Origin of the sequence: Streptomyces sp. NPDC019443, assembly GCF_044389785.1 — a bacterium.
Lineage (GTDB): Bacteria > Actinomycetota > Actinomycetes > Streptomycetales > Streptomycetaceae > Streptomyces.
Genome location: NZ_JBIRYJ010000020.1, coordinates 1 through 108,183, shown reverse-complemented (window position 1 = coordinate 108,183; position 108,183 = coordinate 1). Strand labels below are relative to the sequence as shown.

The following is a 108,183-nucleotide window of genomic DNA, read 5'->3' as shown; positions in this document are numbered from 1 at the left end:
AGTTGTGGTTGAGCATCCGGGCTTCTTCCTGAGCCAGGACGACAACCCGCCGCGCGCGGTCGGTGAACCTCTCGAACATCGTTAATCGCTCCTCAGAGCGGTCAGAAAGATTGGGGACGATCCCCTCCCTGTCCTTCCGCAGCTTAGTCCCGCAAGCGGGGACCGCTCATTCCAACTGCCGACACCCGTCCATGGCCTCCTGACCGCTGAACGCCGACACCTGCTCCAACCCGATGGTGCGAGACGATGTTCCCGCAGGCCAGGCAGTTACCCTCACCATCACTACGCCGATGGCGAACGTGAGACGGCCAAGCAGGCGTGTCGCCCCTTCCCACTAGGAATGTCTTACCCGTAACCACTGACAGTCCATGCGGCTCGCACCGGTTCCCTCAGCTACGGGCGAACAAACTTGCGCCCCCGAATGCGCCCACACACCCCCAAGTCGGGCACCGTTCGCAATCGGGGCTCCACTCTGCGTAACCCCCGGGGCTGGTCGGGAGTTCCCGGGGTATGCCCTTCACCGTCCCGCTCCCCCGCACGCCGTCAGACGGCGGCGTAGCGCGGTGGTACGAGAACGACCTCGGCTGGGCCACCGCCGACGGGTCGCCGGTGCGGCTGCTGACCGGGTTGCGCTTCGATGTGCTGGAGCTGCCCGCCGACGCGGGCGCCGCTGTGCTGCGCCGGACGAAGACCGCCGGGCCCGTGGCCCTCATGGGGCACAGAATGCGGCTCCTGGTGGCCGCGGGCAGCGCCGACGAGCTGCCTGGGCTGCTCGAGTGGCTGGAGTGGGGCGGGATCGCTCTCGATCTGACCGCCATCGGCGCGGGCGGCCTGATGACCGCCCCGCCGCCGCCGGGATGCCCTGGCTCCCGGGGGGCCGCCGTATGGCTGCGACCCCCCGTGCCGGGGCGCGAGGTGGAGCCGACGCTGCCGGCCCTGGTCCCTTTCGGGCGCAGTGCCGCAGCCGGTGGGGGAATCAGCCCCGATCTCGTACGACTTGTGGACACGGTGGCGACTGAGTGCCACCGGGCCCGATTGCTGCGTACGAATACGCCGCGTGCGAATACTCAGCCGTTGGCCTTCTCGTAAGCCTCGCGGACCGTTGCCGGGACTCGGCCGCGGTCGTTGACCTCGAAGCCGTTTGCCTTGGCCCAGGCACGGATTTCGGCGGTGTCCTTGTTGCCGCCGGCAGCCGCACGGCCCTTGCCACGGCCGGACGCGGCACGGCCGCCGGTACGCCGGCCGCTCTTGGCGTACGGGTCGAGCAGACCACGGAGCTTGTCCGCATTGGCGGTGGTGAGGTCGATCTCGTAGGTCTTGCCATCCAGAGCGAACGTCACCGTCTCGTCCGCCTCGCCACCGTCGAGGTCATCGACAAGAAGGACCTGAACCTTCTGTGCCACCGGATTTCCTTTCATCGAAAATGCAGTACGCGGAAAGGAAACCGCTTTTCCCTGGAAAACACAAACCCTTGGCAGAGGTTCAGAACCTCGAGAACACGGGAAACGTGCGCGATTCGGACATAGGGATCCGCCTCAAGCGGTGATCACAGGTGCAGAAGCATCCGGCTGTTGCCCAAGGTGTTCGGCTTCACTCGTTCGAGCCCCAGGAACTCCGCGACGCCCTCGTCATAGGAACGCAGCAGCTCGCTGTAGACATCTCCGTCGACCGGTGTCTCACCGATCTCCACGAAGCCGTGCTTGCTGAAGAAGTCCACTTCGAAGGTGAGGCAGAAAACCTTGCGTACTCCCAGCCAGCGGGCCGTCCGCACCAGCTTGTCCAGTACGTGATGTCCGATGCCGGTGCCCTTGAAGGCGGGATCGACGGCGAGAGTACGCACTTCCGCGAGGTCTTCCCACATCACATGCAGTGCGCCGCAGCCGACCACCCTGGCATCCTCGTCGCGTTCCGCGACCCAGAACTCCTGGATGGCTTCGTAAAGAGTGACCGTCGCTTTGTCGAGCAGGATGCCTTCACTCACGTACGGGTCGACGAGTCGGCGGACCGACGGCACATCGCTGGTCCTGGCCCGCCTGACGGTGATGGCATTTGCTGCGGCATAAGGCATGCCCCGACGCTATCGCTCCGGGGACGTCCCGCCGTCGGCGGCCTCGTCGCCAGGAACCTCACCCTGAACCTCACCCTGAACCCCGCCAGGAACCTCGCTCTGAACATCCCCCTGAACGAGTCGGACCGCGGCAAGGAGCGCTTCACGCTGCTCGGGCGACATCATGCCGAAGAAGGCGACAAGTGCGGCCGCCGGGTTGTCACTCTTGGACCAGGCTTCGTTCATCAGTGCGGCCGAGTACGCGGCCCGGGTGGAGACCGCCGTATATCGATAGGCGCGGCCGTCGACTTCTCGGCGGACCCAGCCCTTCTGATGGAGATTGTCCATTACGGTCATGACGGTGGTGTAGGCGATGGACCGTTCCTGCTGAAGGTCTTCGAGGACTTCCCGGACGGTGACCGGCCGGTTCCATTGCCAGACGCGTGTCATGACGGCGTCTTCCAGCTCTCCCAATTGGCGGGGCACATAACCACCATAGTGGGAGACGTCGGAATGGCTGGTTATTGACGTAACAAAAAGGACGTACGGCTAAAAATCGGCCGTACGTCCTCGGTGTGCGACGGGGTCAGTCGTCGCGGCCGACCTGCTTGGCGGACTGCGCGCGAGCCACGGCGGCGTCCACGATCGCATCCTCCTTGGCCTTGTTCGGGCCGCCCTGGCTCTTGACGATCGTCACGACCAGAGCGGTGAAGAAGACGGCCATCACCACGGGGGGCAGGAGCGCGGATACGTAGTCCATGGCTCCCAGAGTAGCTATCCGGCCGCGAGCTGTTCGGGCGGGGGCACGGGCCGACGGCGGGGCGGAAAGACCTCGGACGGCTTCGGCACCGGCTTCTCGCCCGGCGCGGGCGGCTTGGGCTGGGGTTTCTGCTGGGGTTTCTGCTGGGGCTTCTGCTGGGGCTTCTGTTGCGGCTTGGGGTCCTCGGCAGCGCGGCCGCCGACGAGCGCGAGGAGCCGGGTGCGGGGGGCCGGGGCGGTGGCCACGGCCCGCACCGCGCGGCCGGCCAGCCGGGCGCGTACGGACTGCTCGGCGAGCGTCTGGCAACGGTGCAGCACGGCGGCTCCGACGGGGTTGGAGCGCAGCGTGCGCAGCGCGGCCAGGTCTTCGGGGCGTGGGTGGTAGCCGGTGGCCAGGGCGTCCTGGAGGAGCTCCAGATAGCCCGTGGCGGAGCCGGGGAGCGCTTCGCGGTAGCGGACAAGGTCGGCGAGGAGGAACGTACGCAGTCGGCCGGCCTCGCGTACCGCCTCGTCCACGGAATCGGCCAGACGCAGAGCGTCCTGGACGTCGTCGTCGGCGAGAGGGACGGGATGGAGGGCGATGGCGAGGGCGCGTCGGAGCACACGCAGCTCGTCTGCGCTGAAGGCCATGCCGCCGCGGGATCCGTATGGCGTGGGCATGGGCCGACGATACGTGCGACTTGGACAAAATCGGGTTAATTGAGCAAGCCCGGGCGCGGCGGATGCGCGGCCGGGCCGCGGGTTGCGGCTGCGGTGCGGGCTGCGGGGTTGCCCGGTGCCGCGGGGCGCGGGGTCCGCGGTGCGGGCTGCGGGGTTGCCCGGTGCCGCGGGGCGCGGGGTCCGCGGTGCGGGTCGCGATGTTGTCCGGTGCCGCGGGTTCCGGTGCCCCTCCGGGCTCGACTCCTCGGGGTCGGCGGCAGCAAGGGGTCCGTGTTGATCACCGCGTCCGGCCGCCGATCCCCTGCGGGGACGACCCTGCACGGCCCCTCCCCACCAGCAGGCACCCCGGTACGGGCCCGGCGCCCGGGCACCTCGCCCCCTGGAAACCCGGAAACATCGGGGATCGCCCGCGAGACCACCCACCGGGCAGCAACCAGCAACGCCCCCGGCCACGGGGACCACGCGCCTGGAAACGTCACATCCGGGAGACGTTCCGCTCGTAGACCAGGCGCAGGCCGATCAGGGTCAGCCACGGCTCGTGCTCGTCTATCGCCGACGCCTCACCCAGCACCATCGGGGCCAGACCGCCGGTCGCGATCACGGTGACCTCGTCCGGGTCGTCCGCGAGCTCGACCTTCATGCGCCGTACAACGCCGTCGACCTGGCCCGCGAAGCCGTACACAATGCCGGACTGCATCGCCTCGACGGTGTTCTTCCCGATCACGCTGCGCGGGCGGGCCAGCTCGATCTTGCGGAGCTGGGCGCCCTTCACCCCGAGCGCCTCGACGGAGATCTCGATACCCGGGGCGATCACACCGCCCGCGTACTCGCCGCGCGCGCTGACCGCGTCGAAGGTCGTCGCCGTGCCGAAGTCGACGACGATCGCCGGGCCGCCGTACAGGTCGACGGCGGCGACCGCGTTGATGATGCGGTCCGCGCCGACCTCCTTGGGGTTGTCCATCAGGATCGGTACACCGGTCTTGATGCCGGGCTCGACGAGGACCGCCGGCACGTCGCCGTAGTAGCGGCGGGTCACCTCGCGCAGCTCGTGCAGGACGGAGGGGACGGTGGAGCAGATGGCGATGCCTTCGATGCCGTCGCCCAGCTCGTCGCCGAGCAGCGGGTGCATGCCCATCAAACCCTGGAGCAGGACGGCCAGTTCGTCGGCGGTGCGGCGGGCATCGGTGGAGATGCGCCAGTGCTCGACGATCTCCTCACCGTCGAACAGGCCGAGGACGGTGTGGGTGTTGCCGACGTCGATCGTGAGCAGCATCAGACGCCTGCCTCGCGCAGGTCGAGGCCGATGTCGAGGATCGGCGAGGAGTGCGTGAGCGCGCCCACCGCGAGGTAGTCGACGCCCGTCTCGGCGTAGGCGCGGGCGTTCTCGAGAGTGAGGCGGCCGGAGGATTCCAGGGCGGCGCGGCTCGCGACGATCGCGACGGCCTCCTCGGTCTCGGCCGGGGTGAAGTTGTCCAGCAGGATCAGGTCGGCGCCCGCGTCGAGGACTTCGCGTACCTGGTGGAGGGTGTCCACCTCGACCTCTATGGCGAGGTCGGGGAAGGCTTCCCGTACGGCCTTGAACGCCTCGGCGACGCCGCCCGCCGCCACCACGTGGTTGTCCTTGACCAGGGCGGCGTCGGACAGCGACATACGGTGGTTGACGCCGCCGCCGCAGCGCACCGCGTACTTCTCCAGGGCGCGCAGGCCGGGCGTCGTCTTACGGGTGTCGCGGACCCTGGCCTTGGTGCCTTCGAGCACGTCGGCCCAGGCGCGGGTCGCGGTCGCGATGCCGGACAGGCGGCACAGGAGGTTCAGCGCGCTGCGCTCGCCGGTGAGCAGATCGCGGGTGTTGGTGGTGACGGACAGCAGCTTCTGTCCCGCCTCGACGCGGTCGCCGTCCTCGACGTGCCGCTCCACCTCGAACGACTCGGTGCAGACGATCGACAGGACGGCCTCGGCGACCCTCAGGCCCGCGACCGTGCCCGCCTCGCGGGCGGTGAAGTCGCCGGTGGCGACGGCGTCCTCGGGGACGGTCGCCACCGTCGTCACATCCACGCTGCCGTCGAGGTCCTCCCCGAGCGCGAGGTGCGCGATGTCCTCGACCTGGACCGGGTCGAGGCCCGCGTCGGCGAGCAGCCGGGCCAGGGCGGGGTCGAGACCGCACTCGTACGCTTCGTCGTCTCCGCAGCCGCAGGCGTCTCCGCAGCCGCCCGCCTCGCTCGCGGGGGCGCCGATCTGGATCAGCGGTACGTCCACGGGACGCGGACGTTCTTCGGGCGTGCTCACGGTTACGGCTCCCTGGGGGCGTCGAGGACGGTCGGGGCGAAAGCGGTGTTCTCGGTGCGGCGGACGACGAGGCTCCGGTCGGGAGCGAGACGTACGACGAGATGGCGGCGCCAGTCGGCGTCGTCGCGCTCGGGGCGGTCCTCGCGCCAGTGGCAGCCGCGGGTCTCCTCGCGCTGAAGGGCCGCGGTGGTCAGCACGCGGGCCACACACAGGAGGTTCGACGTCTCCCACGACTCGACGCCGGGCTCGGCCGTCTTGCCCGAACCCTCCTGGTCATTCACGGCGTTGCGGTGGACCGCGTCCAGCGCGGCCGCCGCGTCGGCCAGGCTACTGGCCGAGCGGAGCACACCGGCGCCCTGCGACATGATCCGCTGGATGTCGGCGCGTGCCTCGAGGGCGATGAGCGGCAGTACGGACGGGGTGGCGGGCTCGGCGGCCGCACCGGCCCGTAGCGGGGCGCGGGAGGCGATGTCCGCGGCTATGCGCTCCGCGAAGACCAGGCCCTCCAGAAGGGAGTTGGAGGCCAGCCGGTTCGCGCCGTGGACGCCCGTGCAGGCCACCTCGCCACAGGCGTAGAGCCCGGGCACGGTCGTGCGGCCGTGCAGGTCCGTGCGGACACCGCCTGAGGCGTAGTGGGCGGCCGGGGCGACCGGGACGGGCTCGGTGACCGGGTCGATGCCGTGGGCGCGGCAGGCCGCCAGGATTGTGGGGAAGCGCTGCTCCCACATCTCGGCGCCGAAGTGGCGGGCGTCGAGGTACATGTGCGCCGCGCCCTGTTCCTGCATGCGGCGCATGATGCCCTTGGCGACGATGTCGCGGGGGGCGAGCTCTGCCAGCTCGTGCTGTCCGAGCATGAAGCGGGTGCCGGATGCGTCCACGAGATGAGCGCCCTCTCCCCGTACCGCCTCGGAGACCAGCGGCTGCTGGCCCTCCGAGTCCGCGCCGAGGAAAAGCACCGTCGGGTGGAACTGCACGAATTCGAGGTCGGAGACCTCCGCTCCGGCGCGCAGCGCGAGCGCGACGCCGTCGCCGGTGGAGACGGCGGGGTTGGTGGTGGCGGAGAAGACCTGGCCCATGCCGCCGGTGGCGAGCACCACTGTGGGGGCGTGGACGGCGCCGACGCCGTCGTGCTGGCCCTCGCCCATGACATGGAGGGTGATGCCTGCCGTACGGCCTTCGGCGTCCGTCAGCAGGTCCAGGACCAGGGCGTTCTCAATGGTGCGCAGACCGGCCTCGCGGACCGCCTCGACCAGGGCGCGGGAGATCTCGGCGCCCGTCGCGTCGCCGCCTGCGTGCGCGATACGGCGGCGGTGGTGGCCGCCCTCGCGGGTGAGCTCGATCTCCCCGGCCTCGGAGGTGTCGAAGTGCGCGCCGGTGGCGATCAGCCGGCGTACGGCGTCGGGGCCCTCGGTGACCAGGGTGCGTACCGCCTCCTCGTCGCACAGGCCCGCGCCCGCGACGAGGGTGTCGTCCAGGTGCTGCTCGGGGGTGTCGCCGTCGCCGAGCGCCGCGGCGATGCCGCCCTGGGCCCAGCGTGTGGAGCCGTCGTCCAGACGGGCTTTGGTGACCACGACCGTGCTCAGCCCGGTGGCCGCGCAGCGCAGCGCGGCGGTGAGGCCTGCGACGCCGGAGCCGACCACTACGACGTCGGCGTCGATGGCCCAGCCGGGAGCGGGGGCGGTCAGCCGTATTCCGGTCACTTGGCGGCTCCGAAGGTCGGGGGGTCGAGGGTCGGGGGATGGCCGGGCGTCGGGGAGTCGGGCGTCGGCGACTCGGCGGGCGGAGATTCGACGGGCTGAGATTCGAGGGGCGGCGGTTCGAAGACCGGGGGCCCGAAGGTCAGGGGGATGTTGTCGATCAGGCGCGTCGCGCCGACCTTCGCGGCCACTGCGAGGATCGCCTCGCCGGTGTGGTCGTCGGGGACCTCGGCGAAGGTGGCCGGGTCGACCAGGGCCAGATAGTCGAGGACGAGGGGCGGCACGGCCTGCGCCGCCTCGTCGAGGACGGCGCGGGCCGCGGCCCGTACGCCGTCGGCGCCGCCCGGTCCCGCCTGGGCCACCGCGTGCGCGTCGGCCGCGGCCCGCGCCTCGCCGATCGCGGAGAGCGCGGCGGCGCGGGCGTGCGTACCGGGGGTGGCCTCGGCGCGGGCGTGCAGCGCCTGCTGGGCGGCGAGCCGGTCGTGGGCCGCGAACAGCGCGCTGGACAGGGCGAGCGCGGTGCGCCGCTCCGCCGCCGACAGGTAGCGGTTGCGGCTGGACAGCGCGAGGCCGTCGCTCTCGCGGACGGTCGGCACGCCGACGATCTCGACCGGGAAGTTCAGATCGCGGACCATACGGCGGATCAGGGCGAGCTGCTGCGCGTCCTTCTGGCCGAAGAGAGCGACATCGGGGCGGGTGAGGTGGAGGAGCTTGGCGACGACGGTGAGCATGCCGTCGAAGTGGCCGGGGCGCGAAGCCCCTTCAAGGCGCTCGGCCATCGGGCCCGCGGCGATCCTGACCTGCGGCTCGCCGCCGGGGTAGACCTCGTCGGCGGACGGTGCGAACACCACGTCCGCGCCCGCCTGTTCGGCCGTCTTGAGATCGGCTTCGAGGGTACGGGGATAACGGTCGAGGTCCTCGCCCGCGCCGAACTGAAGCGGGTTGACGAAGACCGTGACCGTCACGAAGCCTTCGGGCCCGACCTCCGCGCGGGCGGCGCGGATCAGGGAGGCATGACCCTCGTGGAGCGCGCCCATGGTCATCACGACGGCGGTGCGGCCGGGGGCGGCGGGGTGGTCGAGTGCGTACTGAAGCGCCTCGCGCGTCGGTACGAGTTCGAAACTGCGGCTCATCGGGGGTCACCGTCCGCGAGGACGCCCAGCAGATCCTCCGCCATCTCCGGTTTGAGCATGCCGTGCGCGAGAGCCCGGTCGGCGGTGGTGCGCGCCATCGCCAGATAACCGGCGACCATGCCGGGCGCGTGCTTGCGCAGCTCCGCGACGTGGGCGGCGACGGTGCCGGCATCGCCGCGGGCGACGGGTCCGGTGAGGGCCGTGTCGCCGGAGCGCAGAGCGTTGTCGAGGGCCGCGCCGAGCAGCGGGCCGAGCATCCGGTCAGGGGCGGCGACCCCCGCCGTACGCAGCAGCTCCATCGCCTGCGCGACCAGCGTGACCAGGTAGTTCGCGCCGAGGGCGAGAGCCGCGTGGTAGAGCGGGCGGGCCTCCTCCTCGATCCACTCGGGCTCGCCGCCCATCTCGATGACCAGCGCCTCGGCGGCCAGCCGCAGTTCCTCGGGGGCCGTCACTCCGAACGAGCAGCCCGCCAGCCGCTGGACATCCACGCTCGTCCCCGTGAACGTCATCACCGGGTGCAGCGCGAGCGGCAGCGCGCCGGCCCGCATGGCGGGATCCAGCACCTTCGCGCCGTACCGCCCGGAGGTGTGCACAAGCAGCTGACCGGGGCGTACCGCACCGGTCTCCACGAGTCCGTCGACCAGCGCAGGCAGCGCGTCGTCCGGGACGGTCAGCAGCACCAGTTCGGCGCGGGCGAGTACCTCTGCGGGGGTCACCAGCGGTACGTCGGGGAGCAGCACGGCCGCCCGTCGTACGGACGCGTCCGAGACGCCGGAGACGGCGACCGGCCGGTGTCCCGCCAGCTGAAGCGACGCCGCGAGGGCCGGGCCGACGCGGCCGGCTCCGACGACGCCGACGGTCAGGCGTGCTGGACGGTCCCGCGGGTCGAGCGGTTCCTGTGGTGCTGTGGCATTCACGCGGCGGGGGCCTTCCGTTCCAGTCCGCGGGGGGTACCGGACGATTTCTCGTCATGCTACGCCAGCGCCACTCGCACCCTTGCGGTTGTCCACAGGCTGTGGGCGAGGACGCGGGCAGCGGCGTGGGCGATGATCGGGGCATGGCTGAAGCTGAAGAGGCTGAAGTGGGCGAGCAGGACGAGCGGCGGCGCAGGCTCGCCGCGTGGCGGGCCTCGCACCGGGTGCTGTGGCGGGCCTCAGCGGACCGCCGCGTCGGGGAGCGGCTGACGGCGCTTGCCGCGGACGCGGGGGCGGTCTACGGCCTCGACGAGTGGACCGACGTGTACGGCAATGGGGTCGTCGCCGAGCTGGAGCGGCGGGTGGCGCAGGTGCTCGGCTTCCCGGCCGCGGCGTTCTTCCCAACTGGGACGATGGCACAGCAGGTGGCGCTGCGGTGCTGGGCGGGGCGTACCGGGAACGCGACGGTCGCGCTGCATCCGATGGCGCATCCGGAGCTGCACGAGCGGGGTGCGTTCGGGGTGGTGAGCGGGCTGCGTACGGTCCACCCGACGAACGCGCCGCGGCTGCCGACGGCCGACGAGGTACACGACTTCGACGAGCCCTTCGGGGCGCTGATGCTGGAACTGCCGCTGCGGGACGCGGGTTTCGTCCTGCCGACATGGGACGAGCTGGTGGCGGTCGTGGAGGCGGCGCGCTCACGCGATGCAGTGGTGCACTTCGACGGCGCGCGCCTGTGGGAGTGCGCCCCGCACTTCGGCCGCACGCTGGACGAGATCGCGTCGCTGGCGGACAGCGTGTACGTGTCCTTCTACAAGTCCCTGGACGCGATTTCGGGCGCGGTGCTGGCGGGCCCGCCGGAGCTGGTCGACGAGGCCGTTGCCTGGCGCCACCGCTACGGCGGCCAGATCTTCCAGCAGTACCCCGCGGCCCTGTCGGCGCTGCTGGGCCTGGAACGGGAGCTGCCACGGCTCCCGTCGTACGTCGCCCACGCGAAGGTTGTGGCGGCGGCGCTGCGGGAGGGCTTGGCGGAGGCGGGCGTCCCGTGGTTCCGCATCCACCCGGAAGAGCCGCACACTCACCAGTTCCAGGTCTGGCTGGCGTCGGAGGCGGATGCGCTGAACGCGGCGGCGCTGGGCCAGTCGGAGGAGACGGGAGTGACGCTGTTCCGCAGGTGGTTCACGGAGGGCTGCCCGCCGGGGATCGCGGTCACGGAGGTGACGGTGGGGGCAGAGGGGCTGGAGTGGACGCGGGAGGACGTGAGGAAGGCGGTGGCGGAGTTTGTGCGGCGGGTGGGGTAGCTTCCCCCACCCCGCCCCTTCCCGGAACTGGGGATGCTCCCCATCCCCCTGGGGGGACCCGGCCTCGCGGCTCTCAGCGGCAGCGTGCCGCCTCGCAACCCCCCCGGGCGAAGCCTCGCGCCGCTCCGCAGGGGCGGGGGCACCCCCTGCCCCACAAATCAGGGCGGGCGGGTGGGCAACCCCCGCACGCGACCCGGGGACCCCTCAGCGGCAGGCGGCCCGCCTTCGCGGGCGGCGGTGGAGCCAGCGTGTCAGCGTTTCGCGGACGCGGCCGTGGGGGCCACAGCCCGGCACGACCGCCCGGAAGCGGCGGTAGTCGCGGATCTCCCGTACCACCTGCCAGTCGTGCAGACCCGGCTGCGGCGGAGCCTGGTCGCCGTGCTGGGATGCGCGGTAATTGTCGAGCATGTACTGATGCATGGCGTTCATGCCTTCACGTTGCGCCCGCCCCCCACCCCCCGTCCCGCCGATTGACGAGCCCCGTCAAATGGCGCGAGCCCCGCCCCCCCTTACCCGCACCATGGAGGCGTGAGCGTGACCATCGACATCGCGGGCCTGGCCCCTGAACGCATCGTCTTCGAGATATCCCCCCTCGCCGAACTGGGCGTTGCGCTGCACGCGCTCGCCGAGCCCGGGCACCATCCCGGGCTGCACGGCTGGGCCACCGCCACCGCCGCCGGGCTCAAGCCCGACCTCGCCGACCGGCTGCACGAGGCCGACTTTCTGTGGCGGTCGACGTTCTCGGACGTCTTCATGCCGTTCGCGGGCCTCCCGCTCGGCGGCGGCGGCGCACGCACCGGCGCCACCCTCGCCGAAGAGCTGGACCAGCTCGACCGGCTGGACGAGAAGCGGTTCGTCTCCGCCGCGCTGGAGTTCACCTGCTCCAGTGCGTACGACATGGGAGGACCCGTACGCCGCGAGCGCGCCCTCGAACTCGCCGCCACCCGCGGCCCCAAGCAGCTCGACTTCACCCGTCGGCTGCTGGACGACCCCGCTTCCGTACGCGCCTGGGTACGCCGTCTGTTCGAGGACTGCGACCATGCCTTCTTCGCCGACACCTGGCGCCGCGTCTCCACCCAACTCGCCGCCGACGCCCGGCACAAGAGCGAGCTGCTGCGCCACAAAGGCCTCGCCGAGGCGCTGCACGCCGTCTCGCCCGCGCTCGCGGTCGACGAGGACCGCACCCGTATCAGCGCCGACAAGCTCGCGGACGGACGTACGACCGCCGTCGACCCCGCCGTCGGCGCCGGGCTCTCCCTCGTCCCGTCCAGCTTCGGCTGGCCGCACCTGATGGTCCTGCACGCGCCCGGCTGGCGGCCTGTGATCCACTACCCGGTCGGCTCGCCCGCACTGCCGGGCCCCGCCCCCGTCGAGCTGCTGAAGCTGCGGATGGAGGCGCTGGCCCACCCCATGCGCATGCGCCTGTGCCGCAACCTCGCCCGTGCCCCGTTTACGACGAGCGAGCTGGCCGACGCGTACGGGATCACCGCACCCGAGGTCTCCCGCCATCTCGCCGTGCTGAAGAAGGCCGGGCTGATCTCCACACGGCGGCGCGGCCGGTACGTACTGCACCAACTCGACGTCACCGCCGTCGCCCGGCTGGGGAGTGATTTTCTGGAGACCGTGCTGCGTTAACCCTGGACGCGGAGCAGCAGCTTGCCCGTCGTCATACGGCTCTCGATCAGCCGGTGTGCCTCCGCCGCCTCGACGAGCGGCAGTTCGGCGGTCACGGGAAGCTCCACCTCCCCGTCGGCGACCAGCCGGAACGCTCGCTCCGACAGCGCGCGCAGCGCGTCCGGCGCCGTCTCCGCCAGCGTCAGGATCGAGAAGAAAGCCACCGACCGTGCACCGGGCCCGAGTTCGGCCGCGCCGAACTGCCAAGGCGCCTCGTCGCCTGAAACCCGGGCTGCCGGACCTCGTCCTCCGGGAAGACCGACTGGACTTCGTCCTACGGGAAGACTGATCAGCCGGCCCCGCCCGCCCGCACCAGTCCCGTCTCGTACGCCAGCACAACCACCTGCACCCGGTCCCGCAGCCCCAGCTTGGTGAGGATGCGCCCCACATGCGTCTTGACCGTGGCTTCCGAGAGCACCAGCCGGCCCGCGATCTCGCCGTTCGACAGGCCCTGCGCGACCAGCAGCATCACCTCGCGCTCCCGCTCGGTGAGCTTCTCGACCTCCTTGTGCCGCGGCTCCTTGCCGCTGCTCGGCAGCAACGGTGCGAACCGGTCGAGCAGCCGCCGCGTCGTGGACGGCGCGACGACCGCGTCTCCGCTGTGTACGGAGCGGATCGCGCCGAGCAGTTCGCCGGGCGGCACATCCTTGAGCATGAAGCCGCTGGCGCCCGCCTTCAGCCCGGAGAAGGCGTACTCGTCCAGGTCGAAGGTGGTCAGTATCAGCACCTTCGGCGCGTCCGGCTCCGCGCAGATCCGGCGGGTCGCCTCGACGCCGTCCAGCCTCGGCATACGGACGTCCATCAGCACCACATCCACGGCCGTGGAGCGGAGGTTCTCGATCGCCTCCGCGCCGTCGCCCGCCTCGGCGACGACCTCCATGTCCGGCTGGGCTGCGAGCACCATGCGGAATCCGGTGCGAAGCAGCACCTGATCGTCGACGAGCATCACACGGATGGACATGTCAGCAGGGTCCTCGGTCTCTAGTGGGCGAGCTTCTAGTGGGCAGGCTTCCAGTGGGCGGGGCTCTAGTGGGCGGCGTCTCTAGTGGGCGGGCTTGAGGGGAAGCAGTGCGCTGATCCGGAAGCCGCCGCCGGGCCGCGGCCCGGCGTCCAGCGTTCCGCCGACCATACCGACGCGCTCGCGCATGCCGATGAGCCCGTGGCCCCGGCCGTCGGCGCCGCCGTCCTCGTACATCTCGTGTGCCGCGCCGCGCCCGTCGTCCTCCACCAGCAGGCCGAGCCCGTCGTCGAAGTAGACCAGCCGTACGCTGGCGCCGACTTCCGGACCGCCGTGCTTACGGGAGTTGGTCAGCGCCTCCTGGACGATGCGGTACGCGGTGAGCTCGACGCCGCTCGGCAGCGGCCGCGGTGTGCCCTCGATCTTGAAGTCCACGGTCAGACCCGCGCAGCGCACCTGCTCGACCAGGTCCTCGATCTGCCGCACATCGGGCTGCGGGACGTATTCACCGCTCTCCTTGGCGTCGCCGGTGCGCAGCACGCCGAGCAGCCTGCGCATCTCCGCGAGCGCCTGGCGGCCGGTGGTCGAGATGGTCTCCAGCGCCTGCTTGGCCTGGTCGGGCGCGGCGTCCATGACGTACGCGGCGCCGTCTGCCTGCACCACCATCACCGAGACGTTGTGCGCAACGACGTCGTGCAGCTCGCGGGCGATCCTGGCGCGCTCGGCCGCGACCGCGACCTTCGACTGCGCCTCGCGCTCCTTCTCGAGCCGGGTGGCGCGCTCCTCGAGCTGGGCGAAGTACGCGCGCCGGGTCCGTATCGAGTCGCCGAGCACCCAGGCGAGGGCGAAGGTCGCGCTCATGACGATCGTGAAGAAGATCTTGCCGCCGGCCCCGGCGTCCTGCATCGGCCAGCGCACCTGCGCCAACGGCGCCGCGGACAGCCCGCCGACGAGCGCCAGCCGGGACGCCCAGCGCGAGCCGTCGTGCGCGGCGACGGTGTAGATGATCACCAGCATCGCGAAATCGGCCGGGTTGACCTCGACGTCCAGCGTGAGCTGGGCGACGCCCAGTACGGCGGCGAGGACCAGCATCCTCTCCGGCATACGGCGGCGCAGCGCCACGACCAGACTCAGCAGGAGAACGATCACAGCAGCCGCTGTCCGGGGCTCGACCCCGACGGGGGCAGCTGTGATCACCCACAGCATTGAGAACCCGAAGAGCACGACAGCCCAGAAGGTGTCGACGCCCGTCGGGTGTCTGCGGATGAAGTCATAGAGGAGCTGCACGTAACCCAGCGTAGGGAAAGCAGATAGGTGCAAGGGTCAACCGGAGGAGCGATCCGGACGGCGGAAGCGTACTCCCCAAGGTGGAGACTTGGTCGCGTGATGGATGACGCAACGGGTGAGACGTGTAAGTGGCGCGGCTGGCGGGAAGCGACCCAGGCCGCGCTGTACGGGCCCGACGGCTTCTATCTGAAGCCCGAGGGACCGGCCGGGCACTTCCGTACGTCCGTGCACGCCTCGCCCCTCTTCGCCGCGGCGGTCGCACGTCTCCTCCTCACCGCGGCGGAAGGAGCCGATCTCGACGAGGTGGCGCTTGTCGACGTCGGCGCGGGCCGCGGGGAGCTCCTCACGGGCGTGCTGGCGGTGCTCCCGTCCGGCTTCCCGGTCCGGGCGTACGCCGTCGAACGTGCCGCCCGTCCCGCCGGCCTCGACCCCCGTATCGAGTGGACCGCCGAGCCCCCCGCGGGCGTGAGCGGCCTCCTCTTCGCCAATGAGTGGCTGGACAACGTCCCGGTTGACGTCGCCGAGGTGGATCCGGACGGGGTGGCGCGCTACGTCCTCGTACGCCCGGACGGCACGGAACGCCTCGGCGCCCCCGTCACCGGCGCGGACGCGGACTGGCTGGCCCGCTGGTGGCCGCTGACGGAGCCGGGCACGCGGGCGGAGATCGGCCGCCCGCGCGACGAGGCGTGGTCGGCGGCGGTGGAGACGCTGGAGGCCGGTCTTGCGGTCGCGGCCGACTATGCGCACGTACGGGACGCCCGGCCGCTCTTCGGCACACTGACCGGCTTCCGGGCGGGCCGCGAGGTCCCTCCCGTTCCGGACGGCAGCTGCGACATCACCTCCCATGTGGCGCTGGACGCGTGTGCGCTGCCGGGCGCGGAGCTGCTGCCCCAGCGGGATGCGCTCGCCCGCCTGGGCATCACGGGCAGGCGGCCCCCGCTGTCGCTGGCGACGTCCGACCCCGCGGCGTACGTCCGCGCGCTGGCCTCGGCGGGCGAGGCGGCGGAACTGAGGGCGCGGGGCGGCCTGGGTGATTTCGGCTGGCTGGTGCAGCGAGTGGGCGGCCCCGCGCAACCTTCAAGCCCGTCCGGCGCTTGAGGACCGAGGTCTGGGGCGGAGCCCCGGCCGCGCCCCGGCCGGGGGATACTGGCGCCATGACGGAGACCACGGTCGGCATCGGCGGCGCGGCGGAAAGCACCGACATGGTGCTCAACATCGGCCCCCAGCATCCCTCCACCCACGGCGTCCTCCGCCTCCGCCTCGTCCTCGACGGAGAGCGCATCCAGCACGCCGAGCCGGTCATCGGCTATATGCACCGCGGCGCCGAGAAGCTCTTCGAGGCGCGCGACTACCGCCAGATCGTGATGCTGGCCAACCGCCATGACTGGCTCTCCGCCTTCTCCAACGAGCTCGGCGTCGTGATGGCCGTCGAGCGGATGCTCGGCATGGAGGTCCCGGAACGCGCGGTCTGGACCCGTACGCTCCTCGCCGAGCTCAACCGCGTCCTCAACCACCTGATGTTCCTGGGGTCGTACCCCCTTGAACTGGGCGGAATCACCCCGATCTTCCACGCCTTCCGTGAACGAGAGGACCTCCAGCACGTCATGGAGGAGGTCTCCGGCGGCCGGATGCACTACATGTTCAACCGTGTCGGCGGCCTCAAGGAGGATCTCCCGGCGGGCTGGCTCGGCCGGGCCCGCGAAGCCGTCGCCGCCCTCCGCTCGCGGATGGACGTGTACGACCGGCTGGTCCTCGGCAATGAGATCTTCCGCGGCCGTACGCGCGGCGTGGGCGTCCTTCCGGCGCAGGCGGTGCACGCGTACGGAGTGAGCGGCCCCATCGCCCGCGCGTCCGGCGTCGACTTCGATCTGCGGCGCGACGAGCCGTATCTGGCGTACGGGGAGCTGCAGGACTCCCTCAAGGTCGTCACGCGGGCGGAGGGCGACTGCCTGGCCCGCTTCGAGGTGTTGCTCGGCCAGACCCACAACGCGCTGGAACTGGCGGACGCGTGCCTGGACCGGATCGCGGAGCTCGCGCCGGGGCCGATCAACCAGCGGCTGCCGAAGGTACTGAAGGCGCCCGAGGGCCACACCTACGCCTGGACGGAGAACCCACTCGGGATCAACGGCTACTACCTGGTCTCCAAGGGCGAGAAGACCCCTTACCGGCTGAAGCTCCGCTCGGCGTCGTACAACAACATCCAGGCGCTGACGGTGCTGCTGCCGGGGACGCTGGTCGCGGACATGGTGGCGATCCTGGGCTCGCTGTTCTTCGTCGTCGGCGACATCGACAAGTAGCACTCGGGCGAAGCAGCACTCGTCCGAGTGGCACTCGGACCAAATGGCACTCGGACCGTCAGCCGGGTCCGTCGGCAGGGTCTGTCGTCAGCTCACCGCGTCGCGCAGCTCCGCCACGTCCAGTTGCTCCGTCTCGTCGTGCGCGGTCAGGTCGATGACCTTGCCGACCGCGCGCGAGTCCGCCGTACGCTGCGCGGCCAGCTCCTCGCCCACCACGTCCGCGAGGTCCTCGTTCTGCACGGCCTCTATCGCCTTTTGCGCACCGGGGCCGGGAGCGGCGTCCCCACCCGTGCCGAAGAAGTCGAAGCCGCCCTCGGGGCGCTTGGGCCGACGGCGCTGCGGACCGTACGGAACGATCGCTGCCGCCGCCGGGACGGTACGACGAGCGGGGACGGCGGACGACGGGCGGGTGTGCTGCTCTCCCCCGGCGACCGCCGCGTGCTTCCCCTGCGGCTCGTCCGCCTCACGGCCCCGCTCCGCCAGATCGCGGGCTCGGGCCTCCTCGGCGGTACGTTTCGCCTCCTGCGCGGCGGCGTTGCGCGACAGGTCGTCCAGTGCCTTGTTGGCGCGCAGATACGTCGCCGGGCTGGGCGTGGTCCCCGCCGGGGGCAGCGCCTTGACCGGGGATGCCGCTTCCAGCGCGAGCTGGCGTCGGTCCTCGAGCACACCGGCGCGCTCGGTCTCGGCGGTCGCGTACCGCCGCAGCAGCGCGGCGTGCTCACTGCGCAGCGCGGCCAGTTCGACCCGCTTTGCCCGCAGTTTCGCGTCGAGCTTGGCGCGCAGCTCGCGCGACTCCTCCACGTCCGTCTCGAGTTCGGCTATGCGCTCCTCGGTCTTCCACTGGTCGCTCGCGCGGGCGCGCGTGAGCTCAGCGACCCGGCGCCCGGCGGCCCGGTCCCAACTTCGCATCAGGACCGCGCCGGTCAAGGCAGCGGCCGTCGCGGCAGTGACCAGCGAGCGGAGCACGACTGGCTCCGCCAGAAACCACGCGCCGGCGGCACACAGCACCGACGCTCCGGCGACCGCCGAAGGCGGCAGCAGCCTGTGAAGGGGCGGGGAATGGCGGTGGCGTCCACGTGGCATGGCCTGAAATTTACCGTGCGTAGACGCCGAATGGGGTCTCGGCCCGGCAAATCTCTCATTGAAAGAACGCCGGGCCGCACCGCCACTACTTCTTGAGCAGGCCCTTCGACTCGAGATATGCCTTCGCCGCGTCCTCGGGCTTCGCGCGCTCGGCGTCCACCTTGCGGTTCAACTCCGCGAGATCCTCGGTGGTCAGCACCTTGGTGAGCTTGTCGAGGACGTCGGCGATCTCCTTCGATCCCGCGTCCTTCGCATTGACCACCGGCAGGACGTTGTCGGCGTTCTGAAGCTTCTTGTCGTCCTCCAGGAAGACCAGGCCGTCCAGCACCGCGTCGGTGGTCGTGGTCAGCACCAGTTGGTCGGCGCCGTCCTTGACCGCCTGCTTGGACTGCGGGGTGCCGACTCCCTTGGGGTCGATGCCCGTGACGTCAATGCCGTACGTCTTCTTCAGACCGGGTGCGCAGAACGGCCGCACCTCGCACTCGTCGCCCGCCGCGATCTTCACCTTGAGCTTCGACTTGCCAAGATCGGAAAGGGTCTTGAGGTTGTTCTTCTCGGCGAATTCCTTGCTCACCGCGAAGGCGTTCTGGTCGACGGCCGCGCCGGCCGGCAGCACCTTCAGTCCGCGCGGCTCGGCGAGCTTGGTGAGAGCGGCGACGGTGGCGTCGGCGTCGCCGGACGCCACCGGCTTCTCGTCGGGCGCCTTCGGCCCGTTCACCTTCGCGTTGAGGAATTCGGCGATCGTCGCGGCGTATTCCGGTACGACGTCGATCTCGCCCTTCTCCAGGGAGGGTTCGTACAGCTCGCGGTTCTTCACCGTGGTGACCGACGTCCTGTATCCGGCGTCGGCCAGGATCTGCGCGTACAGCTCGGCGAGCACCTTGGACTCAGTGAAGGACGCGGCGCCGACGACGAGCGCGCCCTTCTTGCCCGTCCCACCGCCCGATGCCGAGCCGCCCTTCTCCTTCTCCAGGCTGTCGCCGCCGCATGCGGCGAGAGAACCCGTCAGGGCCACCACACCGAGTACCGCACCCGCGATGCGCGAGGTCTTGATCATCAGGTTCTCCGTCCAAGTGTTGTCACACGGTCTTACGAAGGGGGCTCAGCAGCCGGTCGGCCGCAACCAGCGCCCCCTCCACGAGCAGTGCGAGCAGCGCCGCGAGCAGCGCGCCCGCCACCACCTGCGGGGTGTTGTACGTGTTGAATCCCGCGGTGATGATCCGGCCCAGGCCGCCCTGGCCGACCATCGAGGCGATCGTGGCCGTGGCCACCACCTGGACGGCGGCCGACCGCAGCCCGGTCATGAGCAGCGGGTAGGCGAGGGGCAGTTCGACCCGCAAGAAGAGCTGGCCGCCCGACATCCCCATCCCCCGCGCGGCCTCCACCACCGCCCTGTCCACCTCGCGCATGCCGACATAGGCGTTGGTCAGCAGCGGCGGGACCGCGAACAGCACCAGGGCGATGATCGTCGGCACATAGCCGGCGCTGCGCAGCGGCGTGAGCATGAAGAGGGCGAGGACCGCGAAGACGGGGATCGCCCGTCCGGCGTTGGAGATATTGACCGCGAGCGCGCCGCCCCTGCCCAGATGCCCCAGCCACAGCGCGACCGGCAGGGCGATCGCGCAGGCCAGCGCGAGGGCGATCCCGCTGACGTACACATGCTCGCCAAGACGGTGCCAGGCGCCGCTCTCCCCCGACCAGTTGGAGCCGGTGGTCAGCCACGTCCACGCGTCGGCCACTACCCCCATCAGCCCGTCACCTTCACCTTCGCCGTGCGGTCCACGGACGGCTTCACGGACGGCTTCACCGTGCGTATTCGGGCCCAGGGCGTCAGCAGCCGCTGGAGTCCGAGCAGCAGCACATCCGCCACCGCCGCCAGCAGCACACAGAGCACGGACGCGGTCAGCACCTGCGCCTTGAAGGTGGTCTGCACCCCGTCGTCGATGAGATTGCCAAGACCGCCCTTGCCGACCAGCGCGCCGACGGTCGTCAGCGCGATCGTCGAGACGGTCGCTATCCGCAGGCCCGCCATCAACGCGGGCAGCGCGAGCGGCAGTTCGACCTCCCAGAGCAGCCGCCCCGCTCCGTACCCCATGCCTCGCGCGGCTTCCCGCGCCTCGTCGGGGACCGCGTCGAGGCCCGCCATGATGTTCCGTACGAGAATGGTGAGCGAATAGAGCACCAGGCCGGTCACCACCAGCGCCGCCGAAAGGCCGAAGACCGGCAGCAGCAGCGAGAACATCGCCAGCGACGGAATTGTGTAGAGCAGGGTCGTGAGCCCCAGCACCGGGCCCGCGAACCGCGGCTCGGCGCGGGCGAGCAGCGCCAGCGGAAAGGCCACGGCAAGGCCGATCAGGACGGACACCACCGTGATCCAGACATGCTGGACAGTCGCTTCGGTCAGCTCCTGGCTGCGGGTGCGGACGTACTCCCCGCAGATCCAGTCATTGGCCGCCAGGCAGCTTTGCGCCACAAACTGCGTACTCACCCATCCCCACCTCCCCAGCAGTGCCGAACGTATGTATGCCTGGCGACCATATCTCTGAGCACTGACAATCGCCGAGGGCCGCCACATTGCAGCAACATGGCTTTCACACAACACCCGTCACAATGGGGAACCATGATCCGTTTCGAGCACGTCACCAAGCGGTACCCGGACGGGACGACAGCGGTCGACGACCTGTCGTTCGAGGTCGCCGAGGGCGAACTGGTCACGCTCGTCGGACCGTCCGGCTGCGGCAAGACCACCACGATGAAAATGGTCAACCGCCTGATCGAGCCGAGCAGCGGCCGGATATTCCTCGACGGGGACGACATATCCGCCATCGACCCCGTCCAGCTGCGCCGCCGTATCGGCTATGTGATCCAACAGGTCGGCCTTTTCCCGCACAAAACGGTCCTGGAGAACACCGCGACCGTCCCCCATCTCCTCGGCTGGCAGCGCAGCAAGGGCCGTGAGCGCGCCGCCGAGCTCCTCGACCTGGTGGGTCTGGACCCCAAGACGTACGGCGACCGCTATCCCGAGCAGCTCTCCGGCGGCCAGCGCCAGCGCGTCGGCGTGGCCCGGGCACTGGCGGCCGACCCGCCCGTGCTGCTGATGGACGAACCGTTCGGCGCGGTCGACCCGGTGGTGCGCGAGCATCTGCAGAACGAGTTCCTCAGGCTCCAGTCCCAGGTCAAGAAGACCGTGCTCTTCGTCACCCATGACATCGAGGAGGCCGTCCGCCTCGGCGACCGTATCGCCGTCTACGGACAAGGGCGGATCGAGCAGTTCGACGCCCCGGCCGCGGTCCTCGGCACCCCCGCGACGCCGTACGTCGCGGACTTCGTCGGCGCGGACCGCGGCCTCAAGCGGCTGTCCGTCACGCCCATCGAGGAGGGCGATCTGGAGCAGCCGCCCGTCGTCCATCTCGACGACCCGCTGCCCCGGGAGCTCGGCTCCCGCTGGGCCGTCGTGCTGGACAACGAGGACAATCTGCACGGCTGGATCTCCGCCGAGCAGGCGCGGCAGCCCGGCTCCGTGCGCGAACACGCCCGCCGGATGGAGGCCTGGCTGCCCGTCGGCGCCTCCCTCAAGCAGGCCTTCGCCACCATGCTCCAGCACGACGCGGGCTGGATCGCGGTGATCGACAAGGAGGAGACCGGGCGCTTCCTCGGGGTCCTGACACCGGCCCGGCTGCACGAGGCGCTGCGCCGCTCGATCGACGCGGACGCACAGGACATCCCCCGTACCGCGGTCGCGCTGGAGACGATCGAAACGGTCAAGTCGGCTACGTAGTTCACGAAGCGCAGTTCACGAAGCACAGTTCACGAAGCGCTGAGCCTGCCACTGATCCACTCCAGAGCCGGTGGGATCTCGCGCCGCCAGGTGTTGAAGTTGTGCCCGCCGCTGTCGAGCGTGATCGACGAGACGCGCGCGGGCGGCTTCACCTTGTCGATGAACTGCAGGGTCGGCTTGAGGTTTGCCTCGCCCTCCTTGGAAGTGGTCACCAGGAAGGACGACTTCCCCTGCGGCAGGTGGTCAAGGCTCCACAGCAGGTTGGCCCGGTTCTTCTCCTTCTTGTTGCCATGGAAAAGATCACCGGTGGTGGGGTCGTCGGCGGCCTTGTAGTACGCGGAGAGGCCCGCGCTCGCCGCGAACTGCTCCGGGTGGTGCAGCGCGATCTTCAGGGCGCAGTAACCGCCGGTCGAATTCCCGATGAAGCCCCAGTTCTGGGGCTTGGTCCCGACCCGGTAGGTCTCCGAGACCGCCTTCGGCAGATCCTTGGCGAAGAAGGTCTCGGTCTTCGGCCCGCCCGGTATGTCCACGCATTCTGTGTCCCGCGGCGGCGCGACGGTCGGTCGCAGCATGACCAGGATCATCGGCTGCATCTTGCCGGCCTTGACCTGCTGATACGCCGTCCTGGGGTACTTCAGCCCCTTGAGCAGATTCTCCGCGGTCCCCGGGTATCCGGTCAGCACGAGAGCAGCCGGAAATGTGCTCTTCGCGTATTTCGCTTGGAAATACTCCGGCGGCAGATAGACATACGCCGGGCTGTCTATCTTCGACTTCTCACCCGCGATGACGACCTTCTGAATCTGACCGCCCGTCGCGGGCCGCGAGCCGCCCGGCACATCCAGCTTCTGCTTCTCGACGACCTTGATCCGCTTTCCACCGGCCGAGTGGTCCACGACCACGCCGAGGTCCTGCTTCTGACCGAAGAGGTCGGACCAAGAGCCGTAGAAGAGGAAGGAGTTGTTCGCCGCGAGGCCGACCGCGGCGAAGAGCGCGAGCTGGGTCACCAGCAGCAACCCGATCCTCCCGGAGACGGCGCGCCAGCCGCGGCGGGCGAGCCGCGGCCAGAGCCAGATCGTGGCTGCGAACAGCAGCACGGCCACGAGGATGGCCAAGGCCAGAACTTTGTTACTGGTCAGACCCATGAGTCGCGTGAGCTTTCTTCCTTGAGAATTTCCTGTGAATGAGTGAACCCGCCCCCCGGATGTCCCGTCCTAGAGAGCGCAAATCGTCCGGAGCTCACTGTTCTGCGGCTCACGGACACAGGATCTCTCGCGGAGCCACGGGAAGCGATGTCTGTAACGGTAGATGAGGACAAATCAGGATTGGTTCCGGGTTGGGTACGTCGCGTGCTGCGCGGCCCCCGCCCGGAAGTGGTCCCTTCGCTGGTCGGCACGGCCTGCACACTCGTCGGCCTGATCGACATCGCCGCCGGGGTCTTTCCCCGCTTCCGGCACAGCCGCATGCACTCCCTCGCCGAGGTGTTGCCGGGGGCGACCGGGCCGTTCGCCGCGGCGCTCTCGCTGAGCGCGGGCGTACTGCTGCTGCTGCTCGCCCACGGGCTCAAGCGCCACAAGCGCCGGGCCTGGCGGGCCGCGGTGATTCTGCTGCCCGCCGGGGCCGTGGGGCAGTTCGTCTACCGGCACTCGGTCATCGGCGTACTGCTCTCGCTGGCGCTTCTGACGCTGCTGGTGCGCCACAGGAGTGAGTTCGCGGCGCTGCCCGATCCACGCAGCCGGTGGAAGGCGCTCGCCAACTTCGTCCTCATGGGCGCCGGTTCGCTGGGCCTGGGCCTGGTCATCGTCAGCGCCCACCCGGGCAAGGTGGTCGGCAGCCCGAGTCTGACGGACCGCCTGGAGCACGTCCTGTACGGGCTCTTCGGCTTCGAAGGCCCCGTCGACTACGCCGGAAGGGTCTCCTGGACCGTCGGCTACTCGCTTGGCGCGCTCGGCCTGCTGACCGCCGTCACCACGATCTACTTCGCCTTCCGGCCGGAGCACCCGGCCGCGCGCCTCACCGAGGACGACGAGCACCGACTGCGCGACCTGCTGGCCAGGCACGGCAGCCGCGACTCGCTGGGTCACTTCGCGCTCCGCCGCGACAAGGGCGTCGTCTTCTCGCCCAGCGGCAAGGCGGCGGTCTGCTACCGCGTCGTCTCCGGCGTGATGCTCGCGAGCGGTGACCCGATAGGCGACGTCGAGGCCTGGCCGGGCGCGATCGAGCGCTTCATGGACGAGGCGAAGGCGCACTCCTGGACCCCGGCGGTGATGGGCTGTTCGGAGACCGGCGGCGAGGTCTGGACCCGGGAGACGGGGCTGGACGCGCTGGAACTCGGTGACGAGGCGGTGGTGGATGTCGCGGATTTCTCCCTCACCGGGCGCGCGATGCGCAACGTACGCCAGATGGTGAAGCGCATCGAGCGCAATGGCTACGAGACCCGGGTGCGGCGCGCTCGTGACATCTCCGACGAGGAGCTGGAGCAGATCCGGCTGGCCGCGGCGGACTGGCGCGGCACCGACACGGAGCGGGGCTTCTCGATGGCGCTGGGCCGGATAGGCGACCCGGCCGACGGCGACGCGGTGATCGCCACGGCCCACAAGGAGGACGCGGAGTCCCCCTACGGCGACCTGAAGGCGATCATCCACTTCGTTCCGTGGGGTACGGACGGCATGTCCCTGGAACTGATGCGGCGCGACCGCTCGGCCGACCCTGGCATGAACGAACTGCTGATCGTCGCCTCGCTGCAGGCGTCGCCGGCGCTCAAGATCGAGCGGGTCTCGCTCAACTTCGCGATGTTCCGCTCGGCACTCGCCCGCGGCGAGAAGATCGGCGCTGGGCCCGTCCTGCGGATGTGGCGCGGCCTGCTGGTGTTCCTGTCCCGGTGGTTCCAGATCGAGTCGCTGTACAAGTTCAACGCGAAGTTCCAGCCCCGCTGGGAGCCGCGCTTCGTGGTCTTCCGCAACACCCGCGACCTCCCGCGCATCGGCTTCGCCGCGATGCAGGCAGAGGGCTTCGTGAACGTCGCGCTCCCCCGCCTCTTCCCCCGCCGCCGCCCGACGCGCCAACCGCGCCCGTGCGCCCACATCACGCCGCCGCAGCCGGAACACGAGATCCGCGCGGCATAGGGAAGGGCTGCCTGGGCCGGCCCCGGTCGGCGGGGGCCGGGGCCGGGCGTACCCCGCCAGCCGGAGAGCAGGCCTTCAACCCCGCGGCGCGAAGCCGCCGCCGCGGGGGCGGGGACGGCCCGGCCGGGCGGCGCGAAGCCGCCGCGCCCCACGGGGCCGGGGGTATCCCGCCGCCGTAGGGCCCGTCCCCATCCCCGCGGCGCGAAGCTGCCGCGCCCGGCGGGGGCGTGGGGGGTGCCCGTACCCCCCACATCTCAAGGGCGGGCGGGTGGGGAGCAAACCCCGCCCGAGCCCACCGGCGTGACTGGTGGCCCCGCTCGCGGGCCTAGGCTGGGCGTATGAGTACGTTGCGCGGACGAGGCACAGCCAGCGGGCTGCCGCAGTGGGGTCGCTGTGCGGTCATGGGGGTCGTCAATGTGACGCCCGATTCCTTCTCCGACGGCGGCCGCTGGTTCGACACCACCGCCGCCGTCAAGCGCGGCCTCGACCTAGTCACCGAAGGCGCCGATCTCGTCGACGTCGGCGGCGAGTCCACCAGGCCCGGCGCCAGCCGCGTCGACGAGGACGAGGAGCTGCGGCGCGTGATCCCCGTCGTACGCGGCCTCGCCGCCGAGGGCGTCACCGTCTCCGTCGACACCATGCGCGCCTCCGTCGCCGAAAAGGCCGTCGCCGCCGGCGCCGTCCTCGTCAACGACGTCAGCGGCGGCCTCGCCGACCCCCGCATGGTCCCCGCCGTCGCCGCCACCGGCGTCCCCTTCGTCGTCATGCACTGGCGGGGCTTCAGCCACGACATGAACAGCCGCGCCGTCTACACCGACGTCGTCGCCGAAGTAGTCGCCGAGCTGCGCGACCGCATGGACGCCGTCATCGCCGGCGGCATCGCCCCCGAGCGCCTCGTCATCGACCCCGGCCTTGGCTTCGCCAAGCAGGCCGAGCACGACCTCGCCCTCGTCGCTCATCTCGCCGAGCTCCGGGCGCTAGGCCGCCCCGTGCTCGTCGCCGCCTCCCGCAAGCGGTTCCTCGGCCACGTACTTGCCAAGGAGGGCGCCCCGCCGCCCGCCAGGGAGCGGGACGCCGCCACCGCCGCGGTCTCCGCCATCGCGGCGCACGAGGGCGCTTGGGCCGTCCGGGTCCACGAAGTACGCGCCACGGCCGACGCCGTCCGCGTCGCCCGGGCCGTCGAGGCCGCCCGGTGAGCCGTACCGAGGTAGAGCTGGTCGAAGCGGCCAACACCACGTTCTACGAAACGATGGAGCGCGGCGACTTCGAAGAGCTCTCCGGCCTCTGGCTGGACGAGGGCATCTCGTGCATCCACCCCGGCTGGCCCGTGCTCACCGGCCGCGGCGAAGTGCTCCGCTCGTACGCCCTGATCATGGCGAACACCGAGTACATCCAGTTCTTCCTCACCGACGTCAAGGTGAGTCTCGCCGGTGACACCGCCCTGGTGACCTGTACGGAGAACATCCTCAGCGGCGGCCCCGCCGAGGAGAGCGGCGAACTCGGCCCCCTCGTCGGACAGCTCGTCGTCGCCACCAATGTGTTCCGTCGCACATCCGACGGATGGAAGATCTGGTCACATCACGGATCACCCGTACTGGCGGAAAGCGACGAGGAAGAGGACGACGAGACCCCCTCGTAAGTGGGTAAGCGGCCTTATGGAGGTTGGAATTCCGGGCCTCCGGGTAGGGGCGGCTACCAGCCTCGCGGGGGCCCGCGTCCACAGCACCCGTGGGCGAGCGCTGTCAGTGCTCGCAGGTAGATTCGATGGTGGACACGGGCCGCCCGCACGTGGCTGCGTGCCCGCAAGACAAACGACAGCAGGAGTGATTCGCGTGGATCGTGTCGCGCTGCGCGGCCTCAAGGCCCGCGGGCACCATGGCGTTTTCCCCCGGGAGCGCGAGGAAGGCCAGACCTTCATCGTGGACCTGGTGCTCGGCCTCGACACCCGCCCCGCGGCGGCAGACGACGACCTGGCGAAGACCGTGCACTACGGCATTGTGGCGGAGGAGGTCGTCGCGGTCGTCGAGGGCGAGCCCGTCGACCTGATCGAGACGCTGGCGGAGCGGATCGCCCAGCAGTGCCTCAAGCACGACGGCGTCGAAGAGGTCGAGGTGGTCGTGCACAAGCCGGACGCACCGATCACGGTGCCTTTCGACGACGTGACCATCACGATCACCCGGAGCCGAGTATGACCGTGTTTTCCAACGGGACGCAGAGCGACCCGACCGTGCAGCCGGTGCCCGCCTCCGTGGTGGAGCAGGTCGACGCGGCGGACGTCACCCTGTCCAATCCGAAACAGGCTGTGATCGCCCTCGGCTCCAACCTCGGCAACCGCCTGGAGACCCTCCAGGGCGCGATCGACGCGCTCGAGGACACGCCCGGGCTGCGGGTCAAGGCCGTGTCTCCGGTGTACGAGACGGAGCCGTGGGGCGTCGAGCCCGGCAGCCAGCCCTCGTACTTCAACGCGGTCGTTGTGATCAAGACCACTCTTCCGCCGTCCTCCCTGCTGGAGCGCGGCCAGGCCATCGAAGAGGCCTTCGACCGGGTCCGCGAGGAGCGCTGGGGTCCGCGCACCATCGACGTCGACATCGTGGCGTACGCCGAAGTGGTCTCCGACGACCCGTCGCTCACGCTGCCCCACCCGCGGGCGCACCAGCGCGCGTTCGTGCTCGCCCCGTGGCACGACATCGAGCCGGACGCGCAGATTCCGGGTTACGGTCCGGTGGCGCAGCTGCTGGCCGGCGTCGGGCGGGCGGCCGTGGTTCCCCGCGCCGACCTGGAACTCCGTCTGCCCGACTAGTCGTTAGGCTCTTGCGTACGGCGGACAGGTGAAGGGCGGCACTCTCGGTGAAGCAACTACGGCTCGGTGTACTGGCCGGTCTCTTCGCCGCGGCCGGGGTGCTGTCCTGGGGCGGCGCCCGCCTGTGGGAGGCGTTCGGCACCCTGCCGAGCGTGCCGCTGGCCGCGCCGATCGTGCTGGCGGTGATCGCCGTCATCCTCACCGCGACCGCGCTGTCGCTCCGCGCCCGCCTGCGGGCCCAGCGCGAACGACGCCCGGGCGCGAAGGGCGTTGAGCCGCTGATGGCGGCGCGCGCGGTGGTCTTCGGCCAGGCGAGCGCGCTGGTGGCGGCGCTGGTGTCGGGCATGTACGGCGGCACGGGCGTGTACCTACTGAGCTCCCTGGACATCCCGGCCCGCCGGGACCAGGCGATCTATGCGGGCCTCTCGGTGCTGGCGGGGATCGGGGTGATCGCGGCGGCGTTCTTCCTCGAGCGGGTCTGCAAACTCCCGGAGGACGACGACGAGGGCGAGAGCGCGGCCCGCGCATAGCGCGGGTTGCGGGGTTGCCGGTGCGGCTGCGGTGCGGGTCGCGGGGGTGCCCGGTGTCGCGGGGTGCGGGGGTCCGCGGTGCGGGTCGCGGTGTTGTCCGGTGTCGTGGGGCGCGGGTTCCGGTGCCCCTCCGGGCTCGACTCCTCGGGGTCGGCGGCGTGAAGGGGTTCGTGTTGATCACTGGGTCCGGCCGCCGATCCCCTGCGGGGACGACCCTGCACGGCCCCTCCCCACCAGCAGGCACCCTGTTCGGGCCCGGCGCCCGAGGGCGCGAAGCCGCCGCCCGGCGGAACGCGGGGGCGCCGGCCCCCGCCTTCGCGTGCTCCGCGGCGAAGCCGCCAGAGCGGCCGGGGACGTGGGTCCGTCAGCCCGCTTTCGCGGGCACCGCGGCGAAGCCGCCGAACCGGCCCGGCGGTGTGGGGGGCGTCAGCCCCACTTTCCTGTGCACCGCGGCGAAGCCGCCGGGGATACGGGCCGTCAGACCCGCCTTCGCGGGCTCCGCGGCGAAGCCGCCCCGAGCGGCCCGGGACTAACCCCGCCTTCCTGGGCTCCGCGGCGAAGCCGCCGGAGTGGCCGGGGGTGTGGGGGCGTCATCCCCCACGTACCTCTTCCCTCCCCCCCGCAGGGCGTCTGGGGGTCTTCCCCCAGTCTCGGGAAGGGGCGGGGTGGGGGACGACCGCCCGCACCCCGCGTACCCCTCCGCCAAGGGCCGCGGCACGCCCCCCACGCGGCGAAGCCGCACATTGACACACCGGGAAGGGGCGGGGCGGAGAGGAAGTCCGCGCCCGCGCTCCGCGTGCCCCTCCGCCAGGGGGCCGTGGCACCGCCCCCACACCGAGCCGCCCATAGAGGCGGCCCCGAAGAGGCGAGGGCTCAGCGCGCCATGATCAGGCTCATCGCCTCGTTGCGCGTCGCCGAATCCCGCAACTGCCCCCGCACCGCCGAAGTAATCGTCTTCGCCCCCGGCTTCCGCACCCCCCGCATCGTCATGCACATGTGCTCGCACTCGACGACCACAATCACGCCGCGCGGCTCCAGGATCTCCATCAGCGAGTCCGCTATCTGCGTGGTCAGCCGCTCCTGCACCTGCGGCCGCCGCGCGAAGACGTCCACGAGGCGGGCCAGCTTCGACAACCCCGTGATCTTCCCGTCCAACGACGGGATGTACCCGACATGCGCGACCCCGTGGAACGGCACGAGATGATGCTCACAGGAGCTCATGACCTCGATGTCCTTCACCAGGACCATCTCGTCGTGACCGAGGTCGAACGTCGTCGTCAGGACGTCCTTCGGCTGCTGCCACAACCCCGCGAATATCTCCCTGTACGCGCGCGCCACGCGCGTCGGCGTCTCCCGCAGGCCCTCGCGGTCCGGGTCCTCCCCGACCGCGATGAGGAGCTCGCGTACAGCGTTCTCGGCCCGCTTCTCGTCGAACTCGCCGATCGTGCCCTCGCCGTCCAGCGTCACCGGGTCGGTCATCTGTGCCTCGTTCCTGTTACCTCTAACGTGCGGGCATACGGGAATGCCGCGTCCCCCAGGCTAAAACACCTGGGGGACGCGGCATCCATTCCGGGCCCTGTGCGGCCACAGCGCCGGACGGGTCAGCTCTCCGGGCGCTCCTCCGGGACCGCCTCGATCGCCGGGGCGGCCTCCGTAGGCAACGCGCCGTTGGACCCGACGGCGCCGTTGGTCAGCGCCAGCTCCTTCGGCGAGAGCACCGGCGGCCGCGTCGACGGCGTACGCCGCGAGGAGCCGGTCCACGCCGGGCGAGCCGGGCGCTTCACGATGGGCGCGAAGATCTCGGCGATCTGCTCCTTGCCGAGGGTCTCCTTCTCCAGCAGCTGGAGGACCAGGTTGTCGAGAACGTCGCGGTTCTCGACGAGGATCTCCCAGGCCTCGTTGTGCGCGGTCTCGATGAGCTTCTTGACCTCTTCGTCGACCAGCGCCGCGACCTCTTCGGAGTAGTCCCGCTGGTGAGCCATCTCACGGCCCAGGAACGGCTCCGAGTTGTCGCCACCGAACTTGATCGCGCCGAGTCGCTCGGTCATGCCGTACTGCGTGACCATCGAGCGGGCCGTGGCCGTGGCCTTCTCGATGTCGTTGGCCGCACCGGTGGTCGGGTCGTGGAAGACGAGCTCCTCCGCCGCGCGGCCGCCCAGCATGTATGCCAGCTGGTCGAGCATCTCATTGCGCGTGGTGGAGTACCTGTCCTCGTCCGGCAGGACCATGGTGTAACCGAGCGCCCGCCCACGGGACAGAATCGTGATCTTGTGGACCGGGTCGGAGTTCGGCGAGGCCGCCGCGACCAGGGCGTGACCGCCCTCGTGGTACGCGGTGATCTTCTTTTCCTTGTCCGACATGATCCGGGTCCGCTTCTGCGGGCCCGCCACGACGCGGTCGATCGCCTCGTCCAGGGAGTGGTTGTCGATCAGCTTCTTGTCGCTGCGCGCCGTCAGGAGCGCCGCTTCGTTCAGCACGTTCGACAGGTCCGCGCCGGTGAAGCCGGGCGTACGCCGGGCGACGGCGCCCAGGTCGACGTCCGGGGCGACCGGCTTGCCCTTCTGGTGGACCTTGAGGATCTCGAGACGGCCCATCATGTCCGGGCGATCGACGGCGATCTGCCGGTCGAACCGGCCCGGGCGCAGCAGCGCCGGGTCCAGGATGTCCGGCCGGTTGGTGGCGGCGATCAGGATGACGCCGCCCTTCACGTCGAAGCCGTCCATCTCGACGAGCAGCTGGTTCAGCGTCTGCTCACGCTCGTCGTGGCCGCCGCCGAGACCCGCACCGCGGTGCCGGCCGACGGCGTCGATCTCGTCGACGAAGACGATCGCCGGGGCGTTCGCCTTGGCCTGCTCGAAGAGGTCGCGCACTCGGGAGGCGCCGACGCCGACGAACATCTCGACGAAGTCGGAACCGGAGATCGAGTAGAACGGGACGCCCGCCTCGCCCGCGACAGCGCGAGCGAGCAGCGTCTTGCCCGTGCCGGGCGGGCCGTACAGCAGCACACCCTTCGGGATCTTGGCGCCGACCGCCTGGAACTTGGCCGGCTCCTGCAGGAACTCCTTGATCTCGTGGAGCTCCTCGACCGCCTCGTCGGCCCCCGCCACATCGGAGAAGGTCGTCTTCGGGGTGTCTTTGGTGATCAGCTTGGCCTTGGACTTCCCGAAGTTCATGACTCGGGAGCCGCCGCCCTGCATCTGATTCATGAGGAAGAGGAAGACCACGACGATCAGAACGAAGGGCAGCAGCGAGAGCAGCACCGAAACGAACGGGCTCTGCTTCGACGGCGAGACGGTGTAACCCTTCTCGATGTCGCCGGCCTCGAACTTCGTCTGCAGCTTCTCGGCCAGATCGGCACCCTGGGTGCCGATGTAGCTCGCCTGGATCTTGTCGCTGCCCTTGACCTTCTGGTCGCCCTTCAGATCAACCTTGATGATCTGTTCGTCGCCTGTGGTCAGCTTGACCTGATCGACCTGGTTCTTGTCGATCGCCTGGACGACCTCGCCGGTGTCCACCGTCTTGTAGCCGCCGGACGAGCCGACGACCTGCATCAACACGACCACGGCGAGGACGGCCAGCACGATCCACATGACCGGCCCACGGAAGTATCGCTTCACGTCCATCCATACGGAGCGAATTCGCCCCGTCCCTCCTGCCCGTAGGTAAATGCTGCTGTGAGAAAAGACTGTTCTTCGGACGGTACCCCAGCATTGTCACCCGCGACCGCCTTCCCTTGCTCCAACGGCGGGAAGGAGGCCAGGGTTCCCGTGCCTCTGCGGGGGCTTCAGCCGCCGTATACGTGCGGTGCGAGCGTGCCGACGAACGGCAGATTGCGGTACTTCTCGGCGTAATCCAGGCCATACCCGATGACGAACTCATTGGGAATGTCGAAGCCGATCCACTTCACATCGATCGCGACCTTCGCGGCATCCGGCTTACGCAGCAGGGTGCAGACCTCGAGAGAGGCCGGCTCGCGCGAGCCGAGGTTCGACAGCAGCCACGAGAGCGTGAGGCCGGAGTCGATGATGTCCTCGACGATCAGGACGTGCTTGCCCTTGATGTCGGTGTCCAGGTCCTTGAGGATCCGGACCACGCCCGACGACTGGGTGCCCGCGCCGTAGGACGACACCGCCATCCAGTCCATGGTGACGGGAGTGGACAGCGCACGCGCCAGATCCGCCATCACCATCACGGCGCCCTTGAGGACACCGACGATGAGCAGGTCCTTGCCCGCGTACTCTGCGTCGATCTTCGCGGCCAGCTCGCCCAGCTTCGCGTCGATCTCTTCCTTGGTGATGAGCACCGACTGGAGGTCGGTGCCCATGTCCTTCTCGTTCACCCGGGCCACTTTCGTCGTGCTGCGTCAGCCTTGCCGAATGACCAGTCTGCCACCCTGCCGTCGCGCCTCGACGCGGCCGGGCAGATTGATGGCTCCCTGGCCGCGCCAGCTCGTGATCAGGCGGTCGACTTCCTCGACGTGCCGGGCGAAGAGTGAACCGGCGGGCGCACCGGCCTCGATGACGGCCCGGCGCAGCACCCGGCGGCGCACGGCGGGCGGCAGCGCGTACAGCTTCGCGCACTGGAGCTGACCTGCGTCGTCCCGTACGGCGGCGTCCGCGTCGGCGGCCCAGGTGTCCAGGGCGTCGGCATCGTCGCGGGAGAGTTGCGCGGTACGGGCCAGGGCCTCGACGACGCCTTTGCCGAGCGCCTTCTCCAGGGCGGGCAGGCCTTCGTGACGCAACCGTGAGCGGGTGTAGGCCGGGTCGGCGTTGTGCGGGTCGTCCCAGACGGGCAGCGACTGGACCATGCAGGCCTTGCGGGCGGTCTGCCGGTCGAGCTGGAGGAAGGGGCGGCGGTAACGGCCGGCGGCCCCCGAGATGGCCGCCATTCCGGACAGCGAGCGGATGCCGGAGCCGCGGGCGAGGCCCAGCAGGACGGTTTCAGCTTGGTCGTCGCGGGTGTGGCCGAGCAGCACGGCGGCAGCGCCGTAGCGCTCCGCGGCATCGTCGAGGGCGGCGTAGCGGGCATCACGGGCCGCGGCCTCCGGTCCGCCGTCGCGGCCGACCCGTACCGAGATGGCTTCGACGGGGTCGAGCTGCATCGCGGTGAGCCGGGCGGCGACCTCGGCGGCGCGGAGGTCGGAGCCGTCCTGGAGGCCGTGGTCGACGGTGATGCCGCCGGCCCGGACGGAGAGTTTGCGGGCTTCGAAGGCGAGGGCGGAGGCGAGTGCCATGGAGTCGGCGCCGCCGGAGCACGCCACAAGGACGAGCGGCTGCTCGCCTGCGGCGGTGTGGCTCGCGGTTTTCGTCGCTGAGGACGCGGAGGACGAGGGGGACGCGGAGTAGGCGGGGTACGCAGAGGTCGCGTGGCTCACGGAGCGCGCGACGCGTTGGGAGTGTTCGGTGAGTACGTCGTGGAGTACGCGGCGGACCGCCAGGCGTATCGCCGCGACCGCAGGATGGGGACCCATGTCCGGTGCCCTTCGTGAAAGTTGGGGGGTGCCTCGGTCGGAGTGGGGACAGGAACTCAGTCACTCAGAGTGCGTCGATGGTGACAGAACCGAGCCGATACCCGAGCATTGCACGCCTACCCATTGCCTACGGTCCCTCGGATGGGTGATTACGGGGGCGTTCTTCTGCCGTGGACCGCCGCCCGCTCACGACTCTGCTTTACGGTGCACCCTCGCGACCCAGTCCGCCGGTTTGGCGATCTCCGCTTTGGTGGGGAGGGTGTTCGGGGACGTCCAGACCCGATTGAATCCATCCATACCGACCTCCTCCACGACGGAGCGCACGAAACGCTCGCCGTCGCGGTACTGACGCAGCTTGGCGTCGAGCCCGAGCAGCTTGCGCAGCGCCTGGTCGAGACGGCTGGCGCCACGCGCCCTGCGCTGCTGGAACTTCTCCCGGATCTCGGCGACGGAGGGCACGACATCGGGCCCGACACCGTCCATCACATAGTCCGCGTGGCCCTCGAGCAACGACATGACGGCGGTCAGCCGACTGAGGATCTCGCGCTGGGCGGGCGTCTGCACCAATTCGACGATGGAGCGGCCGCTCTCGTCCTCCTCGCCCTCGGGGCGCGCGCCGGACAGCGACTGAGCGGCCTCCCTGAAGCGCTCCAGGACTGTCATCGGATCGACGTCGGTTTCGCCGAGAAAGGACTGGATCTCGCCCTCGAGGTGGTCGCGCAGCCACGGCACGCCGGTGAACTGGGTGCGGTGTGTCTCCTCGTGGAGGCAGACCCAGAGCCTGAAGTCGTGCGGGTCGACGTCGAGTTCGCGCTCCACGTGCACGATGTTCGGGGCGACGAGCAGCAGCCGTCCGCCGCCCTTCTCTCCGGCGGGCAGCTCGCGGGTGGGCGGGGCGAAGGTCTCGTACTGCCCGAGGACCCGCGAAGCCAGGAACGACAGCAGCATCCCCAGCTCCACGCCGGTGACCTTGCCGCCGACCGCACCGAGCACCGCGCCGCCGGGGCCGCCCGGGCGGCGCTCCTGCATCTTGTCCAGCAGCGGCTTGAGCAGCTCGCGAAAGCCCGCGACGTTCGCCCTGACCCACCCGGCCCGGTCCACTACCAGGACTGGGGTGTCCAGTGGTTCATGGCCTTCCGGGATCATCCGGGTGAAGCCCCGCACATGTTCCTCGGACGCCCTGGCATGCCGTCGCAGCTCGGCGACGACGGCGCGCGCCTCGTCCCTGCTCACGTCGGGTCCGGGCCGCACGAAGCGGGTCGCGGTCGCCACAGCGAGGTTCCAGTCGACCATCTCGGCACCACCGATGCTCGTCATGCGTCAACCGTACGTTGTCGGCTCGTCCGTCGGTGAGTCGTTGGAACCGGCCGGTTCGCCGGGAACGTCACGATGCCAGCGCGGCGGCCAGCCGGTCCAGGGCGGGCTGCGCGTCGTCTCTGGACGGGGTGTTCCCGGCCAGGAAAGCGAAGGCGAGGAGACGGCCGTCCGGGGCTACGACCGTGCCGGCCAGGGTGTTCACACCTGTCAGCGTGCCGGTCTTGGCGCGCACCAGTCCGGTGCCCGGTGAGGTCTCGTCGTACCGGGTCTGAAGGGTCCCGCTGAAGCCCGCGACCGGCAGGCCGGTGAGGACCGGGCGCAGCTCGGGGTGGGCCGGGTCGGCGGCGCGGGCCAGCAGCGCTGTCAGCAGGCCGGCGGAGAGTCTGTCCTGGCGGCTGAGTCCGCTGCCGTCGGCGAAACGGGCGCCGGTCAAGGGGAGCTTCAGCCGGGTCAGTTGCTTGGTGACGGCGCGCTCCGCGCCCGCGAAGCTCGCCTCCTCGCCGGTCGCCAGGGCGGTCTGGCGGGCGAGGGCCTCGGCGATGTCGTTGTCACTGTGCGTCAGGGTCCGCTCGACCAGGGCCGAGAGGGGCGCGGAGAGCACCTTGGCGACGGGCTTGGCTCCGGCGGCGGGCCGGCCGGGGGTGGGCGTCGCCGAGATGTCGACGCCCCGCTCTGCCAGCAGCCGCCCGAAGGCGCGGGCGGCGTCGCCCGCCGGGTCGCCGCTGCGGTGCGCGGCGCCGGTGGGCCCCTCTCCCCCAGAGCCCGAGGTCTGGGAGGTGTCCCCGAGCCGCCCTTCGCCGACCATCAGCGCGCTGACCGGGGCGATGTTCATGTTGGGGCCGATGGGGTGCAGCCCGGGGCCCTTGTAGAGCGAGGTGTCGTACGCCAGGCGGACCGTGCTCACCCCGCGCTCGCGCAGGGCACGCGCCGTACGGTCGGCGAGGGTGCGCAGGCCGGCGGTGTCGAGGGTCGCGTCGCCGCCGCCGACCAGCGTGAGTTCCTTCGCGTCCTCGGACGCGACGACCGTGGTGGGGATGCGGTGGTCCGGACCGAGCGCCGACAGGGCCGCAGCCGACGTGGCGATCTTGATGGTGGAGGCCGGGGTCATGGGGTCCGCGGCCCCCTTTCCGTACAGCTGCCTGCCCGTCGCGACATCGATCACAGAGGCCGTGCGGACGGTGCCGAGGCCGGGGTCGCCGAGCAGCGGGGCGAGCACCCCGGCGAGGTCGGCGGGGGTGGTCCGCGAGGCCTGCGCCTTGGTCGTGGGGGCGCCCAGGGCAGCGAGCACGCCGGGCGCACTGGGCGCGGGCGCCGGGCGCTTCGGCCTGGGGGTCTCGTGATGTGTGCCACCTGGGACGCTCCGGGCAGCGGCCCAGTCCCTCTCGGCCTTACGCTGGCCGGAGTCCCATGGACCGGCCGCGGCCACAGCCCCGGCGGCGAGGGCGAGGCCGACCACGGCGGCGCCCCCGGCGAGCTGCCACGTCCTGACCTCTGGCACCTCGCACCAACCCCTTTCGCGATCACACATCTGCGTGGGGGACACTTAATCACCAGACGTATGTGTTGATCATGGAGGAGCCACCCGTGGAGTTCGACGTCACCATCGAGATCCCGAAGGGTTCGCGGAACAAGTACGAGGTGGACCACGAGACCGGTCGGATCCGCCTGGACCGTCGACTCTTCACCTCGACCAGCTACCCGGCCGACTACGGCTTCGTCGAGAACACCCTCGGCGAGGACGGCGACCCGCTGGACGCGCTGGTCATCCTTGACGAGCCGACCTTCCCCGGCTGCCTCATCAAGTGCCGCGCGATCGGCATGTTCCGGATGACGGACGAGGCGGGCGGCGACGACAAGCTGCTCTGCGTGCCTGCCTCCGACCCGCGTGTGGAGCACCTGCGGGACATCCACCATGTGTCGGAGTTCGACCGCCTGGAGATCCAGCACTTCTTCGAGGTCTACAAGGACCTGGAGCCCGGCAAGTCGGTCGAGGGCGCGAACTGGGTCGGCCGCACCGAGGCGGAGGCGGAGATCGAGGCGTCCTACAAGCGCCTGGAGGCGCAGGGCGGCGCGCACTGACCTCGCGCTGAGCCTCTCGTACGGGCGGCGCACCCCACGGGGTGCGCCGCCCGTCGTGCGTCCTGGACCGGTGGCCGACGGCCGGGGTGCGTGTGATCGCGTGGGCGTGCCCATACTGGGCTGACACGGCGACACGATCGGGAGCGAGGGCAGCACGTGGTGGCGGAGCCGGAGGGTCCGGAAGACCGGAAGCCTCAGTCCGACGAGGCGCACAGCGCCTTCACCCCACCGGCTGGGGTGGGACAACCGGAGGCACCCGAGGAGGACCATCCGTCCTCGGAGTTCGCGGTTCCGGCCGGGCTCGCCCCCGAAGTACCCCCCGAGCAGGAGGGTTCCGCGTTCGCACCGCCCAGCACCTACAGCGCCAAGAAGTCGCCGCCCGCCTTCACCCCCGCGCACGGCATGCCGGTGATCCGGCTGACCAAGCACGCCCCCTGGCAGGACCGGATGCGGGCGATGCTGCGCATGCCGGTCGGCGAGCGGCCGGTGCCGGAGCACGCGCAGCGGCAGGACGAGGCCGGTCCCGCCGTGCCGCGTGTGCTGGACCTGACGTTGCGTATCGGCGAGCTGCTGCTCGCGGGCGGCGAGGGCGCGGAGGACGTCGAGGCGGCCATGTTCGCCATCACGGTTTCGTACGGCCTCGACCGCTGCGAGCCGACCGTCACGTTCACCCTGCTGTCGATCACCTACCAGCCGTCGCTGGTCGACGACCCGGTGACGGCGAACCGGACCGTACGGCGCCGAGGTACCGACTACACCCGGCTGGCCGCCGTCTACCGCCTCGTCCACGACATCAGCTCCGAGGACGTCGACGTCTCGCTGGAGGAGGCCTACCGGCGTCTCGCCGAGATCCGCCGCAACCGCCACCCCTACCCCGGCTGGGCGCTCACCGCGGCGGGCGGCCTGCTTGCGGGTGCGGCGTCCGTGCTGGTCGGCGGCGGGGTGCTGGTGTTCGTGGCGGCGGCGATCAGCGCGATGCTCGGCGACCGGCTGGCCTGGCTGTGCGCGGGCCGCGGGCTGCCGGAGTTCTACCAGTTCGTCGCCGCGGCCATGCCTTCGGCGGCGATGGGCGTCGCGCTGACGTTGTCGCCGCTGGATGTACGCGCCTCCGCGGTGATCACCGGTGGGCTGTTCGCGCTGATCCCGGGGCGGGCCCTGGTCGCCGGCGTACAGGACGGTCTGACCGGCTTCTACATCACCGCTGCCGCCCGACTGCTCGAAGTCGGCTATCTCGTCGTCGGCATCGTCATCGGCGTACTGAGCGTGCTCTATCTGGGCCTCGCGCTGGGCGCGAGCCTCAACCCGGAGACGGCCATCCACAGCGTCGAGCGGCCGGTCGTCCAGACGCTGGCGGCGATGGCGCTGTCACTGTGCTTCGCCGTACTGCTGCAGCAGGAGCGCAACACCGTGCTGCTGGTGACGCTCAACGGCGGGGTGGCCTGGGTGGTGTACGGCGCGCTCGCGGACACCGCCGGCATCCCGCCCGTCGCGGCCACGGCTGCGGCGGCCGGTCTGGTGGGCCTGTTCGGGCAGCTGCTCTCGCGCTATCGGTTCGCCTCCGCGCTGCCATACGTCACCGCTGCCATCGGGCCACTGCTGCCCGGTAGCGCGACGTACTTCGGACTGCTGGAGATCGCCAGGAACGACCTGAACGCGGGGCTCGCCTCACTGTCCAAGGCCGCCGCCCTGGCGCTGGCCATCGCGATCGGGGTGAACCTGGGAGGCGAAATCTCCCGGCTGTTCCTGCAGGTGCCGGCCGAGGGGCGGGCCGAACGCCGCGCGGCCAAGCGGACGCGCGGCTTCTAGTTCTCGCAGGTACAGACGGGCAGATTCAGCGCTTGGCGTGGCGGCCGCGCTGGGACGGCGGCACCTCGTCGGCCGGTCCTGCCGCGGCGGCTTCCTTCTTGCCCCGGGAACGGGCCCGCAGGAACTCGATCGCGATCGGCACCACCGAGATCAGCACGATGAGGATCAGGATCGCTTCGATGTTCTTGTGGACGAACTCGACCTTGCCGAGCGCGGCGCCGAGCAGGGTGACGCCCGCACCCCACAGGGTGCCGCCGATGATGTTGAAGGTGATGAACGAGCGGTAGTTCATCCGGCTCACACCGGCGATGATCGGCGTGAACGTACGCACGATGGGGACAAAGCGGGCGAGCACCAGCGACTTGGGGCCGTACTTCTCGAAGAACTCGTGCGCCTTCTCGACGTTCTCCTGCTTGAAGAGCCTGGAGTCGGGGCGCTTGAAGAGCGACGGGCCGACCTTGCGGCCGAAGAGATAGCCGACCTGGTCGCCGATGACGGCGGCGAGGACGATCAGGACGCACACCGCCCACAGCGGGACTCCGTCCAGCGCTCCGGTGGTCACCAGCAGGCCGGTGGTGAACAGCAGCGAGTCACCCGGCAGGAAGAAGCCGATGAGCAGGCCGGATTCGGCGAAGACGATGACCAGGACCCCGATCAGACCGAAGGTCGAGATCAGATAGTCCGGGTCCAGCCAGCTCGGTCCGAGCGCAAGGGTAGTCACGAGGTCCGGGCTCCTGAGTCGATAGTCGGTCGATCGTCGATTCGGCCGTCGATATTCGGCGCGGTCGGCAGACCAAAGCTATCAACGCATCGCAGCCGTTCCACGTTCCATCGGCCCGCCCAGGATGCACTGTGCTCGGACTGGGACAAAGCTGTGCGTCACAAGCCTCAGAGAGCTTTATGGGAGCCGTACGGAAGGTGGACGCAGATGGGCATCGAGGATTACGGCGGCGGACAGGGCCCGCAGTCCGACGTACTGGTCGTCACCACGAACGACGTGGCCGGATTTCAGGTGCAGGAGGTCATCGGAGAGGTCTTCGGACTCACCGTGCGCTCACGGCATCTGGGCAGCCAGATCGGTGCGGGCCTCAAGTCGATGATCGGCGGCGAGCTGAAGGGGCTGACCAAGACCCTGGTCGAGACCCGCAACCAGGCGATGGAGCGCCTGGTCGAGCAGGCGCGCTCGCGTGGGGCCAACGCCGTACTGATGTTCCGCTTCGACGTGTCGGAGGCGGCGGACGTGGGCACGGAGGTCTGCGCGTACGGCACGGCGGTGGTCGTGGCCCGGAGCTGAGCCGGACGCGAGTCCGCGCCGGGGCCGCGCAAGTCCGGCCCGGAGCGGACCCGCCGCCCGCAGGCCCTCACCCCGGACCGGACCCGCCGCCGCCGCAGTCACGCGCCCGCGCCCGGACGTGATCAGCTGCCCCGCACCGCGTTCGCGAGGATCGCGTCGCGCAGATAGCCCGCCAGACCGGGCTTGATCTGCTCGAACGTGGAGCTGAAGCGCTCGTCCGCGACGTACATCTCGGCGAGCCCGGTGTGGATCTCGTACGTGCAGTCGTAGAAGTTCCGGCTGATCTGCTGCCGGTGCTGCTCGGCCAGGTCCATCGCCGAATCCGAGTCCGGGGCCACTCCGGCGTCCATGAGGGCGACGAAGGCGCTGGTGTTCCCGGCGCCCTCGGCCTTGATCCGCAGCCAGTCCTCCTTGGTGTAGGTGGCGACCCGGCGCCGTGACTCCCGGTACGGCTCCGTGTCGCCCCAGCGCCGGCGCGACTCCTCGTCGAACCGGTCCGGGTCGTACTCCCCGAAGACCTCGAACTTCTCCTCGGGCGTGAGCTTGATGCCCATCTTCCGTGCCTCCATGGCGTGTTCGACGGCCTCGGCCATCTTCTGCAGGTTCTCGATCCGGACCGTCAGCAGCTCGTGCTGCCTGCGCAGGTGCTCCTGCGGGTCCGCGTCCGGGTCGTCGAGAAGTGCCGCGACCTCGTCGAGCGGAAAGCCGAGCTCCCGGTAGAACAGGATCTGCTGCAGCCGGTCGAGGTCGGCGTCGTCGTAACGCCGGTGGCCCGCGTGGCTGCGGCCGCTCGGCGAGAGCAGTCCGATCTCGTCGTAGTGGTGCAGCGTGCGCACCGTCACTCCGGCAAATGACGCGACCTGTCCCACCAAGTAGCTCATCGCTTTCCGCTCCTTCGTTTCTCGTTACGTGTCTCAGACTGCTGCCTCACGTTGCGTGAGGTGCAAGCCCGTATGAGCCTGAGACCCGAACGCCTACAGCCGGGAGCAAGGAAGGCGGTGCGGACGATGCCACTCCACCAGGGCGCGGGCAGCGGTGCGGCCGAGGAGGAGCGGGAGGCGCGCATGCTCGCCCTCAACCCTTTCTACGGCGCGGCCGACCCGGTCAGCGGAATGACCTCCGCCCCGCCCACCCATCGACTCCCCGACGGCCCGCTGCCGCCCTCGACGGCGTACCGCCTGGTCCATGACGAGCTGATGCTCGACGGCAACTCCCGGCTCAACCTCGCCACCTTCGTCACCACCTGGATGGAGCCACAGGCTGGGGTGCTGATGTCGGAGTGCCAGGACAAGAACATGATCGACAAGGACGAGTACCCGCGCACCGCCGAGCTGGAGCGGCGCTGCGTGGCCATGCTCGCCGACCTCTGGAACGCCCCGGACCCGGCCGACGCGGTCGGCTGCTCGACCACCGGCTCCAGCGAGGCCTGCATGCTCGCCGGCCTGGCGCTCAAGCGCCGCTGGGCGAAGCGCAACGCCGACCGCTATCCCGCGACCGCCCGCCCGAACATCGTGATGGGCGTCAACGTCCAGGTCTGCTGGGACAAGTTCTGTACGTTCTGGGAGGTCGAGGCGCGGCTTGTGCCCATGGAGGGCGACCGCTTCCATCTCGATCCGCAGGCGGCGGCCGAGCTCTGCGACGAGAACACCATCGGCGTAGTGGCCGTGCTCGGCTCGACCTTCGACGGGTCCTACGAACCGGTCGCCGAGGTCTGCGCAGCCCTGGACGCCCTCCAGGAGCGCACCGGCCTGGACATCCCCGTCCATGTCGACGGGGCGTCCGGCGCGATGGTCGCGCCCTTCATCGACGAGGACCTCGTCTGGGACTTCCGGCTGCCGCGGGTCTCCTCGATCAACACCTCCGGGCACAAATACGGCCTGGTCTATCCCGGCGTCGGCTGGGCGCTGTGGCGCTCGGACGCCGAACTGCCCGATGAACTGGTCTTCCGGGTCAACTATCTGGGCGGCGACATGCCGACCTTCGCCCTGAACTTCTCGCGCCCGGGCGCCCAGGTCGTCGCGCAGTACTACACGTTTCTGCGGCTGGGCCGGGAGGGCTACCAGGCCGTCCAGCAGACCGCCCGGGACGTCGCCCGCGGGCTCGCCGACCGGTTCGAGGCCCTGGGCGACTTCCAACTCCTCACCCGCGGCGACGAGTTGCCCGTGTTCGCCGTCACCACCGCGCCAGGCGTGCAGAACTTCGACGTCTTCGACGTCTCGCGGCGGCTGCGCGAGCACGGCTGGCTGGTGCCCGCGTACACCTTCCCGGCCAACCGAGAGGATCTCTCCGTACTCCGCGTGGTCTGCCGCAACGGCTTCTCCTCCGATCTCGCGGAGCTGCTGATGGACGATCTGAACCGGCTGCTGCCCGAACTGCGCCGCCAGCCCTACCCGTTGAGCAAGGACACGGCGGCGGCGACCGCCTTCCACCACTGACGGCCGCCCCGCCCCGCACTCAGTGACTGAGCCGCCGGAACCGCCGCACCGCCAGCGGGAAGAACACCGCCACCAGCGCCACCGGCCACACCGACGCCATCAGCTGGGCATGCTCTGCCGCCCAGGAGCCTTCAGCCACGCCCGGGATGCCGGACAGGTCCCGTACCGCCGTGGCCGTCGCCGACATCGGGTTCCACTCGACGGCCGCGCCCAGCCAGCCCGGCATCGACTCCGGCGTCGCGAAGGCGTTGGAGAGGAAGCCGATCGGCCACACCAGGATCTGCACGGCCTGCACCATCTCCGGCTTGCCCGCGACCATCGCCAGATGGATCCCGATCCACAGCATCGCGAACCGCAGCAGAAGCAGCAGCCCCACCGCCCCCAGGAACGACCCGAACCCGCCGTGCCAGCGCCAGCCGATCGCGTACCCCACGCCGATCATCACGAGCAGGCTGAGCGCCGACTGGAGCATGTCCGCCACGCTCCGCCCGACCAGCACCGCGGAGCTCGCCATCGGCATGGAGCGGAACCGGTCGATGACCCCCTTGCCCAGGTCCTGGGTGACGGCCAGCATCGTCGAATCCAGGCCGAACGCCATGGTCAGCGCGAGCATGCCGGGGACCAGGAAGCCGACGTACGCCCCTTCGACGCCCCGTCCGCCGCCGACCAGATAGCCGAACATCAGCAGCAGCATCACCGGGAAGACCAGGCCGACGACGACCTGCACCGGCTGCCGCGCCCAGTGGGCGAGTTCGCGCCGGGTCATGGTCCAGGAGTCGGTGAGAGCCCATACGGTCATGCGGACACCTCCTGAGTGAGGTGCAGGAACACCTCGTCGAGCGTGGGGCGTCGGACGGCTATGTCCTCCGCCTCGATGCCGGCCGTCTCCAGGGCGCGCACGGCCTCGGTCAGGGCCGCCATCCGGTCGTTCACCGGCGCGCTGACCAGTCTCCGGTCCTCATCCACGGTTGCCTCGCCCGGCAACAGCGAGGCAGCGCGCGCCAGTTGTCCCGCGTCGTGCAGGACGATGTCGATCCGGTCGCCGCCGAGCTTGGCCTTCAGCTGGTCGGCCGTACCGTCCGCGATCACCCGCCCGGCGTCGATCACCGAGATCCGGTCGGCCAGCTGATCGGCCTCCTCCAGATACTGCGTGGTCAGCAGTACGGTTGTGCCCCCGCCGACCAGTGAGCGCACCGCGCTCCACACCTCGGCCCGCCCGCGCGGGTCGAGCCCGGTCGTCGGCTCGTCCAGGAACAGCACCTCCGGCTCGGTGATCAGCGACGCCGCCAGGTCGAGCCGCCTGCGCATCCCGCCGCTGTACTGCTTGACCGCCTTTCGGCCCACGTCCGCGAGCCCGAACCGCTCCAGGAGCTCGTCCGCCCGTGTGCCCGCCCGCCGAGCGCCCAGGTGATACAGCCGCCCGAACATCTGCAGGTTCTGCCGGCCGCCGAGCCTTTCGTCGACCGCCGCGTGCTGCCCGAGCAGCCCGATCCGTCGCCGCACTTCGACCGCCTCGGTCCGCACATCGTGGCCTGCCACCCGCACCACGCCCTCTTCGTGCCGCAGCAGCGTCGCCATGATGCGTACGGCGGTGGTCTTGCCCGCGCCGTTGGGCCCGAGCACCCCGTGCACCGTGCCGCGGGCCACCGCCAGATCCAGTCCGTCCAGAGCCCGTTTCTCCCCGTACCGCTTTCGCGCGCCCTCGACGACGATCGCGTCCGTCATGCGTCTCCTCCAGCACCTCAAGCACCCTCAAAGCCAGTAATCAAACTTGACTACCGCCGCAAGGTATCCCCAAATCCGCGATTGGTCAAACTTGATTAGCCCTGATCTCCCTCATGCGGCACGCCCGTTGCATACGGGTTCTCCTCGCCCTCGGCGAGCACCCCCACAAAGGGATCGCCCTCCCCCGAGAAGGTGTACGCCCCCTCCTCGATCCGCCGGATCAGGCCCCGCGTCCACTCGGCTCCGGAGTCCGCGGAGCCGACCCACAGATTCATGATCTCGCCGATGTGCCCGAGCGACTGGGGACCTTCCTCGGGGGTGTAGTACTCCGTCACCGCGGCGCGCCACTCCTCCAGGCCGCGCACCCGCTCCTTCAGCAGCGCCACGGCCTCGTCCCGCTTCAGTTCGACGATGAAGCCGATCGCGGCCGAGAGGACGTCCAGCTTCTGGTCGTAGACCGTCAGGGACTCCCGGAGCAGTCTGAAGAACTCCTCGGTGCCCTTCTCGGTGATCTCGTACTCAGTGCGCGGCGGACCGCCGGCCGTCGACGGCGCGATCTCATGGGCGTGCAGCAGACCTTGCTTCGCCATCTGCTTCAGCGCGTGGTAGATCGAGCCGGGCTTGGCGTTGGACCACTCGTGAGCGCCCCAGTACTCCAGATCGTTGCGGACCTGGTAGCCGTGCGCCCGCCCGTGCTGGCGTACGGCTCCAAGGACCAGCAGCCGGATCGCTGACATCCGCGTACCCTTCCTATTCAACTTTGACTAGGGTACGCGGAGAGGCACGGAGGTACACGGACCGGCCCGGCGAGAGGGCGTCTGCCCGGCCCGCTACTCGCCCCAGCTCCGACCGCTCTCCAGCGCCACCAGCTCGAACGAACCCTTGCCGTCCAGCGACTCGCGGATGATGTCCGCGTGGCCCGCGTGCCGGCCGATCTCCTCCACCAGATGCAGCATCAGCCAACGCATCGACACCGCGCCGTCCTTGGGGAACCAGGGCGCGTCGGGCAGCGGGAAGGTGTCGTCCAGGCTGGGCACGGAGTGGATGAACTCGTCGGTCTCCTTGGCGACCGAGTCCCAGAAGGCCAGCATCCCGGGAATCGTCTCCTCGCCGACCAGCCGGAAGCTGTCGCCCCAGGTCTCCTCGTTGCGCGCCTTCTCGTTCGGCTTCTGCTGCGCCATCCGCAGCCAGTTCAGCTCCGTCTCCGCGACATGCTTGAGCAGTCCGGACAGCGAGAGCTCGCTGGCGCTCGGGCGGCTCGCCGCCTGCTCCTCGGTCAGTCCGAGAACCGAGCGGCGGATCGCGCCGCGCTGCGCCTCGACGAAGGAGAGGAGCGCGCCACGCTCGTCGCCGTGAGCTTCTGCGGGAACGTGAGTGACCATGATGTCCGCCCTTCCGAGCTTGGCTGTGCCGTCCTGACAACAGCCAAGCTACGGACCCTTGCGGTCAGCCTCTGTCCGCAAGGGTCCGGAGTCGCGGAGATATCAGATCGCCGAGATCTCAGGCCGCGGAGATCTCAGAAGGGGAACTGCGAGCGGCCGTGCTGCACCGAGATCCACTTCTGCGTGGTGAACGCCTCGATCATCGACTCGCCGTTCAGCCGCCCGCTGCCGGAGTGCTTCTCGCCTCCGAAGGGGACGATCGGCTCGTCGTGGACGGTGCTGTCGTTGATGTGGATCATTCCGGTGTTGATCCGCTGGGCGATCCGTACACCCCGCTCGATGTCACCGGTGTGCACCGCGCCGCTCAGTCCGTACGGAGTGTCATTGGCGATCCTGACCGCCTCGTCCTCCCCGTCGAACGGCACGATCAGCGCCACCGGGCCGAAGATCTCCTGCTGCAGGACCGGCGAGTCGGCCTCGAGACCGGTCAGCACCGACGGGCCCACGAGATTGCCCTCGGACGTCCCGTGCAGCAGCGCGGTCGCGCCGGCCTCGACGGTCTGGTCGACCAGTGTCGTGACCGCGTCGGCCTGCGAGGAGTTGATGAGCGGGCCGATGTGGGTCTGCGGGTCCGCCGGGTCGCCGACCTTCAAGGTCTTGACCTTGGCGACGAACTTCTCGGTGAACTCCTTCTCCACGCTCCGGTCCACCAGGACGCGGTTGGCGGCCATGCAGACCTGGCCCTGGTGCACGTAACGGCTGAAGACCGCCGCATCCACCGCGTAGTCGATGTCCGCGTCCTCCAGCACGATCAGCGCGCTGTTGCCGCCCAGTTCGAGAATGGCGCGCTTGAAGTTGGCCGCGCAGACGGTGGCGACATGCTTGCCCACCTTGTCGGAGCCGGTGAAGGAGATGGCCTTCGGCACCGGGTGCTCCAGCAGCGCGTCGCCTATCTCGGCTATGTCGGTGATGACGACGTTCAGCAGTCCGGCGGGCAGGCCGGCGTCCTCGAAGACCTTGGCCACCAGGGACCCGCCGCAGATCGGGGTGTTCTGGTGCGGCTTGAGGACCACCGCGTTGCCCAGCGCCAGCGCCGGGGCCACCGACTTGATCGACAGCAGGAAGGGGAAGTTGAAGGGGCTGATGACGCCCACGACGCCGACCGGCAGGCGATAGACACGGTTCTCCTTGCCGTCGACCGGCGAGGGGAGGATCCGGCCCTCGGGCCGCAGGGAGAGCTGCACCGCCTCGCGCAGGAACTCCTTGGCGAGGTGCAGTTCGAAGGCCGCCTTGAGATGCGTGCCGCCCAGCTCCGCGATGATCGTCTCGGTGATCTCCTGCTCGCGGTCCTCGATGATCCGCAGGGCGCGCTCGAAGACCAGCCTGCGGGCGTACGGATTGGTCGCAGCCCAGGCTTCCTGCGCGCGCTCCGCGGCACGGTAGGCCTGGTCCACCTCCGCGGCGGTGGCGACCGGGATCGAGGCCAGCTTCTCCCCGTCGTACGGGTTGAAATCGATGATGTCCCAGGAGCCGCTTCCCTGCCTCCACTCGCCATCGATGTACTGGTGGGCCAGCTCGGTGAAGAAGGACATGTGATCCGATTCCTTACTGCAGAAGCAGATGCCTGACTTCACGTCATCGTACTTGTGTTTCAGATGAGTTGGAGTAGACCACGGAGAAGATCCCGGCTCTCGGCCGGATCCGGGCTGTCCTGCCGAAGACGCTCCATCACTCGTTCGTACTGAGCGACCTCCTCGCGCTTGTCCAGGTAGAGGGCGCTGGTGAGCTGCTCCAGATAGACGATGTCGGAGAGGTCCGACTCGGGAAAGCGCAGCATGGTGAAGGAGCCGCTCTCGCCCGCGTGCCCGCCGAAGCTGAAGGGCATCACCTGCAGGGTGATGTTCGACTGCTCGGAGATCTCGATCAGATGCCTCAACTGGCCCTGCATCACCGCCCGGTCGCCGTACGGGCGGCGCAGGGCTGCCTCGTCGAGGATGGCGTGGAAGCGGGGCGCGCGCTCGGAGACGAGGACCTTCTGGCGCTCGAGGCGGAGCGCGACCCGGCGGTCGATCTCGGCGCGCGGGGCATCGGGGATGCCGCGGGTGACGACCGCGTGCGCGTACGACTCGGTCTGCAGCAGGCCGTGCACGAACTGCACTTCGTAGATTCGGATGAGCGAGGCGGCACCCTCCAGGCCGACATATGTCTGGAACCAGCCGGGCAGCACGTCGCCGAAGCTGTGCCACCACCCGGCGACATTGGCCTCCTTGGCGAGGCCGAGGAGAGATCCGCGCTCGGATTCGTCGGCGACTCCATAGAGCGTCAGCAGATCCTCGACGTCCCTCGCCTTGAAGCTCACCCGTCCCAACTCCATGCGGCTGATCTTGGATTCGGATGCGCGGATGGAGTAACCAGCCGCCTCGCGGGTGATGCCGCGCGACTCGCGCAGCCGCCTCAGTTGGGAGCCCAACAGGATGCGCCGCACCACGGAACCGGAAGACTCGCCTGCGGTCACGACTCCAACCCTCCCCATCGCTAGGTCTCGCTACGTCGATGTGTGTGCCGATGTGTGTCGATGCCTGTCTCGCGGAGTGCCTCCGAACCCCAAGACCGGGATTCTGCCACCAAAACGCTTCAGCCCGTACTCATTCGATTACGGAAATGAGACGGCCTTGGGAAGGGGGTGAAAGAGATCTGCGGAAGAAATGAGTAGGAACCGGCACCGGGGCGGACAGGTCGGGCACGTGCACGTGCATCTGCCCTTGCATCTGCTCTACGCATTGGGAACCATGGTCCTCGCGCACCTGCGTGCTCGTTCGTGTTGTAGCGTCACAGCCGCGATTCCTGGGAGTGCCTCGCATGGGACCGAATGGATCGACCATGCTCGAGCCGTTACGGCAGGGGCTGCCCCCAATCGATCCCGCAGCGGTTTCCAGCTCAGCCTCGTGCGCCCTGCCCGCCCGCTATGAAGCGGTGCGCGGAGCACGGCAGTTCACCAAGGCGACGCTCGGGCAGTGGGAGCTCAACGACCGTTTCGACGATGTCTCGCTGGTCGTTTCCGAACTTGTCACCAACGCACTGCGGCACGCGCTGCCCGCCGACACCCCGCGGGAGATCCGGGAGTCCCAGGATCCGCCCGTACGGCTGCATTTGATGCGCTGGACGAGCCGGCTGGTATGCGCGGTCCGCGATCCCAGCCACGACAGTCCAGGGGCGTCCGGCGACGGTGAGGACGCCCCTTTTCCGGACCCGAGCGGGGGTGCCGAGTCGGGCCGCGGTCTGTTTCTGGTGGACTCCTTCAGCGACAGCTGGGGCTGGCACCCGCTGGCCGGGTCGCTGCACGGCAAAGTCGTCTGGGCAATGTTCCGGCTGGGCTAAGCCTGGGGTCGAGCAGCCCGGCGGCTTGCTCGCGAAGCCACCCACCGGACAGCAACCACCAACGCCCCCTTGCCCAGGGCATCCACGAACCCGGACGCCTAGACGAGGTGGTCGAACTCCCCGTCCTTCACGCCCAGCAGCAACGCTTCAATCTCGGCGGGCGTATAGACCAGGGCGGGGCCGTCGGGGTGTCGTGAATTGCGCATCGCCACGTCTCCGCCCGGCAGTTTGGCGAACTCCACGCAGGATCCCTGGGAGTTGCTGTGTCTGCTCTTCTGCCAGACGACCCCGTGAAGCTCCGTGGCCGCCATGCCGTTGTACGCGTGGTGCACGAGAAACGCTCCCGGGGTACAAGGTGCAGGTGTCAACTGTCCCGGATCATAGCTGTGTTTCATATGCCAATGCATGAACGACTGCACGGGCAGATGCACGTGCACGAGGGGTGTTCCCTCGGTTACAGCTTCTCAAGCGTGTGATCGAATCTCTCGCGCCCAAGGAATAGACGTGTGCCACGCCGTTCTGGCTCCATGGCCCAGGTAAAAGTCCAGACCCCCCGGAGCACCCTGAGGTGATCCGGGGGGCCCGGGCGAAGTCTCCTGCACATCACTTTCCGGAGGAGTACGGCAGCAGCGCCATCTCACGGGCGTTCTTGATCGCACGGGCCAGCAGACGCTGCTGCTGGGCGCTCACCCGGGTCACCCGGCGGCTGCGGATCTTGCCGCGGTCGGAAATGAACTTCCGCAGCAGGTCCGTGTCCTTGTAGTCGATGTACGTGATCTTCGCCTGGTCCAGCGGGTTGGGGCGGGACTTGACGGGCTTGCGCGGGTCGGTGCGGCGAGGGGACATCAGACCTCCAGGAGGGAGTCGAAGGCGGGCGGCAGCCGCTTCCAGGCCTCGCGGCCCGCGGCGTACTCGGCATCGGTCAACAGGCAGGATTCGAGGAGCTGTTCCAGGCCGTGGCGGTCCAGTCCCGGTGAGGTGAAGACCAGGTGCTGGCAGCAGTCCCCGTGCTCCGGGTGCCAGTCCAGCGCGGCCGCGGCCCGGCGGACCGGCGGGACCAGGTCCCAGGCGGCGTCCGGCAACGAGGCGAGCCAGGGGCCCGCGTTCTCCACGCAGAGCGCACCGCCCGCCGCGTCCCAGGCCAGCAGGGTGTCCGGGCGGTCCGCGAGCCAGAAGCGGCCACGACTGCGAGCGGCCGCGCAGGTCAGGTCCTCCAACGCCTGGTAGAGCCGCTCCGGGTGGAAGGGGCGGCGGCGGTGCCAGACGTACGTACCGACCCCGCAGTCGTCGGCCTCCTGCGGCAGCAGCGCACAGGCCGGGTGCTGGGCGGCCGCGGCCGCCTCCACGTCGAAGCCGGCCAACGCGGCGGCGGCCAATTCGGCTCCGCCGACCTCGACTTGGCGGGCGGTCGGGTGCAGTTGGGCGAGCAGCGCGCGGTCCTCGTCGTCGGCCTCCTCGCTGTCGACGACGGCGAGCACGGGCGCGTACTCCAACTGGCGCGCCCAGGTGTCGGCGACCGTGCGCCGGTCGCTGGTGGCGGCCGCGAGCCCCACGTCGATCAGGTCGTCGCCGTTGCCGAGGTAGGGCAGCAGCAGGGCCGGGTCGACAGCGGTCATCACCGAGGTGACGGCGAGACATTCGCCGCCGTGTGCCGCGACGACCTCGGCCATCGCCTTCGGTTCGACCGAGTCCCACAGCTCGACGATCGCGAGCCGGGTCGTGCCGCCGTCCGCGAGCCGTTCCAGCTCGGGCACCAGGTCCTCGCGCAGCGCACAGCAGGCGCAGTCGTTGACCAGCGGCGTCTCGCCGGTGTTCTGCACGCCGTGCGCGTCGCGGACGCTCCGCACGACCGTCCCCTGCGCGGCGGTCGACAGGTCGTGGTGGAGCGCGACGCTGCCGGGCACCGTGGCCAGCAGCCGGTCCACGGCGGCCTTGCGGGCTTCGGAGTGCAGCCCGGCGACGAGCGCGACGGGGAGCCTCACGCTCGTCCTCCGTACCGCCGCTCGAAGCGCTCCACTCGCCCGGCCGTGTCGAGCACCCGCGCGGTCCCCGTATAGAAGGGGTGGCTCGCGGAGGAGATCTCGACGTCGATGACGGGGTAGGTGTTGCCGTCCTCCCACTCGACCGTCTTCTCGCTGGTGGCGGTGGACCGGGTGAGGATGGCGAAATCGGCCACCTTGTCGCGGAAGACGACGGGGCCGTACGGGGGGTGGATACCGGGCTTCATCGCGCTGCTCAGCGCTCCTCTCGGAAGTCGACGTGCTTGCCGACCATCGGGTCGTACTTGCGCAGCGTCATGCGGTCGGGGTTGTTTCGGCGGTTCTTGCGGGTCACGTAGGTGTAGCCGGTGCCTGCGGTGGAGCGGAGCTTGATGATGGGGCGGAGTTCGTTGCGGGCCATGGGGCTAGTATATGGAAATGGTTTCCATTACCAAATGGACTCCGTCATGGCCCCCGTCAACGAGAGGTGAATCACCTGTGTCCGCCCACTGCCAGCTGACCGGCGCCCAGCCGGGCTTCGGCAACAACATCTCCCACTCGCACCGGCGCACGTCGCGCCGCTTCGACCCCAACATCCAGCGCAAGCGCTACTGGCTGCCGAGCGAGGGCCGCCATGTCCGGCTCACCCTGAGCGCCCGCGCGATCAAGGCCATCGACACGATCGGGATCGAGGCCGCCGTGGCCCGCATCCGTGCCCGCGGGGTGAAGGTCTGATGGCAAAGAAGAGCAAGATCGCCCGCAATGAGCGGCGCAAGGAAGTCGTCGAGCGATATGCCGAGCGGCGGGCGGAGTTGAAGGAGATCATCCGCCGCCCGGGCACGAGCCGGGACGAACGGGCCGCCGCGCAGGCCGAGTTGCGGCGTCAGCCGCGCGACGCGAGCGCGACGCGGGTGCGGAACCGGGACAGCGTGGACGGCCGGCCGCGCGGACATCTGCGGAAGTTCGGCATTTCGCGGGTGCGGCTGCGTGAGCAGGCACACGCCGGATTCCTCCCGGGAGTTCGTAAGGCCTCCTGGTAGCTTGGCGCGGTCTTGAAACCGACAAGGGGGACCGATAAGTGCACAAGCGCGTACGGATGTCAGTCGCCGCGGCGGGTCTTGTCGCCGCTCTGGCGCTGACCGGCTGCAGCAGCGGCGGCAACGACGACTCCGGCAAGGACAAGACGTCTGCCAAGCCGACGGAGACGGGCGACGGCGGCGACGGCGACGCCGGGGCTGCGAGTGGGAGCATCGAGGGCGCCTGGGCCGGTGTCACCGACGGCAAGACCGTCGCGCTGTCCGTCTCGGGCAAGATCGCGGCGGTCGTTGCAGACGGGCACGTCTGCACGGGCCAGGTGACCGACCATGGCAAGCCGATGCTGTCCCTGAAGTGCGCCGACGGGAACACCGACCGCACGATGGGCTCGATCGAGTCCAACGACGGCACCACGCTGGTTGTCTCGTGGGACGCCGGCGCGAAGGACACGCTCACCAAGACCGACCCGGGCAAACTGCCGACGGGACTGCCGACCGGCATCCCGACTCCCTGACGCTCCTGACGTCTCTGACGTATGAGCCGGTTACGGGCCGCGGACCCTGCACGGGGTTCGCGGCTCGTCGTCGTTGTGCCGATCGCGATCCGGACAGGCGGCCGGGACCACCCTGGCGCGGCGGGCCCGTTGTCAGGACAATCACTTGCGCACCAGGCGGTGATCTCCCGCGGGCATCGGGGGGTTCCTCAAGTCCCGTATCCCTCAGGCGGCTTCACCGACCCCCCCAGCACATGCGAAAGGCAACAGGATGACGAACAACCGCGCCATGCGGTTCGGCAGCCGTTTACTGGTCACAGCCGTGGCCGCATGCGGGATAACGGCGGCGGCCGCCCCGTCCGCGGTCGCCGACGAGCAGCCGACACGGCGGCAGCTGACGGCGGACTGCGCCTCGGGCGAGGGCAAGTGCACCTTCAATTCGCCGCAGCTCGGCCAGGCGTACCTGGGTCAGTTCCGCCAGGTATCCGACTCGCTGTTCAACTGCAGTACCTCGGACGCCACTCAGTCCATGACCTGGAACGACACCGTGGGCTCCACCGACTCGGTCGGCGTCTCGGTCACCGCGGGCGGCAAGATCGCGGGCATTGTGGACCTGAGCGTGACGGCAAGCTACAGCCACAGCTGGTCGAGCACGCACTCGGAGAGCAGTTCCCTGGGCATGACGGTCAAGCCCGGTGAAGTGGGCTGGATCTCCCGCGCCCAGGTGATGCAGACGGTCTCCGGTACCTGGCAGACCCACTACGACAGCCCCAAGTGGGGCCACTACTACTGGTTCTGGCAGGACACCATCACCGGACCGGCCACGAACGGCACGGACGGCAAGAGCAACGCGGTGGTCGTCAAGAGCCGCAAGATGACCGCTACGGAGAAGAAGTCCTGCGCCGCTGACGCCCACGAGGGCAGGGCGTTCGTCCAGGAGCGCTGACGCACGGCCCCCTGCTCCGTCCTGGGGCAGGGGCGCCACTGAACTACGCATCCTCCAGCTCGCACCACACCGTCTTGCTGTCCCCCCAACCGGTCAAGCACGACTCAGGCCAAGCATCCTCACGAAGTACCGCACTTCAGCACAGCCGATACTCGGACTTCGTCAAGGAGTGATGCGGGGGTGCGTCTTCGACACCTGCGCGCTGTCCGCCGCCGCCCTGCCGTGGGTCCAGCCCGCTTCGTCCGTCACGCCGCGGACCCGCGTGGTCGTCGTCTGCGGGAACATCTCCTCCGCGCGGTCCGTGACGGCCACGTCCCGCGATGCCAGCACCGGCAGCAGGTCCGCGGTCACCACTTCGTCCGCCACCGTCGCGAGCCGCTCGCCCAGCCGGTGGGCGTACGCCATCAGGAACGACTGGCGGAAGGTCTTCGTACGCTTGCGGCCGCCCGCGCGCTGGCCGGCCTCCGCCCGGGTCATCGCCGTCGTCCCCTGGACCAGCAGCGAGGTGTACAGCAGCTCTACCGCCTCGAGGTCGCCGTCGAAGCCGACGATCGTCGAGAAGCCGAAGACGCTGTTCCACACCGCCCGGCAGCGGTTCGCGGAGGCGACCGCGTCGAGGAGGATCGCCTTGGCCGTTTCGTACGGGGCGTCCACGCCGATACGGCAGGCCGCGGGTGCGTCGGGGCGGTGGGTCCGGGCGGCGAGCAGGGCCTCGTCGAGGCTGTGGCGGGCCATCAGTTCCTGGGCCTTCGCGGTGAGCGCCTCCGCCTCCTCGGGGTAGCCGGTCGCCTCGGCCTTGGCGAGCAGGGCGCGGATGCGGGTCAGCATGCGCGGCTCGTGCGGTGCGGGCTCGGCGGAGAAGGGTGCGCCGGGGGCCGGGCCGACCGGTTCGATCGCCGGGAGCCGGACCAGCAGCCGGTACAGCTCCAGCACGGCGGTGGCGTACGAGAAGCGGTCCGCTGCGTAAGGGGCCTGCTTCAGCTCGTCGAGCTGGGCCCGCCAGCGTGGGGCGAGATGTGCGTACCGCCCGCTCTCCCCCACGATCAGCTCGGCGACCAGCCGTTCATGCGTCTCGTCCAGGTCGCGCCGGACTATGCGTACGACGTCGGCAGGCTGCCAGCCGCGCTCCCAGGCACTGCGTACGAGCTCCTCGCCGCGCAGCCGCAGTACCGCGTCGGCGGACGGATCGGCGGCAAGCAGGGACGCGCCGGTATCCAGCCCTTCGTCCCCGTCGGCGTACAGCGCGACGGCGAGGGCCTTCTCCACCGTACCGACCGTGCTCACGCCCAGATGATCCCACGGGGTATGGCCTGCCCTACCGCCAGGACGCCCCCCAGTGGTCGTGATCACCGCCCCGGGAAACGGAAGCCTGGAGGCATGGACACCAACCCCGTACGGCTCCGAGCCGTCCGCAAGGCCTACGGCGACGTCACCGCCCTCGACAGCGTCGACCTCGACCTTCGCGCCGGCTCCTTCACCGCGGTCATGGGACCCTCCGGGTCCGGTAAATCGACGCTGCTCCAGTGCGCCGCCGGCCTCGACCGGCCCACGTCCGGGAGCGTCGAGATCGACGGGATCGCGCTGGGCGGGCTCAGCGAGCGGCGGCTCACGCTGCTGCGGCGGGAGCGGATCGGATTCGTCTTCCAGGCGTTCAATCTGGTCCCCTCGCTGAGTGCCGCGCAGAACGTGGCCCTGCCACTGCGGCTGGCGGGCCGGCGGCCGGCGCGTACGGAGATACGGGAGGCGCTCGCCCGGGTGGGGCTCGAAGGGCGGGCGCGGCACCGGCCCGGGGAGCTGTCCGGCGGGCAGCAACAGCGGGTGGCGATCGCGCGGGCGCTGATCACGCGGCCCGCCGTGCTCTTCGGCGACGAGCCGACCGGGGCGCTGGACACCGGGACCAGCCGTGAAGTGCTGGTCATGCTGCGGGAGTTGGTGGACCGGGAGGGGCAGACGATCGTGATGGTCACCCATGATCCGGTGGCGGCGGCGTACGCGGACCGGGTCGTGTTCCTGGTCGACGGGCGGGTCGGCGGCGAGCTGGCCGCGCCGGGTGCCGAGCGGGTAGCGGCCCAGCTGGCTCGGCTGGATGGTCTCGATGGACTGGATGGACTCGATGGTCTGGAGGCCGTGCCGTGCTGACCGTCGCGTTCGCCGCGCTGCGCGCCCGCTGGGCCACCTTCGTCGCGAGCTTCGTCGCGCTCGCGCTCGGCGTCGGGCTGATCGCCGCGATGGGGCTCGGCCTCGCCTCGACTTTCGACGCCCCGAAGCGCGCGCCCGAACGGTTCGCGTCCTCGCCGGTTGTGGTGATGGGGACGGACACCCTCGCCGTCGAGTCCCGGCGCCATCTGCCCCTGCCCCATCCACACCCTGTGGATATCGAACTCGTGCGCCGACTTCGCGCCCTCGGCCCGGTGGTGCAACGGGGCGGTCGGGACGCGGTCGGCGTCGACGCCCCGGCCGCGGCCGTACGCAAGGTCGTCGGCGACCGCGCCCAGGTGCTCACCGGGGACGACCGCCGCCGCGCCGACCCGGACTCCGAGCGCGACGCCGAGGCCCTCGTCGCCGTGAACTCCCTGCTCGGCACGGCCGGTGGCGTGTCCGCCTTCGTCTCCGTCTTCGTCGTCGCGTCGACGTTCGCCTTCGCGGTGGCGCTGCGCAGAAGGGAGTTCGGGCTGCTGCGCACGGCGGGCGCGACCCCCGGCCAGATCCGCAGGCTGCTCCTGACCGAGGCCCTCGTCGTCGGCACGCTCGCCTCGGCGGCGGGCTGCGCGCTCGGTGCGTGGGGTGCGCCGAGGCTCGCCCGGCTGCTGGTCGACGGGGAGGTGGCGCCGGAGTGGTTCACGATCCGCGAGGCCGCCTGGCCGTTCCATGCCGCCTTCTGGACCGGGCTGTTGGTCGCGCTCGCCGGAGTGTGGGCGGCATCGCGCCGGGCGGGCCGCATCCGCCCGGTCGAGGCGTTGCGCGAAGCGGACGTGGACACGGGCGCGATGCCGCCCGGGCGGCGGCTGGCCGGACTCGCGCTGTTCGCAGCCGGTGCCGGGCTGCTGGTCTGGACGCTCGCCACGGACCCCTCCGGCCTGCTGAAACGCAAGACGTACACGACGCAGCCGATGGTCCTGATCACCGCTGCCGCCCTCCTCGCTCCGCTGCTTCTGCGCCGTACGGCCGGGCTGCTGCCCCTGCCGGGGGTCACCGGGATGCTCGTACGGGAGAACACGGCGGCAGCCGTACGCCGGACCGCTGCCGTTGCCGCGCCCGTCCTGGTCACGGTCGCGCTGGGCGGTTCGCTGCTCGGCTCCGCCGCGACGGTGACGGAGGCGAAGGCGGCCGAGGCGCGTACCCAGACCGCCGCCCAATTCGTGGTCACCGGCGATGAGTTGAAGCCGGTGGAGCCGGGCGAGCTCTCCGGGGCGACGCTCTCCGCCTCCGCGTCCACCGGCGTTTTCGTACGGGAGGAAGGCACCGCCCTCATCCGGTCCGACGCCCGCGCCGTCTCCGACCCGGCCGCCTTCGCGAGCCTCGCCCGGCTGCCCGTCGTCGCGGGTGATCTGCGCGACCTCGACGACCGTTCGATCGTCGTCAACGAGGAGTGGGAGAAGCACACGGTGGGCGAGACGGTGGACGTCTGGCTCGGCGACGGCCGCCCGGCCTCGCTGCGTATCGCCGCCGTACTCGCCATCGGAACCGGAAGTAACGGCGCGTTCATCACCACAGCCAACGCGCCCGTGGCGAAGGTCGACCGTATCGACGTACAGCTCGCGGAAGGAGCGGACCTGGATGCCGCCACTGACGCGCTACGGCGCACCACCGGCGGCACGGTCAGGACGACGGACGCGTGGGCGGCGGCCACCCACCCCCGCACCAGCCCGCAGACCCGCCAGGGCCTGCTGGTCGTCCTCGGCATCGCCCTCGTCTACACGGCGATCGCGCTGGCGGGGACCCTGCTCATGGCCACATCGGCACGAGCGGGAGAGCTGACCTCGCTACGGCTGGCAGGCGCGACCCGCGCCCAGATCCTGCGGGTCGTCGCGGGCGAGACGCTGCTCGCGGTCGCGATCGGCACGCTGCTCGGGCTGGCCGTAACCGCCGTCAATCTCATGGGACTCGGTACCGCGCTGGCCGCCCTGTCCGCGCCCGTGACGGTGACCGTCCCCTGGGGGACAGTCGGGTCAGCGGCGGGCGCCTGCGCGGTCGTCGCGGTGGTGGCCGCGCTGCCGCCCGCCCGGCGGGTGACCCGCATCTGATCAGCGCGGCTGCCACCGGCAGCCGCGCGACCAGGGCGACCCGCCGCAGCCCGGACGGGAGCCCCCGCCGTCAGGCGCTGCGGATGCTCTTCTTGGCCAGCTCGTACGCCGGCAGCATCTCCTCGTGCTCCTCGGAGTCCATTCCCCCGAGATGAAGAACGACCACGCCGCGCGGGGTTGTGAAGGCGAGCGCCCGTTCCTTCTTGGGCTCGTCCAGGAACTCATCGGTGTTGAGGTAGGTCACCTCGGCCGAGGCGTACTCCCCCGCCTTGGTCTGCGTGTACGCGACCTTGTCCCGGCTCTTCGCCTCCTCCGCGACGAACGCTTCGAGCGCCCGGCGCGGATCGTCGCCGCTGCGGCCGCCGGTCCAGACACGCAGGAACCCGATGTTCCCGGCGGGCTTGGCGTCGATCTCGCAGACGAGGGTGACGGGGCCCTGCCGGGCCGACCCGAACTCGGGGTCGTTCTTGACGGCCTGCGGCTTCCAGCCCGACGCGAGGTCGAACGAGACGGGCAGGGCGCACGGCGAACCCGCGCCCCCGACCGTGCCGCCCCTGGCCGCGGCCGGCGTCTCCGTCTTCGCCGCACCCTTCGCCCCGTCTTTCGCCGTGCTCTTCGCAGCGCCGGTCGGCCGGTCCGGCTTCGGCTCCGACGAACAGCCGCTCAGCACCCCCATCACGAGCACCGCCGGGACCAGCCCCGCGCCCACGCCGCGTCTCAGACCTCGACCTCGTACCACGATTCCCCACCCCAGGTTCAGCTCGAACAAACTTGCTCGATCCTAGAGAGGCCGACGGACGTGGAAGAACGTGGGACCCGGTGGTCACGGAGTGGGACCGGTGGTCACGAAGAACGCCCGCTACGGAGTGACCACCAGCTTCCCCCTCACATGCCCCGTCTCGCTCAGCGCCTGTGCCTTCGCCGCCTCCTCCAGCGGGAAGACCTCCACGACCGGGATCCGGAGCCTGCCGTTCGCCGCCAGCCGTGCGTGCTCGGCGAGGGCGGTCTCCGGCGCCTCGGTGCCTGCCCCCGAGAACGTCACTCCGTGCGCGGCCGCCTCCGGATCCGCGATCGTGATGATCCGATCGGTCGTTCCGCCGCGCAGCTCGATCGAGTCCGGCAGCGCACCCTTGCCCGCCGCGTCGAAAACGGCGTCCACACCCTGGGGAGCGGCCGCGCGGACCCGCGCGACCAGCCCGTCGCCGTACGCCACCGGAGTCGCCCCCAGCTCGCGCAGGTAGTCGTGGCCGGCCGGGGAGGCCGTGCCGATGACCGTGGCACCGGCCGCCACGGCGAGCTGCGTGGCCGCCGCGCCGACCGCGCCCGCCGCACCGTGCAGCAGCAGTGTCTCGCCGGCCCGCACACCGAGCAGGTCGAGCACCCGCTGGGCAGTCTCGGTCGCGACCGGCAGCGCGGCTGCCTCGGCCCAGTCCAGGCCGGCCGGTTTGGGCACGAACGACTCGGCCAGGGCGTACTGCGCGTACGCGCCTGTGGTGGTCCACCCCAGGACCTCGTCGCCGACCGCGGCCGCCGTCACGCCCTCGTCGACCTCGTCGACGATCCCGGCGAACTCCAGACCCGGGACCGCGGGCAGCGGGGTCGGGAAGACCTCTTGCATCCAGCCGTAACGGATCTTGTAATCGACCGGGTTGACGCCCGCCGCCTTGATCCTGACCCGCACCTGGCCGGGTCCCGCGTGCGGCTCCTCGGCCTCGGCGAGGCGCAGCACCTCGGGTCCGCCGAACTCTTCGAAGACGATCGCTTTCATGTCTGGCTCCTTCCGCCGGGATCAACCTTCGATCGCCGACGGGCCAGGACCGGCCCGTCTTTCGGATGGTTCGACCTGGCCGAAGGACTAGCCGCCCGCGCCGGTCCGGGTCGTACGCTGGCGGTCATGGAACTCACCGGATCCACGCCCGCCGGGCCCGTCCTGGCCGCCGCCTACGAGGTGATCCGGCAGCCGCTGGGCGGAATCCTGCCGCGGCTGTCCGCGACCCTGCACGGGCTTGTCCCGCATCTGGCCGCGGCCGAGCTGTCCACGCACTGCGCGCACTCGCCGTTCAAGACGCACGGCGACAGCGGTTCACCGGCCGGACGGATCACCGCCGCCGAACTGCATCCGCTGGTCGCGCATGTGCCCGCCGGGCAGCCCTGGCAGGGCACGGCCAGCATCGGCGGGGCCGAGCACCCGGTGCTCGCGGTGGCCAGCGACGCGACCGCGCGAGGGGCCCTGCTCGTGCTCGTACGCAGTGAGGACAGCGTCCTCGCCGCGCCCGACACCGCCGTCGTACAGGCCATGTGGGACCTGGTGACCAGCCACTTCGACCGGCTCGCCACCGAAGCGGTGCCGGGCGCGCTGGCCCAGTCGCGGGCCTCGGCCGGCGAACGGGCCAGAGTGATCGCCGAGCTGACCGAGACTCATGCGACCGCGCTGTCCGGGCTGCTCGGAGTGTTGCGCAGCCGGGGTCTCGACGACAGCGCCGCCCGCGCCGCAGCCGTCGACCTCGCCGTCACCGCGCTGGTGGAGTTGCGGACCGAACGGGAACGGGACCAGGCGGTCGCCGAGGAGCCCGCCGGGCAGGCCTTCGCCCGGCTCGCGGACTCGCTGCGGCCGATGCTGCGCTACAGCCCGGTCCGTCTTGAGCTGGGTGCGCCGGACACCGCCCGGCCGCTGGCTGCCGATGTGGCGCACGCGGCGCGCGCGGTGGCACGGGCCCTGCTGCTGACCGTCCTCGAACAGGACCGGCTCGGCCGGATCCATGTCGGCTGGCATCTGACGGAGACCGAGCTGCGCGTGACGGTACGGGACGACGGCCCCGGCGAGCTCACCTCCTGCGCGCTCGGCGCGCACCGGGTCGGGGAGCGGCTCGACGCGCTGGGCGGGCGGCTGGACGTGGACGCGGTGCCGGGCTGGGGCACGACGATCACGGCGACGTTCCCGCTGGGGACACCCCAGCCCATGCCCACCGATCCGCTCGGCTCGCTGGGGGCGCGGGAGCTGGAGGTGCTGACACATCTGGCCCGCGGGCACCGCAACCGGGTGATCGCGCAGGAGCTGCACATCAGCGAGTCGACCGTGAAGTTCCATGTCGCGAACATCCTCACCAAGCTGGGGGTCGCGTCGCGGGGTGAGGCGTCGGCTCTGTTCCACGCCGTGGCGTAGGGGGTGCCCGCCGGACCCGGCGGTTGTCAGTGGCGGCTGCCACACTCGCACCCATGAGCGATCGTTGGGCTCTGGCAGCGGCGGAGGGCGACGGGGCACGGCTCGTCCCCCTCGGCCCAGACGGTTTGCCCACCGGGCCCGTCCAGCTGGAGCCCGATCTGGTCGAGGCCGTCCGGTCCCGGCCGGAGGTCGGCCGGTGGGTCTGGCGCTCCACCGCCGAGATCTATCCCCGTCTGCTGGCGGCCGGGGTGCGCGTCGAGCGGTGTTACGACATCGAGGACGCGGAGCTGCTGCTGCTCGGCCACGAGGGCCGGCTCGGCGAGCCCCGGTCGGCGGCGGCCGCCTTGGCCCGGCTGCGGAACGGTCCCGTACCACCCGATCCGCCGCAGCGCGCGGCCGAACCGGGCTCGCAGTCCTCGCTGTTCGAGCCGCAGCCCGTGCCCGTACCGCTCGAGGCGCTGCTTGAGGTCTACGCCCACCAGCAGCGAAGACACGAGGCGGCCGAACACCCCGGGCGGATGCGGCTGCTGACGGCCGCCGAGTCGGCGGGGATGCTGGTGGCCGCGGAGATGAACCGGGCGGGGCTGCCGTGGCGGGCGGACGTCCACCGGGACGTGCTGCACGAGCTGTTGGGTGAGCGGTACGCGGGCGGAGGCGAGCCGCGCCGTCTGGCGGAACTGGCGGACGAGGTGTCGGCGGCGTTCGGGCGCCGCGTGCGCCCCGATCTGCCCGCGGACGTGGTGAAAGCCTTCACGCAGGCCGGGATCAAGGTGAGGTCGACGCGCCGCTGGGAGCTGGAGGAACTCGACCATCCGGCGGTGAAGCCGCTGATCCAGTACAAGAAGCTGTACCGCATCTGGACGGCGCACGGCTGGAGCTGGCTCCAGGACTGGGTGCGGGACGGGCGGTTCCGCCCCGAGTATCTGCCCGGCGGCACGGTCTCCGGCCGCTGGACGACCAATGGCGGCGGGGCACTTCAGATCCCGAAGGTGATCCGGCGCGCGGTGGTCGCGGACGAGGGCTGGCGGCTCGTGGTTGCGGACGCCGACCAGATGGAGCCCCGGGTGCTCGCCGCGATCTCCCGCGACCGCGGCCTGATGGAGGTCGCGGGCCACGACGGCGACCTGTACTCCGCGCTGTCCGACCGGGCCTTCTCCGGCGACCGCGACCACGCGAAAATCGCGCTGCTGGGCGCGGTCTACGGCCAGACGTCGGGGGACGGCCTGAAGAACCTGGCCATGCTGAGACGCAGATTCCCGCTGGCCGTGGCGTACGTGGACGACGCGGCCCGCGCGGGCGAGGAAGGCCGGCTCGTACGCACCTGGCTGGGCCGCACCAGCCCGAGGGCGGTCGGGTCGGGCGACGACGAGGAGGCGGGGATCCCCCAGGAGAGCGAGGAACTCCCGCCCCAGGACACCGAATTCACCCCCGGCTACGCATCGACGAACGCGCGGGCGCGGGGCCGCTTCACCCGTAACTTCGTGGTCCAGGGCAGCGCGGCGGACTGGGCGCTGCTGATGCTGGCGGCGCTGCGGCAGGCCACCGCGGGGATGCGCGCGGAGCTGGTCTTCTTCCAGCACGACGAGGTGATTGTGCACTGCCCGGCCGAGGAGGCGCAGGACGTGGCGAAGGCGATCCGCGCGGCCGGGGAGCTGGCCGGGCGGATCGCTTTCGGTGAGACGCCGGTGCGGTTTCCGTTCACGACGGCGGTGGTGGAGTGCTACGCCGACGCGAAGTGACGTACACCGGCATGTACGCCGATGCTTACTTGAGCTTGTCCCACTCCGGACTGGTTGCGATGGTCCTCAGCTGCTCCATGGTGAGCGGCGGGGTGGCACGGGTCGCATCGCCGAACGCGTTGTCCGCGTTGTACGTCGTGACGACAACCCGGAAACCGCCGGGCCGAACGGCGGTGACGGACCGGAGCACCGCGCCCTTGCCGGTCCACGCGGTCGGGCCCTGCCGCTCGTCGATCCGTACCTGATCGCCGTCGTTGGTTCCGCGATGGTCGACATTGACTTCGACGTGCGTCTCGCCCTTGCCGTCCCTGACGCCGAGGCTGACGAAGTCTGTGCGGCTGGTGCCGCCCGCGAGGCCGAACGGCTTCAGACTCGACGGGAGCAGCGGCTTGAGGGTGTCCACGAGCTCGTAGCCGGTCGGGCCCTCGTCATGGACGCCGCCCCCACGCCGGGGGAAGGAGTCCAGTGTGGTGCTCCACTCCTTCGCCGTCACAAGATCGGTCAGCTGCTTCTGCGTCAGCGGCGGGTTGGGGCGCGTGGGCTTGGCCCCCTTCTGGGCGGGTGCGTTCCATTCCGTGACGGTGAGCATCGAACCGTCCGGCTTGATGAGGCGGGCCGACCAGCGTTTGGTGTCCTTGTCACGGTACGGAGGCTCATGCGATTGAGTGAGCAGAAGGTCGGATCCGTCATTGAACTTCTTTGTCGTGCAAGTCCCGTTGGGGCCGATGCGGCCGACGCCGTCGGCACCGATCGTGCAGCCGGCCAGGCTGGCCATGGAAGCCCGAGGCGAGTCGTCCCTGCCCAACGTGATCGAGATAGCGGCCGCGCCCTTGCCGTCGTCGAAGACGAGAGACGCACCCGAGTAGAACCCGAAGTTCCTGCCCGGCTTGTCCACGCGTTCCTGGCTGACCTTCCCTTCGGGGAGAAGCCTCTTGAGGATGGAGACCGTCTGCCCGGCATCGGACTTGCGCGCGGCGACGTTCGCACCGTCCCGGCCGTCGTCGAACATGCCTCCGTAGACCACGCCCGCGCTCATGACGCCGAGCAGCGCCACGCTCGCGGTGACGGTGGCCGCACGCCTGCGCCACAGGGTGCGTCGGCCACGGGTCAGTCCGGCTTCCGCCAGCCCTTGGAGGTTTGTGTCGAACGTGTCGCCGGTACGGCGAAGGACTTCGCCGAGTTCGTCTTCGAAAGGCATGGAGAACCACCAGTTCCCGAAAGGTGAGTGAGCAGTGAAGGTGAGGTCAGCGGGCGATGAGCTCGGCGATGCTGCCGCCGAGCTGTTCGCGGAGTTTGGCCAGAGCGCGCGATGACCTGGTGCGTACGGAAGCCGAGCTGGAGCGCATCACCTCGGCGGTCTCCTCGATGCTGCGGTCTTCCCAGTACCGCAGCACCACCACCGCCCGGTCCCTGGCAGCCAGTTGCCCCAGCGCCTGGAGCAGTGCGAGCCGCAGCGCCGGGTCGAGGTCCTGCGCCGCCGCGACTGTGTCGGGGAGTTCGCCGGTGGGGCGCTCAGTGGCGGAGCGCCGCCTCCGATGGGTGAGGAAGGTGCGTACGAGGACGGTCTGGGCATAGCCGGCCGGGTTGCCGATCTTCTCGATCCGCCCCCACCGGACGTACATACGACTCAGCGTCTCCTGTACGAGATCCTCGGCGAGATGGGTGTCGCCGCTCGTGAGCAGGCATGCGGAGCGGAAGAGATGGCCCGTGCGGCCGGCTGCGAATTCCATGAACTCATCCGCGCTGGACTGTTTCATGCCCTCCCCGTTCATCCCGGTTGGTCAGCTGGCTCAGCGGGGCTGCTTGCCCCTTCACCTCATTGACGCGGTGGGACGGAAGGAATGTTTCACAGGGAATTTCTCACCCGGGCACGGGCCGGCCCAGCAGCTCCCGCAGCTCCCCCATGAGCGCCGCATGCTTGCCGTCGAGTGCCTCCAGCGCGCTCAACGCCGACTCCCACAGCTCGCGCGCCTCGTCCTCGTCGCCCTCGGCGTGCACGAGCAGTCCGCGCTGGTGGCGGGCGAGAGCCTGCATCTGGGTGTCGGCGCGGGACCCCGCGCGCTCCAGCAGCAGCGCGCATTCGCGGTGGGCTTCCTCGGCCCGGCCCAGTTCGCGCAGGGCGCGGACCCGGCCGATGCGGGCCTGGGACTGGGTGTGCCAGTCGCCGTCGTCGCCGATCAGGGCGAGGCTTTCGTCGAAGTGCCGGGCTGCTTCGGCCGGTTCGCCGAGGGTGAGATGGGCGTAGCCGATGTTGCAGTGGGCGGTGAGCCGCAGGATCTCGCTGTTCAGCCGTACACCCGCGGCCAGGCTGCGTTCGTGGCACGCGATCGCGGCGCGGGCGTCGGTGTGCTCGAGGAGATTGCCCAGGTGGCTGAGGATGATGGCCTCGCCGTGCGCGTCGCCGAGCCGACGGGCGCACGCGAGGGCGGACTCCAGCGCCTCGGCCGCCTCCTCGTACCGGCCGAGTCCCTCCAGCAGCATCCCGCGGTTGCCGAGGCCGCGCTGGATGCGGCGATCGTCGCCGAGGGTGCGCCAGATCGTGACGGCCGACTCGTTCAGGGTGAGGGCTCGTTCGGCCCTGCCGCTGAGGAAGTTCATGCCCGCGAGGTCGGTGAGGGCGTGTGCCTCGGCCGCGGTGTCGCCCAGCTTGCGTGCTGCGTCCAGTGCCAACTCGCCCATCACGGCCAGCTCCTGGAGCCTTCCGCGCCGCTGGAGATATGTGAAGCCCGCCCGTACGAGCAGCAGTGCCGTCGCCGACTCCGACGCGTACCGCTCGATCAGCGCGAGAAGATTGGGCAGTTCCAGATCGCCCCAGGCCAGGGCCTGTTCGGCGGATTCGAAAGGCACGCCCTCGCCGATCGGACCGGGCAGCCGCAGTCCCGCCTCCTGACCGGGCGGGAGCAGCGTGATGCCGATCTGGCGGGTGGCCTCGGCGTACCAGACGAGGACGCGCTCGGCGGCCTGCTGCCGGCCGTCGTCCCGCTCGGCGAGTTCCCGGGCGAAGTCCCGTACGAGGTCATGCGGCACGAACCGTCCGTACGAGACCTCCTCCAGCAGCGCCACATCGACGAGCCGGTCGAGGGCGGCCGCGGCGCGCCGCTCGTCGGTGTCCATCAGCCGGGCGACGGCGGGCGCTCCGTACTCGGGCAGGTCGACCGCGCCGAGCCGGCGCAGCGCGAGAGCGGCGTCCGGGTCGAGGCCGTCGTGCGCGACAGCGAGCGAGCCGCGCACGCTCAGGTCGTCGTAGTCGAGTTGGTCGAGCCGGCCGGCCTGAGCGTCGAGCAGCCCGGCGAGTACGTCGGCGGTGAGCGCGCGGCGGGCGGCGAGGCGGGCGGCGACGACGCGCAGTGCGAGGGGCAGTCGGCCGCACCGTTCGACGAGCCGCTCCAGGCCCTCTTCGAAGCCGCGCCCCGAGACGGCCCGCAGCAGCAGCCCGCTGTCCGCGGCGGACAGCGGCGCGAGCGGGAAACGGGCCGCGCCGTCGAGCGCGGTCAGCGGGGAGCGGCTGGTGACGACGACCGCGCATCCGGGCCCGGCGGGCAGTAACGGCCGCACCTGCGCGGCGGACGCGGCGTCGTCGAGTACGAGGAGGGTCCGGGTCGGCGCGAGGGTGGACCGCAGCAGGGCCGCGGCCGCGTCAACCTCACCGGGCACCTGCCGCGGGTCGACCCCGAGATCGCGCAGCAGGGCGCAGAGGGCGTGGCCGGGGTCGAGCGGGGTCACGCCGGGGGTGGCGCCGCGCAGATTGACGTACAGCTGCCCGTCGGGGAAGTCGTCCCGCAGCGCGTGGGCGACTCGCACGGCGAGGGCGGACTTGCCGACTCCGGCCATCCCGGAGACGACGACGGGGCGGCTGACACCGTCGCCGCCGTCGAGGGCGAGGGCGGCGCGCAGCTCGGCGACCAGGTCCTCGCGGCCGATGAAGTGGGCGGGTGCGGGCGGCAGTTGGGCGGGCGGGGGCGGCCGCGACTCGGCTGAGGCCGCGACCGGCCCTGAGGCTGATGCTCCGGCCGGCCGTGGGGCTACGGCGGTCGGCGCACGGAGCACCTCCTGGTAGGCCTCCTGCACCGCCGGCCCCGGATCGACGCCCAGCTCCTCGACGAGCGTGCGGCGCAGCGACTGGTAGGCGGCGAGTGCCTCCGCCTGCCTGCCCGTACGGTGCAGGACCAGCATCAGCTGCCGGTGGAATGCCTCCCGCAGCGGGAACTCCGCGACGAGCGCCGCGAGTTCGGGCCCGACCCCGTCATGACGGCCCAGCTGCAGCTCGGCGTCGTACCGCAACTCCAGCATCAGCAGCCGCGATTCCCGCAGCCGTTGTACGAGCGCGGGCGCGCCCTCGTCGGGGTCGTACAGCCCGGCCAGCGGACTGCCGCGCCACATCGCGAGCCCGAGTCGGGCGGCGTCGGCGACGGCGGCCCAGTCGCCCCGCGCCTGCGCGGCACGGGCGGTGCGCACCTGCTCCTCGAACACCTCGGTGTCCAGCTCGCCCGGCTCGACCCGCAGCAGATACCCGGGCGGGGCGGCCCGGAGCCGGTCGTCCTCGGCGAGAAGCCGGCGCAGCCGGGTCACGTGATTGTGCAGGGATGCATGGGCGGATGCGGGCGGCTCGTCGCCCCAGAGGGCGGCCTTGAGTTCGTCCACGGGGACGACGCGATTCGGCCGCAGCAGCAGCGCGGCAAGCAGGGCGCGGGCTTTGGCGCTGTTCAGGGGGCGCGGCTCGCCAGAGGCGTCGTGCACGGCAGGAGGGCCAAGCAGCCCGAACCGCATCCGCATCCTCCCGACCAGTCTCAGCCAATCCCGCGCCATGAGCGTTGGCCATATGTTAGCGATCTGTTGGCGACGACTGTTTGGATCGATGCATCGGATCCGGCCGGCCGGTGCTCGGCGTGGAAGCCACACTCGGGGGAGTGTCGCCGCGCGGCCGGATCCGCAGTTCCCTCCACCGGGCCTGTCCCGGTGCTCCCGGGGACGCAGCAGAGGTGTCTCCGCCCGGACGACGCGGTCGAACCCCGTCCGGGCGGACGGCCGTTGGCGTGATCCGTGTGTCAGGCGACGATCCAGTGCCCACCGCTCATCAGCTCGCGGCCCTCGATCTCGTTGGCCTCGCGCCAGGCCTGGATCCGCTGCGGATGAATCCGGAAGTAGAGGTAGGGGCTGGTCAGTTCACGCGGATCGAACCCTGTCTTGGCCGCAAATGCGTCGCCGACCTCGCCCTTCAGCTCGGCGGCTTCCAGTGCGAGCACGGTTCCCTCGACGAGTACGAGATCGCGAGTCGGGCCAATGCCGAGGCGGACCTTTCCGGTGGCCTGCAGATTGCGGCTGGTAGGGCTGGCGGACAGCGTGGCCACCAGCAGCGTGACACCGTCCCACAGGAAGGACAACGGCACCAGGTAAGGCGTCCCGCTCTCCGGGTCGGCCGTCGCCACCCAGGCGTCGACGTCCTGCTCGAGCCGAATCAGTGCGTCCTGCTTGCGTTGTTCCGGGGTCCGGGCGGGCGGGGTCATCCGAAGCGGCCTCCTTGGCGTCGACGTCGTCGCGGACGGGCGGCGCGGTCACCGTATGCTGCCCCGGTGACCGCGCCGCCCGCGCCGCTGAGGTGACTCGTACCCTCAAGCAGGCTGAATGAGGCCGATGACGTTGCCGTCCGCGTCCTTCACCATGGCGGTCAGCTTGCCGCCGCCGACGTCCTTGATGCCTTCCACCTCATCCGCCCCGGCGTCGAGAAGTGCCTTCACGCTGCCCTTGATGTCGGCCACGTTCCAGTAGGCGACGGGTCCGGTCATGCCCCTGCCGTGGCCGTGGGGATCGAGACCGACGTCCTGGCCCGCGACCCGGAAGCCGACGTAGTACGGCTCGTCCATGCTGGGCTCGACGCCCAGCAGCTTGGTGAACAGGGCTTTCGCGCTCGCAAGGTCCTTCACGGGGTAGATGATCGTCTTGATGCCTTCGGTCATGGCGCACTCCTCAGGTGGTGGTCATGCTGCGCGTCACGTGGACGGTGTTCGGTCCGTCAGAGGTATGACACGCCGCGACGGAGGAGTGTGACCGCGGGCCGGGGGCGTGGTGGTCCAGATCCCCACACCTGCCAGGACCGCGTCGGCCTCATGCGTCCTTGTGCTGCTTGAGCTTGCGCCAGACCGCGTCCAGAGCCCTGAGGTCCGCCTCGTCGAGGACGTCGGTGAAGACCGGCGCCAGGCACGCACGTCGCGTGGCGTCGGCCTCCTCGAAGCGGTGCCGGCCCTCAGCGGTGAGCGCGACCTCGACAGCGCGCGCGTCGCGCGTGGAGGGCGTGCGTGAGACCAGTCCGCGCTCCTGGAGCGCATCAAGCACGCGCGAGACCTGGCTACGGCTGAGCATGGTGCTGTTGCCGAGGGACGAGGCGGAGACCGGCTCGTCCTGGGAGGCCAGCCACAGCATCACCTCGAACCAGGACAGCGGCAGGTCGTGGGCCTTGGTCAGGGCACGGCCCACACGCTCGGTGAGCACGGTTCCGGCCCACACGAGACCGTAAAAGGCATGGTCGGGCAGGGGCATCTCCCCCTGATTGAGCTTGCGAGTCGCCATGGAACGAGCATAGAGGTTGCGTGTGTGCACACACAAAGATAATGTGTGTGCACACGCACTGGACGGCGGCTGCCGTCCGTCCCAACAACCCGCCGCCGTGTCAAAGGGCAAATCCCTTTCAACGAGAGGTCCACCATGTCCCCCAAGGTCGTCCTGATCACCGGCACCTCCTCCGGCATCGGCCTCGCCGCCGCCGTCGCCGCGGCCGAGGCGGGCTGGCGCACGGTCGCCACGCTGCGCGACCCCGCCCGCGCCGATGCCCTACGCAAGGCCGCCGAGACCGCCGGAGTCGCGTTGGACATCCGGCAGCTCGACGTCACCGACCCGTCCTCCGTCACCGCCGCCATCGAGGGTGTCCTCGCCGACTACGGCCACCTCGACGCAGTCGTGAACAACGCGGGCGCCGGCCACGTCGGCACGATCGAGAACGAGACCGTCGAGGATGTACGGCGCGTCATGGAGGTCAACTTCTTCGGCGTCGTCCAGGTCACCAAGGCCGCCCTGCCCCACCTGCGCGCGGCCGGCGGGCGCCTGATCACCGTCACATCCGTCGGCGGAGTCGTCGGCCAGCCCTTCAACGAGGCCTACTGCGCGGCCAAGTTCGCCGTCGAGGGCTTCATGGAGAGCCTCGCACCGGTGGCCGCCAAGGCCGGAATGACCGTCTCCGTCGTCGAACCCGGCGCCGTGGCGACCGAGTTCGTCAGCAACCTCGGGATCGACCCGGCAGCCCTGATCGCCGCCGCCGGCCCTTACGCGGCGCCCCTCCAGGCGTACGCCACCCGAACCCAGGCCATGTTCGCCGACTCCGCGCAGACCCCGGCACAGGCGGCTGAATCCGTCCTCGAAGCCCTCACCGCCGAACAGCCTGCCTTCCGCATCCAGACCTCCGACTGGGCCCGCACCTTCACCGGCACCAAGCTCGCCGATCTCGACGGCTCGAAGGTCCTCGGGCTGACCAGTACGTACCTCGACTGACCGCCGTCGCGTCGGCCGACGAGCAGCACCAGGAGCCCTCGATGTGCCAACCCGTGTCGCCGGGATCGTCTGGGTGGGGGAAGCGAATCGGAAACGTACCGAGACTGGGGCGGGGCACCCAGCGGCCGGCACCCACCAACTGGTCGAACGCCGCATGCAGCACCAGGGTGTTGGCCGCCCGACGGAACAGCTCGTCCGTACAGGTCCGGATCCTCACCACTGGCCTGGCCCACGTCGCCGGGTCAGCGGGGTCCAAGCCGGTGCGCTCCCACAGCAGCGCCCGGCATTCGGCAGCGATCTCGCGGGGAAACGCACCGGGGAGATGAACGAAGCCGTCCGCGACAAACCGGTCGAGCTGTTCATTCGTGAGCATCTCACCCGCCTCCTTCCGCTGAGGGGATGCTGCCCGCTCACTTGGCTTGGGCGCCAGGGGATTCCAGAGACGAAGAACACCGGCTTCGTCCTGTGACCGTGCCGGAACGGTCAGACGCCGGACAGGCCATCACCCGGTCCACCTCGATCTCGATCACCACGCGCCCCGGCGGACTGGGCGGCAGCACCCCGTACCGCCTGGCGTAGTCCCGTACGCCCCGGGCCACGCGCCGGGGGTCGTCGGACACCGTCGCGGATCCTTCGAGGGTGATCCAGCGCGGGCCTGTCATCTGGAACAGGGCGGCGCGCGGATTGTTGAGCAGGTTGTGGACCTTGCGGGTGGATCCGCGCGTCATGACGCGGGCCTGCCCTGCCTCGGGGTCCCAGGTGAAGCGAACCGCGACCACATGAGGTGTGCCATCGGGACGGAGGGTGGCGAGCGTGCCGGGAAGGGAATCGGCCAGGAAGGCCGCGCCCCAGTACGGAAGTGCGAGTGGCATCGTGAACTTCCCTGTGTGCGAACGAGGTTGCCGGTCTGCGCCAACCGAGGCGGCTACTTCTTCTTGACGCCCTCGTTCCACATCAGCTTGACGATGCTGGGCCTGACCTCCGTCGTGATCACTCCCATCGCCTTCCGGACGAAGCGGTTGTCCTCAAGCTGCCGCAGCATGCTCGCGGCGAGATCGGCGCGGGCCGTGAACAAACCGTCGGCGCTGTTCTCGGCGAGTTCGTAGTCCGTCACCGTGGGGTTGTCGAACAGCCCGCACGGCCGGGCGATCGTCCAGTCGAGATCGCTTGCCCTGACCACCGATTCCATCCGGCGCATGTCCTCGTGCAGGGTCCGGCCCGCGACCCTGTTGAAGTACGGGTCCATCACCCGGTTGAAGAAGAACTCCCCAGTGGGGCGCCACGCGGGATCGGCGACGCTGGAGCTGACCACCACCAGCCGCCGCACGGCGTTGTGCTGCATGGCGGCGACGATGTTGGTCGCCCCTTGCGAGTACGTGGTGATCGGCTTGCGGCTGAACGGAACCCCGAGGGCGGACAGGACCGCCTCGCTGCCGGCGACCACTTTGTGGACCGCTTCGGCATCGGTGACGTCGGCGCTGACTACGGTCAACCCCTCTTGCGGCGGGAGCAGTTCCGGGCGGCGGGTCACCGCAGAGACCTCGTGTCCCGCGGCCAGGGCCTGCTCGATCACCTGGCGGCCGGTCGGGCCACCCGCGCCGAAGACGACGATACGCATTGCGTTCTCCTTCACCCCGCCCCGGGAGGTCCGGGCTTGGGGGTGCCTTGACACTGACGATCGGCGCCGCAAGATTTCAACCTTGATGAATAAAACTCGCGGTCGGCCCCGCGGCAATCCCGCCACCAAAGCCCACATCGTCGAGGCCGCCCGCGGCCTGTTCCTGGAACGTGGCTACCGGGGCACGACCGTGCGCGCGGTCGCGGCCGCGGCCGGGGTCGACTCGGCCCTGATCAGCTACCACTTCGGGAACAAGCAGGGCCTGTTCGGCGAGTCGGTGACGCTGCCGTGCGGCGAATCACTCGCCCTGTCCACAGCCTTGGCCGGCGAACGGGCCGGCCTGCCCGAGCGGCTGCTGGTCGCGGTCACCGACGCGTGGGACCACAGCGAACCGCTGCAGATACCCCACCGGATGGCGCTGCAGGACGAGAACGTGATGGACGTGTTCCGCGAGTACCTCGAACGCGAGCTGCTCGGCGGGATTGCTGAATTTCTGGGCGGCCCGGACGCGACCGAGCGCGCCACCGCCGCCGTCGGTGTGATCGCCGGTCTGATCTTCACCAGATACCTGAACCCACTGCCCCCAGCCGCGGGGCTGACCGCCGCCGATGTCCACCGCGTCTTCGGCCCGCCACTGCGCGCAGCGCTCTTCGGCCGCACCCGGCACACCCCGGCGGCCCGCCGCTAGCGACCACGGGCACTCGCAAGATCACTGAGGTGCCCCACCGCGGCCGCGATGTGATGCTCACCACTCGTGGCCACTGGTGGGACCACTTGCGTCCTGGTTCGGCAGGACCTAGCCTCACGAGGCCCGTACCTACCAGTCGGTATGCAAGTCGAGGAGCTGCAGAGATGAGCCGCACCAACCATCAATTGCGCCTGGCCGCACGCCCCGTGGGGCAGCCCCGGTCCACCGACTGGGAGTACGTCGAGGAGCCGGTCGCCGAGCCGGGAGACGGCGAGCTGCTGGTGCAGGTGCTCTACCTGTCGATCGACCCGGCGATGCGTGGCTGGATGAACGCGGGCAAGTCGTACATCCGGCCCGTCGAAATCGGCGAGGTCATGCGCGCCGGAGCGGTAGGCCGGGTCATCGCCTCCCGGCACCCCGACTTCGCGGTGGGGGACCACGTGTCGGGCTCGTTCGGTGTCCAGGAGTACTGCGTGTCCGACGGGCGCGGTGTCACCAAGGTCGACCCGGCGCTGGCGCCGCTGCCCGTGTATCTCGGCACTCTCGGCATGTCCGGCATGACGGCCTACTTCGGTCTGCTCGACATCGGACGCCCGGAGCCGGGGCAGACCGTCGTGGTCTCCGGAGCGGCCGGAGCGGTCGGCAACGTGGTCGGCCAGGTCGCCAAGATCCTGGGCTGCCGCGTCATCGGCATCGCCGGCGGAGAGCGCAAGTGCCGTTCGGTGGTCGAGGAGTTCGGGTTCGACGCCGCGATCGACTATCAGACCGAGGACGTACGGAAGGCGCTGCGCGAGCACGCCCCCGATGGCGTGGACGTCTACTTCGACAACGTCGGCGGCGACATCCTGGACGCGGTGCTGACCAGGCTGGCGCGCGGCGCCCGGATCGTCATCTGCGGCGCGATCTCCCAGTACAACAACACCGAGCCGGTCAAGGGACCGAGCAACTACATGTCGCTGCTGGTCAATCGGGCCTCCATGACGGGAATGGTGGTCTTCGACTACGCCGACCGGTATGCCGAGGCCGTCACCGAACTGGCCGGGTGGCAGGCGGCGGGGCGGCTGCGATCGGTGGAGGACGTGGTGTCCGGCGGAGTCGCGGCGTTCCCCGAGACCCTGCTGCGGCTGTTCCGCGGCGAGAACCTCGGCAAGCTCGTGCTCAAGGTCGCGGACGAGTGACGCAGATGGCAGCCATGGACCTCAAAGACGCTGGTGTGGTCGTCACGGGGGCCGGGTCGGGAATCGGCGCGGCGCTCGCCCGCCGGTTCGCCGCCGAGGGTGCCCGGCTCGTGGTCAACGATCTGGACGGCGCGGCAGCCGCCCGGGTCGCCGCCGAGGTCGGCGGGCTCGCCGTGCCGGGCGACGCCGGCGCGGAGGAGAGCGTGGCCGCCCTGGTGGCGGCGGCGCGCGCCCACCTCGGCGAGATCGACCTGTTCTGCGCCAATGCGGGCATCGAGCCCGGCGGCGGGGAGCACACCCCGGAGGAGGTGTGGGACCAGGTCTGGCAGGTGAACGTCATGAGTCATGTACGGGCGGCCCGTCACCTGATCGGGCCGTGGCTGGAACGGGGACGCGGCCACTTCCTGGCCACGGTCTCAGCAGCAGGCCTGCTCACCCACCTCGAATCGGCGTCGTACTCGGTGTCCAAGCACGGCGCGCTGGCCTTCGCCGAGTGGCTCTCGGCCACCCACGGCGACAAGGGGCTGACGGTCCAGGTCCTGTGCCCGCTGGGCGTTCGCACCGAGATGTACGAGAGAACCGACGCGGCCGCCAAGGCAGTGCTCGCCGGAGCGGTCCTCGAACCCGAGCAAGTGGCCGACGAGGTCATGGAGGGGCTCGCGGACGGGCGGTTCCTCATCCTTCCCCACCCGGAAGTACGGGACCACTACGGCTTCCGGGCGACCGACACCGAACGGTGGCTCCGCGGGATGCGGCGCCTCCGCCGACGCATCGACGAGGCCGCCAAGGGCTGAGCTGCTTGACGGAGGCGCGGGCGGTGTAGAGGGCGGCGGTGTATCCGGCGGGGCCGGAGCCTATGACGATGACCTCGCGCACATCAGAGGCCGGAGGGGCGGTGTCCGTCACGGAGGTCACGCCTCCTGCTTGGCGTCGATCTCGGCGATCAGGGCTTCGATGCGGTTCTTGATCTCGTCGCGGATGGGGCGTACGGACTCGACGCCCTTGCCGGCCGGGTCCTCCAGGGTCCAGTCCAGGTACTTCTTGCCGGGAAAGACCGGGCAGACGTCGCCGCAGCCCATGGTGACGACGTAGTCGGACGCCTGGACGGCCTCGGTGGTGAGCACCTTCGGCTGCTGCGCGGAGATGTCGACGCCGACTTCCTTCATCGCCTCGACCGCGGCCGGGTTGACCTGGTCGGCGGGCAGCGAGCCGGCGGAGCGGACCTCGACGCGGTCGCCCGCGAGGTGGGAGAGGAATCCGGCGGCCATCTGCGAGCGCCCGGCGTTGTGGACGCAGACGAACAGCACGGACGCGGCGGGGGTGGAGGACATGGGTTCTTCCTTCAGGTGATCAGCGGGTGGAACGGGATGTTCAGGCGGGCGGCAGGAGGGCCAGCAGCTTGGTGATGTGGGCGTCGATCTCGTCGCGGATCTGCCGGACGACGGCGATCGGGCCACCCTCGGGGTCGGCGACGGGCCAGTCCAGGTAGCGGTGACCGGGTACGACCGGGCAGGCGTCGCCGCAGCCCATGGTCACGACGATGTCGGCGGCCTGGACCACCTCGTCTGTCAGCGGTTTGGGGTAGGCGTGGCCGATGTCAGCCCCGGCTTCGACGAGGACCTGGACCACGAGGGGTTCGACCTCGGCTGCCGGAGCGGTTCCGGCCGAGGACACCTCGACCCGTCCGGCCGCCCGGCGCGTGAGCAGAGCGGCTGCGATCTGCGAGCGTCCCGCGTTGTGGCTGCACACGAACAGCACGCGCGGCAGGCCGGCGCCGGGCACGCCTTCGGACTGCGCGAGAGCGTCGAGACGCTCGCCTGCCAGGCGTTCTGCGAGCACGATCAGGTGCGTGCGGACGTGGGCGGCGGCCGCCAGCTGTGTGTAGGAGTCGGCCAGCAGCCGCATCACGGTCTCCGGGGAGAACGTGCCTTCGTGACGGTTCGCGAGGCGGGCGGCACCTGCGGCCAGCCGCTGGTCGGGCAGAGCGGGGGTCGTGGGCGAGGACATGAGAACCCTCCACGGGCTCCGAAGGTCGACCCAGGCTGGTATCAGCGCCGGGTGATGTGAGAGTATCAGCCCATGCTGACGTCAGTCGACACTGAACTCATCCGGGTGCTGGCCGACCCGCTCCGGCTCCAGATCGTGACCCTGCTCGCCAAGGAGACGCTCTGCACCACGCACCTCGTCGAGGAGACAGGCGCCAAGCAGACGAACCTTTCCAACCACCTGAGGGTGCTGCGCGAGGCCGGGGTCGTGGAGACCGAGCCATGCGGCCGGTACACGTACTACCGGCTCCGCCCGGACGTCATTGAGCAGCTGGCCGGCCAGTTCGCCGACCTTGCGGAGACGGCGCGCGCCTCGGCCGAGGCGAACGTCAAGCGGTCCTGCCCCTGAACCCCCTGTCGCCCGCGCGACTGCACCGAGGAGTCCTGTTGACCGCCACCCACGAGAGCGCCGCGGAGTCCGCGCCCGCCGAACCGTCCAATGCGCCCCAGCCCGCGCCGGGCGCCATCCCGCCTCGTATACCCCTGGTCGCCCGTGCCGCGGCCGAACTGGTCGGCACGGCCGCCCTGGTCGCCGTCGTGGTCGGATCCGGCATCCAGGCCACCGAACTGACCCAGGACGTCGGCCTGCAACTGCTGGCCAACTCGATCGCCACGGTCTTCGGGCTCGGTGTTCTGATCGCGCTGCTCGGCCCGGTTTCCGGTGCGCACTTCAACCCGGCCGTCACGTTGGCCGAGTGGTTCACCGCCCGCCGCGGCGGTCCGGGAGTCACGGCCCGTGAGACGGCTGTGTACCTCCCGGCTCAGGTAATCGGTGCGATCTTGGGTGCGGTGCTGGCCGACGCGATGTTCGGTGAGCCGCTGGTGAAGTGGTCCACACACGACCGCTCGGCAGGCAACCTCCTGCTCGGTGAGGTCGTCGCCACCGCCGGTCTGATCCTGCTGATCTTCGGACTGGCCCGCACCGACCGACTCCGCTTCGCTCCGGTCGCGGTCGCCTCGTACATCGGCGCGGCCTACTGGTTCACCTCGTCCACGTCGTTCGCCAACCCGGCGGTGACGATCGGCCGCGCGTTCACCGACACCTTCGCGGGCATCGCCCCCGCATCGGTCCCCGGCTTCATCGGCGCCCAGCTCGCCGGAGCCGTCGTGGGTCTGGCGCTGGTGGCGGTCATCTTCCTGCGCGGCCGTCCGGTTGCCGAGCAGCCTGCCGTATGACGCAGACGGCGCCGAGTGGGCCGACGGCTCACACGCCAATGCCGACGCGGTCATCTGGTGCACCGGCTTCCGTCCCGCCCTGTCCCACCTCGCGCCACTTGGCCTGCGAGGCAGGCGTGGACACCTCGCTACCGCGGGCACACGAGCTGTGGAGGAGCCGCGCCCGCACCTGCTCGGCTACGGCGACTGGACCGGCCCGGCCTCCGCCACCCTGATCGGGGTGGGCCGACCCGCTCGCGAGGCAGCGCGCGAAATCGCGGGGCTGCTGCGGGCTTGACCTTCGAGTCGACTTGAAGGTTACCGTCCAAAGGCGTCCGCGCTCCCCTTGCGCTCCCCGCCCCTTGGTGAAGCGATGAACCTGCATCGTCAGTCTCCTGACGACGCCGTGCTGGCACAGCTTATCGAGATCGCACAGACTAACTACACGCTCAACCCTCGCCAGCGCCTCGCATACACCCCATCACCTGATGAGCGCAGTGGCACACACAGCAACAACAGCAGCCCGGAGCAAGGCGACTTCCAGCGTCCGAAGGGCTTGTTGCTGGTGACGATGACAGACGCGCGCTCGTATCTGTTCGAGATGAGCTGGAAGAACAGGTTCGCGGCCTCCGCTTCGAAGGGGATGTAGCCGACCTCGTCCACCACGATCAGCGGATAGCGGCCGAACTTGGTGAGCTCGGCCGACAGGCGGCCAGACTCGTGGGCGGCGGCGAGCTTGTCGACCCACTCTGCGGCGGTGGCGACACGGTGTCCGGCCTGGCAGGCCCGCACTGTCTTGACACCGCAGAACTGCGTGACGGCACGGCAGGTCCCCCTAAAAGCCAGCACTCAGGAAAGTTCCCTAGGTAGGGCAAACTTCTGCTGTTCAACGGCAGCGGTGATTGTCTCGACGTCCTCGTAGCCGCGCTGCGAGAGCCACTCCAGGACCTGGTCGACCAGGGCCTCGGGGACGGAAGCGCCGGAGGTGACGCCCACCGTCGTCACGCCCTCCAGCCAGGCCTCGTCGATCTCGCTCGCGTAGTCCACGAGGTACGCGGCACGGGAGCCGGCGAGCTTAGCGACCTCTACGAGACGCACGGAGTTGGAGGAGTTGCGTGAGCCGACCACGATCACCAGCTCGGCCTCGGCACCCATCTGCTTCACCGCGAGTTGGCGGTTCTGTGTGGCGTAGCAGATGTCGTCGCTGGGCGGGGAGATGAGCTGCGGGAACTTCTCCTTGAGGGCGTCAACAGTCTCCATGGTCTCGTCGACGGAGAGGGTGGTCTGCGACAGCCAGACGACCTTGGACTCGTCGCGGACCTCCACCTTGGCCACGGCGCCCGGCCCGTCGACGAGCGTGATGTGGTCGGGGGCCTCGCCGGAGGTGCCGATGACCTCCTCGTGGCCCTCGTGCCCGATCAGAAGAATGTCGTAGTCCTCCTTGGCGAAGCGGACGGCTTCCTTGTGGACCTTGGTGACGAGCGGGCAGGTAGCGTCAATGGCCGTGAGCCCGCCGCGCGCGGCCTCCTCGTGGACGACCGGGGCGACGCCGTGCGCGGAGAACATGACGATGTTGCCCGGCGGGACCTCCTCCGTCCGTTCGACGAACACAGCACCCTTCTTCTCCAGGGTCTGCACGACGTACTTGTTGTGCACGATCTCGTGCCGGACATACACCGGAGCGCCGTACTTCTTCAGGGCCTTCTCGACGGCATGAATGGCGCGAACCACTCCTGCACAAAAGCCTCGCGGTGCTGCGAGCAGCACCTTCTTCCCTTCTGCTTTCATCGTGCCTCCAGATGAGGATGTCAGTTAGAAAGCAACCTTCGGGACAGAGCCCCGTCAGTCGTGTGGGCGCCCAGCACCGGATGTCCGAATCCAGACCCCCGGGTTTGCATGAGCAGGGATTTTTGCATACGCATGCGCGACTTCGAGAAGGAACCGCTTCTCTTCGTCGAGATCACGGCTGCCCAATGTTCCGAGGCGGAAGGAGTTACGCAGTAATGGCTTCCTGTTCACTTTGGCCTGACATGCGTCTTTGATGAGGTTCGCTAGGGCCGATGCCTGCTGTTCGACCGTGGGCGAGTCACGATCCACCGAGGAGCCGGTCTGGAGTTCAGATGGGTCGCAGTGATCGGCATAGTCTCCAAGGACGAGCATCGCGTCACGAATTTCGATCACCCTGCGGTAGACGAGCAGACTTCGCGGGGCGGCAGGCCGGATCAGTTCCTCCAGTCTCCCTTGAGGCGTGGACAGAGCCACGTTGGGGACCGCTTTCACCAGTTCGTGCCACAGCGGCCAAAGCCGCCAGGCGACGACGCAGTCCTGCCCCGTCCTGAGGAGCGACGCGAATGAAGGTACGAGAAGGGCGGCAGCCCTTAGCAATCCGTGAAGACTCATCAGGAGCGGGGAAAACGCCAACCCCCAACGGTTGTCGAGCACGACCTCGGTCAGGAGCACAAGCCAGTACAGGCCGGCAAAAGCTGTTCCGGCTCCGAAGACCAGGAGGCTGACAGAGAGGGTTCTCCCGGCCTGTCTGGCGTAGCGCCAGCACACAAAGGTGCACACGGAATCCGCGAGCAAGTGAGCAGTGATGAGAGCCAACCAGTAGGGGATGCTGGGGCTCGATTGTCCGTGTGCCAGGAAGATGTGCTTCCCATGGGGTGGGGTCATCCCGTCGAGTGCTACGAGCAGACCCGGGTAAACGACGGCCGCCATCACCGCCATGATCCGTAACCGATGTCGCCCGGTAGTGGAAGCCACAAAATAAAGAACTGCACCGGCCGACACCACGCCAATGCAGTTCCTCGTCAGGGACACCGCGTGCCCGGACGCACCATCTCGGACCACGAAGTTCACCACAGCAGGTAAGTCGAGTGTCATCGCCGCAGCCGCCGACACAACGGCCAGCCAGAGTCCGCGCTGTTGCCTGGAGTTGACCACCGACGGGCTGCGGATCAATGCGGCTAACCAAAGACCTGTCACGGCAGGTATCGCCAGTGCACTTCCGTAACGTGCCAGCTCACTCGACATCCGGGAGCCCTAAGCCGAAAGCCGTTCCAAGCTTTACCAGGGCTTCCGATGACTGTCGGGTACGCAGTCGGCGCGCCTGGACGCCTATGAGGCTGGCCAACATCTCGGCTTCCCGCTCCTGCCACGTCGTGTAATCGGTCCGCCCGAAGAACCGACGGATGCTCCGCGGACGCAAGTCCGGCAGCAGAGCCTCCACGCTCCCCATACCCTCATGATGAGCATCTTCATCGCGCATGCGATGCTCAAGAAGCATATGCCCGATCTCATGCAGGATGATGTGTTCTTGATGCAGGCGGGAAGTCTGCGCCTCGTAGAAGATGTAGTCCTCGCCTGCGGCGGCGATCCAAACGCCACAAATTCCGGCAAACGCCGACCTGGTCGGTCCGGGACGTAGATGGAGTGGCCTGTTCCGCTGTTGTGCCAGTTGACTACAGAAGGCTTCCACAGTGAACGGACGCGGCAAATCAATTCCGCGTAGCGCTTTCATGCAGTCTTCCCGCAGCGAAGCGTCCTCCTGCTCCATGTTTCCTTCTTCGTCTCGCGGTCGAGAGGTAAGGTGCACACCAAGCAGCACCCGCCCTGGAGGCTGAAGCATCTTCCCTTCCTCAACCTGTGCTATCGACTGAATCCGGCCGTTGGACTTCCGGCAGGTTCTGCACCTTTCGCACCTCGTCAACTATGGCCAGGATCGCATCGAGATTAACCGAGGACAGTCCTGCCGATCGGAGCGCCAAGTCACGTACCTTGACGTCGCTCAATGCGGCCGCCATGGAGAGCTGCTCACTCACTCGTTCAGCTACTTCGTCGTCCAGGAAATACCCCGGCGGGACCCCGAAAAAATCGGCTAGGACGTCCAACTGTTCCAACGTCACATTGCGCTTCTTGCCGGTCGAAAGTTCCCACAGGTAGGTCGCCGAGATACTCCCTCCTGTCGCCTCCCTGATTTCCGCCGCAAGACGGGCGAAGCCCGGACGCGTCCGTTCGTCCGGATATAGAGCTTGGATCAGCCTGTTGAGACGCTGATCGAACTTCTTCAGGATGGGGCGACCGTCCTGCTGACCCTGTTCGCCGTCTCCCATAACCCCTCAACCAACTTGTGGCCTGGCGTCTCCGCTCGCAAGAGGTATCTCGCGCCACACCCACACGATCGGATCCCGACGACACATGCGTACAGAACGTCCCCACTGGTTGGCAAGAGCCCCCAGGGGCGATGAAGACCAATCCGGCCAACCTTCGCTACAGCGGTTGCCACAGCACATCATCATCCGCTCTTCTGGTTGTTCGACACACGATGTGCATCGTGAACCTCCGTCACAGTCACGCAGCTTCGGCCTGTCCCGGGTGCAACCAACCCACGACGCTCTGGTCCCCCCACCACGTGCCGTTTGCTGCGCCCCAGGCCGAAGCGTCGGCGGAAACGCAAGACGCGAGAGGAGCAGAGCAGGTGGCCTTACCCCTTCCGGCCAAGCGCAGCGGGAACACTTCCGACAGCCCTCTGGACGTAGCTTGGAACGATCCTCCAAACGCTTCTGAACTCATACGGGAAGCGATGGAGTGGCACTTCGGCCCAGACACAGGGAGTCCGTTCTGGCTCTCACGAGCCAGGACCTTCGACTTCGATCCCCGCAAAGACGTCTCGACCGTCGATGACCTGCGACTTTTCCCGAACATCGTGGACGAGCTGCGCGACGTGCAAGTCACCGATCTTATCCCCCGTGGTTACCCCCCGGAGGCTGGGCAACCCGTCATCGGCGAGAGCGGGGGCACGACCGGGCCTCCCAAGCGTGTGATCTGGATGCCGGAGACGCAGGAACGGGCCACCGACTGGCACGCCGCCGGCCTGGCAGAACACGGGCCGATCCGCGCGGGCGGTTGGCTCTGTATGGGACCCACCGATCCACACATGGCAGGCACGCTGATCAGGGACACCGCATCCCGTTTCGGCACGGTCTGCTTCCTGCTCGACCTCGATCCCCGCTGGGTGAAACGTTGCATCGCTCGCGGCGCCTTGGAAGAGGTCAACCTTTACGTGGAGCACGTCGTGGATCAGGCGGAATGGATCCTGCGCAGCCAGGAGATCGCGGTCCTGTACAGCACCCCGCCATTGTTGGAGGCACTGTGTCGCCGCGACGGTCTGGTCAACCTGATCAATGAGCGGACCCAGATCATCGGGTGGGGCGGTACGAAGATGGATACCGCCACCCGCAATCGCTTCCAGAACGAGATCTTCCCGGGCGCCAAGTTGGTAGGCGGCTACGCCAGCACGATGATCATCGGTGGCATGGTCGAACGCGCGGATGCAGCAGCCGACGCACCCGCCGTCTTCGATCCGCCTGCCCCCTTCACCATCTTCTCCGTCGTCGACTCGGAGACCGGGAAAGCCGTTCCCTACGGAGAGCGTGGCCAGGTGCTCCAACACCACATCAGCAGGGGCATGTTCCTGCCGAACAATCTGGAACGCGACACGGCCGTTCGGGTCCCGCACCGCACCAGCGAGGTGAGCGACGCCATCGCGGACGTCCACCCTGTCGAGGAGTTCTCGGGCAAGCCTGTCATCGAAGGCGTCTACTGACCCCTCTCACCAGCACAACGGAGGACGGATCATGCGTCAGACCATTCGTCTGCTCCGTGACTTGCGGGCAGCGAAGAAGGAGGGATCGTCGGCGCTGGAGCGCCGGCGGTCCCGCAGACTGGCCGCCGCGGTAGCCCATGCCCGAGCGCATTCGCCGTACTATCGCGAGCTCTATCGCGGTCTGCCCTGGCACGTCGACGACATCACGATGCTGCCGGTCACTGACAAGAAACGGCTCATGGCTCGGTTCGACGACTGGGTCACCGACCCCGAGGTAACCCACGATCGAGTGCGCGCGTTCATCGACGACCCTTTCCTCGTGGGTACGGACTTCCTGGGCAAGTACCGCGTGGGAACCACCTCAGGCAGCACCGGCGTGCGCGGCATCTTCGTGTACGACAAAGCCGCCTCCGCGGTCACCCGGGCCCTTGCCCTCCGCGCGTTCGGCGCCTGGCTCCCTCCCGCCGAGGCCGCCGCGGTCGCCCTGCGAGGAGGCCGCGTCGCCTGGGTCCTGGCCACCGGCGGGCACTTCGGCTCGTCGACTGTGCTTCCCCGTTCTGCAGCCCGCAGCGTGGGCGAGGGTGGCCTGCTGCGCGTGTTTTCGGTCTTCACACCGATGCCGGAACTCGTGGAGCAGCTCAACCGGTTCCGTCCCAATGTGCTGATCGGTTACGCCGGCCAGCTCGCGCTCCTGGCCCGGGAGCAGGAAGCCGGACGTCTGCGGATCCGGCCGCGTCTTGTCGTCCTGGCCGCCGAGGGGCTGACGGACAGCGGCTACCAGCGAATCCGACAGGTCTTCCGAGCCCGCATCGGCAACGGCTACGGCGCCTGCGAATTCATGTCCACCGCCATCGGCTGCCCTGAGGACTGGCTACACGTCAATTCCGACTGGGGGTTCCTGGAACCCGTCGACACCGACTACCGCCCCGTGCCGCCCGGCGAGCGCTCACACACGGTCCTGGTCACCAATCTCGCCAACCGCGTCCAGCCCGTGCTGCGCTACGACCTGGGAGACTCGGTCGTCACCCGGCCGGACCCATGCCCGTGCGGCAACCCTTTTCCCGCCATCCGCGCCCAGGGCCGAGCGAGCGAGGCGCTCACCTTCCAAGGTGGCAACGGTGAGGCCGTCGAGGTCGCGCCCATCGCCCTGGCCGGTGTTGTGGATCGCGCGCCAGGTCTGGAACTCGCCCAGGTGGTGCAGACCGGTCCCGCAGCGCTCAGCGTGCGGGTCCGGGCCGCCCAGCAGGCGGATCCCGAGAAGGTGTGGCAGGCCATTCGCGAGGAGATCCACCGGTTCATGCGCTCGTACGACCTCGAGCACGTCGCTGTCGCACGGGCCACCGATCCGCCTGAGCAGTCCGCCGGCGGGAAGTACCGGCTGATCATCCCCTTCGACGGCACACCGGCGGCGAACCACACATGACGGCACGGCAAGAAACGCGAAACGCAGAAACGATGCTGCCGGCAGCTCCCGACATCTACGAGCTGGATCCATCCGAAATCGAGCGCATCGAGCCCCTCTTCGTCGAGCTGCGCCGAACCGCCGATACGCACGGGGACAACGTCCTCGTCCAATCGGCCCATGTACGCAGCGGTCTGCTGCCGGAGGGCCTCCTCGCCACCCTGTCGGACTTCCGCAGGTTCGGTAACCCGGACGGCGTCCTGACGCTACGCAACCTCCCTGTAACGACCCGGCTTCCCGCCACCCCCGCCACCCCCGAGTCGGTGGCCGACACCTGCACGCCCTCCGTGGCGGCGCTGCTCCTTGTCATGTCACGGCTGGGAGACCCCATCGCGTACGCGGAGGAGAAGCGCGGAGCGCTGGTCCAGGACGTCTGCCCGGTGCCTGGCGAGGAGGACCAACAACAGAACACGGGGTCCGTCTACTTCAAGCTGCACACCGAGAACGCCTTCCTGGAGCACCGCCCGGACTTCATCGGTCTTCTATGTCTCCGCGAGGATCACGACCGCTCGGCCGCCTCCATCACGTCATCCATCCGGCAGGCACTCCCGCTGTTGACGGATGAGCAAGTCGCCATGCTGCGGGAACCCCGCTTCCGCACCAGGATCGCTCCCTCCTTCTGCCGCGACGGGCGCGAACAGGTCTATCTTCCACCCGCACCCGTACTCGCCGGACCGGAGCGGTCTCCCACCCTGTGCGTGGATTTCGATGACACGGCTCCGTGCGACGAGGCCGCCGAAACAGCGTTCAACGCCCTGCATGAAGCCCTGCAGAAGGTACGGCGGGAGTTCGTGCTGCGGCCCGGCGACCTCGCCATCGTCGACAATGCGACCGCTGTGCACGGACGAAGCGCCTTCACCCCCCGCTACGACGGACGAGACCGTTGGCTGCAGCGTCTCTTCGTGCTGAACTCGGTGCGGCCGGCACTCGGACGGATCGAACCAGGCAGCGTCTACCGGTGTTCGACCTCCTCCGAGTGACGGACTCGGCCGCCACAGCCGCACGCTGATCGAGCGCCCGGCGCCTTCTACTCGCGCCGGGCGCTTCTCCGTTCCATATCTGCGGCATTTCCGCGGTACCGCCACCCAGTCCCCTCACCGATCAGTGACCGTCATCGTGAAGAGAGTAGGAACCTGGCGCCGTGAAAGTCCTGTTAGTCGATACAGACGCGGCCAGTCGCCGCTGGATGCGCCGCATCCTGGAGGAATCCCTGTCCTACGAACTCGCGGGAGAGACCGGCGACCCCGCTGAAGCACTGGAGATCTCCCGCCGCCTTTCCCCGGACTTCGTCCTCCTGGCCGACGAGGTCGCCTCCGACGCACCCTCGCTCGTCTCGGAGCTGGCAAGCGTCTTGGAAGCCACAGTGATCCTCATCGCGGTCGCGAGCGCGGGCCAGACTGTGTGGCTCGGAATCTCGGCCGGCGCCCGTGGGTACCTGTTGAAGGACCGGATGCACGGCGAGCTGCGCACAGCGATGGACTCCGCACAGGCCGGCGGTACGTACGTCTCGCCCCCGCTCGTCCACAAGCTCGTGCAATTCCTCAACGAACGGTTCAGCAGCTACCAGGAGGGGTTCACCACCGACGAGATCGGCGAGCGGCTCCTGCCACGGGAGTACGAGACCCTGTGCCGGCTGGCCGCGGGGCAGTCCACCGACGAGATCGCGGAGAGCATGTCCGTGGCTACCGCCACCGTGCGCGCCTACGTCTCACGTGTCCTGCGGAAGTTCGGGTTACGCAGTCGCGGAGAAGCCATAGCGCTCGCCTACCGCTCGGGGATCTGCGCCCCAGGGCAGGCGATGTCCGGTCGGCACGTTCCGCCCGGCTCGCCCCGAAGCGGGACGCCGACGACGTACGCGGACCTGGCCCTGACGCCAGTGCCCATACTCAGCGGATCCGACCGTGACGCGTAGCTGAGCAGAGGGATGCGGTGAAGCTCCTCGACGCCGCGGCACCCGCGCGAGACGAGCAGCTTCACCGCCCCGTCTAGGAGACCGGGATCGCTTCGATCAGGAACACCCGCTCCGGGCCGGACACCGGCCGGATGCCGTGCAGGCGGAAACCGGCCGCGGCCAGGAGTGCCTCGTACTCGGACTGCGTGCGCTCCTTGCCACGCAGGCTGACCATCATGTTGAGGTCATTGAGATACGGGAACGGATCCGCCGGAAACACCGTCACCGCTTCAGGGATCACGGGTTCCATGATGAGCAGCCGCCCTTCAGCGGGCAGCACCCGGTGACAGTTCCGCAGGATCGTCGTGGCGCGTTCGTCATCCCAGTCGTGGATGACGCTCTTGAAGACGTACAGGTCGCCGCCCTCGGGGAGAGCTTCGAGGAAGTTGCCGGCCTTCGCCTCACAGCGGTCGCCCACCCCTGCGGCCACCAGTTGGTCCTCGGCCTGCGCCACTCCTGACGGACTGTCGAACACGATCCCGCGCAGCTCCGGGGTCGCCTGGAGCAGAGTGGTGAGGAGCGTCCCGTTGCCTCCGCCGACGTCGACGACGGTCCGGAAGCGAGTGAAGTCGTAGGCGGCCGAGACAGCGGTGCCGACGGCCTGTGAGGCGTTCCCCATCGCCGCGTTGAACAGGCTGGACACGTCGGGGTGCTGTTTCATGTAGGCCCAGTAGTCCATGCCGAACTGGCTCTCGAACACCGGCTCGCCCGTCCGGACGCTCTCGGTCAGCCCTTGCCAGGGACGCCACATCGACTCGTGCACCAGCAGCCGGGCCATGGCATCCATCGACCCGGTCGCCTTGGTCTGCAGGAGCGTTCCGGCCTCCGTCAGAGCGAAGTCGCCGTTCTCGGTCTCGCGGGTGATGCCCAGGGCGGACATGGCGCGCAGTAACCGGTGCAGGGAGGGCCGGTGCGCTCGGGTCTCCTCCGCCACCTCGTCCGCGGACCTGGGGCCGTTCTCCAGCAGGTCGGGCAGGCCCAGCTCGAAGGCTGTGTGGGTGATCGCGGACGTGGTGTATCCCCAGACCAGACGGAAGATGACGGACACAGGGTCACTCTGTTCGGGGCGGCTGGTGGCGGCCCGGGGGGCGGGGGTCTCGGACATGGGTGTCTCCTCGAAGTTGGATCAGCGGTTGTAGGGGCCGGCTGTCTTTCACTCCGGCACGCGGTGGGCGCCCGTCTGCGAGCACGGTGCGGGGCCCGGGGGCCGTTCGGTACCCGCAGCCGGCCGGTGCCGTCCGAAACGCCGCACCAGCGGTGTCTCCACCCACCGGTACAGGAACAGAGAGCACGCCAGCGCAACCACGAGCAGGACAAGGACCAGGAGCGCGCCGGTCACCGGAGGAAACGTACGCGTGGGCCCCATTACCTGGGCGGTCGTCATGACGACGAGCCAGTGGATCATGTAGAACGCGAAGGAAAGTTCGCCCAGGAACACCATCGTCGGTCTGCGGAACACCGAGGGCCTGCTCCGCCGGTCCGCGACCGCAGCGGCGGCGATGAGGGGTGCGGTCCACACGGACGCCAGCCCTGCGGTGCCCGCCAGATACGGCTCGTACAGGGCGATCACGTATCCGGCGACGGCCACCGCGAAGGCGGGCAGCAGCCCGATCCCCGGCCACCGGCCCGAGGCGACGATCCTGGCCAGGAGAATGCCCAGGGCGAATTCCAGTGCGCGGACCGGCGGAAGGAAGTACACGAACCACACCTGGGTGAACGACACCGAGCCGGACAGGAAGAAGACCGTGAGCCGGGGTTGATCGGCCACCAGGAACGTCGCCGTGAGGAACGCACCCGCGATCAGCACGACCACTGCCACGACCGCCGGCCACAGCCACTCCTCACGTATGCGGCGCAGGACCGGGAGCAGGGCCGGAAAGACCAGGTAGAAGAAGAACTCGCAGGAGAGCGACCAGCTCACCCCGTTGACGGCCGTGCTGGTCTGCATGCTGGGGGACCAAGCCTGCTGCAGAGTCAGGGCTGCCACCCAGTCGACCCCGGTGGTGGGCCGGGCTGTGCTGATCACGAGTACGGCGGCCAGACCGAATGTGACGAGATGGGTGGGGCCGATCTTCACCAGGCGGCGGCGCCAGAACGAGCGTGCGGTGTCGTACGGTCGCGCAGTCCACGTCAGGACGAACCCGCTCAGGATGAAGAAGAAGCCGACGCCGTAGGCGCCCGAGAGGGAGAACGCCTTTCTGAGCGCCGTCCCGGCTTCGCCCGATATGAGCTGGGTGTTCCACAGGACGTGCGTGGCGAAGACCATCAGAGCGGCGACGAACCGCAGCCCTGTCAACGACGGCAGGCGAGAGGGTTGCGGGGGCATGGATGCACGCGTACGGCCCAGATCCTGCGGGCCGGCCCCCCGGGTCACCATGTGATTGGCAGAGATCGCAGTTCACGGGCGAGTCCCGCGCTCTCCCACTCCAGTCCCGTCTCGGGCACCGCTAGCCGCATCCCGGGAAAGCGGGCGACGAGCGAGCCGAGCGCGATCTGCAGTTCCGCCCGGGCCAGGGGCGCGCCCGGGCAGTGGTGCGGCCCGTGTCCGAAGGCCAGGTGCGGGTTGTCCTCCCTGCCCAGGTCGAGCCGGTCGGGCTCGTCGAAGACGCGCTCATCGTGGTTGGCGGAGATCCTCGACGGCAGGACCGGTTCGCCGGCTCGCACGTACCCGGCGCCGAGTCGCATGTCCTCGACGGCGTACCGCGGGAAGACGGCCAGCTCGTCGGTCTTCTCGAAGCGCAGGAGTTCCTCCACCGCCGAGTTGATCAATTGCGGGTCCGCGACCAACCGCTCGAGTTCCGCGGGATGTGTCAGCAGGAGGTAGGCGCAGTGGCCGATCTGGTAGTTCACGCTGTCATGCCCGGCGGCCAGCATCAGCCGGGCCAGCGTCACCAACTCGTGCCTGCTGACCCGACCTTCGCCGAAGCCGTCCACCAGCACTCCGATCAGGTCGTCGGAAGGCTCGCGCAGACACCGATCCACCATGGCGTCGACGTAGTCCTGCAACCTGCCTACGTGGTCCTCGACCTGTTCTCTCGGCAGCGTCGTGGATGTCACCGACCTGGCCCACTCTGCGAATCGCGGTCGGTCCTCGCGCGGGACGCCGAAGAGCTCCGTGATGACGGCGCCGGTGAGCTGTGTGCCGTAGTCCCGTATCACGTCCGCCGACGGGCCGTGTGCTTCCATCCGGTCCAGGAGATCGTTCGCGAGCTGCTGGATGAGCGGGCGCATCCGCTCCACACGACGGGCGCTGAAGACCCGGGAGGCCAGCCTGCGTAACCGGCCGTGGTCAGGCGGGTCCATACCCTGCAGGCTGTCCTCCGGCATCACCGGGAAGGCGCGAGGCTGGTCGCGGTGCGCGGCGAGGGCGCGGCTGAACCGAGCGTCGGCGTGGACACATCGGACGTCCTCGTAGCGGATCGCCAGCCACGCGGGTTCTCCATAAGGCATCCGCACTCTGGTCAGGGAATCGCTCTGGCGCAGTGCGGCATAACGGGGGTGGACCCCTGGTTCGGCTTCCGTGGTGAACGGATAACTCAGCAGGTCGTCCGCTTCTTCGTCCACTGGGCTCTCCGGCCTTCTCGGATCGGGCGGATCGGTTTCGGCGAGGGTCAGGGCCCGGGGATGTCCACACCCTGTGCCTCGGCGATCCGCACTGCTTCTTCGACCAGCGCTGTGACGATCTGGGCCTCCGGGACCGTCCGGACCACCTCTCCCTTCACGAAGATCTGCCCCTTGCCGTTGCCCGACGCGACTCCGAGATCGGCCTCACGCGCCTCGCCGGGCCCGTTGACCACACATCCCATGACGGCCACGCGCAACGGCACCGGGAATCCTTCAAGGGCCGCGGTAGCCTGCTCGGCGAGGGTGTAGACGTCGACCTGGGCTCTGCCGCACGAGGGGCACGACACGATCTCAAGGCCCCGCTCGCGCAGCCCGAGCGACTCCAGGATCGCGATACCGACTTTGACCTCTTCCACTGGAGGAGCGGACAGAGAGACCCGGACCGTGTCACCGATTCCCTCCGCCAGCAGGACACCGAAGGCGACGGATGACTTGACTGTGCCCTGGAAGGCGGGCCCCGCCTCCGTCACGCCCAGGTGGAGGGGGTAGTCGCACCGCTCGGCCAGCTGCCGGTAGGCCTCGATCATCACCACCGGGTCGTGGTGCTTCACCGAGATCTTGAGATCGCGGAAGCCGTGTTCCTCGAACAGCGAGCACTCCCACAGCGCGGACTCCACCAGTGCCTCGGGCGTCGGTCGGCCGTACTTGGCCAGCAGCCGACGGTCCAGAGATCCTGCGTTCACACCGATACGGATCGGCACGCCTGCGTCCGCCGCCTCTCGAGCGATCTCGCCGACCCGGTCGTCGAAACGCTTGATGTTGCCCGGATTGACGCGGACTGCTGCGCAGCCCGCCTCGATGGCCGCGAAGACGTACTTGGGCTGGAAGTGGATGTCGGCGATGACGGGGAGCGGGGATTTGGCCGCGATCCGGGGCAGTGCTTCGGCATCGTCCTGGGTGGGCACCGCCACTCGCACGATCTGACAGCCCGCGGCGTTCAGCTCGGCGATCTGCTGCAACGTCGCGTCGACATCCGCAGTCTGGGTGGTGGTCATGGACTGTACGGAAACCGGCGCTCCCGCGCCGACGGCCACGGATCCCACGGTGATCTGCCGAGATCGGCGGCGTGCGTGGCGCTGCCCGCCGTCGCCCGCACTCCGCACCGTCGGAATGCCGAGCGGAACCTGCGTCATGTCATCGTCATCCTTCTGCTCAGAGGGACATAGCTGGTCAGGACGTCCCGCAGCTGTTGCTCAAGGGCCGTGACGCCGAGCCCCATCTCCTCCAGCAGCCGGTCCCTGGCGCAGTGCCGGGGGAAGACCAGGGGCAGACCGTAGGCCAGGCAGGGGTTCGTGAGTCCGGCCTCACGCAGTGCCTGGGACAGTGCGGAGCCCACCCCGCCCACGCGCAGGTTGTCCTCCACCACGGCGACGACCTCATGGTCCGCCGCCAGCATGCAGAGGGCTTCGTCAACGGGTTTCACCCAGCGCGGGTCGACCACGGTGACGGCGAAGCCGAGTGCCGCGAGCCGTTCTGCCACCGTCGTGCAAACCCGTGCCATGGCGCCCACCGAGACCAGCAGCAGATCACAGCGCTCGCGATGGGGCATCGTGCGGGCGAGGACGTCCAACGTGTGGAAGCGGGCCAGAGCCGGGACGTCCGGGCCCACCGCCCCCTTGGGAAAGCGGAGGGCGGTCGGCGCGTCGCGAACGTCGAGCGCCTCCCGTAACTGCACGCGCACCTGCGCCGCATCGCGTGGCGCGGCCAGCCGCAGCCCCGGCACGGCCTGGAGCAGCGAGAGGTCCCACATCCCGTTGTGGCTCGGCCCGTCGTCTCCGGTGATCCCGGCGCGATCGAGGACGAACGTGACCCCGGCCCCGTGCAGGGCCACGTCCATCAGTACCTGGTCCATGGCCCGGTTGAGGAACGTGGCGTAGACGGCGACGACCGGATGCAGGTCACCCGCCGCCAGACCCGCCGCCGAGGCTACCGCGTGCTGTTCGGCGATGCCTACGTCGAACACCCGGTCGGGAAAGGCCTTGGCGAACGGCACCAGCCCTACCGGGTGCAGCATGGCCGCGGTCAGCGCCACCACATCGGGGCGCTCTGTACCCAGCCGGACCAGTTCGTCACCGAAAACCTGCGTCCACGTGGCGGCCGGCTGTGCGGCGCTCTGCCCGGTGACCGGATCGAAGCTGCCGACGGCGTGCAGATGGTCGCGGGTGTCCTGTTCTGCGAGGGGGTACCCGTTCCCCTTGCGGGTGCGGCAGTGCACGACAACGGGCCGGTTCGCCTCGCGCGCAGCACTGAACGCGGCCTCCAGAGCGGCGATGTCGTGGCCGTCGACGGGTCCCAGGTAGCTCAGGCCGAGGTTCTCGAAGAGGTTGCCCGTCGGGCGATCGTCCGTCCCCGTCGCGGCCAGTTCCGCCATGTGATCGGCTATGCCACCGACGGTCGGGGCGTAGGAGTGCCCGTTGTCGTTGAGCACGATGACGACGGGGTTGGTGGACGCCGCAATGTTGTTGAGGGCCTCCCACGCCATCCCCCCGGTCAGTGCGCCGTCCCCGATCACGGCGATGACGCATCGCTCGCTCTCGCCACGCAGCCGGTGGGCCTTGGCGAGACCGTCGGCGTAGGAGAGCGCGGTGGAGGCGTGGGAGTTCTCGATGAGGTCATGCACCGACTCGGCTCGGCTCGGGTAACCCGAGAGACCGCCCTCCTTACGCAGCCCACTGAAATCCTGGCGACCCGTCAACATCTTGTGGACGTAAGACTGGTGGCCCGTGTCCCACAAGACGCGGTCGGAAGGCGAGTCGAAGACTCGGTGGAGGGCCAGCGTCAGTTCGACAACGCCGAGGTTGGGCCCCAGGTGGCCGCCCGTCCGCGATACGGAGTCGATGAGAAAGACCCGTATCTCTTCGGAGAGGCGCACCAGTTCGGGCGGTGTCAGACTGCGGAGGTCTCGGGGGGACGTGATGTCCGCCAGCCTCATGATGCACTCCTGTCTCCGCTGGATGAGAGTGGGCAGGGGATGGAGGTCGGGTCAGGGCTCGACCACTCCGATGGCTTCGACCGGGCACCGAGCGGCGGCCAGCCGAACATCCCGGTGCAGTTCGTGTTCCGGTGCCTCGTCGACCAGTTGCACAACCCCGTCGTCGTCCTGGTCGAACACTTCGGGAGCGGCAAGCACGCACTGTCCGGCGCCGATGCAGACATCTGGCTTCACCGTGACGTGCAGGCCGTCACGTTCCTCCGTCACCGCTCCCTCCTGCGTACCGTCATCCGCAGTCCGTCGGGGACGAGCGTGACGGTGCCGACGGGCCGGACGGGTCGGTCGGAGACCGGCCGCAGGTGCCACAGTCCCGCGATGAGCGCCAGGGTGGTCATGGCCTCGGCATAGGCGAAGCCCTCGCCGACACAGCGGTGCGCGCCCTCGCCGAACGGCATGTATGCCTCCGGCGTGACGTCGTCCTCTCGGCCCGGCAGCCAGCGGTCGGGGTCGAACCGTGCCGGGTGCCGGAAGAGCAACGGGTCGCGGTGCTGGGAGAAGAACGAGTAGAGGATGACGCTGCCCTCGGGAAGGTGATAACCCCCGAGCTCCGTGTCCTGCGCCGCGGCACGGGACAGGAAGTACGTGGGGGGATAGAGGCGCAGGGTCTCCTTGATGATGCGTCGGTTCAGGTCCAACCGTCCGAGATCTTCATGGGTCGGCGCACGGCCGCCGAGTACCGCGTCCACCTCCTCTTGGAGGCGCCGCTGGATCTCGGGAGCGCGCCCCAGCTCGTAGCAGGACCAGCTCAGCGTCAGGGCAGTGGTCTCGGCGGAGGAGAGCAGGATGCTGATGATCTCGTCACGCAGCTGCTGGTCGTCCATGCCCTGGCCGGTCTCCTCGTCCGTTGCGGCCATGAGCATGGACAGCAGGTCCACCTCCTCCCGGTCGCTGCGCCGGTAGGCGGTGACGATCTGCTGGATCATCGTGTTCAGTTCGACCATCGTCTCGTCGAACCTGCGCCGGCCGGGGGTGGGCAGCTTCTCCAGCAAACCGGTGGGGTCCATGGCACGCAGACTGACCTGTCGGGTCAGGATGGGCAGCGCACGCTCCACCACCTGTACCGCCGGTCCTCCCAATTCCGAGGAGAACAGGCATTTGGTGCCAACGGTCGTGGCCAGCCGAACGAACTCCGGCTTCAGCTCTATGGGGCGGTCCTCCGGCCACGACGCGATGCGCTGGGAGGCGATGTCGTGCATGACGTCGCCGTACACTTGCACCCGCTTGCGGTTGAACGCGGGCAGTACCAGCTTGCGCTGGCGGCGGTGGGGGGCTCCGTAGGCCGTGATGATGCCGTTGCCGGCGACGGCCCGCGCCTTGCGGAAGTGGATGCCTCGCGGGAAGCACGCGGCATCCGTGACCAGGACCCGGTGCAGCAGTGAGGGGTCGTTGACCAAGTAGGCGACGGTGGGACCGACCCGCACACGGACCAGGGGGCCGTACGCGCGGGCCTCCTGGAGGAACTGCAGACGGCGTCGCACCAGCGGAATGCCGTGCCCGATCAGCGGCAGGGCGCCGGGAACGGTCGGAGGTGCCGCCGCCCCGGGCGGACGCAAAGTGGTGGACATACGATTCTTCCCTTCCCTGTAGCTAGCAGGTCACGGCGTCACGAACCCGACCGCTCCCTCGCGGTAGCGGTCCGAACGCGCCGGCCAGCGGGCGGCGGCCGACATAAACGCCTTATAGTGGGCGAAGTAGCGCCGCAGGTCGTCGTCCTCGGTCAACCCATACCGAGCGGGTCGGGTGCGGATGTCCTCGTAGGTCTCGACAGCCCTGGCGCACAGTTTCCGTGCATGCGCCCGGGCGGTGGGGATGTCCCATCCGTACTCGTGCTGAAGCACCGGGACGATGTTGGCGCTCAGGCCGTGCGCCCGTTCCTCCTCGAAGGAATACAGGTCGTTGGCGATGCATCCGTAATCGGCAACCGCCATGTCGACCAGCTGCACGCACGGGTGGGTGCGCACCTGCTCAGGCAGTCTCAGGCGACAGACGAAGTGGTCGAGTTCCAGCTGAACGGTCATGGTGCTGAAGACACGGCGCATCCGCAGATACGACGTCAGGTCGGGGACCACTCCCCTGTCGCGCAGGTCTAGTTCCCACAGGGTGGCGGACAGGTAACGTCTGATTTCCTGCCGCAGCCGGGTGTCGTCCCACCGCGGGTCGATGCGATGGATGTCCTTCAAGACGCGGTCCAGCAATCGGGCGAGCGGCTCGTCGGCGCCATGCCCGTCCAGGACCGCGTGGATGACCGCATGCTGTTCCAGCACCGGCTCCAGCCAGCCCTCCTCCAGGCTCAGCAGATCGCTCCATGTGTCGTCGAAGAGAACCAGGAAGGCGATCCACAGAGCCGCGACCTCGAGCCGCTCCGCATCCGCGTCCGGATAGGTCAGCGCGGCCGCCTCGCCCAGCGCGATGCCATGCAGTACGACGGCGCCGGCCCTGCCCCTTACACCCGCCTCCGCGGCGACTTGGCGGACGTATGTGGCGGCGGCGTCGCCGTACGGGCTGGAACGGTCGGGAAACGGGCAGTCGACCACCAGGGCTTCCGCCGAGGTCTCATGGGTCTGCGCGGACGTCATGGCTTCGCCTCACCGGGTCTTCAGGTCGTGCGTGGCGGACAGGCAGGCGGCGCGGGCGATGCGCACGGGTGTATAGACGTCCTTGCCGATCCACAACGGAGTGCTGTCCTCGGTGATCTCGCCCCGCGCCAGGGTCCGCCGAGCAGCCTCCAGCGCCTCATCGACCTGCTGCCCACGATGGGCGTTCCGGGACAGCCGCAGTATCCAGACCGCGTACGCCGTCTCCTCGATCGTGCCAGTGCCGTGCCCCCAACGATCTGCGGGGCGACGGGTGTTCAGCACCCAGGAGACAGCACGTTCCACAGCGGGGCGGGCAGTCTCCCCCGCGTAGGCGGCCAGTGCCTGCGCACAGCTCGCCGTCGCGTAGTACGGCGAGCCGTTCCACTTGTCGGTCCAGCTGCCATCCGCGTTCTGCACGGACAGCAGCCAGTCTGCGGATCCCACCACCGGCGCGCCGAAACGCGGCAGGTCGTCGGGGTAACGCTGAGTCCAGAAGCCCAGCGCCTCCAGCGCGTGGGCGTTCGCGCTCGGTGAAGCCGTCCGTTCGTCCGGGTAGGTACAGAAGTGCCCCTCATTGTAGTAGTGCAGCAGGCTGTCCGGCCGATGCCGACGCCCGTGCCGGGCCAGCGCATACAAGCCCACGGCGGTGTCGTCGGCATCCGGCGGCAGTCCGAACCCGGCTGTCATGCCTTCCTCCAGGCATACGGCCTCCAATTGGTCGAGGAGGGACTCTGATGCCTGATGCGGGACGTCGTGCGTGGCCAGGCTCGCGAGGACCCAGGCACGTTCGAAGTTGGGCATCGGCGCGCCGAGCGGCAACAGCCCGCCGCGGTGCCGCTGCAGGTCGTCCAGGAAGCGCAGGGCGGCCCGGGCCTCCTGAGTCGCGGCGGCGGGCGGTGCCGTCAGACTGTCACCGGTGGGGTCGGGGCCCGTGGGACTGCCCGCCAACCAGGCCGCCGTCGCGGCCGGTGAGCAACTCACCGAGCCGTTCACCGGCTGGACCTCCTGTGCGAACGGCCGGCCCGGGGCGAGGATTTCCCAGGCATGCCAGAGTTTGGGCGGCAGGGTCCGTCCGGCGGCCGTAGCGGTCCGCAGGGCCACCAGGATGGAGTCGTCCGTGCCGCGAGGAAGCGGCAGGGTGAGCGAGACCAGGCGCTCCGGCAACCCGGGCAGGCACGTCGTACGGTGCCGGATCAAGTGATCGTTGATCTGTGCGATCAGGCCGGGTATGACCACCTCGATGGCCACCGTGTCAGGCAGCTGCTTGGCCTCTTCGGAACCCTGCCCGCCGGTGAGCCAGGTGTGGAGGGTCTCGATTCCGCGCACGGCCGCGCGCCGTATACGGTCCGCTCCGGCACCGTCGGCGACCTCTCCACGCCGCCACGCCGTGAGCAGGGCCTCCACAGCGCTGAGCGTCGGCACGAGGCGGAAGCCCGCCACCCCCCAGCCGCCGTCGGCCGCCTGCTCCTCACAGAGATAGCGCAGCCGCCGACCGGCTCCGCCGAGCCACGGAGCCACGGTGACGACCCGAGCGTTCTCGTACACCGAAGGACTGATCTGCGCCCAGGGGTCAGCCTCCGACTCCTCGAGTAGGACCTGCGCCTCGTCGAGTTCCACGGACTCTGCGGTGTGCGATGCCGGCCGTTGCTCGGTGGTCGGGGTACGGCTCATGAAGAAACTCCTCGGGCTCGTCGGCCACATGTTTAGGAGGGGAAGAGCAAGTTCGGCTCTCAGGCCTGACGCTCGGTTGCCTCGAGGGCGAGCGAACGGAGCGCGCTGCGTCCTGGGTCGCGGAAAGGAATGTCCTCCAGCGCCTCCATGCCCTGCCGCCAGCGTTCCCGGATCATCTGCTCGACGGTTTCCACCGCCTGGGTGGCGATCAGGAGTTCACGTACCTGTGCTGCACCCGAGTCGTCCAGTTCAGGGTCGCCGAACAGTCGGGTGAGGGTCTTGTGCTGGAGCGCGTCCGCCTGCCTCAGTGCGAGGGCGATGAGGGTGGTGGCCTTCCCGTCGCGAAGGTCCTCGAGGCTTGACTTGCCGGTAACCGCCGGATTCCCGAACACACCCAGGAGGTCGTCACGCAGCTGGAACGCCTCGCCGACCGGGAGAGCGAAATCGGAGCAGGACCGCAGCACCTCCTCATCCCCGCCGGCCAGGGCCACCCCTATCTGCAGAGGGCGCTCGATGGTGTACCGACCGCTCTTGTGCCGGGCGATGGCGAGCGCCATGTCCACATCGACCTCGAGGTCGCAGGCGGCACGCACATCGAGGTACTGGCCCAGCATGAGTTCCGTGCGCATGGCATCGAGGACCGGCCGGAGAGCGCGAAGCTGGACGGGGGCGAGGCCGCTGGCGTGGATCAGCTCGTCCGACCAGACGAGCGCCAGGTCGCCCACGAGGATGGCGCAGTTGTTGGCGAGGCGGTCCGCGTCGTCGCCACGGAGCGGTCGCCGACCCTCGCCCGTCGTGCGCGTGTCGGTGTCGTCCGCCATGCGCCGGTGCAGGGTTGGCCGACCGCGGCGGGACTCCGAGGCGTCCATGACGTCGTCGTGGATGAGGGCGAACATGTGGAAGAGTTCCAGGCTCGCGGCGACCTTGAGGACGGGCGCGTCGTCACCGGTACCTCCTGCGGCCAGCCACCCGCAGTAGCAGAGCAGGGGGCGAAGTCGCTTCCCCCCGGAGCCGGCCAGCTCCTCCAAGAGCCGAATCGCCGTCCCCAGCTGGGCATCGATCGGATCCGAGAGGGAGCGACGCTTCCGGTCCAGAAACCAGTAGAGTTCAGCATCGACCGCTGCGCGAATTCCGGAAAGATCAACCTTTTCCAGAGGCATAGTCCGCGCATCAGAGGTCAGTAAGTGTTCCGCCATAGACTCTCTCCCGCCTGTTCAGGTCAATCAATAAAGAGTCGACGATTCGAATCCATCGCTCTCGTTCCGCGGACCACCGGCCACCGCTTTCCGGCACCGCAAAACTACGCAAGAGCTCTCGGCAGAGCAACGCCACGGACGTTGACAGCGATGTAACAGATGTGGATCCCTATTGGACATTCGACGGCATGAACGTCAACGGTCCGAGCCTTGGCCGACAGGCCATGCGAATGCGACTATTACCCCTGGCACATGAGGCGCTCACTGACCGAAGGGACAGCTGTCGTGGGCACTAATTCTTTGCTTTCAAGTCTGTTACCAATCGCCATCGTGGTGTTGATGCTTGGCCTCGGTCTCGCCCTCACCCGGGAGGATTTCCGGCGCGCCTTGCGCTCGCCGCGCGCGGTCGCCGTTTGTCTCATATGCCAGTTGGTCCTGCTGCCGGGCGTGTGCTTCGCGCTGGCGCACGCCTTCGGCCTCAGCGGTCCGTCGGCAGTCGGCATGGTGCTCGTGGCAGCCGCGCCGGGGGGAACCACCGCCGGCCTCTTCAGCCACATGGCAGGCGGTGACGTCGCCCTCAACATCACCCTCACCGCGGTCAATTCGGTGCTGGCGGTACTCACACTGCCGGCCCTGGTCGGTCTGGCGGCCGCGCACTTCCTGCGCGGCGGCCTCGGTGACGTCGAGTTGGGGCTCGGGGAGCTGGTATCGCTGTGGGGGCTGATCCTGCTCCCGGTGGCGGCGGGCATGGTCGTCCGAGGCCGGCGTCCCGCGCTGGCGGATCGACTGACAGGGAAGGTGAAGACGCTGTCCGGAGTGTTCTTGGCCGTCATGGCCGTCCTCGCCGTGCTCACGGAACGAGCCGAGCTGCTCGGGTATCTGCGACAGGCGGGACCCGCAACCGCGACGTTCTGCGTCATCAGCCTGGCCGTGGGCTATGTGGTACCTCGGCTGCTGGGCGTTACGGGTCCGCAGTCCGCGGCCATCAGCCTGGACATCGGTGTCCACAACAGCGGGCTGGCCCTGGCGATCGCACTGAGCCCCGCGATGGCGCGCGACTCCACGTTTGCCGTGCCGGCCATCACCTATGCGGTCGTCGCGCTACCGTGTGCTGGCATTGCGGCGTTCCTGATGTCCCGCCGCCGTCCAGGCAGGACGTCGCATCGCGATGTGCCGGATGCCGTCCTCCAGGAAGACCTCACCCTCCGCGACGAAGCCGCGTTTCGCATAGAGCGAGACGGCTGACAACTGAGCATGCAGCCGGACGGCGCGATCGGCTGCCATCGAGTGCAGCGCAGCGTCCAGCAGCAGCCCCGCGAGGCCGGTGCGCCTCAGGTGCCGCACCGTGACAACCCTCCCGATCCGCGGCCCCTCTGCCTCCGCAAGGATCCTCAGGTACGCCACGGGCCGCCCGTCGGCCGGATCCGCGAGCCACATGTGCATGGTGTCCGGCTCCAGGTCGCGGCCGTCTAATTCATCGTAGGCACATTCCTGCTCCACGACGAATACGTCCACACGGAGACGTAGCAATTCGTACAGTGTCCTCGTGTCGAGTTGCGCAAAGGTGGCTGTATGCAGGCGTACCTCGAGTGCGGGGGGCATGTCATTCCTTCGGCCGATTCTATTACTCAACTCTCCACAGGAGTCACAGACATGACTCAGGAAAATGCCATCCGAGTCGCGAAATCCTTCTACGATGCCGTCGAGCAGCGGAATTTCGATACTGCGTCGGAAATCCTTCACTCCGAATCAACGGTGTGGAACGAACACGAGCGGTCCGACCATCCGGCGCGACCCGTGTTCAATGGCTCCCACCCACTGTGGTCCGCTCTCGCCGAGTTCCGTTACACGGAAAGAAAATACATGGCTACGGACCACGAGGTCACCGTCGAATACGTGGCCCGCGGCACAACTGTGCGCGGACGCCAGTTCGCCTTTCCCGTAACCGCCCGCCTGTTCCTTACCTCCGACGGACGCGGGATCCGCCGCATCGAGGAGTTCTTCGGCCTCGCGGACTCGGCGGCCTTCCAGGAGGTGCTCGCAGACTGAGGTACGGAGAAGGAAGCCTTAAGGTTCCTCCGCCGTACGACAGTCAGGCCGACCTCCTAGCTGCCTCGCGTGACGATGAGCCTGAACAGCGCCGTGAGCTCGTCCCGCGCGGTCGTCGGGGGCAGGGAACCGGCGAGACCGTCCAGAGAGCCCCGAAGGTGCCGGGCCGACAGCTCCTCGGCATGCCGTCGGCCACCCGCGGCCTCGATGAGATCGGCCTGCATCCGCAGCTCCTCCTCCGACGCCGACGCCCCGGTCTGCCTCATCAGGACCGCCAGCCGTTCTCCCGCGTCGGTCCCGCTGCGCAGTGCGGCGATGACCGGCAGCGTCTTCTTGCCCAGCCGCAGGTCACTGAAGGCCTGCTTGCCAGTGGCTGCCGGGTCACCCCAGATGTCCTCCACGTCGTTGGCGATCTGCCAGGCCAGGCCAACGCCACCGGCCGCCCGGTGAAGCAAGCCGGCCAGCGCGCCGGACGCGCCACCGAGGAGGGCCCCGATCGCGGCGGCGGCGCCCAGCAGCGCGGTGGTCTTGTAGGTCGCGTCGAAGTAGTGACGGTACGTCACCTCATCCACCGGAATCTTGTCCAGCGCCAAGTCCGCTGCCTGACCACGGATCATCTCGTGAAGGGTGTCCACCATCATGGTGACGGCTGCCCGGCCGGCCTCACCGGCGACCGGCGTCAACTGGCGCAGCGCCAGGGCTGTCAGGGCATCCCCGCCCAGTACGGCCTGGGGAATACCGAAGGCTGCCCAAGCGGTGGCACGTCCCCGGCGGCGTTCGTCTGCGTCCATGATGTCGTCGTGCAGCAACGAGAAGTTGTGCAGCAGCTCCACCGCCACCGCGCCGGGGACCACGGTGGCGGGCTCCGTCCCGGTCGCCGCCGCGGCAAGGAAGGCGACGCGGGCACGCAGGAGCTTGCCCGCGTCCTCCGTCCCGGTCGGCCGCCCCTGCGGGTCGCACCAGCCGAAATGGTGGCCGCACAGCCGGGCGAGATCAGGATGGAGTTCCTCCACTGCCGACCGCAGGGGCGGAAGGACGAGGCTCCTCGTGACCGAAGCGGCGTCCCGGACGGTCTCGGCGGGGGGCGGACCTGTCGCCTCAAGCACGGGACGGATGGCTGCCCGCTCAGGCATCGACGGCCTTTTCCGCCGCTATGACGAGATAGTTCAGGTGATTCTTGCGGTACCCGTCGAGGAAGGGCTGCTCGACTCCGGTCTTCAGCCGGGAGTGCGAGCGCAGTTCCCAGTAGGGGACGGCGCTCTCCGTCAGGTCCAACACCCGGGACGGCACCAGCCCGTTGTCCGCCAACGCCTTGAGATACGTGCCTCGCCCGTGGATGTGGCAGACATAGTGCTCGTCGATGGCCGAGACATCCGGTGACGCGGCCACCTCTGCGTCGTTGCGGCACCAGGTGACCAGGACGTAGCGCCCGCCCGGACGCAGCACCCGGGCGAACTCCCGGAAGGCCTCGTGGAGATCCACGTACATCGTGGTCTCGTTCGTGTAGATCGCATCGAACGTGCCGTCCTCGAAGGGCGTCTCCACCATGTTCGCGTAGTGGAAGTCGACCTTGTCGGCGCAGCCGCGCTGCTGAGCCAGTTTCTGGGCGAATTCGATGTGATGCTGGCAGAAGTTCACCCCGTCCACCTGGCAGCCGAACCGATCGTGGACCATGAAGCTGGTGCCGCCGCGCCCCGATCCGCCATCCATGACCCGGGCGGTCGGCGGGATGTCACCAAGCGCGTCGGTGATAAGCCCGACCTGCTCCGTCTCCAGGCGGTGCATCTCCTTCAGGATGAGCTTCTGGCGCTCCTGTTCGGGCGCCAGCAGGATGCTCCGGTTGAAGTCGCCGACGGCATAGTGGTGGTGGTAGAGACCATCCATCTGCCCCAGGAGGAGGTTGATGTCGTCGGACTGCTTGTCCTCCCAATGCTTGTTCAGGTCCTGCTCGTAGGAGTTACGGATCACTGCGCTCTGAAGGGACACACTGTCCACGGTCATACGATCGCTCCTTCGTGGGTAAGGCGTGCGGACCACGCCTAGACGCGGATGAGAGCCTTGAGGGCGTGGCGTTCCTGCATCGCCGCATAGCCGATCGGTGTGTCGGCGAGGCGAATGGGCAGGTCGAAGACGGGGCTCGGGTCGAGCTTGCCGTCAAGGACGTCGGGAAGTAGTTGGGGGATGTAGGCGCGGACCGGGGCGATACCGCCCCGCAGGCTGACGTTCTTGTCGAAGAGCTGCCGGATGTCGACCTTGCCGCCCACTCCGTGCGGGGCGCCGACGAACCCCACCGCGGCCCCGGGCCGGGCCACGGAGATCGCCGTATGCAGGGATTCCCAGGTGCCGACCGCCTCGATCACCGCGGACGCACCCTTTCCGGAGAGCAGTTCACGCAACCGGGCGATCGCCTCCTCTCCGCGCTCCGGCACGATGTCCGTGGCGCCGAACCTCAGACCGAGGGCAGTGCGTTGCGGATGCCGACCCATCAGAACGACACGTTCGGCGCCCAGGCGACGCGCCGCCAGCACGCCGCACAGGCCCACCGCGCCGTCCCCGACGACAGCTACGGTGTCACCGGGACGCACACCCGCCGCGACGGCGGCGTGATGGCCCGTTCCCATCACGTCGCACAGGGTCAGGAGGGCCCGGTCGAGTGGCTCGTGCGCGCCGGCCGGAATTCGTACCAGAGTGCCGTCCGCAAATGGCACCCGGACCGCTTCGCCCTGACCGCCGTCCGCACCCGGCACGCCCCAGAAGCCTCCCTGCTCGCAGGACGTGTGCAGTCCCACGGCGCAGAACTCGCAGGATCCGTCCGACCACACGAATGGGGCGATCACGCGGTCACCGGGACGTACGGCCGCCACCTCGCGCCCGACTTCCTCCACGACTCCGATGAATTCGTGCCCCATCCGCTGACCAGGCTTGCGGGGTGCCGTGCCTTGATAGGCCCACAGGTCACTGCCGCAGATGGCGGCGTGTGTGACAGCGACAATGGCGTCGGACGGTTCGTGGATCTGCGGGTCGGGTACGTCTTCCACCTTGATGTTGCCGGGCCCCTGGATGACCGCCGCCTTCATGGCGTGACCTCGTCGGCGAGCTCCGTCTGAGCAGCCGTCAGCAGCGCAGGCAGTGACTCGACGAAGGACTGCGCTTCGTCACTGCTGAGGATCAGCGGCGGCGAGACCCGGACGACATCAGGCTGCACGGCGTTGACCAGGAAGCCCGCCTCCCTGGCGTGTGCTTCGACCGACCGAGCTCGCGGCTCGGTAAGCCGGAACGCCTGCCACAGGCCGATCCCTCGGACGCCTGCGAGCAGCTCATGGGAGATCGCTGCCAGACCGGTTGCCAGGAGCGCGCCGATCTTGGTGGCGTTCCCCAGCAGGTCGTCGCCGTCGATGGTGTCCAGCACGGCATGGGCAGCGGCACAGCTGACCGGATTGCCTCCGAACGTGGACCCGTGGTCGCCCTGTTCGAACACCGTGCCGTATCGGCCCAAGCCTATGCACGCGCTGATCGGCAGCCCCCCGCCCAGCCCCTTGGCCAGAGTCAGGACATCGGGCAGCACATCCTCGTGCTGATGGGCAAACCACAGACCAGTGCGGCCGATCCCGCTCTGTACCTCGTCGAAGACGAGGACCGCCCCTGTCGAGTCGCATATCTCGCGAACGGCCCGCAGGTAACCGGCCGGCGGCGGTATGACGCCCGCCTCGCCCTGGACCGGTTCGAGGAAGACCGCCGCGCACCGGGCCGTCACCGCGCTGCGCAGCTCCTCGACCGAGCCATAGGCGACATGCCGGACCGCGGCGCAGAAGGGCTCGAAGGACTTCCGTGCACGCGGCGCCCCGGTGAGGGTCAGCGCTCCCATCGTGCGCCCGTGGAAGCTGCCCTGCGCCGCCACGACGTAGGTACGGTCGGCACCGGCGTGCTTGCGCACCAGCTTGAACGCGGCTTCGTTGGCCTCTGCGCCGGAATTGGCGAAGAAGACTCGCCCTTCGGCGCCGACGAGCGTGAGCAGCCGCTCGGCCAGCCGTACCTCCGGCTCGTGCAGGCTGAGGTTGGAGATGTGCGCGAGCCGTGCCACCTGCTCGGACACGGCCCGCACCAACGCAGGATGCGCATGCCCGAGCGTGGAGACGGCCAGGCCGCCGATCAGGTCGAGATACGTTCTGCCGTCCGCGTCCGTGACCACGCAGCCTTTGCCTTCGACCACCGCCACAGGTGGAACTCCATAATTCCCCATAAGCGCGTTCTGAAATCGATCACGCAGCGCCCTACTGTCGCCCACGAGTCACCATCCAGTCAGCATTATTACATCTCCAGCAACAGAGAAACACCAAACCACCTTGCCCCCAAAAAGACAACACCACGGCATGCAAGCAAGACGAATTGGTCAGGCTTTTCCAGTATCTGTGCAGGTCAGTAGCCACATAGCACAGGCCGACGGGAGGATTGACAAATGCGTGAACAAACCGCTTCCAGTGTGTACACGACATCAACATTCGCTGCATGAATGTCAGCACAAGAGGCGTTGTCACGCCTCAATGAAAGGAGGACAGTAAACGGTACGGGATATCAATCTATTGCAACGGGAGAGGTGTCGATGACAACCGTTCGGGAAATTCCGTCCGTTGCAGGCTCCGCGCTGACTGGCGTCATGACGGCTCTTCGACGCGATCCGCTCGCGACGTATCTGCGCGCCCGGCGTGACCACGGCGACGTGGTCCGGTTCACCGTCGGCCCGCCGGGCCTGCGCCAGGACCTATACGCGGTCTTCTCCGCCGAGGGAGCCCAGCAGGTGCTGGCCCGGTCCGTCGGCTTCCGGAAGGACGACACCTTCTACGACGAGATCCGCAGCATCTTCGGTAACGGCCTTCTGACCAGCCAGGACCACGACTATGTGCGGCAGCGCCGGCTCATCCAGCCGCTTTTCACCCGCAAGAAGGTGGATCGGTACGCCGACGCGATGTGCGAGGAGACGCTGCGGACGGTCGCCGAGTGGAGGGCCCTGGACGACCGTACGCTCGACGTCATCCCCGAGGTGACCCGCCTGACACAGCGTGTCGTGTCGCGCGTCCTGTTCGGCGCTGCGAGCGAGGAGGCTGGCGACGTCGTCGACCGCTGTTTTCCGCTGCTGGGCGCTTACATGCTCAAACGCGGGTTCGCTCCGCTGCCGTTTCCACGGACCTGGCCGACTCCGGCCAACCGGCGGGCGGCTGCCGCACGGCGGGACCTGTACGAGGTGTGCGACCGGATCATCGGGGAGCGCGACTCACGGGAGAGCGGTAACGACCTGCTGGAACTCCTGCTAAACGCCGGTGACGGAACCGGCGACCGGCTCACGCCGGAGGAGATCCGGGATCAGGTGCTGATCTTTTTCCTGGCCGGACACGAGACCACCGCCACGTCGATGACTTTCGCCCTTCACCTGCTCGCCCGTAACCCTGAGGCACAGGAGCGGGCACGGGAGGAAGTCGACCGAGTCCTGGGAACCCGCACACCTACGGCCGACGACTTCGACCGGCTCGAGTACGTCCACATGGCGCTCAAGGAGGCCATGCGGTTGTATCCCCCGTCCCCCGGCATCAGCAGGCGAGCCACGGCCGAGACCGAGATCGACGGCTATCGCATTCCCGCGGGAAAGATCGTCTTCCTGAGCCCCTGGGTCACCCACCGACACCCGTCCTACTGGGAGGACCCCGAGGTCTTCGCGCCCGAGCGGTTCTTGCCCGAGGTGGAGGCCGAGCGGCCGCGTTACGCCTGGTTCCCCTTCGGCGGCGGGCCGCGGGCCTGCATCGGTCAGTACTTCTCGATGCTGGAAGCCGTACTCGCCATCGCTGTGATCCTTCAGGCCTTCGAAGTGGAGGCGGTGGACACCGAGATCCAGCTCACCCAAAAAATGGCCCTCCGATCCGAGGGGCCGATCAGATGTCGGTTCGTCCCGCGATGAGCCGCGTACCCGAGACCCAACGGTCCCTTACATCCGGAGGTGAGCCACATGCGTGCGGCAGTACTGCGCGAGTCAGGACGAGGTGAGCTCGAGCTGCGCGACGACGTCGTGGCACTCGGCCCTGACCATGATGAAGTCAGGATTCGTATTCGGGCGACCGGAGTGTGCCATTCCGACCTGTCCCTCATCTCTGGCGAACTGCCCGGTGGTGGCGGCGCGATGATCGTCGGCCACGAGGGTGCGGGCGAGGTGGTCGAGGTCGGGGACCAGGTCACCGCCGTTTCTCCCGGCGACCACGTAGTGGTGAACTGGATCCCGGCCTGCGGGCGATGCGAAGACTGCCGCAACCGTCAGGTCCATCTGTGCATGGGATTCATGGAGAACCTGTTCTCCAAGCATCGCTTCGAGGTCGGCGGCACACCGGCATTCGGGATGGCCGGCACCGGCACCTGGGCCGAGGAAATGGTCGTCCCCTGGCAGGCGGCTATCAAGATCGACCCCGACTTCCCCCTCGATCAGGCCGCCCTGCTCGGTTGCTGCGTTCCCACCGGCGTCGGGGCGGTCCTGAACACCGGATCGGTGCAACCGGGCGACCGGGTCGCGGTGGTCGGACTCGGCGGGGTAGGCCTGTCGGCCGTCCAGGGTGCGCGGCTCGCCGGAGCCACCAGCATCGTCGCGATCGATCCGGCTCAACACAAGCACCCGCTCGCCGCCCGGTTGGGCGCGACGCACACGGTCACACCCGACGAGGCCGAGGACACCAAAGACCGCCTGACCGGTGGGAGGGGGTTTGACCACGTCTTCGAAGCGGTGGGGCGGTCCACCACTGTCAGGCACGCCTGGCAGCTGACGCGGCGCGGCGGCGAGGTCGTGGTGATCGGAGCCGGAGCACCGAACGACCCACTGGACATCAGCACCTATGAGCTGCTGTTCGCCAGCCGCAGCATCAAGCCTTCCGTCTACGGCGAATCTGACCTACGGCGCGATCTGCCAAAGCTCATCGATCTGACCCAGTCGGGTCACCTGGACATCGGAAGCCTGATCAGCGCTCGCGTGCCCTTCCAAGATCTCAATGATGCTGTGGCTGCACTGGCAAAGGGGGAGGCTGTCCGCCAGGTTGTGATCTTCGATTGAATTTGTCGATCAGGTCAGGATCTCACTGATCCGCTACAGCAAGCGGCGGCTGCGCCCCCACCCGGCCTGACCCGGTGAAGCCAGCGCTCCAGGTGCCCTTACGTCGACCCTCCATCGACGTAAGGGCACCTTGACGTCAGGATAGGTTGACGTCAAGGCAGCTTGATGGCACGGTGGATATGTGGCAACTCCTGATGAGGTTGAGCGTCAGTACACACTGCTGTCCGCTGCGGCGCGTTTCGATTCCCTGCGCACACGCGATGCTCTGGCATCACCTCCGGATGATGAGGACGAGGCGGACGACTTCGCCGCTGACACGGCGTCGCTGACACGCGAGGAGGCTTTGGAGCTGCTCGCACTGGGAGAGGTGATCGCCCGGAAGGCCGCCTACGGACGTCAGCTCTCCGTACGGTCAGCTCGGCGGGCCGGTGCTTCCTGGTCACAGATCGGCGCGGCACTCGGTACCAGTAAGCAGGCGGCTTGGGAGGCTCACAACCGCTGGATCGACGAACAGGCCAAACAGCAACAGGACGCAGGGCACTGGGGCTTGGACGACAACGCCATCGACACTGCCCGCACGCTCGCGGGTGAGCCCGACGACTGAAGGGGTCATGCGCCACGAAGTCCGCGCCGGTCCCGTCTCCTTCCTGCGTCAGGTACCCACACTAGGCAGATCTCTACCCCTCACCTCGTCGCTCCTGTCCCAGCCACGCCGAGCTGCCGTCGCCGGCTCAGCCGACCCGCCTCTCCGCACTCTCCTGCCAGTACCGCAGTGACGAGGGCACCGGAGATAAAGCCATCAACAGCACCCTGGGCCTCCTTCGAGCCCAAGACCACCGCACCCGTATGAGGAGCGATTAACGATGTTCGAGAGGTTCACCGACCGCGCGCGGCGGGTTGTCGTCCTGGCTCAGGAAGAAGCCCGGATGCTCAACCACAACT

General features: G+C 69.3%; 110 protein-coding genes and 2 pseudogenes. 41 read left to right on the top strand and 71 right to left on the bottom strand.

The window, feature by feature from the left end; translation table 11 throughout:
* The first annotated feature begins 510 nt into the window (after nucleotides 1–510).
* Nucleotides 511–1,089 carry an SCO3374 family protein gene (locus tag ACH492_RS35975; RefSeq protein WP_398993001.1) on the top strand — a complete coding sequence of 193 codons (579 nt, stop codon included), beginning with the start codon at nucleotides 511–513 and terminating at the stop codon, nucleotides 1,087–1,089.
* Here the strand turns inward: ACH492_RS35975 and ACH492_RS35970 are convergent.
* The 10 genes from ACH492_RS35970 to ACH492_RS35925 all read right to left on the bottom strand — a co-directional run bounded on the left by ACH492_RS35970 (nucleotide 1,068) and on the right by ACH492_RS35925 (nucleotide 9,499).
* Nucleotides 1,068–1,403 carry an Lsr2 family protein gene (locus ACH492_RS35970; protein WP_398993000.1) on the bottom strand — a complete coding sequence of 112 codons (336 nt, stop codon included), beginning with the start codon at nucleotides 1,401–1,403 and terminating at the stop codon, nucleotides 1,068–1,070. The genes ACH492_RS35975 and ACH492_RS35970 overlap by 22 nt on opposite strands.
* A gap of 143 nt (nucleotides 1,404–1,546) precedes the next feature.
* Nucleotides 1,547–2,068 carry an amino-acid N-acetyltransferase gene (locus ACH492_RS35965; RefSeq protein WP_398992999.1) on the bottom strand — a complete coding sequence of 174 codons (522 nt, stop codon included), beginning with the start codon at nucleotides 2,066–2,068 and terminating at the stop codon, nucleotides 1,547–1,549.
* A 9-nt stretch (nucleotides 2,069–2,077) separates the two neighbouring features.
* On the bottom strand, nucleotides 2,078–2,533 hold the full coding sequence (locus ACH492_RS35960; protein WP_398992997.1) for a BlaI/MecI/CopY family transcriptional regulator: 456 nt from the start codon (nucleotides 2,531–2,533) through the stop codon (nucleotides 2,078–2,080).
* 100 nt (nucleotides 2,534–2,633) lie between these two features.
* On the bottom strand, nucleotides 2,634–2,807 hold the full coding sequence (locus tag ACH492_RS35955; protein ID WP_398992995.1) for a hypothetical protein: 174 nt from the start codon (nucleotides 2,805–2,807) through the stop codon (nucleotides 2,634–2,636).
* Nucleotides 2,808–2,821: 14 nt separating this feature from the next.
* Entirely contained in the window at nucleotides 2,822–3,436 is a 615-nt protein-coding gene (locus ACH492_RS35950; RefSeq protein WP_398993008.1) for a hypothetical protein, read from the bottom strand.
* Between the two features lie 505 nt (nucleotides 3,437–3,941).
* Entirely contained in the window at nucleotides 3,942–4,739 is a 798-nt protein-coding gene (locus tag ACH492_RS35945; protein ID WP_215098503.1) for a type III pantothenate kinase, read from the bottom strand.
* The gene (gene nadC / locus ACH492_RS35940; RefSeq protein WP_398992993.1) at nucleotides 4,739–5,752 is read right to left on the bottom strand and encodes a carboxylating nicotinate-nucleotide diphosphorylase; all 1,014 of its coding nucleotides are present in this window, start codon (nucleotides 5,750–5,752) and stop codon (nucleotides 4,739–4,741) included. The genes ACH492_RS35945 and nadC overlap by 1 nt, the downstream gene beginning before the upstream one ends.
* 2 nt (nucleotides 5,753–5,754) lie before the next feature.
* On the bottom strand, nucleotides 5,755–7,452 hold the full coding sequence (locus tag ACH492_RS35935) for an L-aspartate oxidase (protein ID WP_398992991.1): 1,698 nt from the start codon (nucleotides 7,450–7,452) through the stop codon (nucleotides 5,755–5,757).
* A complete protein-coding gene (panC, locus tag ACH492_RS35930) occupies nucleotides 7,449–8,582 on the bottom strand; it encodes a pantoate--beta-alanine ligase (RefSeq protein WP_398992989.1) in 1,134 nt (377 codons plus the stop codon). Before panC ends, ACH492_RS35935 begins: the two co-directional genes overlap by 4 nt.
* The gene (locus tag ACH492_RS35925; protein ID WP_398992987.1) at nucleotides 8,579–9,499 is read right to left on the bottom strand and encodes a Rossmann-like and DUF2520 domain-containing protein; all 921 of its coding nucleotides are present in this window, start codon (nucleotides 9,497–9,499) and stop codon (nucleotides 8,579–8,581) included. The genes panC and ACH492_RS35925 overlap by 4 nt, the downstream gene beginning before the upstream one ends.
* A gap of 140 nt (nucleotides 9,500–9,639) precedes the next feature.
* On the opposite strand from ACH492_RS35925, the gene ACH492_RS35920 reads away from it, so the two are divergent.
* Nucleotides 9,640–10,797: a threonine aldolase family protein gene (locus ACH492_RS35920; RefSeq protein ID WP_398992986.1), complete on the top strand. Its 1,158-nt coding sequence runs from the start codon at nucleotides 9,640–9,642 to the stop codon at nucleotides 10,795–10,797.
* A 204-nt stretch (nucleotides 10,798–11,001) separates the two neighbouring features.
* Here ACH492_RS35920 and ACH492_RS35915 read toward each other — a convergent pair whose 3' ends face one another.
* On the bottom strand, nucleotides 11,002–11,226 hold the full coding sequence (locus ACH492_RS35915) for a hypothetical protein (protein ID WP_398992984.1): 225 nt from the start codon (nucleotides 11,224–11,226) through the stop codon (nucleotides 11,002–11,004).
* Nucleotides 11,227–11,325: 99 nt separating this feature from the next.
* Between ACH492_RS35915 and ACH492_RS35910 the strand changes: the two genes are divergently transcribed.
* Nucleotides 11,326–12,432 (top strand): DUF5937 family protein, encoded by a 1,107-nt coding sequence (locus ACH492_RS35910; RefSeq protein WP_398992982.1) that lies wholly within the window; start codon nucleotides 11,326–11,328, stop codon nucleotides 12,430–12,432.
* On the opposite strand, the gene ACH492_RS35905 is transcribed toward ACH492_RS35910, so the two are convergent.
* The 3 genes from ACH492_RS35905 to ACH492_RS35895 all read right to left on the bottom strand — a co-directional run bounded on the left by ACH492_RS35905 (nucleotide 12,429) and on the right by ACH492_RS35895 (nucleotide 14,716).
* The gene (locus tag ACH492_RS35905) at nucleotides 12,429–12,761 is read right to left on the bottom strand and encodes a zinc-binding dehydrogenase (RefSeq protein ID WP_398993006.1); all 333 of its coding nucleotides are present in this window, start codon (nucleotides 12,759–12,761) and stop codon (nucleotides 12,429–12,431) included. The two genes, ACH492_RS35910 and ACH492_RS35905, sit on opposite strands and share 4 nt — an antisense overlap.
* A complete protein-coding gene (locus ACH492_RS35900) occupies nucleotides 12,761–13,432 on the bottom strand; it encodes a response regulator (protein ID WP_398992980.1) in 672 nt (223 codons plus the stop codon). The genes ACH492_RS35905 and ACH492_RS35900 overlap by 1 nt, the downstream gene beginning before the upstream one ends.
* An 81-nt stretch (nucleotides 13,433–13,513) precedes the next feature.
* On the bottom strand, nucleotides 13,514–14,716 hold the full coding sequence (locus ACH492_RS35895; protein WP_398992978.1) for a sensor histidine kinase: 1,203 nt from the start codon (nucleotides 14,714–14,716) through the stop codon (nucleotides 13,514–13,516).
* 99 nt (nucleotides 14,717–14,815) lie between these two features.
* Between ACH492_RS35895 and ACH492_RS35890 the strand changes: the two genes are divergently transcribed.
* Together ACH492_RS35890 and ACH492_RS35885 are read left to right on the top strand one after the other, a co-directional pair.
* Nucleotides 14,816–15,814, top strand: a complete 999-nt coding sequence (locus ACH492_RS35890; RefSeq protein ID WP_398993005.1) for an SAM-dependent methyltransferase — start codon at nucleotides 14,816–14,818, stop codon at nucleotides 15,812–15,814.
* 56 nt (nucleotides 15,815–15,870) lie between these two features.
* Nucleotides 15,871–17,013, top strand: coding sequence for an NADH-quinone oxidoreductase subunit D (locus tag ACH492_RS35885; RefSeq protein ID WP_398992976.1), 1,143 nt, complete (start codon nucleotides 15,871–15,873; stop codon nucleotides 17,011–17,013).
* An 87-nt stretch (nucleotides 17,014–17,100) separates the two neighbouring features.
* Here ACH492_RS35885 and ACH492_RS35880 read toward each other — a convergent pair whose 3' ends face one another.
* From ACH492_RS35880 to ACH492_RS35865, 4 genes are all read right to left on the bottom strand, one after another.
* Nucleotides 17,101–18,096, bottom strand: coding sequence for a hypothetical protein (locus tag ACH492_RS35880; RefSeq protein ID WP_398992974.1), 996 nt, complete (start codon nucleotides 18,094–18,096; stop codon nucleotides 17,101–17,103).
* 85 nt (nucleotides 18,097–18,181) lie between these two features.
* Nucleotides 18,182–19,153: an ABC transporter substrate-binding protein gene (locus ACH492_RS35875; RefSeq protein ID WP_398992972.1), complete on the bottom strand. Its 972-nt coding sequence runs from the start codon at nucleotides 19,151–19,153 to the stop codon at nucleotides 18,182–18,184.
* A 22-nt stretch (nucleotides 19,154–19,175) separates the two neighbouring features.
* Entirely contained in the window at nucleotides 19,176–19,844 is a 669-nt protein-coding gene (locus ACH492_RS35870; protein ID WP_307661895.1) for an ABC transporter permease, read from the bottom strand.
* Nucleotides 19,844–20,584 carry an ABC transporter permease gene (locus ACH492_RS35865; protein WP_398992970.1) on the bottom strand — a complete coding sequence of 247 codons (741 nt, stop codon included), beginning with the start codon at nucleotides 20,582–20,584 and terminating at the stop codon, nucleotides 19,844–19,846. The genes ACH492_RS35870 and ACH492_RS35865 overlap by 1 nt, the downstream gene beginning before the upstream one ends.
* 132 nt (nucleotides 20,585–20,716) lie before the next feature.
* On the opposite strand from ACH492_RS35865, the gene ACH492_RS35860 reads away from it, so the two are divergent.
* The gene (locus ACH492_RS35860) at nucleotides 20,717–21,874 is read left to right on the top strand and encodes an ABC transporter ATP-binding protein (RefSeq protein ID WP_398992968.1); all 1,158 of its coding nucleotides are present in this window, start codon (nucleotides 20,717–20,719) and stop codon (nucleotides 21,872–21,874) included.
* A 29-nt stretch (nucleotides 21,875–21,903) separates the two neighbouring features.
* Here the strand turns inward: ACH492_RS35860 and ACH492_RS35855 are convergent, their stop codons facing one another.
* Nucleotides 21,904–23,016 (bottom strand): alpha/beta hydrolase, encoded by a 1,113-nt coding sequence (locus tag ACH492_RS35855; RefSeq protein WP_398992966.1) that lies wholly within the window; start codon nucleotides 23,014–23,016, stop codon nucleotides 21,904–21,906.
* A 147-nt stretch (nucleotides 23,017–23,163) separates the two neighbouring features.
* Between ACH492_RS35855 and ACH492_RS35850 the strand changes: the two genes are divergently transcribed.
* The 6 genes from ACH492_RS35850 to ACH492_RS35825 all read left to right on the top strand — a co-directional run bounded on the left by ACH492_RS35850 (nucleotide 23,164) and on the right by ACH492_RS35825 (nucleotide 28,326).
* Nucleotides 23,164–24,996: a phosphatidylglycerol lysyltransferase domain-containing protein gene (locus ACH492_RS35850; RefSeq protein ID WP_398992964.1), complete on the top strand. Its 1,833-nt coding sequence runs from the start codon at nucleotides 23,164–23,166 to the stop codon at nucleotides 24,994–24,996.
* Between the two features lie 338 nt (nucleotides 24,997–25,334).
* The gene (gene folP, locus ACH492_RS35845; RefSeq protein ID WP_398992962.1) at nucleotides 25,335–26,192 is read left to right on the top strand and encodes a dihydropteroate synthase; all 858 of its coding nucleotides are present in this window, start codon (nucleotides 25,335–25,337) and stop codon (nucleotides 26,190–26,192) included.
* Nucleotides 26,189–26,635 carry a nuclear transport factor 2 family protein gene (locus ACH492_RS35840; protein WP_398992960.1) on the top strand — a complete coding sequence of 149 codons (447 nt, stop codon included), beginning with the start codon at nucleotides 26,189–26,191 and terminating at the stop codon, nucleotides 26,633–26,635. Before folP ends, ACH492_RS35840 begins: the two co-directional genes overlap by 4 nt.
* Nucleotides 26,636–26,828: 193 nt before the next feature.
* A complete protein-coding gene (gene folB, locus ACH492_RS35835; RefSeq protein WP_307661902.1) occupies nucleotides 26,829–27,188 on the top strand; it encodes a dihydroneopterin aldolase in 360 nt (119 codons plus the stop codon).
* Nucleotides 27,185–27,796 (top strand): 2-amino-4-hydroxy-6-hydroxymethyldihydropteridine diphosphokinase, encoded by a 612-nt coding sequence (folK, locus tag ACH492_RS35830; protein WP_398992958.1) that lies wholly within the window; start codon nucleotides 27,185–27,187, stop codon nucleotides 27,794–27,796. Before folB ends, folK begins: the two co-directional genes overlap by 4 nt.
* A 47-nt stretch (nucleotides 27,797–27,843) precedes the next feature.
* A complete protein-coding gene (locus tag ACH492_RS35825; protein WP_398992956.1) occupies nucleotides 27,844–28,326 on the top strand; it encodes a DUF3180 domain-containing protein in 483 nt (160 codons plus the stop codon).
* A gap of 873 nt (nucleotides 28,327–29,199) precedes the next feature.
* Here ACH492_RS35825 and folE read toward each other — a convergent pair.
* The 6 genes from folE to dacB form a co-directional block, all read right to left on the bottom strand.
* Nucleotides 29,200–29,805 (bottom strand): GTP cyclohydrolase I FolE, encoded by a 606-nt coding sequence (folE, locus tag ACH492_RS35820; RefSeq protein ID WP_398992954.1) that lies wholly within the window; start codon nucleotides 29,803–29,805, stop codon nucleotides 29,200–29,202.
* A 122-nt stretch (nucleotides 29,806–29,927) separates the two neighbouring features.
* Nucleotides 29,928–31,949, bottom strand: a complete 2,022-nt coding sequence (ftsH, locus tag ACH492_RS35815; protein WP_398992952.1) for an ATP-dependent zinc metalloprotease FtsH — start codon at nucleotides 31,947–31,949, stop codon at nucleotides 29,928–29,930.
* Nucleotides 31,950–32,110: 161 nt separating this feature from the next.
* Nucleotides 32,111–32,650, bottom strand: coding sequence for a hypoxanthine phosphoribosyltransferase (hpt, locus tag ACH492_RS35810; RefSeq protein WP_307665870.1), 540 nt, complete (start codon nucleotides 32,648–32,650; stop codon nucleotides 32,111–32,113).
* A gap of 39 nt (nucleotides 32,651–32,689) precedes the next feature.
* Entirely contained in the window at nucleotides 32,690–33,796 is a 1,107-nt protein-coding gene (gene tilS, locus ACH492_RS35805; RefSeq protein WP_398992950.1) for a tRNA lysidine(34) synthetase TilS, read from the bottom strand.
* A 186-nt stretch (nucleotides 33,797–33,982) separates the two neighbouring features.
* The gene (locus tag ACH492_RS35800) at nucleotides 33,983–35,113 is read right to left on the bottom strand and encodes a zinc-dependent metalloprotease (protein WP_398992948.1); all 1,131 of its coding nucleotides are present in this window, start codon (nucleotides 35,111–35,113) and stop codon (nucleotides 33,983–33,985) included.
* Nucleotides 35,114–35,180: 67 nt separating this feature from the next.
* A complete protein-coding gene (dacB, locus tag ACH492_RS35795) occupies nucleotides 35,181–36,611 on the bottom strand; it encodes a D-alanyl-D-alanine carboxypeptidase/D-alanyl-D-alanine-endopeptidase (RefSeq protein WP_398992946.1) in 1,431 nt (476 codons plus the stop codon).
* Between the two features lie 86 nt (nucleotides 36,612–36,697).
* On the opposite strand from dacB, the gene ACH492_RS35790 reads away from it, so the two are divergent.
* On the top strand, nucleotides 36,698–37,192 hold the full coding sequence (locus tag ACH492_RS35790) for an inorganic diphosphatase (protein ID WP_108151010.1): 495 nt from the start codon (nucleotides 36,698–36,700) through the stop codon (nucleotides 37,190–37,192).
* A 156-nt stretch (nucleotides 37,193–37,348) separates the two neighbouring features.
* Complete coding sequence (locus tag ACH492_RS35785) at nucleotides 37,349–38,998, top strand: threonine/serine exporter ThrE family protein (RefSeq protein ID WP_398992944.1); 1,650 nt, start codon at nucleotides 37,349–37,351, stop codon at nucleotides 38,996–38,998.
* A 25-nt stretch (nucleotides 38,999–39,023) separates the two neighbouring features.
* On the opposite strand, the gene ACH492_RS35780 is transcribed toward ACH492_RS35785, so the two are convergent.
* Entirely contained in the window at nucleotides 39,024–39,719 is a 696-nt protein-coding gene (locus ACH492_RS35780; RefSeq protein WP_398992942.1) for a DedA family protein, read from the bottom strand.
* A gap of 207 nt (nucleotides 39,720–39,926) precedes the next feature.
* On the opposite strand from ACH492_RS35780, the gene ACH492_RS35775 reads away from it, so the two are divergent.
* On the top strand, nucleotides 39,927–40,292 hold the full coding sequence (locus ACH492_RS35775) for a YbjQ family protein (protein ID WP_307661912.1): 366 nt from the start codon (nucleotides 39,927–39,929) through the stop codon (nucleotides 40,290–40,292).
* A gap of 122 nt (nucleotides 40,293–40,414) precedes the next feature.
* On the opposite strand, the gene ACH492_RS35770 is transcribed toward ACH492_RS35775, so the two are convergent.
* Nucleotides 40,415–41,173 (bottom strand): MerR family transcriptional regulator, encoded by a 759-nt coding sequence (locus tag ACH492_RS35770; protein WP_398992940.1) that lies wholly within the window; start codon nucleotides 41,171–41,173, stop codon nucleotides 40,415–40,417.
* A gap of 126 nt (nucleotides 41,174–41,299) precedes the next feature.
* On the opposite strand from ACH492_RS35770, the gene ACH492_RS35765 reads away from it, so the two are divergent.
* Complete coding sequence (locus ACH492_RS35765) at nucleotides 41,300–42,727, top strand: glutamate decarboxylase (RefSeq protein ID WP_398992938.1); 1,428 nt, start codon at nucleotides 41,300–41,302, stop codon at nucleotides 42,725–42,727.
* A 19-nt stretch (nucleotides 42,728–42,746) separates the two neighbouring features.
* On the opposite strand, the gene ACH492_RS35760 is transcribed toward ACH492_RS35765, so the two are convergent.
* From ACH492_RS35760 to ACH492_RS35735, 6 genes are all read right to left on the bottom strand, one after another.
* Nucleotides 42,747–43,526: an ABC transporter permease gene (locus ACH492_RS35760; protein WP_398992936.1), complete on the bottom strand. Its 780-nt coding sequence runs from the start codon at nucleotides 43,524–43,526 to the stop codon at nucleotides 42,747–42,749.
* Entirely contained in the window at nucleotides 43,523–44,452 is a 930-nt protein-coding gene (locus tag ACH492_RS35755) for an ATP-binding cassette domain-containing protein (protein WP_398992935.1), read from the bottom strand. Before ACH492_RS35755 ends, ACH492_RS35760 begins: the two co-directional genes overlap by 4 nt.
* 95 nt (nucleotides 44,453–44,547) lie before the next feature.
* Nucleotides 44,548–45,189: a PadR family transcriptional regulator gene (locus ACH492_RS35750; protein WP_398992933.1), complete on the bottom strand. Its 642-nt coding sequence runs from the start codon at nucleotides 45,187–45,189 to the stop codon at nucleotides 44,548–44,550.
* 93 nt (nucleotides 45,190–45,282) lie between these two features.
* Nucleotides 45,283–45,834: a DinB family protein gene (locus ACH492_RS35745; protein ID WP_398992931.1), complete on the bottom strand. Its 552-nt coding sequence runs from the start codon at nucleotides 45,832–45,834 to the stop codon at nucleotides 45,283–45,285.
* Nucleotides 45,835–45,968: 134 nt separating this feature from the next.
* Nucleotides 45,969–47,426 carry an aldehyde dehydrogenase family protein gene (locus ACH492_RS35740; protein WP_398992929.1) on the bottom strand — a complete coding sequence of 486 codons (1,458 nt, stop codon included), beginning with the start codon at nucleotides 47,424–47,426 and terminating at the stop codon, nucleotides 45,969–45,971.
* A gap of 59 nt (nucleotides 47,427–47,485) precedes the next feature.
* Nucleotides 47,486–48,349, bottom strand: coding sequence for a helix-turn-helix domain-containing protein (locus ACH492_RS35735; RefSeq protein ID WP_398992927.1), 864 nt, complete (start codon nucleotides 48,347–48,349; stop codon nucleotides 47,486–47,488).
* Between the two features lie 344 nt (nucleotides 48,350–48,693).
* Here ACH492_RS35735 and ACH492_RS35730 point away from each other — a divergent pair, with 344 nt between their 5' ends.
* Nucleotides 48,694–49,212, top strand: coding sequence for an ATP-binding protein (locus tag ACH492_RS35730; RefSeq protein ID WP_398992925.1), 519 nt, complete (start codon nucleotides 48,694–48,696; stop codon nucleotides 49,210–49,212).
* 98 nt (nucleotides 49,213–49,310) lie between these two features.
* Here ACH492_RS35730 and ACH492_RS35725 read toward each other — a convergent pair whose 3' ends face one another.
* The 5 genes from ACH492_RS35725 to rpmG all read right to left on the bottom strand — a co-directional run bounded on the left by ACH492_RS35725 (nucleotide 49,311) and on the right by rpmG (nucleotide 51,612).
* On the bottom strand, nucleotides 49,311–49,544 hold the full coding sequence (locus ACH492_RS35725; RefSeq protein ID WP_307661922.1) for a DUF397 domain-containing protein: 234 nt from the start codon (nucleotides 49,542–49,544) through the stop codon (nucleotides 49,311–49,313).
* Between the two features lie 271 nt (nucleotides 49,545–49,815).
* Nucleotides 49,816–50,058 (bottom strand): 30S ribosomal protein S18, encoded by a 243-nt coding sequence (gene rpsR / locus ACH492_RS35720; RefSeq protein WP_398992923.1) that lies wholly within the window; start codon nucleotides 50,056–50,058, stop codon nucleotides 49,816–49,818.
* Nucleotides 50,058–51,194: a CobW family GTP-binding protein gene (locus ACH492_RS35715; RefSeq protein WP_398992921.1), complete on the bottom strand. Its 1,137-nt coding sequence runs from the start codon at nucleotides 51,192–51,194 to the stop codon at nucleotides 50,058–50,060. Before ACH492_RS35715 ends, rpsR begins: the two co-directional genes overlap by 1 nt.
* Nucleotides 51,191–51,439 (bottom strand): type B 50S ribosomal protein L31, encoded by a 249-nt coding sequence (locus tag ACH492_RS35710; protein WP_215097335.1) that lies wholly within the window; start codon nucleotides 51,437–51,439, stop codon nucleotides 51,191–51,193. Before ACH492_RS35710 ends, ACH492_RS35715 begins: the two co-directional genes overlap by 4 nt.
* An 8-nt stretch (nucleotides 51,440–51,447) precedes the next feature.
* Complete coding sequence (rpmG, locus tag ACH492_RS35705) at nucleotides 51,448–51,612, bottom strand: 50S ribosomal protein L33 (protein ID WP_389189082.1); 165 nt, start codon at nucleotides 51,610–51,612, stop codon at nucleotides 51,448–51,450.
* Nucleotides 51,613–51,689: 77 nt separating this feature from the next.
* Here rpmG and rpmB point away from each other — a divergent pair, with 77 nt between their 5' ends.
* The 4 genes from rpmB (at nucleotide 51,690) to ACH492_RS35685 (ending at nucleotide 53,665) form a co-directional block, all read left to right on the top strand.
* On the top strand, nucleotides 51,690–51,926 hold the full coding sequence (gene rpmB, locus ACH492_RS35700) for a 50S ribosomal protein L28 (protein ID WP_307661927.1): 237 nt from the start codon (nucleotides 51,690–51,692) through the stop codon (nucleotides 51,924–51,926).
* Entirely contained in the window at nucleotides 51,926–52,231 is a 306-nt protein-coding gene (rpsN, locus tag ACH492_RS35695) for a 30S ribosomal protein S14 (RefSeq protein ID WP_398992918.1), read from the top strand. The genes rpmB and rpsN overlap by 1 nt, the downstream gene beginning before the upstream one ends.
* Before the next feature lie 38 nt (nucleotides 52,232–52,269).
* Complete coding sequence (locus ACH492_RS35690; RefSeq protein ID WP_398992916.1) at nucleotides 52,270–52,740, top strand: hypothetical protein; 471 nt, start codon at nucleotides 52,270–52,272, stop codon at nucleotides 52,738–52,740.
* Between the two features lie 250 nt (nucleotides 52,741–52,990).
* On the top strand, nucleotides 52,991–53,665 hold the full coding sequence (locus ACH492_RS35685) for a hypothetical protein (protein WP_398992914.1): 675 nt from the start codon (nucleotides 52,991–52,993) through the stop codon (nucleotides 53,663–53,665).
* Between the two features lie 162 nt (nucleotides 53,666–53,827).
* Here ACH492_RS35685 and ACH492_RS35680 read toward each other — a convergent pair whose 3' ends face one another.
* Nucleotides 53,828–54,949, bottom strand: coding sequence for a DUF2786 domain-containing protein (locus ACH492_RS35680; RefSeq protein WP_398992912.1), 1,122 nt, complete (start codon nucleotides 54,947–54,949; stop codon nucleotides 53,828–53,830).
* Between the two features lie 93 nt (nucleotides 54,950–55,042).
* On the opposite strand from ACH492_RS35680, the gene ACH492_RS35675 reads away from it, so the two are divergent.
* Together ACH492_RS35675 and ACH492_RS35670 are read left to right on the top strand one after the other, a co-directional pair.
* Entirely contained in the window at nucleotides 55,043–55,804 is a 762-nt protein-coding gene (locus ACH492_RS35675; RefSeq protein ID WP_398992910.1) for an ABC transporter ATP-binding protein, read from the top strand.
* Complete coding sequence (locus ACH492_RS35670; RefSeq protein ID WP_398992908.1) at nucleotides 55,798–57,909, top strand: ABC transporter permease; 2,112 nt, start codon at nucleotides 55,798–55,800, stop codon at nucleotides 57,907–57,909. The genes ACH492_RS35675 and ACH492_RS35670 overlap by 7 nt, the downstream gene beginning before the upstream one ends.
* Before the next feature lie 70 nt (nucleotides 57,910–57,979).
* Here the strand turns inward: ACH492_RS35670 and ACH492_RS35665 are convergent, their stop codons facing one another.
* Nucleotides 57,980–58,678 carry a lipoprotein gene (locus ACH492_RS35665; protein WP_398992906.1) on the bottom strand — a complete coding sequence of 233 codons (699 nt, stop codon included), beginning with the start codon at nucleotides 58,676–58,678 and terminating at the stop codon, nucleotides 57,980–57,982.
* A 90-nt stretch (nucleotides 58,679–58,768) separates the two neighbouring features.
* Nucleotides 58,769–59,677, bottom strand: coding sequence for an NADP-dependent oxidoreductase (locus ACH492_RS35660; protein ID WP_398992904.1), 909 nt, complete (start codon nucleotides 59,675–59,677; stop codon nucleotides 58,769–58,771).
* Nucleotides 59,678–59,803: 126 nt separating this feature from the next.
* Here ACH492_RS35660 and ACH492_RS35655 point away from each other — a divergent pair, with 126 nt between their 5' ends.
* Nucleotides 59,804–61,072 carry a LuxR C-terminal-related transcriptional regulator gene (locus tag ACH492_RS35655; protein ID WP_398992902.1) on the top strand — a complete coding sequence of 423 codons (1,269 nt, stop codon included), beginning with the start codon at nucleotides 59,804–59,806 and terminating at the stop codon, nucleotides 61,070–61,072.
* 53 nt (nucleotides 61,073–61,125) lie between these two features.
* Nucleotides 61,126–62,811 carry a bifunctional 3'-5' exonuclease/DNA polymerase gene (locus ACH492_RS35650; protein ID WP_398992900.1) on the top strand — a complete coding sequence of 562 codons (1,686 nt, stop codon included), beginning with the start codon at nucleotides 61,126–61,128 and terminating at the stop codon, nucleotides 62,809–62,811.
* A 25-nt stretch (nucleotides 62,812–62,836) separates the two neighbouring features.
* On the opposite strand, the gene ACH492_RS35645 is transcribed toward ACH492_RS35650, so the two are convergent.
* The 6 genes from ACH492_RS35645 to ACH492_RS35620 form a co-directional block, all read right to left on the bottom strand.
* Nucleotides 62,837–64,009, bottom strand: a complete 1,173-nt coding sequence (locus tag ACH492_RS35645) for a hypothetical protein (protein ID WP_398992899.1) — start codon at nucleotides 64,007–64,009, stop codon at nucleotides 62,837–62,839.
* 46 nt (nucleotides 64,010–64,055) lie between these two features.
* On the bottom strand, nucleotides 64,056–64,568 hold the full coding sequence (locus ACH492_RS35640) for a SigE family RNA polymerase sigma factor (protein ID WP_398992897.1): 513 nt from the start codon (nucleotides 64,566–64,568) through the stop codon (nucleotides 64,056–64,058).
* 103 nt (nucleotides 64,569–64,671) lie between these two features.
* Nucleotides 64,672–67,584 (bottom strand): AfsR/SARP family transcriptional regulator, encoded by a 2,913-nt coding sequence (locus tag ACH492_RS35635; RefSeq protein WP_398992895.1) that lies wholly within the window; start codon nucleotides 67,582–67,584, stop codon nucleotides 64,672–64,674.
* 272 nt (nucleotides 67,585–67,856) lie between these two features.
* Entirely contained in the window at nucleotides 67,857–68,315 is a 459-nt protein-coding gene (locus tag ACH492_RS35630; protein WP_398992893.1) for a pyridoxamine 5'-phosphate oxidase family protein, read from the bottom strand.
* 105 nt (nucleotides 68,316–68,420) lie between these two features.
* Nucleotides 68,421–68,765, bottom strand: coding sequence for a VOC family protein (locus tag ACH492_RS35625; protein ID WP_398992891.1), 345 nt, complete (start codon nucleotides 68,763–68,765; stop codon nucleotides 68,421–68,423).
* 148 nt (nucleotides 68,766–68,913) lie between these two features.
* The gene (locus ACH492_RS35620) at nucleotides 68,914–69,375 is read right to left on the bottom strand and encodes a MarR family winged helix-turn-helix transcriptional regulator (RefSeq protein WP_398992889.1); all 462 of its coding nucleotides are present in this window, start codon (nucleotides 69,373–69,375) and stop codon (nucleotides 68,914–68,916) included.
* A 135-nt stretch (nucleotides 69,376–69,510) separates the two neighbouring features.
* Here ACH492_RS35620 and ACH492_RS35615 point away from each other — a divergent pair, with 135 nt between their 5' ends.
* Nucleotides 69,511–70,350, top strand: a complete 840-nt coding sequence (locus ACH492_RS35615; RefSeq protein ID WP_398992888.1) for an SDR family oxidoreductase — start codon at nucleotides 69,511–69,513, stop codon at nucleotides 70,348–70,350.
* 410 nt (nucleotides 70,351–70,760) lie between these two features.
* Here the strand turns inward: ACH492_RS35615 and ACH492_RS35610 are convergent, their stop codons facing one another.
* Nucleotides 70,761–71,222, bottom strand: a complete 462-nt coding sequence (locus tag ACH492_RS35610; RefSeq protein WP_398992886.1) for a pyridoxamine 5'-phosphate oxidase family protein — start codon at nucleotides 71,220–71,222, stop codon at nucleotides 70,761–70,763.
* Nucleotides 71,223–71,275: 53 nt separating this feature from the next.
* Nucleotides 71,276–71,968, bottom strand: a complete 693-nt coding sequence (locus ACH492_RS35605; protein ID WP_398992884.1) for an NAD(P)-dependent oxidoreductase — start codon at nucleotides 71,966–71,968, stop codon at nucleotides 71,276–71,278.
* Nucleotides 71,969–72,053: 85 nt separating this feature from the next.
* On the opposite strand from ACH492_RS35605, the gene ACH492_RS35600 reads away from it, so the two are divergent.
* The 3 genes from ACH492_RS35600 to ACH492_RS35590 all read left to right on the top strand — a co-directional run bounded on the left by ACH492_RS35600 (nucleotide 72,054) and on the right by ACH492_RS35590 (nucleotide 74,628).
* The gene (locus ACH492_RS35600; protein ID WP_398993004.1) at nucleotides 72,054–72,656 is read left to right on the top strand and encodes a TetR family transcriptional regulator; all 603 of its coding nucleotides are present in this window, start codon (nucleotides 72,054–72,056) and stop codon (nucleotides 72,654–72,656) included.
* Between the two features lie 164 nt (nucleotides 72,657–72,820).
* Nucleotides 72,821–73,834 carry an NADP-dependent oxidoreductase gene (locus tag ACH492_RS35595; RefSeq protein WP_398992882.1) on the top strand — a complete coding sequence of 338 codons (1,014 nt, stop codon included), beginning with the start codon at nucleotides 72,821–72,823 and terminating at the stop codon, nucleotides 73,832–73,834.
* A gap of 5 nt (nucleotides 73,835–73,839) precedes the next feature.
* Entirely contained in the window at nucleotides 73,840–74,628 is a 789-nt protein-coding gene (locus ACH492_RS35590; RefSeq protein WP_398993003.1) for an SDR family NAD(P)-dependent oxidoreductase, read from the top strand.
* A 117-nt stretch (nucleotides 74,629–74,745) separates the two neighbouring features.
* Here the strand turns inward: ACH492_RS35590 and ACH492_RS35585 are convergent, their stop codons facing one another.
* Both ACH492_RS35585 and ACH492_RS35580 read right to left on the bottom strand, forming a co-directional pair.
* On the bottom strand, nucleotides 74,746–75,165 hold the full coding sequence (locus tag ACH492_RS35585; protein WP_398992879.1) for an arsenate reductase ArsC: 420 nt from the start codon (nucleotides 75,163–75,165) through the stop codon (nucleotides 74,746–74,748).
* A 40-nt stretch (nucleotides 75,166–75,205) separates the two neighbouring features.
* Nucleotides 75,206–75,841, bottom strand: a complete 636-nt coding sequence (locus tag ACH492_RS35580; protein WP_398992877.1) for an arsenate reductase ArsC — start codon at nucleotides 75,839–75,841, stop codon at nucleotides 75,206–75,208.
* A gap of 72 nt (nucleotides 75,842–75,913) precedes the next feature.
* On the opposite strand from ACH492_RS35580, the gene ACH492_RS35575 reads away from it, so the two are divergent.
* From ACH492_RS35575 to ACH492_RS35565, 3 genes and pseudogenes are all read left to right on the top strand, one after another.
* Nucleotides 75,914–76,228: an ArsR/SmtB family transcription factor gene (locus tag ACH492_RS35575; protein ID WP_398992875.1), complete on the top strand. Its 315-nt coding sequence runs from the start codon at nucleotides 75,914–75,916 to the stop codon at nucleotides 76,226–76,228.
* Between the two features lie 38 nt (nucleotides 76,229–76,266).
* Nucleotides 76,267–77,055: an aquaporin gene (locus tag ACH492_RS35570; protein WP_398992873.1), complete on the top strand. Its 789-nt coding sequence runs from the start codon at nucleotides 76,267–76,269 to the stop codon at nucleotides 77,053–77,055.
* 1 nt (nucleotide 77,056) lies between these two features.
* A pseudogene (locus tag ACH492_RS35565) lies at nucleotides 77,057–77,332 on the top strand (pyridine nucleotide-disulfide oxidoreductase); the annotation flags it as partial.
* Nucleotides 77,333–77,475: 143 nt separating this feature from the next.
* On the opposite strand, the gene ACH492_RS35560 reads toward ACH492_RS35565, so the two are convergent.
* The 5 genes from ACH492_RS35560 to ACH492_RS35540 all read right to left on the bottom strand — a co-directional run bounded on the left by ACH492_RS35560 (nucleotide 77,476) and on the right by ACH492_RS35540 (nucleotide 81,146).
* Nucleotides 77,476–77,883: an ATP-binding protein gene (locus tag ACH492_RS35560; RefSeq protein ID WP_398992871.1), complete on the bottom strand. Its 408-nt coding sequence runs from the start codon at nucleotides 77,881–77,883 to the stop codon at nucleotides 77,476–77,478.
* Nucleotides 77,884–78,822 carry a 4-hydroxy-3-methylbut-2-enyl diphosphate reductase gene (locus ACH492_RS35555; protein ID WP_398992869.1) on the bottom strand — a complete coding sequence of 313 codons (939 nt, stop codon included), beginning with the start codon at nucleotides 78,820–78,822 and terminating at the stop codon, nucleotides 77,884–77,886.
* A gap of 54 nt (nucleotides 78,823–78,876) precedes the next feature.
* A complete protein-coding gene (locus ACH492_RS35550) occupies nucleotides 78,877–80,067 on the bottom strand; it encodes an MAB_1171c family putative transporter (RefSeq protein WP_398992867.1) in 1,191 nt (396 codons plus the stop codon).
* Entirely contained in the window at nucleotides 80,057–80,590 is a 534-nt protein-coding gene (locus tag ACH492_RS35545) for a hypothetical protein (RefSeq protein WP_398992865.1), read from the bottom strand. Before ACH492_RS35545 ends, ACH492_RS35550 begins: the two co-directional genes overlap by 11 nt.
* Before the next feature lie 82 nt (nucleotides 80,591–80,672).
* Nucleotides 80,673–81,146, bottom strand: a complete 474-nt coding sequence (locus ACH492_RS35540) for a hypothetical protein (RefSeq protein ID WP_398992863.1) — start codon at nucleotides 81,144–81,146, stop codon at nucleotides 80,673–80,675.
* Nucleotides 81,147–81,616: 470 nt separating this feature from the next.
* Between ACH492_RS35540 and ACH492_RS35535 the strand changes: the two genes are divergently transcribed.
* The 4 genes from ACH492_RS35535 to ACH492_RS35520 all read left to right on the top strand — a co-directional run bounded on the left by ACH492_RS35535 (nucleotide 81,617) and on the right by ACH492_RS35520 (nucleotide 86,013).
* Nucleotides 81,617–82,639, top strand: a complete 1,023-nt coding sequence (locus ACH492_RS35535; protein ID WP_398992861.1) for a phenazine antibiotic biosynthesis protein — start codon at nucleotides 81,617–81,619, stop codon at nucleotides 82,637–82,639.
* 31 nt (nucleotides 82,640–82,670) lie between these two features.
* Entirely contained in the window at nucleotides 82,671–84,062 is a 1,392-nt protein-coding gene (locus ACH492_RS35530; RefSeq protein WP_398992860.1) for a phenylacetate--CoA ligase family protein, read from the top strand.
* A 32-nt stretch (nucleotides 84,063–84,094) separates the two neighbouring features.
* Entirely contained in the window at nucleotides 84,095–85,081 is a 987-nt protein-coding gene (locus ACH492_RS35525; RefSeq protein WP_398992858.1) for a TauD/TfdA family dioxygenase, read from the top strand.
* A 161-nt stretch (nucleotides 85,082–85,242) separates the two neighbouring features.
* On the top strand, nucleotides 85,243–86,013 hold the full coding sequence (locus tag ACH492_RS35520; protein ID WP_398992856.1) for a LuxR C-terminal-related transcriptional regulator: 771 nt from the start codon (nucleotides 85,243–85,245) through the stop codon (nucleotides 86,011–86,013).
* Nucleotides 86,014–86,086: 73 nt separating this feature from the next.
* On the opposite strand, the gene ACH492_RS35515 is transcribed toward ACH492_RS35520, so the two are convergent.
* From ACH492_RS35515 to ACH492_RS35470, 10 genes are read right to left on the bottom strand one after another with little or no spacing between them, the layout of a single operon-like run.
* Nucleotides 86,087–87,157 (bottom strand): methyltransferase, encoded by a 1,071-nt coding sequence (locus tag ACH492_RS35515; protein WP_398992854.1) that lies wholly within the window; start codon nucleotides 87,155–87,157, stop codon nucleotides 86,087–86,089.
* Between the two features lie 48 nt (nucleotides 87,158–87,205).
* Nucleotides 87,206–88,378 (bottom strand): acyltransferase family protein, encoded by a 1,173-nt coding sequence (locus ACH492_RS35510; RefSeq protein ID WP_398992852.1) that lies wholly within the window; start codon nucleotides 88,376–88,378, stop codon nucleotides 87,206–87,208.
* Nucleotides 88,379–88,422: 44 nt separating this feature from the next.
* Complete coding sequence (locus ACH492_RS35505) at nucleotides 88,423–89,616, bottom strand: cytochrome P450 (protein ID WP_398992850.1); 1,194 nt, start codon at nucleotides 89,614–89,616, stop codon at nucleotides 88,423–88,425.
* 47 nt (nucleotides 89,617–89,663) lie between these two features.
* Nucleotides 89,664–90,809, bottom strand: coding sequence for a flavodoxin-dependent (E)-4-hydroxy-3-methylbut-2-enyl-diphosphate synthase (ispG, locus tag ACH492_RS35500; RefSeq protein ID WP_398992848.1), 1,146 nt, complete (start codon nucleotides 90,807–90,809; stop codon nucleotides 89,664–89,666).
* Complete coding sequence (locus ACH492_RS35495; protein WP_398992846.1) at nucleotides 90,806–92,608, bottom strand: 1-deoxy-D-xylulose-5-phosphate synthase; 1,803 nt, start codon at nucleotides 92,606–92,608, stop codon at nucleotides 90,806–90,808. The genes ispG and ACH492_RS35495 overlap by 4 nt, the downstream gene beginning before the upstream one ends.
* 51 nt (nucleotides 92,609–92,659) lie before the next feature.
* Nucleotides 92,660–92,875, bottom strand: a complete 216-nt coding sequence (locus tag ACH492_RS35490) for a ferredoxin (RefSeq protein ID WP_398992844.1) — start codon at nucleotides 92,873–92,875, stop codon at nucleotides 92,660–92,662.
* Complete coding sequence (locus ACH492_RS35485; RefSeq protein WP_398992842.1) at nucleotides 92,872–94,233, bottom strand: cytochrome P450; 1,362 nt, start codon at nucleotides 94,231–94,233, stop codon at nucleotides 92,872–92,874. The genes ACH492_RS35490 and ACH492_RS35485 overlap by 4 nt, the downstream gene beginning before the upstream one ends.
* Before the next feature lie 30 nt (nucleotides 94,234–94,263).
* Entirely contained in the window at nucleotides 94,264–95,244 is a 981-nt protein-coding gene (locus tag ACH492_RS35480; RefSeq protein ID WP_398992840.1) for a hypothetical protein, read from the bottom strand.
* Between the two features lie 9 nt (nucleotides 95,245–95,253).
* The gene (locus tag ACH492_RS35475) at nucleotides 95,254–96,915 is read right to left on the bottom strand and encodes a prenyltransferase/squalene oxidase repeat-containing protein (RefSeq protein WP_398992838.1); all 1,662 of its coding nucleotides are present in this window, start codon (nucleotides 96,913–96,915) and stop codon (nucleotides 95,254–95,256) included.
* Between the two features lie 59 nt (nucleotides 96,916–96,974).
* Nucleotides 96,975–97,943, bottom strand: coding sequence for a polyprenyl synthetase family protein (locus ACH492_RS35470; RefSeq protein WP_398992836.1), 969 nt, complete (start codon nucleotides 97,941–97,943; stop codon nucleotides 96,975–96,977).
* 420 nt (nucleotides 97,944–98,363) lie between these two features.
* Between ACH492_RS35470 and ACH492_RS35465 the strand changes: the two genes are divergently transcribed.
* The gene (locus tag ACH492_RS35465) at nucleotides 98,364–99,356 is read left to right on the top strand and encodes a bile acid:sodium symporter family protein (protein WP_398993002.1); all 993 of its coding nucleotides are present in this window, start codon (nucleotides 98,364–98,366) and stop codon (nucleotides 99,354–99,356) included.
* Here ACH492_RS35465 and ACH492_RS35460 read toward each other — a convergent pair.
* A pseudogene (locus tag ACH492_RS35460) lies at nucleotides 99,327–99,713 on the bottom strand (GNAT family N-acetyltransferase); the annotation flags it as partial. The gene ACH492_RS35465 and the pseudogene ACH492_RS35460 sit on opposite strands and share 30 nt — an antisense overlap.
* 51 nt (nucleotides 99,714–99,764) lie before the next feature.
* On the opposite strand from ACH492_RS35460, the gene ACH492_RS35455 reads away from it, so the two are divergent.
* Nucleotides 99,765–100,160, top strand: a complete 396-nt coding sequence (locus ACH492_RS35455) for a nuclear transport factor 2 family protein (RefSeq protein WP_398992835.1) — start codon at nucleotides 99,765–99,767, stop codon at nucleotides 100,158–100,160.
* Between the two features lie 56 nt (nucleotides 100,161–100,216).
* On the opposite strand, the gene ACH492_RS35450 is transcribed toward ACH492_RS35455, so the two are convergent.
* From ACH492_RS35450 to ACH492_RS35435, 4 genes are read right to left on the bottom strand one after another with little or no spacing between them, the layout of a single operon-like run.
* A complete protein-coding gene (locus ACH492_RS35450; protein ID WP_398992833.1) occupies nucleotides 100,217–101,293 on the bottom strand; it encodes a polyprenyl synthetase family protein in 1,077 nt (358 codons plus the stop codon).
* Complete coding sequence (locus ACH492_RS35445) at nucleotides 101,286–102,161, bottom strand: SAM-dependent methyltransferase (protein ID WP_398992831.1); 876 nt, start codon at nucleotides 102,159–102,161, stop codon at nucleotides 101,286–101,288. The genes ACH492_RS35450 and ACH492_RS35445 overlap by 8 nt, the downstream gene beginning before the upstream one ends.
* Before the next feature lie 38 nt (nucleotides 102,162–102,199).
* A complete protein-coding gene (locus tag ACH492_RS35440; RefSeq protein ID WP_398992829.1) occupies nucleotides 102,200–103,237 on the bottom strand; it encodes a zinc-dependent alcohol dehydrogenase family protein in 1,038 nt (345 codons plus the stop codon).
* Entirely contained in the window at nucleotides 103,234–104,445 is a 1,212-nt protein-coding gene (locus tag ACH492_RS35435) for an acetylornithine transaminase (RefSeq protein ID WP_398992828.1), read from the bottom strand. The genes ACH492_RS35440 and ACH492_RS35435 overlap by 4 nt, the downstream gene beginning before the upstream one ends.
* Before the next feature lie 369 nt (nucleotides 104,446–104,814).
* Here ACH492_RS35435 and ACH492_RS35430 point away from each other — a divergent pair, with 369 nt between their 5' ends.
* The 3 genes from ACH492_RS35430 to ACH492_RS35420 all read left to right on the top strand — a co-directional run bounded on the left by ACH492_RS35430 (nucleotide 104,815) and on the right by ACH492_RS35420 (nucleotide 107,845).
* The gene (locus ACH492_RS35430) at nucleotides 104,815–106,107 is read left to right on the top strand and encodes a cytochrome P450 (RefSeq protein WP_398992826.1); all 1,293 of its coding nucleotides are present in this window, start codon (nucleotides 104,815–104,817) and stop codon (nucleotides 106,105–106,107) included.
* A gap of 48 nt (nucleotides 106,108–106,155) precedes the next feature.
* Nucleotides 106,156–107,241 carry a zinc-binding dehydrogenase gene (locus ACH492_RS35425; RefSeq protein WP_398992824.1) on the top strand — a complete coding sequence of 362 codons (1,086 nt, stop codon included), beginning with the start codon at nucleotides 106,156–106,158 and terminating at the stop codon, nucleotides 107,239–107,241.
* Between the two features lie 181 nt (nucleotides 107,242–107,422).
* Nucleotides 107,423–107,845 (top strand): hypothetical protein, encoded by a 423-nt coding sequence (locus tag ACH492_RS35420; protein WP_398992822.1) that lies wholly within the window; start codon nucleotides 107,423–107,425, stop codon nucleotides 107,843–107,845.
* Nucleotides 107,846–108,183 lie beyond the last annotated feature (338 nt).

Coding starts and splice junctions, on each gene's coding strand:
- ACH492_RS35975 (WP_398993001.1), top strand. CDS start 511: ATGCCCTTCACCGTCCCGCTCCCCCGCACGCCGTCAGACGGCGGCGTA.
- ACH492_RS35965 (WP_398992999.1), bottom strand. CDS start 2,068: ATGCCTTATGCCGCAGCAAATGCCATCACCGTCAGGCGGGCCAGGACC.
- ACH492_RS35955 (WP_398992995.1), bottom strand. CDS start 2,807: ATGGACTACGTATCCGCGCTCCTGCCCCCCGTGGTGATGGCCGTCTTC.
- ACH492_RS35950 (WP_398993008.1), bottom strand. CDS start 3,436: ATGGCCTTCAGCGCAGACGAGCTGCGTGTGCTCCGACGCGCCCTCGCC.
- ACH492_RS35945 (WP_215098503.1), bottom strand. CDS start 4,739: ATGCTGCTCACGATCGACGTCGGCAACACCCACACCGTCCTCGGCCTG.
- panC (WP_398992989.1), bottom strand. CDS start 8,582: ATGAGCCGCAGTTTCGAACTCGTACCGACGCGCGAGGCGCTTCAGTAC.
- ACH492_RS35920 (WP_398992986.1), top strand. CDS start 9,640: ATGGCTGAAGCTGAAGAGGCTGAAGTGGGCGAGCAGGACGAGCGGCGG.
- ACH492_RS35915 (WP_398992984.1), bottom strand. CDS start 11,226: ATGAACGCCATGCATCAGTACATGCTCGACAATTACCGCGCATCCCAG.
- ACH492_RS35900 (WP_398992980.1), bottom strand. CDS start 13,432: ATGTCCATCCGTGTGATGCTCGTCGACGATCAGGTGCTGCTTCGCACC.
- ACH492_RS35890 (WP_398993005.1), top strand. CDS start 14,816: ATGGATGACGCAACGGGTGAGACGTGTAAGTGGCGCGGCTGGCGGGAA.
- ACH492_RS35885 (WP_398992976.1), top strand. CDS start 15,871: ATGACGGAGACCACGGTCGGCATCGGCGGCGCGGCGGAAAGCACCGAC.
- ACH492_RS35880 (WP_398992974.1), bottom strand. CDS start 18,096: ATGCCACGTGGACGCCACCGCCATTCCCCGCCCCTTCACAGGCTGCTG.
- ACH492_RS35875 (WP_398992972.1), bottom strand. CDS start 19,153: ATGATCAAGACCTCGCGCATCGCGGGTGCGGTACTCGGTGTGGTGGCC.
- ACH492_RS35870 (WP_307661895.1), bottom strand. CDS start 19,844: ATGGGGGTAGTGGCCGACGCGTGGACGTGGCTGACCACCGGCTCCAAC.
- ACH492_RS35860 (WP_398992968.1), top strand. CDS start 20,717: ATGATCCGTTTCGAGCACGTCACCAAGCGGTACCCGGACGGGACGACA.
- ACH492_RS35855 (WP_398992966.1), bottom strand. CDS start 23,016: ATGGGTCTGACCAGTAACAAAGTTCTGGCCTTGGCCATCCTCGTGGCC.
- ACH492_RS35850 (WP_398992964.1), top strand. CDS start 23,164: ATGTCTGTAACGGTAGATGAGGACAAATCAGGATTGGTTCCGGGTTGG.
- folP (WP_398992962.1), top strand. CDS start 25,335: ATGAGTACGTTGCGCGGACGAGGCACAGCCAGCGGGCTGCCGCAGTGG.
- folK (WP_398992958.1), top strand. CDS start 27,185: ATGACCGTGTTTTCCAACGGGACGCAGAGCGACCCGACCGTGCAGCCG.
- folE (WP_398992954.1), bottom strand. CDS start 29,805: ATGACCGACCCGGTGACGCTGGACGGCGAGGGCACGATCGGCGAGTTC.
- ftsH (WP_398992952.1), bottom strand. CDS start 31,949: ATGGACGTGAAGCGATACTTCCGTGGGCCGGTCATGTGGATCGTGCTG.
- hpt (WP_307665870.1), bottom strand. CDS start 32,650: ATGGGCACCGACCTCCAGTCGGTGCTCATCACCAAGGAAGAGATCGAC.
- tilS (WP_398992950.1), bottom strand. CDS start 33,796: ATGGGTCCCCATCCTGCGGTCGCGGCGATACGCCTGGCGGTCCGCCGC.
- ACH492_RS35800 (WP_398992948.1), bottom strand. CDS start 35,113: ATGACGAGCATCGGTGGTGCCGAGATGGTCGACTGGAACCTCGCTGTG.
- ACH492_RS35775 (WP_307661912.1), top strand. CDS start 39,927: ATGGGCATCGAGGATTACGGCGGCGGACAGGGCCCGCAGTCCGACGTA.
- ACH492_RS35770 (WP_398992940.1), bottom strand. CDS start 41,173: ATGAGCTACTTGGTGGGACAGGTCGCGTCATTTGCCGGAGTGACGGTG.
- ACH492_RS35765 (WP_398992938.1), top strand. CDS start 41,300: ATGCCACTCCACCAGGGCGCGGGCAGCGGTGCGGCCGAGGAGGAGCGG.
- ACH492_RS35760 (WP_398992936.1), bottom strand. CDS start 43,526: ATGACCGTATGGGCTCTCACCGACTCCTGGACCATGACCCGGCGCGAA.
- ACH492_RS35755 (WP_398992935.1), bottom strand. CDS start 44,452: ATGACGGACGCGATCGTCGTCGAGGGCGCGCGAAAGCGGTACGGGGAG.
- ACH492_RS35750 (WP_398992933.1), bottom strand. CDS start 45,189: ATGTCAGCGATCCGGCTGCTGGTCCTTGGAGCCGTACGCCAGCACGGG.
- ACH492_RS35745 (WP_398992931.1), bottom strand. CDS start 45,834: ATGGTCACTCACGTTCCCGCAGAAGCTCACGGCGACGAGCGTGGCGCG.
- ACH492_RS35740 (WP_398992929.1), bottom strand. CDS start 47,426: ATGTCCTTCTTCACCGAGCTGGCCCACCAGTACATCGATGGCGAGTGG.
- ACH492_RS35730 (WP_398992925.1), top strand. CDS start 48,694: ATGGGACCGAATGGATCGACCATGCTCGAGCCGTTACGGCAGGGGCTG.
- rpsR (WP_398992923.1), bottom strand. CDS start 50,058: ATGTCCCCTCGCCGCACCGACCCGCGCAAGCCCGTCAAGTCCCGCCCC.
- ACH492_RS35710 (WP_215097335.1), bottom strand. CDS start 51,439: ATGAAGCCCGGTATCCACCCCCCGTACGGCCCCGTCGTCTTCCGCGAC.
- rpmG (WP_389189082.1), bottom strand. CDS start 51,612: ATGGCCCGCAACGAACTCCGCCCCATCATCAAGCTCCGCTCCACCGCA.
- rpsN (WP_398992918.1), top strand. CDS start 51,926: ATGGCAAAGAAGAGCAAGATCGCCCGCAATGAGCGGCGCAAGGAAGTC.
- ACH492_RS35685 (WP_398992914.1), top strand. CDS start 52,991: ATGACGAACAACCGCGCCATGCGGTTCGGCAGCCGTTTACTGGTCACA.
- ACH492_RS35675 (WP_398992910.1), top strand. CDS start 55,043: ATGGACACCAACCCCGTACGGCTCCGAGCCGTCCGCAAGGCCTACGGC.
- ACH492_RS35660 (WP_398992904.1), bottom strand. CDS start 59,677: ATGAAAGCGATCGTCTTCGAAGAGTTCGGCGGACCCGAGGTGCTGCGC.
- ACH492_RS35655 (WP_398992902.1), top strand. CDS start 59,804: ATGGAACTCACCGGATCCACGCCCGCCGGGCCCGTCCTGGCCGCCGCC.
- ACH492_RS35650 (WP_398992900.1), top strand. CDS start 61,126: ATGAGCGATCGTTGGGCTCTGGCAGCGGCGGAGGGCGACGGGGCACGG.
- ACH492_RS35645 (WP_398992899.1), bottom strand. CDS start 64,009: ATGCCTTTCGAAGACGAACTCGGCGAAGTCCTTCGCCGTACCGGCGAC.
- ACH492_RS35640 (WP_398992897.1), bottom strand. CDS start 64,568: ATGAAACAGTCCAGCGCGGATGAGTTCATGGAATTCGCAGCCGGCCGC.
- ACH492_RS35635 (WP_398992895.1), bottom strand. CDS start 67,584: ATGCGGATGCGGTTCGGGCTGCTTGGCCCTCCTGCCGTGCACGACGCC.
- ACH492_RS35630 (WP_398992893.1), bottom strand. CDS start 68,315: ATGACCCCGCCCGCCCGGACCCCGGAACAACGCAAGCAGGACGCACTG.
- ACH492_RS35625 (WP_398992891.1), bottom strand. CDS start 68,765: ATGACCGAAGGCATCAAGACGATCATCTACCCCGTGAAGGACCTTGCG.
- ACH492_RS35620 (WP_398992889.1), bottom strand. CDS start 69,375: ATGGCGACTCGCAAGCTCAATCAGGGGGAGATGCCCCTGCCCGACCAT.
- ACH492_RS35615 (WP_398992888.1), top strand. CDS start 69,511: ATGTCCCCCAAGGTCGTCCTGATCACCGGCACCTCCTCCGGCATCGGC.
- ACH492_RS35610 (WP_398992886.1), bottom strand. CDS start 71,222: ATGCCACTCGCACTTCCGTACTGGGGCGCGGCCTTCCTGGCCGATTCC.
- ACH492_RS35605 (WP_398992884.1), bottom strand. CDS start 71,968: ATGCGTATCGTCGTCTTCGGCGCGGGTGGCCCGACCGGCCGCCAGGTG.
- ACH492_RS35600 (WP_398993004.1), top strand. CDS start 72,054: ATGAATAAAACTCGCGGTCGGCCCCGCGGCAATCCCGCCACCAAAGCC.
- ACH492_RS35595 (WP_398992882.1), top strand. CDS start 72,821: ATGAGCCGCACCAACCATCAATTGCGCCTGGCCGCACGCCCCGTGGGG.
- ACH492_RS35590 (WP_398993003.1), top strand. CDS start 73,840: ATGGCAGCCATGGACCTCAAAGACGCTGGTGTGGTCGTCACGGGGGCC.
- ACH492_RS35585 (WP_398992879.1), bottom strand. CDS start 75,165: ATGTCCTCCACCCCCGCCGCGTCCGTGCTGTTCGTCTGCGTCCACAAC.
- ACH492_RS35580 (WP_398992877.1), bottom strand. CDS start 75,841: ATGTCCTCGCCCACGACCCCCGCTCTGCCCGACCAGCGGCTGGCCGCA.
- ACH492_RS35575 (WP_398992875.1), top strand. CDS start 75,914: ATGCTGACGTCAGTCGACACTGAACTCATCCGGGTGCTGGCCGACCCG.
- ACH492_RS35555 (WP_398992869.1), bottom strand. CDS start 78,822: ATGAAAGCAGAAGGGAAGAAGGTGCTGCTCGCAGCACCGCGAGGCTTT.
- ACH492_RS35550 (WP_398992867.1), bottom strand. CDS start 80,067: ATGTCGAGTGAGCTGGCACGTTACGGAAGTGCACTGGCGATACCTGCC.
- ACH492_RS35545 (WP_398992865.1), bottom strand. CDS start 80,590: ATGGAGCAGGAGGACGCTTCGCTGCGGGAAGACTGCATGAAAGCGCTA.
- ACH492_RS35540 (WP_398992863.1), bottom strand. CDS start 81,146: ATGGGAGACGGCGAACAGGGTCAGCAGGACGGTCGCCCCATCCTGAAG.
- ACH492_RS35535 (WP_398992861.1), top strand. CDS start 81,617: ATGGAGTGGCACTTCGGCCCAGACACAGGGAGTCCGTTCTGGCTCTCA.
- ACH492_RS35530 (WP_398992860.1), top strand. CDS start 82,671: ATGCGTCAGACCATTCGTCTGCTCCGTGACTTGCGGGCAGCGAAGAAG.
- ACH492_RS35525 (WP_398992858.1), top strand. CDS start 84,095: ATGCTGCCGGCAGCTCCCGACATCTACGAGCTGGATCCATCCGAAATC.
- ACH492_RS35515 (WP_398992854.1), bottom strand. CDS start 87,157: ATGTCCGAGACCCCCGCCCCCCGGGCCGCCACCAGCCGCCCCGAACAG.
- ACH492_RS35510 (WP_398992852.1), bottom strand. CDS start 88,378: ATGCCCCCGCAACCCTCTCGCCTGCCGTCGTTGACAGGGCTGCGGTTC.
- ispG (WP_398992848.1), bottom strand. CDS start 90,809: ATGACGCAGGTTCCGCTCGGCATTCCGACGGTGCGGAGTGCGGGCGAC.
- ACH492_RS35495 (WP_398992846.1), bottom strand. CDS start 92,608: ATGAGGCTGGCGGACATCACGTCCCCCCGAGACCTCCGCAGTCTGACA.
- ACH492_RS35485 (WP_398992842.1), bottom strand. CDS start 94,233: ATGTCCACCACTTTGCGTCCGCCCGGGGCGGCGGCACCTCCGACCGTT.
- ACH492_RS35480 (WP_398992840.1), bottom strand. CDS start 95,244: ATGACGTCCGCGCAGACCCATGAGACCTCGGCGGAAGCCCTGGTGGTC.
- ACH492_RS35475 (WP_398992838.1), bottom strand. CDS start 96,915: ATGAGCCGTACCCCGACCACCGAGCAACGGCCGGCATCGCACACCGCA.
- ACH492_RS35465 (WP_398993002.1), top strand. CDS start 98,364: ATGAGGCGCTCACTGACCGAAGGGACAGCTGTCGTGGGCACTAATTCT.
- ACH492_RS35455 (WP_398992835.1), top strand. CDS start 99,765: ATGACTCAGGAAAATGCCATCCGAGTCGCGAAATCCTTCTACGATGCC.
- ACH492_RS35450 (WP_398992833.1), bottom strand. CDS start 101,293: ATGCCTGAGCGGGCAGCCATCCGTCCCGTGCTTGAGGCGACAGGTCCG.
- ACH492_RS35445 (WP_398992831.1), bottom strand. CDS start 102,161: ATGACCGTGGACAGTGTGTCCCTTCAGAGCGCAGTGATCCGTAACTCC.
- ACH492_RS35440 (WP_398992829.1), bottom strand. CDS start 103,237: ATGAAGGCGGCGGTCATCCAGGGGCCCGGCAACATCAAGGTGGAAGAC.
- ACH492_RS35430 (WP_398992826.1), top strand. CDS start 104,815: ATGACGGCTCTTCGACGCGATCCGCTCGCGACGTATCTGCGCGCCCGG.
- ACH492_RS35425 (WP_398992824.1), top strand. CDS start 106,156: ATGCGTGCGGCAGTACTGCGCGAGTCAGGACGAGGTGAGCTCGAGCTG.